We start from the raw sequence: 111,466 nt of genomic DNA on the forward strand, positions 1-111,466 counted from the left end.
CCCATCCCGAACTCAGCAGTGAAACGATGCATCGCCGATGGTAGTGTGGGGTTTCCCCATGTGAGAGTAGGTCATCGTCAAGATTAAATTCCGAAACCCCTATCTGCGTATGCAGGTAGGGGTTTTGTTTTTGTCCGCAGGAAAGTTCAGGCCTTCGTGTTTCTATGCAATCGCTCGGTGCATGGCTATCATGCGGGCCTCATTGTGAGGCGAGACTTGCATGCTGACGTTGTTGAAGCTTCTTAAGGATGGCCGGTTCCATTCTGGCCAGGCCCTTGGCATCGCCCTGGGTGTCAGTCGTAGTGCGGTTTGGAAACAGCTCCAGCTCCTGGAAGCTGAGTTGGGCTTATCCATCCACAAAGTGCGCGGTCGCGGTTATCAACTGGCTGCGCCATTGACGCTGCTCGACCCTGTCAGCATCCGCGAGGCGGCTCCTTCCTGCGAATGGCCCACCCTGGTCTTTGACTCCATAGACTCGACAAATGCCGAGGCCTTGCGCGCGATCGAGCGTGGCCAGGCCGCACCATTCCTGGTGGTTGCCGAACGGCAGACGGCCGGGCGAGGGCGTCGCGGACGCAAGTGGGTCAGCCCTTTTGCCGAAAACGTCTATTACAGCCTTGTGTTGCGCATCGACGGTGGAATGCGGCAGCTGGAAGGACTCAGTCTGGTTGTAGGCCTGGCAGTGATGCAGGCCCTGCGTGAGCTCGGAGTTTCGGCTGCAGGTCTTAAATGGCCAAACGACGTATTGGTCGGGCAGAAAAAAATCGCCGGCATACTTCTGGAGCTGGTGGGCGATCCCGCTGACGTATGCCACGTAGTGCTAGGCGTTGGAATCAATGTAAACATGCAGATGACTGATGAGGTTGATCAGCAATGGACGTCGATGCGTCTCGAGACCGGCAAGGTGTTCGATCGCAACCATCTCGTCGCAGCCCTGGGTTTGAAGCTGCAGGGTTATTTGCACCGTCATCAGACCGATGGGTTTGCTGCCATCCAGTCGGAGTGGGAGCAGAATCATCTGTGGCAGGGGCGCGCCGTATCGCTGATTGCCGGGGTCAACCAGATAGATGGCGAAGTGCTGGGTATCGATAAACAAGGTGCTTTGCGCTTGAAGGTGGGTGGTGTGGAAAAAGTCTTTAGCGGTGGTGAGCTCAGCCTGAGGTTGCGTGATGATTCTTGAGCTCGACTGCGGAAACAGTTTTATCAAATGGCGCGTGCTGGGTGTGGGCGGCGGTATGACGGTCGGAGAGGGGGTCGTTGACTCGGATCTGGCGTTGCTCGAGAGCCTGAATGCCATCGTGAGCCTGTCATTGACCTATTGCCGGCTGGTAAGCGTCAGGACCACCGAAGAAACCGGTGCATTGACCGCCTTGCTCAAGAGTGCTTATGGCGTGTCAGTTGCCTGCGCTGCGCCCTCTCGCGAAATGTCCGGTGTTCGTAACGGCTATGAAGAATACGAGCGCTTGGGGCTCGACCGTTGGCTGGCGATGCTGGGTGGATTCCATCTGGCGTCGGGCTCGTGTCTTGTGCTCGACTTCGGTACAGCCGTTACCGCTGACTTTATAGACAGCGACGGCGAGCATCTCGGTGGCTTCATCTGTCCGGGGATGCCCTTGATGCGCAATCAGCTGCGCACCCACACGCGCAAGATACGGTATGGCGACATCGCAGCCGAGCGCGCGCTGGAAAGCCTTGCTCCTGGTCGCACCACCGTCGAAGCGGTAGAGCGCGGCTGCTCGTTGATGCTCAGGGGATTCGTGCTTACGCAATTGGAGATGGCGCGCAGTTACTGGGGTGAAGACTTTGTGGTTTTTCTCACGGGTGGGGACGCAAGTCTTGTCTCGGGCGTCGTCCCTGAAGCCCGCGTGGTTCCAGATCTGGTGTTTGTGGGCCTGGCGATGGCGTGCCCTTTGAGTTGAGGTATTTATGCGTTGGTTGTTCCTGCTACTGCTAGTGCTCAATGTTTTCTATTACATCTGGCATCAACAAGAAGCCCCCTTGCGCGCCAAGGATGTGACGCCTTTGAGCCTGTATCGTGGTTCGCAGCAGGATATTCGCCTGCTGAGCGAATCCACCGATGCCGCGCGGGACAAGGCCAAGGCTGTTCAGCCTGATAGCGGGTGCCTGTATGTAGGCGGCTATTCGCGGCAGGACGTGGCTCAGGCCGTCGAGCGAAGATTGACTGGCATGGAGATCAAGTTCCAGGCCTTGCCGCGCGACCTCCCGGATGCGCCTGGTTACTGGGTGCGGATCGCACCTGAAAGCCGACGCTGGCTGGATGATGTGCAGTTGCAAAACCTTTCCAGAGAATTCAATGAGTTAAAACATAAAATAATGCCGTGCGAGGGGGTTGCACAGGCGGATTAGTTTGCATAGAATGGCGCCCGCTTCGCAGTGAAGACCTTTAAAGGTCAACGCAGCGGAACGAGGTCAACGCAGCTAACCTCAGGTTTTTAATGAGAAAATGCTTGACAGAAGGCTGGCATGATATAGAATGCCGGCTCGCTTAGGAGGGGTTCCCGAGCGGCCAAAGGGATCAGACTGTAAATCTGACGTCTACGACTTCGAAGGTTCGAATCCTTCCCCCTCCACCATTTTTAGCGAGAGTTGCAAGCTCGCGGGTATAGTTTAGTGGTAGAACCTCAGCCTTCCAAGCTGATGATGCGGGTTCGATTCCCGCTACCCGCTCCACGTTTGCAGATCTTGCACAGTGTTACGCTCTTGTAGCTCAGTTGGTAGAGCACACCCTTGGTAAGGGTGAGGTCAGCGGTTCAAATCCGCTCAAGAGCTCCATATAACAAGGCAGATATGAAAATATCTGCCTTTGTTTTAATGGCTTGTTTCACTTGTAACATTCTTCTCCTGAGGGTGATTTCGATGGCTAAGGAAAAGTTCGAACGTAATAAGCCGCACGTCAACGTAGGCACCATTGGTCACGTCGATCACGGCAAAACTACTCTGACTGCAGCCCTGACCCGCGTCTGCTCCGAAGTGTTCGGTTCGGCAAAGGTTGACTTCGACAAGATCGATAGCGCCCCAGAAGAAAAAGCTCGTGGTATTACCATCAACACCGCTCACGTTGAGTACGATTCGGCCGTGCGTCACTACGCACACGTTGACTGCCCTGGTCACGCCGACTACGTAAAAAACATGATTACCGGTGCTGCACAGATGGATGGTGCGATTCTGGTTTGCTCGGCCGCTGATGGTCCGATGCCGCAAACCCGTGAGCACATTCTCCTGTCGCGCCAGGTAGGCGTTCCGTACATCGTTGTCTTCCTGAACAAGGCTGACATGGTAGATGACGCGGAGCTGCTTGAGTTGGTTGAAATGGAAGTGCGAGACCTGTTGAGCACCTACGATTTCCCAGGTGATGACACTCCAATCATCATTGGTTCGGCGCTGATGGCGTTGAATGGTCAAGACGACAACGAGATGGGCACCACTGCCGTCAAGAAGCTGGTCGAGACTCTGGATAGCTACATTCCGCAGCCTGAGCGTGCTATTGATAAGCCGTTCCTGATGCCGATCGAGGACGTGTTCTCGATCTCCGGTCGCGGTACTGTTGTGACTGGCCGTGTTGAGCGTGGCATTGTTCGCATCCAGGAAGAAGTTGAGATCGTTGGTCTGCGTGACACGGTCAAGACTACGTGCACTGGTGTAGAGATGTTTCGCAAGCTGCTCGACGAAGGTCGTGCAGGTGAGAACTGCGGCGTATTGCTGCGTGGTACCAAGCGTGATGATGTTGAGCGTGGCCAGGTACTGGTCAAGCCCGGCACCGTCAAGCCGCATACCAAGTTCACAGCTGAAGTTTATGTTCTGAGCAAGGAAGAAGGTGGCCGTCATACGCCGTTCTTCAAAGGCTACCGTCCACAGTTCTACTTCCGTACGACTGATGTGACTGGTAACTGCGAGCTGCCAGAAGGAGTTGAGATGGTTATGCCGGGTGATAACGTTCAGATGACCGTTACCCTGATCAAAACCATCGCGATGGAAGATGGTCTGCGTTTCGCTATTCGTGAGGGCGGTCGTACCGTCGGCGCGGGTGTCGTGGCAAAAGTCATCGAGTAAGTTGTTGTAATGTCTTTTTCAGGCCGGCATAATGGTCGGCCTGATTTTGTTTTAGGTCAGTAGCTCAATTGGCAGAGCGACGGTCTCCAAAACCGTAGGTTGGGGGTTCGATTCCCTCCTGACCTGCCAGATTCACTTGGTGGGTTTGGCTTTCTTTTCACAGGATCTTCATAGATGACTCCTAAAGCTGAAGCTCAAGGCTCTCGCTTCGATCTGCTCAAGTGGCTAGTAGTAGCCGCTTTGGTGGTTGTTGGCGTTGTTGGCAATCAGTATTACTCTGCTTCGCCGATCCTGTACCGCGTACTGGCACTGCTTGCCATTGCTGCTGTAGCTGCCTTTGTAGGCCTGCAGACAGCTAAGGGCAAGTCTTTCTTTGTACTGGTAAAGGAAGCTCGCACTGAGATTCGTAAAGTCGTATGGCCAACTCGCCAAGAAACCACGCAGACCACGTTGATCGTAGTGGCTGTTGTTCTGGTTATGGCGTTGCTGTTGTGGGGTCTTGATTCCCTGCTCGGCTGGCTTGTTTCCTTGATTGTCGGCTAAGGGTGTCCCGTGGCTAAGCGTTGGTACGTTGTGCATGCTTACTCCGGTTACGAGAAGCATGTCATGCGCTCGTTGGTAGAGCGTGTAAAGCTGGCTGGCATGGAAGATGGCTTCGGCGAAATTCTGGTTCCCACTGAAGAAGTGGTTGAAATGCGTAATGGCCAGAAACGCAAAAGCGAGCGCAAGTTCTTCCCAGGTTATGTGCTGGTCCAGATGGACATGAACGAGGGTACTTGGCACTTGGTCAAGGATACTCCTCGGGTGATGGGTTTCATCGGCGGTACTGCTGATAAACCTGCGCCGATCACCGATAAAGAGGCAGAAGCGATTCTGCGTCGCGTTGCTGATGGTAGCGACAAGCCGAAGCCGAAGACGTTGTTCGAGCCAGGCGAGTCGGTACGGGTCAACGACGGGCCGTTTGCTGATTTTACTGGCACGGTCGAAGAAGTTAACTACGAAAAGAGCCGGATCCAAGTGGCAGTGCTCATTTTCGGTCGCTCTACTCCGGTAGAGCTAGAGTTCAGCCAGGTCGAAAAGGTCTAGCTGGGCAAGCATCCCAACCCCGCAGCCTTAGGCTGTGGGGTTTTGTCGTCACTGGGATAAACGCGCAAGTAACCGGGGAGCCTTTCGAGGCGTTTGAACCCGTAATTGGAGTGCCTCATGGCCAAGAAGATTACCGCTTACATCAAGCTGCAAGTGAAGGCCGCTCAGGCTAACCCAAGCCCACCTGTTGGTCCTGCACTGGGTCAGCACGGCGTGAACATCATGGAATTCTGCAAAGCTTTCAACGCCCGTACCCAGGGTATTGAGCCAGGCCTGCCGACTCCAGTGATCATCACTGTCTACAGCGACCGTAGCTTCACTTTCGAAACCAAATCCACTCCTGCTTCGGTTCTGCTGAAGAAGGCGGCTGGTCTGACTAGCGGTTCCGCTCGTCCGAACACCGTTAAGGTTGGCACCGTGACTCGTGCTCAGCTGGAAGAAATCGCGAAAACCAAAAACGCGGATCTGACTGCAGCTGATATGGATGCGGCCGTGCGCACTATCGCCGGTTCTGCTCGTAGCATGGGCCTTAACGTGGAGGGTGTGTAATGGCTAAGTTGACCAAGCGTCAAAAGGCTATCGCCGGCAAAATCGAAGCAGGCAAGTCCTACAACTTTGTAGACGCTGCTGCTCTGCTGGCTGAGCTGTCGACTGTCAAGTTCAGCGAGTCGTTCGACGTTGCTGTGAACCTGGGCGTTGACCCGCGTAAATCCGACCAGGTCGTTCGTAGCGCTACTGTGCTGCCGCACGGTACTGGCAAGACCGTTCGCGTAGCTGTGTTCACCCAGGGTCCAGCTGCTGAGGCCGCTCTGGCTGCCGGCGCTGACCGTGTAGGTATGGACGACCTGGCTGCCGAAATGAAAGGTGGCGACCTGAACTATGACGTTGTTATCGCATCCCCGGATGCAATGCGCGTTGTTGGTCAGTTGGGTCAGATCCTCGGTCCACGTGGCCTGATGCCTAACCCTAAAGTCGGCACCGTAACACCAGACGTAGCTACCGCGGTTAAAAACGCCAAGGCTGGTCAGGTTCGTTATCGCACCGACAAAAACGGCATCATCCACACTTCCGTTGGCAAAGTCGGCTTCGACGCCGTCAAGCTGAAGGAAAACGTTGAAGCCCTGATCGCTGATCTGAAGCGTATCAAGCCAGCTTCCTCGAAAGGCATTTACGTCAAGCGCGTTACCCTGAGCACCACTATGGGCCCAGGTCTGGTCATCGACCAAGGCTCGCTCGACGCGTAAGACACAGGTTGGCGCAAGTGATTGCGCCAATTGAAAGATTGGGGTCCCTGCCTGGCGGGGGCTATCCAAGACCGTAGGCGACGCAAGTCTTAAACCTCAAGCCTACGCAGATGGTGCTCCCGGTTCCTTACCGAATCAGACACCAAAACGACATCCGGCCTCGGTTGGATGAAACGGTAACAAGCAGGAGTTAAACCCGTGGCAATTAAACTCGAAGACAAGAAGGCCATCGTCGCTGAAGTCAACGAGGCTGCCCAAGTTGCCCTGTCTGCTGTTGTGGCTGATGCCCGCGGCGTGACAGTTGGCGCTATGACCGGACTCCGTAAAGAGGCTCGTGAAGCTGGCGTTTACGTACGTGTTGTACGTAACACCCTGCTCAAGCGCGCCGTTGCTGGCACTCCATATGACGTGCTCAACGACGTGTTCACTGGCCCGACCTTGATTGCATTCTCCAAAGATCATCCGGGCGCTGCTGCTCGTATTTTCAAGGAATTCGCAAAAGGTCAGGATAAGTTCGAGATCAAGGCAGCTGCGTTCGAGGGCAAGTTCCTCGCAGCTAATCAGATCGACGTACTGGCAAGCCTGCCGACCCGTGACGAAGCAATTTCTCAGCTGATGAGCGTGATTCAAGGCGCAACCAGCAAATTGGCTCGTACTCTGGCGGCACTTCGCGACCAGAAAGAAGCAGCTGCAGCCTAAGGCTAAGCGACTCCTTTCAGCGTTTATTGTTTATTTCGATGGCCGCGTAGGCTGTCACCCCAATACAGGAATTTATAGTCATGTCTCTGACTAACGACCAAATCATCGAAGCAATCGGCGAAAAATCCGTTCTGGAAATCGTTGAGCTGATCAAGGCCATGGAAGAGAAGTTCGGCGTTTCCGCTGCCGCTGCTTCCGCTGGTCCAGCTGCTGTTGCTGCCGTTGTTGAAGAACAAACTGAATTCAACGTCATGCTGCTGGAAGCTGGCGAGAAGAAAGTTAACGTGATCAAGGCAGTACGTGAACTGACCGGTCTGGGCCTGAAAGAAGCCAAGGCAGTAGTTGACGGCGCTCCTGGCGTTGTTCTGGAAGCCGTATCGAAAGATGCAGCTGACAAAGCTAAAGCCACTCTGGAAGAAGCAGGCGCTAAAGTCGAGCTGAAGTAAGCATCGACCTTGCGTCTCCAGCCCGAGCGTTAAGCGAAAGGCTGATGGCTGGTGGCTCTTGCCACCGGCCTTTTTCCGTTATTGGCAACCGACTGGGTCGGTGCTGGTAACGAGCTGTAACCACCCGATGCGGTGGCGCAAACCATGGGGTTTGCACGATTTTCTGGCTGCTCCCGTCGGGAGGGGCCAAACAAGCAGGTGACCAAGCTGGGGAACGCTGATGGCTTACTCATATACTGAGAAAAAACGTATCCGCAAGGACTTTAGCAAGTTGCCGGACGTCATGGATGTGCCGTATCTCCTGGCAATCCAGCTGGATTCGTATCGTGAATTCTTGCAGGCGGGAGCGACTAAAGATCAGTTCCGCGACGTGGGCCTGCATGCGGCCTTCAAATCCGTTTTCCCGATCATCAGCTACTCCGGCAATGCTGCGCTGGAGTACGTCGGTTATCGCCTGGGCGAACCGGCATTTGATGTCAAAGAATGCGTATTGCGCGGTGTGACTTACGCCGTACCTTTGCGGGTAAAAGTGCGCCTGATCATTTTCGACAAAGAATCGTCGAACAAAGCGATCAAGGACATCAAAGAGCAAGAAGTCTACATGGGTGAAATCCCCCTGATGACTGAAAACGGTACCTTCGTAATCAACGGTACCGAGCGTGTAATCGTTTCCCAGCTGCACCGTTCCCCGGGCGTGTTCTTCGACCACGACCGCGGCAAGACGCATAGCTCCGGCAAACTGCTGTACTCCGCGCGCATCATTCCTTACCGCGGTTCGTGGCTGGACTTCGAGTTCGACCCGAAAGACTGCGTATTCGTGCGTATCGACCGTCGTCGCAAGCTGCCTGCATCGGTACTGCTGCGCGCGCTCGGCTATACCACTGAAGAAGTGCTCGACGCGTTCTACACCACCAACGTTTTCCACCTGAGCGGCGAAACCCTCAGTCTGGAACTGATTGCTTCGCGTCTGCGTGGTGAAATCGCTGTTCTTGATATTCAGGACGAGAAGGGCAAGGTCATCGTTGAAGCGGGTCGCCGTATTACTGCGCGCCACATCAACCAGATCGAAAAAGCCGGTCTCAAGACCCTGGAAGTGCCTCTGGACTACGTCCTGGGTCGCACTACCGCCAAGGCCATCGTGCATCCGGCAACCGGCGAAATCCTGGCAGAGTGCAACACCGAGTTGAACACCGAGATCCTGGCAAAAATTGCCAAGGCCCAGGTTGTTCGCATCGAAACTCTGTACACCAACGATATCGACTGCGGTCCGTTCGTCTCCGACACCCTGAAGATCGACTCCACCAGCAACCAATTGGAAGCGCTGGTCGAGATCTATCGCATGATGCGTCCAGGCGAGCCGCCAACCAAGGATGCTGCCGAGACCCTGTTCAACAACCTGTTCTTCAGCCCTGAGCGCTATGACCTGTCTGCGGTCGGCCGGATGAAGTTCAACCGTCGTATCGGTCGTACCGAGATCGAAGGTTCGGGCGTGTTGTGCAAGGAAGATATCGTCGCGGTTCTGAAGACTCTGGTCGACATCCGTAACGGTAAAGGCATCGTCGATGACATCGACCACCTGGGTAACCGTCGTGTTCGCTGCGTTGGCGAAATGGCCGAGAACCAGTTCCGCGTTGGCCTGGTACGTGTTGAGCGTGCGGTCAAAGAGCGTCTGTCGATGGCTGAAAGCGAAGGCCTGATGCCGCAAGACCTGATCAACGCCAAGCCTGTGGCTGCGGCGGTGAAAGAGTTCTTCGGTTCCAGCCAGCTGTCCCAGTTCATGGACCAGAACAACCCGCTGTCCGAGATTACCCACAAGCGTCGTGTGTCTGCACTCGGCCCTGGCGGTCTGACTCGTGAGCGTGCCGGCTTTGAAGTTCGTGACGTACACCCGACTCACTACGGTCGTGTATGCCCGATTGAAACGCCGGAAGGTCCGAACATCGGTCTGATCAACTCCCTGGCCGCCTATGCGCGCACCAACCAGTACGGCTTCCTCGAAAGCCCGTACCGTGTGGTGAAAGACGCTCTGGTCACTGACGAGATCGTGTTCCTGTCCGCCATCGAAGAAGCTGATCACGTGATCGCTCAGGCTTCGGCCACGATGAACGACAAGAAAATGCTGGTCGACGAATTGGTAGCTGTTCGTCACTTGAACGAGTTCACCGTCAAGGCGCCGGAAGACGTCACCTTGATGGACGTTTCGCCGAAGCAGGTAGTTTCGGTTGCAGCGTCGCTGATCCCGTTCCTCGAGCACGATGACGCCAACCGTGCGTTGATGGGTTCGAACATGCAGCGTCAAGCTGTACCAACCCTGCGCGCTGACAAGCCGCTGGTCGGTACCGGCATGGAGCGTAACGTAGCCCGTGACTCCGGCGTTTGCGTCGTGGCTCGTCGTGGCGGCGTGATCGACTCCGTTGATGCCAGCCGTATCGTGGTTCGTGTTGCTGATGACGAAGTTGAAACCGGCGAAGCTGGTGTCGACATCTACAACCTGACCAAATACACCCGCTCCAACCAGAACACCTGCATCAACCAGCGTCCGCTGGTACGTAAGGGTGATCGGGTTCAGCGCAGCGACATCATGGCTGACGGTCCGTCCACCGACATGGGTGAACTGGCGCTGGGTCAGAACATGCGCATCGCGTTCATGGCCTGGAACGGTTACAACTTCGAAGACTCCATCTGCCTGTCCGAGCGTGTTGTTCAGGAAGACCGCTTCACCACGATCCACATTCAGGAACTGACCTGTGTGGCACGTGACACCAAGCTTGGGCCAGAGGAAATCACTGCAGACATCCCGAACGTGGGTGAAGCTGCACTGAACAAGCTGGACGAAGCCGGTATCGTTTACGTAGGTGCTGAAGTAGGCGCAGGCGACATTCTGGTAGGTAAGGTCACTCCGAAAGGCGAGACCCAACTGACCCCGGAAGAAAAACTGCTGCGTGCGATCTTCGGTGAAAAAGCCAGCGACGTTAAAGACACCTCCCTGCGTGTGCCTACCGGCACCAAGGGTACCGTCATCGACGTACAGGTCTTCACTCGTGACGGCGTTGAGCGTGATGCTCGTGCACTGTCCATTGAGAAGACTCAGCTCGACGAGATCCGCAAGGATCTGAACGAAGAGTTCCGTATCGTTGAAGGCGCGACTTTCGAACGTCTGCGCTCCGCCCTGGTAGGCCACAAGGCTGAAGGCGGCGCTGGTCTGAAGAAAGGTCAGGACATCACCGACGAAGTACTCGACGGTCTTGAGCATGGTCAGTGGTTCAAACTGCGCATGGCTGAAGATGCTCTGAACGAGCAGCTCGAGAAGGCTCAGGCCTACATCGTTGATCGTCGCCGTCTGCTGGACGACAAGTTCGAAGACAAGAAGCGCAAACTGCAGCAGGGCGATGACCTGGCTCCAGGCGTGCTGAAAATCGTCAAGGTTTACCTGGCAATCCGTCGCCGCATTCAGCCGGGCGACAAGATGGCCGGTCGTCACGGTAACAAAGGTGTGGTCTCCGTGATCATGCCGGTTGAAGACATGCCGCACGATGCCAATGGCACCCCGGTCGACGTTGTCCTCAACCCGTTGGGCGTACCTTCGCGTATGAACGTTGGTCAGATCCTCGAAACCCACCTCGGCCTCGCGGCTAAAGGTCTGGGCGAGAAGATCAACCGGATGATCGAAGAGCAGCGTAAAGTTGCTGAACTTCGCACCTTCCTCGACGAGATCTACAACCAGATCGGCGGTCGTAACGAAGACCTGGACAGCTTCTCCGACCAGGAAATCCTGGATCTGGCGAAGAACCTGCGCGGCGGCGTTCCAATGGCCACTCCAGTGTTCGACGGCGCCAAGGAAAGCGAAATCAAGGCCATGCTGAAACTGGCAGACCTGCCAGAAAGCGGCCAGATGCAGCTGACCGACGGCCGTACCGGCAACAAGTTCGAGCGCCCGGTTACTGTTGGCTACATGTACATGCTGAAGCTGAACCACTTGGTAGACGACAAGATGCACGCTCGTTCTACCGGTTCGTACAGCCTGGTTACCCAGCAGCCGCTGGGTGGTAAGGCACAGTTCGGTGGTCAGCGTTTCGGGGAGATGGAGGTCTGGGCACTGGAAGCATACGGTGCTGCTTACACTCTGCAAGAAATGCTCACAGTGAAGTCGGACGATGTGAACGGCCGTACCAAGATGTACAAAAACATCGTGGATGGCGATCACCGTATGGAGCCGGGCATGCCCGAGTCCTTCAACGTGTTGATCAAGGAAATTCGTTCCCTCGGCATCGATATCGATCTGGAAACCGAATAACACGTGACGCGAATCGAGAGCGGGGCAGGATTGCCCGCTCTCTGCTCCGCCAGGAGGAAAGGCCTTGAAAGACCTACTGAATTTGCTGAAAAACCAGGGTCAAGTCGAAGAGTTCGACGCCATCCGTATTGGATTGGCATCGCCTGAGATGATCCGTTCGTGGTCGTTCGGTGAAGTTAAAAAGCCGGAAACCATCAACTACCGTACGTTCAAACCTGAACGTGACGGCCTGTTCTGCGCCAAGATCTTTGGCCCGGTAAAGGATTACGAGTGCCTGTGCGGTAAGTACAAGCGCTTGAAGCACCGCGGTGTGATCTGCGAGAAGTGCGGCGTTGAAGTCGCGCTGGCCAAGGTTCGTCGTGAGCGCATGGCGCACATCGAGCTTGCGTCCCCGGTGGCCCACATCTGGTTCCTGAAATCGCTGCCGTCGCGTATCGGTTTGCTGATGGACATGACCCTGCGTGATATCGAACGCGTTCTCTACTTCGAGAGCTATGTCGTTATCGATCCAGGCATGACCACCCTTGAAAAAGGTCAGCTGCTCAACGACGAGCAGTACTTCGAAGCGCTGGAAGAGTTCGGCGACGATTTCGATGCCCGCATGGGTGCCGAAGCTGTCCGTGAACTGCTGCACGCTATCGACCTGGAGCACGAGATTGGCCGCCTGCGTGAAGAAATTCCGCAAACCAACTCCGAAACCAAGATCAAGAAACTGTCCAAGCGTCTGAAGTTGATGGAAGCCTTCCAGGGTTCCGGCAACCTTCCAGAATGGATGGTGCTGACCGTTCTGCCGGTTCTGCCGCCAGATCTGCGTCCACTGGTCCCGCTGGATGGCGGTCGCTTCGCGACTTCCGACCTCAACGATCTGTATCGTCGAGTGATCAACCGTAACAACCGTTTGAAGCGCCTGCTTGATCTGTCCGCTCCGGACATCATCGTGCGCAACGAAAAGCGTATGTTGCAGGAAGCTGTCGATGCACTGCTCGACAACGGTCGTCGTGGCCGCGCTATCACCGGTTCGAACAAGCGTCCTCTGAAATCCCTGGCTGACATGATCAAGGGTAAGCAGGGTCGTTTCCGTCAGAACTTGCTCGGTAAGCGTGTTGACTACTCCGGTCGTTCGGTAATTACCGTAGGTCCGACCCTGCGTCTGCACCAGTGCGGTCTGCCGAAGAAAATGGCTCTCGAGCTGTTCAAGCCGTTCATTTTCGGCAAGCTGGAAATGCGTGGTCTCGCTACCACCATCAAAGCTGCCAAGAAGATGGTCGAGCGCGAGCTGCCTGAGGTTTGGGACGTTCTCGCTGAAGTGATCCGTGAACACCCGGTTCTCCTCAACCGTGCACCGACCCTTCACCGTCTGGGTATCCAGGCGTTTGAACCGGTACTGATCGAAGGTAAGGCTATCCAGCTGCACCCTCTGGTCTGTGCTGCGTACAACGCCGACTTCGACGGCGACCAAATGGCCGTGCACGTACCGCTGACGCTGGAAGCCCAGTTGGAAGCGCGTGCGTTGATGATGTCGACCAACAACATTCTGTCGCCAGCCAACGGTGAGCCAATCATCGTTCCGTCGCAGGACGTTGTATTGGGTCTGTACTACATGACTCGTGAAGCGATCAACGCCAAGGGCGAAGGTCGTGTGTTCGCGGATCTGCAGGAAGTTGACCGTGTGTTCCGTGCCGGCGAAGCCGCACTGCACGCCAAGGTCAAAGTGCGGATCCACGAAACCGTTAACGACCGTGATGGCGGCAGCGTCAAGAACACCCGTATCGTCGACACCACTGTCGGCCGTGCGCTGTTGTTCCAGGTTGTTCCACCTGGCCTGTCGTACGATGTCGTCAACCAGCCGATGAAGAAAAAAGCGATCTCCAAACTGATCAACCAGTGCTACCGCGTGGTTGGTTTGAAAGAGACCGTGATCTTCGCTGACCAGTTGATGTACACCGGTTTTGCCTATTCGACCATTTCCGGCGTTTCCATCGGTGTTAACGACTTCGTTATCCCGGATGAAAAAGCCCGCATCATCAATGCTGCTACTGATGAAGTGAAAGAGATCGAAAGTCAGTACGCCTCCGGCCTGGTAACCCAGGGCGAGAAGTACAACAAAGTGATTGACCTTTGGTCCAAGGCGAACGACGAAGTTTCCAAAGCGATGATGGCCAACCTCTCGAAAGAGAAAGTCATCGACCGTCATGGCGTCGAAGTCGACCAAGAGTCCTTCAACTCGATGTATATGATGGCCGACTCGGGTGCACGGGGTTCTGCTGCGCAGATCCGTCAGCTCGCCGGTATGCGTGGCCTGATGGCCAAGCCGGATGGTTCCATCATTGAAACGCCGATTACTGCGAACTTCCGTGAAGGTTTGAGCGTACTTCAGTACTTCATCTCCACTCACGGTGCTCGTAAAGGTTTGGCGGATACCGCGTTGAAAACTGCGAACTCCGGTTACCTGACTCGTCGTCTGGTAGACGTGGCGCAGGATCTGGTTGTGACCGAGATCGATTGCGGCACCGAACATGGCCTGGTAATGACTCCGCACATTGAAGGCGGTGACGTTGTTGAGCCGTTGGGTGAACGCGTATTGGGTCGTGTCATTGCCCGTGACGTATTCAAGCCAGGTACCGAGGAAGTTATCGTTCCTGCCGGCACCCTGGTAGACGAGAAGTGGGTCGAGTTCATCGAGCTGAACAGCATCGACGAAGTGATCGTGCGTTCGCCGATCAGCTGCGAAACCCGCTATGGCATTTGCGCCAAGTGCTACGGCCGTGATCTGGCTCGTGGTCACCAGGTGAACATCGGTGAAGCGGTCGGCGTTATCGCTGCCCAGTCCATCGGTGAGCCGGGTACCCAGCTGACCATGCGTACGTTCCACATCGGTGGTGCGGCAAGCCGGACCTCCGCTGCTGACAGCGTTCAGGTGAAGAATGGCGGTACCGTCCGTCTGCACAACCTGAAGCACGTTGAGCGAGTGGATGGCTGCCTGGTAGCTGTGTCCCGTTCCGGTGAGCTGGCAATCGCTGATGACTTCGGTCGTGAGCGCGAGCGCTACAAGCTGCCGTACGGTGCCGTGATTTCGGTTAAAGAAGGTGACAAGGTCGACGCTGGCGCAATCGTGGCCAAGTGGGATCCGCACACTCACCCAATCGTTACCGAAATGAAAGGTACCGTGACCTACGTGGGCATGGAAGAAGGCATCACGATCAAGCGTCAGACTGACGAATTGACCGGTATGACCAACATTGAAGTACTCGACGCCAAAGACCGTCCAGCTGCCGGTAAAGATATCCGTCCTGCTGTGAAGATGGTTGATGACAACGGCAAGGACTTGTTGCTGCCAGGCACTGACGTTATCGCTCAGTACTTCCTGCCAGCCAACGCCCTGGTCGGTGTGGCGGATGGTGCGAAGATTGCGATCGGTGACGTTATCGCTCGTATCCCGCAAGAGACTTCGAAGACCCGTGACATCACCGGTGGTCTGCCACGTGTTGCCGACTTGTTCGAAGCACGTCGTCCGAAAGAAGCCTCGATCCTGGCTGAAGTCAGCGGCACCATCGCGTTCGGTAAAGAGACCAAAGGCAAACGCCGTCTGGTCATTACCCCGAACGACGGTACCGATCCGTACGAAGAGCTGATTCCGAAGTGGCGTCACCTGAACGTCTTCGAAGGCGAACAGGTAAACCGCGGCGAAGTTATCTCCGACGGCCCGAGCGATCCACACGACATCCTGCGTCTGCTGGGTGTGAGTGCGCTGGCCAAGTACATCGTGAACGAGATCCAGGACGTTTATCGTCTGCAAGGCGTGAAGATCAACGATAAGCACATCGAGACCATCCTGCGTCAGATGCTGCGTAAGGTTGAAATCGCTGAATCCGGCGACTCGACTTTCATCAAGGGCGACCAGATGGAGTTGACTCACGTTCTGGTAGAGAACGAGCGTCTGGCTGGCGACGAGAAATTCGTTTCCAAGTTCACTCGTGTGTTGCTGGGTATCACCAAGGCGTCGTTGTCCACCGAATCGTTCATCTCGGCGGCTTCCTTCCAGGAAACCACTCGTGTACTGACCGAAGCGGCGGTAACCGGCAAGCGCGATTACCTGCGCGGCCTGAAAGAAAACGTGGTCGTGGGTCGTCTGATCCCGGCGGGTACCGGCCTGGCTTACCACAGCGAGCGCAAGCGTCGTCGTGAAGCTGACAAGCCGTTGCGCGTAAGCGCCAGTGAAGTGGAAGCTGCACTGACCGAAGCGCTGAACTCTAGCGGTAACTGAGTTCTGCGATAAATGAGTGTGAGGCCCTGGTCGCTCCGTTCGTCGAATCGAGACAAATTGTCGAGATTGGATGAGCGGGGAGGTCGGGGCCTTGCCTTGACTGGGGACAAGATCCTCTTTAGACTCTTGTACCCCTAAATTTGGCGGGAATTCGTTCCTGCCATTTTGCTTTTCTTGCAAGACAATAGCGTCGCAAGACAACAGTGGAGCTAGTAGATGGCAACTATCAACCAGCTGGTACGTCAGCCGCGTAAGCGTATCGTCGAGAAATCCGACGTGCCTGCGCTGCAGAACTGCCCGCAACGTCGTGGCGTATGCACCCGTGTGTATACCACCACGCCGAAAAAACCTAACTCGGCACTGCGTAAAGTATGCCGTGTGCGCCTGACCAACGGTTTCGAGGTTTCCTCGTACATCGGCGGTGAAGGCCACAACCTGCAAGAGCACAGCGTGGTACTGATCCGCGGCGGTCGTGTAAAAGACTTGCCAGGTGTTCGTTACCACACCGTACGCGGCTCTCTGGATACTTCCGGCGTTAAAGGTCGTAACCAGGGTCGTTCGAAGTACGGTACCAAGAAGCCTAAGTAGTAGCGGCTTTTTGTAAAACTGATTTTCTATTTTTCTGAGTCGATAAGAGTAAGGTCGGAGGCGTCCCGAAAGGGCACCGATTCCGAGCGAACCTGAAGACCGTTTGAGGGCTTATCCATGCCAAGAAGACGCGTAGCAGCCAAGCGCGAAGTGCTTGACGATCCAAAATACGGAAGCCAAATCCTGGCCAAGTTCATGAACCACGTTATGGAAAGCGGCAAGAAAGCCGTTGCCGAGCGTATCGTTTATGGCGCGCTGGAAAAGGTTAAAGAACGCAAGAACAGCGACCCCCTGGAAATCTTCGAGAAAGCTCTCGACGCCATCGCTCCGCTGGTCGAAGTGAAGTCGCGCCGTGTAGGCGGTGCTACTTACCAGGTTCCGGTTGAAGTTCGTCCGTCCCGTCGTAACGCCCTGGCAATGCGCTGGTTGGTAGACTTCGCCCGTAAGCGCGGCGAGAAGTCTATGGCTCTGCGTTTGGCTGGCGAACTGTTGGACGCTGCCGAAGGTAAAGGTGCTGCAGTTAAGAAGCGTGAAGACGTGCACCGTATGGCTGAAGCTAACAAAGCTTTCTCGCACTACCGCTTCTAATTTTAGCGTCACTAATTTTGCGAGGGCTTTATGGCTCGTACAACACCGATTAATCGCTACCGTAACATTGGTATCGTTGCTCACGTGGATGCTGGTAAAACCACCACCACCGAGCGCGTCCTTTTTTACACTGGCAAAAGTCACAAAATGGGCGAGGTGCATGACGGCGCCGCGACCACAGACTGGATGGTTCAGGAGCAGGAGCGTGGTATTACCATTACTTCTGCTGCCATTACCGCCTTCTGGCAGGGTTCCGAGAAGCAGCACAAGGACCAATACCGCTTCAACGTCATCGACACCCCGGGTCACGTAGACTTCACTATTGAAGTTGAACGTTCCCTGCGTGTTCTCGACGGCGCGGTCGTTGTGTTCTGCGGCACCTCGGGTGTTGAGCCTCAGTCGGAAACCGTATGGCGTCAAGCCAACAAGTACGGCGTTCCACGTCTTGTTTACGTAAACAAGATGGACCGTGCTGGTGCCAACTTCCTGCGCGTGATCGGTCAGATCAAGCAGCGTCTGGGTCACACTCCGGTGCCAATCCAATTGGCCATCGGTTCCGAAGACAACTTCCAGGGCCAGATCGATCTGTTGGCTATGGAAGCTGTTTACTGGAACGACGCTGACAAAGGCATGGTTCCAGTTCGTAAGCCTATCCCTGCTGAACTGCAGGAACTGGCTGACGAGTGGCGCGGCAACATGGTTGAGGCTGCGGCCGAAGCCAGCGAAGAGCTGATGAACAAGTACCTCGAAGGTGAAGAACTCACCAACGCGGAAATCAAGGCCGCTCTGCGTCAGCGTACTATCGCTGGCGAAATCGTCCTGGCTGTTTGCGGTTCTTCCTTCAAGAACAAGGGCGTTCCCCTGGTTCTCGACGCCGTTATCGATTACCTGCCTGCTCCAACTGATATTCCTGCCATCAAGGGTACTGACCCTGATGACGAGGAAAAGCAGATGGAACGTCACGCAGATGACAGCGAGCCGTTCTCGGCTCTGGCTTTCAAAATCGCTACCGACCCATTCGTGGGTACCTTGACTTTCGTCCGTGTTTACTCGGGCGTGTTGGCATCCGGCGACGGCGTGATCAACTCGGTTAAGGGCAAGAAAGAGCGCGTGGGTCGTATGGTGCAAATGCACGCAAACGCCCGTGAAGAAATCAAGGAAGTACGCGCTGGTGACATCGCGGCCTTGATCGGCATGAAGGACGTCACCACTGGCGAAACCTTGTGCAGCGCTGACAAGCCAATCATCCTGGTTCGCATGGACTTCCCGGAGCCGGTTATTTCGGTTGCCGTTGAGCCTAAGACCAAGGATGACCAGGAAAAAATGGGTATCGCTCTGGGCAAGCTTGCTCAGGAAGATCCATCTTTCCGCGTCAAGACTGATGAAGAGACTGGTCAAACGATCATCTCCGGCATGGGCGAGTTGCACCTGGACATCCTGGTTGACCGGATGCGCCGTGAGTTCAACGTCGAAGCCAACATCGGTAAGCCTCAGGTTTCCTATCGTGAGCGCATCACGAAGAACTGTGAAATCGAAGGCAAGTTCGTTCGTCAGTCCGGCGGTCGTGGTCAGTTCGGCCACTGCTGGATCCGTTTTGCTCCTGCTGACGAAGGTCAGGAAGGTCTGCAATTCGTGAACGAAGTAGTGGGTGGTGTGGTTCCTAAGGAATACATCCCGGCTATCCAGAAGGGCATCGAAGAGCAGATGAAGAACGGCGTTGTTGCCGGCTATCCGCTGATCGGCCTGAAGGCTACTGTGTTTGATGGTTCCTACCACGACGTCGACTCCAACGAGATGGCGTTTAAGGTGGCTGCATCCATGGCGACCAAGCAACTGGCCCAGAAGGGCGGTGGTGAGCTGCTTGAGCCGATCATGGCGGTAGAGGTTGTTACACCTGAAGACTATATGGGTGACGTGATGGGCGACCTTAACCGTCGTCGCGGCATGATCCTGGGTATGGAAGATACGGTTTCCGGCAAAGTTATTCGTGCCGAGGTTCCGTTGGGTGAGATGTTCGGTTACGCAACCGACGTTCGCTCCATGTCCCAAGGTCGCGCAAGCTACTCTATGGAATTCAAAAAATACAATACGGCTCCGTCGCACATCGTCGAAACCGTTACCAAAAAACAAGGCTGATTCAGCCCCTTTAGGCTAGGAGTTAATTGTCGTGGCTAAAGAAAAATTTGACCGTACCCTCCCGCACGTCAACGTTGGCACCATCGGTCACGTCGACCACGGTAAAACCACGCTGACCGCTGCTCTGACTCGCGTCTGCTCCGAAGTTTTCGGTTCGGCCGTTGTTGCTTTCGACAAGATCGACAGCGCTCCGGAAGAAAAGGCTCGTGGTATCACCATCAACACCGCGCACGTTGAATACAACTCGCTGATCCGTCACTACGCTCACGTTGACTGCCCAGGTCACGCTGACTATGTGAAGAACATGATCACCGGTGCTGCGCAGATGGACGGCGCTATCCTGGTTTGCTCGGCCGCTGATGGTCCGATGCCACAAACCCGTGAGCACATCCTGCTGTCCCGTCAGGTTGGCGTTCCGTACATCGTTGTCTTCCTGAACAAGGCTGACATGGTAGACGACGCTGAGCTGCTGGAACTGGTTGAGATGGAAGTGCGCGATCTGCTGAGCACTTACGACTTCCCAGGCGACGACACCCCGATCATCATCGGTTCCGCTCTGATGGCTCTGAACGGCCAAGACGACAACGAAATGGGCACCACTGCCGTTCGTAAACTGGTTGAGACTCTGGACAGCTACATCCCAGATCCAGTCCGTGTTATCGACAAGCCGTTCCTGATGCCAATCGAAGACGTATTCTCGATCTCCGGTCGCGGTACTGTTGTAACTGGCCGTATCGAGCGTGGTATCGTCAAGGTTCAGGATCCACTGGAAATCGTTGGTCTGCGTGACACTACCGTCACCACCTGCACCGGTGTTGAAATGTTCCGTAAGCTGCTCGACGAAGGTCGTGCTGGCGAGAACTGCGGCGTGCTGCTGCGCGGCACCAAGCGTGACGACGTTGAGCGTGGCCAGGTTCTGGTCAAGCCAGGTTCGGTAAAGCCGCACACTACCTTCGAAGCTGAAGTGTACGTGTTGAGCAAAGAAGAAGGCGGTCGTCACACTCCGTTCTTCAAAGGCTACCGTCCACAGTTCTACTTCCGGACCACTGACGTGACCGGTAACTGCGAACTGCCGGAAGGCGTTGAAATGGTAATGCCAGGCGACAACATCAAAATGGTTGTCACCCTGATCAAAACCATCGCAATGGAAGATGGTCTGCGTTTCGCCATTCGTGAAGGCGGTCGTACCGTCGGCGCTGGCGTCGTAGCCAAAATCATCGCTTAATAAGTGGTGACTTGAAAAAGCCCCCGCCTAGCGGGGGCTTTTTTATTGGGTTGACACTGTGGTAGCCCGTCTATAGAATTGCGCCTCCTTTTAACGGGCGTATTGCGCTCGCTGGGAATAGCAGCCGGAGTCTGAAATCCAATGCAAAATCAGCAAATCCGTATCAGGTTGAAGGCTTTTGACCATCGCCTGATCGACCAATCCACCCAGGAAATCGTGGAAACCGCGAAACGTACTGGTGCTCAAGTGCGTGGTCCAATTCCACTGCCTACCCGTAAAGAGCGGTTCACCGTTCTGGTCTCCCCGCACGTCAACAAAGACGCGCGTGACCAGTACGAGATCCGTACTCATAAGCGCGTACTGGACATCGTCCAGCCAACGGATAAAACCGTTGATGCTCTTATGAAGCTTGATCTTGCGGCCGGTGTGGAAGTGCAGATCAGCCTCGGCTAAGACTCGGTCTTAGTCGTGTAACGCTCTGAAATGGGCGGCCATAGCGGGTGAAAGCCCCGTACACTCATGAGGTTTACAACATGGCTACCAAGAAAATTGGTGTAGTCGGTCGTAAATGCGGTATGACCCGTATTTTCACCGAAGAAGGTGTCTCCATTCCGGTTACGGTCATTGAGATCGAACCGAATCGCGTCACCCAGTTCAAAACTGAAGAAACCGATGGCTATCGTGCAGTGCAAGTCACTGTAGGCGAGCGTCGTGCATCGCGTGTTACAGCTGCTCAGGCTGGCCACTTCGCCAAGGCGAACGTTGCCGCTGGTCGTACCGTTCTGGAATTCCCTCTCGCAGAGGGTGAATACCAAGCCGGCGATCTGATCAACGCTGAAATCTTCGCCGCTGGTCAACTGGTTGATGTAACCGGTCAGTCCAAAGGTAAAGGCTTCCAGGGTACGATCAAGCGTTGGAACTTCCGCGGGCAAGATAATACCCACGGTAACTCCGTGTCCCACCGCGTTCCAGGCTCTATCGGCCAGTGCCAGACTCCTGGTCGTGTATTCAAGGGCAAAAAAATGTCCGGTCATATGGGCGCTGAGCGCGTGACCGTGCAGTCCCTCGAAGTAGTGCGCGTGGACGCTGAACGCAATCTGTTGTTGGTCAAGGGCGCTGTTCCTGGCGCTACTGGCGGCAACTTGGTTGTACGTCCAGCAGCCAAGGCTCGCGGTTAAGGGGAAGCTGACATGCAATTAAATGTAAATGACGCTCAAGCGATCGAAGTTTCCGAACTGACATTTGGCGGCGAATTCAACGAGACGCTGGTTCACCAAGCAGTCGTGGCCTACATGGCCGGCGGCCGTCAAGGTAGCAAGCAGCAAAAGACCCGTTCCGACGTTCGTGGTGGCGGTAAGCGCCCATGGCGTCAGAAAGGTACTGGCCGCGCGCGTGCCGGTACTATCCGTAGCCCAATCTGGCGTGGCGGCGGTACCACTTTCGCAGCTCGTCCTCAGGATCACACCCAGAAGCTGAACAAGAAGATGTATCGCGCAGCAATGCGTTCCATCCTTGCTGAGCTGGTGCGTACTGATCGTCTGGTTGTGGTTCAGGACTTCGCTGTTGATGCACCGAAGACCAAAGATCTGCTGAACAAACTGACCGGCATGGGCCTGACTGACGTCTTGATCGTGTCTGAAGTGGTTGATCAGAACCTGTACCTGGCTGCTCGCAACCTGCCACACGTTGATGTACGTGATGTGCAAGGTTCCGATCCAGTTAGTCTGATCGCATACGACAAGGTGTTGATCACCGTGTCGGCCGTGAAGAAATTCGAGGAGCTGCTGGGATGAACCAGGAACGCGTATTTAAAGTTCTGCTTGGCCCGCACGTTTCCGAGAAGGCTACGGTTCTGGCTGACAAGAAAGGCCAGTTCGTTTTCAAGGTTGCGACTGACGCAACCAAGCTGGAAATCAAGAAGGCCGTCGAAAGCCTGTTCAGCGTGAAAGTAGAGCGTGTTACTACCCTGAATGTTCTGGGTAAGAGCAAGCGCACTGCTCGCGGTCTGGGCAAGCGTAATGACTGGAAGAAGGCAGTTATCTCCCTTCAGCCAGGCCAAGATCTCGATTTCAGCAGCAGTGCTGAGTAAGGAAGGGGTGCATCATGGCAATCGTTAAATGCAAACCGACTTCCCCTGGCCGCCGTCATGTGGTCAAGGTGGTCAACCAGGAGCTGCATAAAGGCGCTCCTCACGCACCGCTGCTCGAGAAGAAATCGAAGACTGGTGGTCGTAACAACAATGGTCGTATTACCACTCGTCACATCGGTGGTGGCCATAAGCAGCATTATCGTCTGGTCGATTTCCGTCGCAACGACAAAGATGGCATTCCAGCCACTGTCGAGCGTATCGAATACGATCCAAACCGTACTGCTCACATTGCTCTTATGTTGTACGCAGACGGCGAACGCCGTTACATCATCGCCCCTAAAGGCGTGAGCGCTGGCGACCAGCTGATTTCGGGTGCTTTGGCTCCGATCAAGCCGGGCAACCAGTTGCAACTGCGCAGCATTCCAGTTGGTAGTACCGTACACGGCATCGAATTGAAGCCAGGTAAAGGCGCGCAAATCGCTCGTTCCGCTGGTGCTTCGGCTCAGCTGATCGCTCGTGAAGGTGTCTACGTGACCCTGCGTCTGCGTTCTGGTGAGATGCGTAAAGTGCTGGCTGAATGCCGCGCGACCCTGGGTGAAGTCTCGAACTCCGAGCACAGCCTGCGTTCGCTGGGTAAAGCTGGTGCCAAACGCTGGCGTGGCGTTCGCCCAACCGTTCGTGGTGTTGCCATGAACCCGGTTGACCACCCACATGGTGGTGGTGAAGGTCGTACCTCTGGTGGTCGTCATCCGGTATCGCCATGGGGCTTCCCGACTAAGGGCGCGAAGACTCGTGGTAATAAGCGTACCGACAAAATGATCGTCCGTCGTCGCAAGTAAATAGAGGGATACGACAGTGCCACGTTCTCTGAAAAAAGGTCCTTTTATTGATCTTCACCTACTGAAGAAGATCGAAGTGGCGGCGGAAAAGAACGATCGCAAACCAGTTAAAACCTGGTCGCGTCGTTCGATGATCCTGCCACAAATGGTCGGTCTGACCATCGCTGTACACAACGGTCGTCTCCACGTCCCAGTTCTCGTTAACGAAGACATGGTCGGCCACAAACTAGGCGAGTTTGCCGGTACCCGCACTTACCGTGGGCACGTGGCAGACAAGAAAGCCAAGCGTTAAGGGGTTAGGAAATGGAAGTAGCCGCTAAGTTGTCGGGCGCTCGAATCTCCGCCCAGAAAGCCCGCTTGGTCGCCGACCAGATCCGCGGGAAGAAGGTGGGCGAAGCGCTCAACCTGTTGGCTTTCAGCAGTAAGAAAGCCGCCGAGATCATGAAGAAAGTGCTGGAGTCGGCCGTAGCCAACGCCGAGCATAACGAAGGCGCAGACGTTGATGACCTTAAAGTCAGCACCGTTTTCGTCAACGAAGGGCGTTCGCTGAAGCGAATCATGCCACGTGCCAAAGGCCGTGCTGATCGCATCGTCAAGCGGTCTTGCCATATCACTGTCAAGGTTGCTGACAAGTAACGGAGTCGAAGAGATGGGTCAGAAAGTACATCCCATTGGCATTCGCCTGGGAATCGTCAAGGAGCACACCTCCGTCTGGTACGCAGACGGTCGGACTTATGCGGACTATTTGTTCGCTGATCTGAAGGTGCGTGAGTATCTCCAAGACAAACTAAAAAGCGCGTCCGTAAGCCGTATCGATATCCATCGTCCGGCTCAAACAGCACGTATCACCATCCACACCGCTCGTCCAGGTATCGTTATCGGGAAGAAAGGTGAAGATGTTGAGAAACTGCGTCAGGACCTGACCAAGCAAATGGGTGTGCCTGTGCACATCAATATCGAAGAAATCCGCAAGCCGGAGCTCGACGGTATGTTGGTTGCGCAGAGCGTAGCTCAGCAGCTGGAGCGTCGCGTAATGTTCCGTCGCGCTATGAAGCGCGCTGTACAGAACGCCATGCGCATTGGTGCCAAAGGCATCAAAATCCAAGTGAGCGGTCGTCTCGGCGGTGCTGAAATCGCACGTACTGAATGGTATCGCGAAGGTCGTGTGCCACTGCACACCCTGCGTGCCGACATCGACTATGCCAACTACGAAGCTCACACCACTTACGGTGTGATCGGTGTAAAGGTTTGGATCTTCAAAGGCGAAGTAATTGGTGGTCGCCAAGAAGAACTGAAACCACAAGCACCAGCGCCTCGTAAAAAAGCTGCTAAGTAAGGGGTACGCCAAATGTTGCAACCAAAGCGTACGAAGTTCCGCAAGCAGATGACTGGCCACAACCGTGGCTTGGCTCAGCGCGGTAGCAAAGTCAGCTTCGGCGAATATGCGCTGAAGTCTGTAGCTCGTGGTCGTCTCACCGCTCGTCAGATCGAGTCAGCGCGTCGTGCACTGACCCGTCACGTTAAACGTGGCGGCAAGATCTGGATCCGTGTATTCCCGGACAAGCCGATCTCCAAAAAGCCCCTCGAAGTTCGGATGGGTAAAGGTAAGGGTTCTGTGGAGTACTGGGTTGCCCAGATTCAGCCAGGCAAAGTCCTGTATGAAATCGAGGGTGTTACTGAAGAGCTGGCGCGTGAGGCATTTGCCTTGGCTGCTGCAAAGCTGCCGCTCGCCACCGCCTTCGTTAAACGGACGGTGATGTGATGAAAGCGAACGAACTTCGTGAAAAAGACGCGCCGCAGCTTAACGAGCAACTGCTCGGCCTGCTGCGCGACCAGTTCAATCTGCGCATGCAGAAAGCAACTGGCCAGTTGGGGCAGTCTCACCTGCTCCGGCAAGTTAAGCGTGACATCGCTCGCGTGAAGACTGTGCTCAAACAGCAGGCAGGTAAGTAATCATGGCTGAAGCCGAAAAAACCGTCCGTACGCTGACTGGCCGTGTTGTCAGCGACAAAATGGACAAGACCATCACCGTTCTGATCGAGCGTCGCGTAAAGCACCCGATCTACGGTAAATACGTTAAGCGTTCGACTAAGCTGCACGCGCACGACGAAACCAATCAGTGCCACATCGGCGACAAAGTCACTATTCGTGAAACTCGTCCTTTGGCCAAGACCAAGTCTTGGGCGCTGGTTGATGTTCTCGAACGCGCTGTGGAAGTCTAAGGACTAGGGGTCGGAGAAATTATATGATTCAGACTCAATCCATGCTCGATGTGGCCGATAACAGCGGCGCACGCCGCGTTATGTGCATCAAGGTGCTGGGTGGCTCCCATCGTCGTTACGCTGGTATCGGTGACATCATCAAAGTTACCGTGAAGGAAGCAATTCCTCGCGGTAAAGTGAAAAAAGGCCAAGTGATGACTGCTGTTGTAGTCCGCACTCGTCACGGCGTACGCCGTGCTGATGGCTCCATTATCCGCTTTGATGGCAACGCTGCTGTTCTTCTGAACAACAAGCAAGAGCCGATCGGCACCCGTATCTTTGGGCCAGTGACCCGTGAACTTCGTACTGAGAAGTTCATGAAGATCGTCTCGCTCGCCCCAGAAGTGCTGTAAGGAGATCCGACATGCAAAAGATTCGTCGTGACGACGAGATCATCGTGATCGCCGGCAAAGACAAAGGTAAGCGCGGTAAGGTGCTTAAGGTTCTCGCTAACAACCGTCTGGTTATTGGTGGTCTGAACCTGGTTAAGCGTCATACCAAGCCTAACCCGATGTCGGGCGTGCAAGGCGGTATCGTCGAAAAAGAAGCTCCACTGGACGCTTCTAACGTCGCCATTTTCAACGGCGAAACCAACAAGGCTGATCGCGTTGGTTTCAAAGTAGAAGACGGCAAGAAAATTCGTGTCTTCAAGTCGACCCAAAAAGCGGTTGATGCTTGAACACTGCTAGGTAGATGAGACCATGGCACGACTAAAACAGATTTACTGGAAAGAAATCGCACCGAAGCTTAAGGAAGAACTTAAGCTTTCGAACGTGATGGAAGTTCCACGCGTTACAAAAATCACCCTGAACATGGGTCTGGGCGAAGCGGTCGGTGACAAAAAAGTCATCGAGCACGCTGTTGCCGACCTGGAAAAGATCACCGGTCAGAAAGTCGTTGTGACTTACGCTCGGAAATCCATCGCTGGCTTTAAAGTCCGTGAAGGTTGGCCGATCGGCGTCAAAGTGACCCTGCGCCGTGAGCGTATGTACGAATTCCTGGATCGTCTGCTGTCGATCTCCCTGCCTCGGGTCCGCGACTTCCGCGGCCTGAATGCCAAGTCCTTCGATGGTCGTGGTAACTACAGCATGGGCGTTAAAGAGCAGATCATCTTCCCGGAAATCGACTACGACAAGATCGATGCTCTCCGCGGTCTGGACATTACCCTGACCACCACTGCCAAGAACGATGATGAAGGTCGCGCCCTGTTGCGTGCTTTCAAATTCCCGTTCCGCAACTGATTGGAGTAGGAAAATGGCCAAGATGAGCATGAAAAACCGCGAGCTGAAACGTCAGCTCACGGTTGCCAAGTACGCCAAAAAGCGTGCAGCACTGAAAGCTATCATCGTTGATCTGAACGCAAGTCCAGAAGCGCGTTGGGAAGCTACAGTAGCTCTGCAGAAGCAGCCACGTGACGCAAGCGCCTCGCGCATGCGTAACCGCTGCCGCCTGACCGGTCGTCCACACGGCGTTTACCGCAAGTTCGGCCTCGGCCGTAACAAACTGCGTGAAGCTGCAATGCGTGGTGACGTACCTGGTCTGGTTAAAGCCAGCTGGTAAGTACTTTCGAAGTCCAGGTGGCCAGAATCGCAAGAGACTGACCGCCGGTGACCTAGAATCTGGAACAAGCCCCTTTTGGGGCTTGTTTCATTTCCGGAGTATGTCTAAAATACGCGGCTCGCCTGAGCCCGTGTGTTTTAGGCCCGGAGATTCTCGGCGACATATGTAGCCGCAAGGCTAATTTTTTTGTATTAGGAGCGTCTAGCCCATGAGTATGCAGGACCCGTTAGCGGACATGCTAACTCGAATCCGTAATGCCCAGATGGCTGAAAAGTCCGTCGTAAGCATGCCTTCTTCCACGTTGAAGGTGGCTGTAGCTAAAGTCCTGAAGGACGAAGGTTACATCGCGGGTTATCAGATCAGCAGCGAAACAAAACCACTGCTGTCTATCGAGCTGAAATATTTCGAAGGCCGTCCGGTCATCGAAGAAGTGAAGCGCGTTAGCCGTCCAGGCCTGCGTCAGTACAAGTCCGTCGATGATCTGCCAAAAGTTCGTGGCGGTCTCGGTGTGTCTATCGTCTCCACCAACAAAGGTGTGATGACGGATCGTGCTGCGCGCGCTGCCGGTGTCGGCGGCGAAGTTCTTTGCACTGTGTTCTAAGGGGGGATAAGCATGTCACGCGTCGCTAAGAACCCCGTTAAGCTGCCAGCCGGTGTCGAAGTCAAATTCGCAGGCCAACAGCTTTCGGTGAAGGGTGCCAAGGGCACTCTCGAACTGAACATCCATTCGTCCGTTGAGATCGTTGAAGAAGCTGGTGAGCTGCGTTTCGCTGCTCGCAATGGCGATCAACAAACTCGCGCAATGGCTGGTACCACTCGTGCGTTGGTAAACAACATGGTCAAAGGCGTAAGCCAAGGCTTCGAGCGCAAGCTCCAGCTGGTCGGTGTTGGTTACAAAGCGCAAGCAAAAGGCACAGTGCTGAATCTGGCTCTTGGCTTCTCGCACCCAGTGGATTATGAACTGCCGGAAGGCATCACCGCTGAGACTCCTAGCCAGACCGATATCCTGATCAAGGGCATCGACAAGCAGCTGGTAGGTCAAGTGGCCGCCGAGATCCGCGACTTCCGTCCACCAGAGCCGTACAAAGGCAAAGGTGTGCGCTACGCGGACGAAGTCGTCCGTCGTAAAGAAGCCAAGAAGAAGTAGGGCATAGCAAATGACCGACAAAAAAGTTACTCGACTGCGTCGCGCTCGCAAAGCACGCCTGAAAATGCACGAACTCGAAGTCGTGCGTCTCTGCGTGTTCCGCTCGTCGCAGCATATTTACGCCCAGGTCATTTCGGCCGACGGCGCCAAAGTTCTGGCATCCGCCTCGACTTTGGATAAAGAACTGCGTGATGGTGCCACTGGCAACATCGACGCGGCCACTAAGGTTGGCCAGCTGGTCGCTACGCGTGCTAAGGCCGCTGGCGTCTCGCAAGTGGCTTTCGACCGCTCTGGCTTCAAGTACCACGGCCGCGTTAAAGCGCTGGCTGATGCTGCTCGTGAAGCTGGGCTGGAGTTCTAAGTTATGTCAAATAACGACCAAAAGCGCGACGAAGGCTACATCGAGAAGCTGGTTCAAGTTAACCGCGTAGCCAAAACCGTTAAAGGCGGCCGTATCTTCACTTTCACCGCGTTGACCGTGGTTGGTGATGGTAAAGGGCGCGTTGGCTTCGGCCGTGGCAAGTCGCGTGAAGTGCCTGCTGCGATCCAGAAGGCAATGGAAGCTGCTCGCCGCAACATGATCCAAGTTGACCTGAACGGCACCACTCTGCAGTACGCAATGAAGTCCGCTCACGGCGCTTCGAAGGTGTACATGCAGCCTGCTTCTGAAGGTACCGGTATCATCGCTGGCGGCGCTATGCGTGCTGTCCTCGAGGTTGCTGGCGTTCAGAACGTTCTGGCCAAGTGCTATGGCTCGACTAACCCGGTAAACGTGGTTCACGCCACTTTCAAAGGTTTGAAAGCTATGCAGTCTCCTGAATCCATTGCCGCCAAGCGTGGCAAAAGCGTCAAGGAGATCTTCTGATCATGGCTACCGTTAAAGTAACGCTGATCAAAAGCATGACCGGCCGCATCCCTAACCACAAACTGTGCGTTAAGGGTCTGGGTCTGCGTCGCATCGGTCACACTGTAGAAGTACTTGATACTCCCGAGAATCGCGGGATGATCAACAAGGCTTACTACATGCTGCGTGTCGAGGGTTAATCGATGAAACTCAATGATCTGAGTCCAGCGCCGGGTTCCCGTCGCGAAAAGCATCGTCCGGGCCGTGGTATCGGTAGTGGTTTGGGCAAGACCGGTGGCCGTGGCCACAAAGGTCAGTCCTCCCGCTCCGGTGGCACCATTGCTCCAGGCTTTGAAGGCGGTCAACAGCCGCTGCATCGTCGCCTGCCGAAGTTCGGTTTCGTTTCCCTGAAAGCCATGGACCGCGCAGAAGTGCGTCTGTCCGAGCTGGCTAAAGTGGAAGGCGACATCGTCACCGTGCAGTCCCTGAAAGATGCCAACGTGATCAACGTCAACGTTCAGCGTGTGAAAATCATGCTGTCCGGCGAAGTTACTCGCGCTGTTACCATCGGAAAGGGAATCGGCGCCACCAAAGGTGCGCGTGCGGCTATCGAAGCAGCTGGCGGCAAGTTCGAGGAATAAATGGCTAAGCAAGGTGCTCTCTCTGCGCTCGGCAAAGGCGGTATGTCTGAACTCTGGGCTCGTCTGCGTTTTCTGTTCCTGGCGATTATCGTCTACCGAATAGGCGCACACATCCCGGTTCCAGGTATCAACCCGGACCGACTCGCGGACCTGTTTCGACAGAATGAGGGGACCATTCTTAGCTTGTTCAACATGTTTTCCGGCGGCGCGCTGGAGCGGATGAGCATCTTTGCACTGGGGATCATGCCGTACATTTCGGCATCGATCATCATGCAACTGATGACAGCCGTCAGCCCGCAGCTGGAGCAGTTGAAGAAGGAAGGTGAAGCTGGGCGTCGCAAGATTGCCCAGTACACCCGCTACGGCACTGTCGTCCTCGCTCTCGTTCAGGCAATTGGCATGTCCATTGGTCTGGCGGGGCAGGGCGTATCGTTCACTGGTGACTTTGGCTTCCATTTCGTCGCGGTATCCACTTTTGTGGCTGGTGCGATGTTCATGATGTGGCTGGGTGAGCAGATTACTGAGCGTGGTGTTGGCAACGGTATCTCGATGTTGATTTTCGCAGGTATCGTCGCCGGTCTTCCGAGAGCGATCGGGCAGTCTTTCGAGTCTGCGCGTCAGGGTGATATCAACATTTTCGCCCTGGTTGCGATCGGTTTGCTGGCAGTAGCGATTATCGGTTTTGTGGTGTTCATTGAGCGTGGCCAGCGTCGTATTGCTGTTCACTACGCCAAGCGTCAGCAGGGCCGCAAGGTCTTCGCTGCGCAGACTAGCCACTTGCCGCTGAAGGTGAACATGGCCGGTGTTATTCCGGCTATTTTCGCGAGCAGCATTTTGCTGTTCCCGGCTTCGTTGGGTACCTGGTTCGGTCAGTCTGAAGGTATGGGCTGGTTGCAGGACATCTCGCAGTCGATCGCTCCTGGTCAGCCGTTGAATATTCTGCTGTTTAGTGCAGGGATTATTTTCTTCTGCTTCTTCTATACGGCGTTGATGTTCAATCCGAAAGACGTAGCGGAAAACCTGAAGAAGTCCGGTGCCTTTATTCCGGGCATCCGTCCAGGCGAGCAGTCGGCGCGCTACATTGATGGCGTTCTGACGCGTTTGACCCTGTTCGGTGCTCTATATATGACGGCCGTGTGCCTGCTGCCCCAGTTCCTGGTGGTTGCGGCAAACGTTCCGTTCTACCTTGGCGGGACCTCGTTGCTGATCGTCGTCGTGGTTGTGATGGACTTCATGTCCCAAGTACAATCGCACCTCGTTTCGCACCAGTACGAATCCCTGATGAAGAAAGCCAACCTGAAGGGTTACGGCAGCGGAATGTTGCGCTGAGTACCCATAAGGTTCGAGGAGTTGGTGATGAAAGTTCGTGCATCGGTGAAAAAGCTGTGCCGTAACTGCAAGATTATTCGCCGCGAAGGTGTTGTTCGAGTAATTTGCAGCGCGGAACCGCGTCACAAACAGCGCCAAGGCTGAGTGTGATTGTGCTTCAAGCCCGGTAGCTAGTGCGCTACCGGGTTGATTATTTGTTATTACAGCGATATTATCTCGCGCCCTATTTCTTGGCTTCCGGGGCGTAGGTAGCTGTCAATTGGAGTCCCACTGAATGGCCCGTATTGCAGGCGTTAACATTCCAGATAACAAGCATACTGTTATCTCGCTGACCTACATCTATGGTGTTGGTCGCACTACTGCGCAGAAAATTTGCGTGGTTGCTGGGGTAAACCCAGCCGCTAAGATCAAGGATCTGAGCGACGAGCAGATTGAATTGCTGCGTGGCGAAGTGGCGAAGTTCACCACTGAAGGTGACCTGCGTCGCGAAATCAACATGAAAATCAAGCGTTTGATGGACCTCGGTTGCTATCGCGGTCTGCGTCATCGTCGTGGTCTTCCAGTGCGCGGTCAGCGTACCAAGACTAACGCGCGTACCCGTAAAGGTCCGCGTAAGCCGATCCGCAAGTAATCGCCCCAGCGAATCGACAGGAAAATTATCATGGCAAAACCTGCTGCTCGTCCTCGTAAAAAAGTTAAAAAGACAGTGGTTGATGGCATCGCCCACATCCATGCTTCTTTTAACAACACAATCGTGACCATCACCGACCGTCAAGGTAACGCGCTTTCTTGGGCTACCTCCGGTGGTTCGGGTTTCCGCGGTTCCCGCAAGTCCACCCCGTTTGCTGCTCAAGTAGCTGCTGAACGTGCTGGTCAAGCTGCGCTGGAATACGGCCTGAAAAACCTCGACGTTAACGTCAAGGGTCCAGGTCCAGGTCGTGAGTCTGCTGTCCGTGCTTTGAACGGCTGTGGCTATAAGATCGCCAGCATCACCGACGTGACGCCAATCCCGCACAACGGGTGCCGTCCGCCGAAGAAGCGCCGCGTGTAATCCAGGAGATTGTAAAGAATGGCTCGTTACATTGGTCCAAAATGCAAACTCGCTCGTCGCGAAGGCACCGATCTCTTCCTGAAGAGCGGCGTGCGCGCGATCGAATCGAAGTGCAACATTGAAGCAGCACCTGGTATCCACGGCCAACGCCGCGGTCGCCAGTCCGATTACGGCACCCAACTGCGTGAAAAGCAGAAGGTCCGTCGTATCTACGGCGTTCTCGAGCGTCAATTCAGCGGCTACTACAAAGAAGCTGCTGGCAAGAAAGGTGCAACCGGTGAAAACCTGCTGCAACTGCTCGAATGCCGTCTGGACAACGTTGTATACCGTATGGGCTTTGGTTCGACTCGTGCCGAATCCCGTCAGCTGGTATCGCACAAATCCGTAAGCGTTAACGGTCAGACCGTAAACGTGCCGTCGTACCAGGTTTGTGCTGGTGACGTGGTCGCGATTCGCGAGAAAGCAAAGAACCAACTTCGCATTGTCCAAGCTCTCGATCTGTGTGCCCAACGTGGCCGCGTAGAATGGGTAGAAGTAGACACTGAGAAGAAGTCGGGCGTTTTCAAGAACGTTCCAGCTCGCAGTGATCTGTCCGCCGACATCAACGAAAGCCTGATTGTCGAGCTCTACTCCAAGTAAGGGCTAGAAAATAGGTGCATCCATGCAGATTTCGGTAAATGAGTTCCTGACACCCCGCCATATTGATGTGCAGGTTGTCAGTCCAACCCGCGCCAAGATCACTCTCGAGCCTCTCGAGCGTGGTTTCGGCCACACCCTGGGCAACGCGCTGCGACGCATCCTGTTGTCCTCAATGCCCGGCTGTGCAGTAGTCGAGGCCGAGATTGACGGTGTACTCCATGAGTACAGCGCCATCGAAGGCGTACAGGAAGACGTAATTGAAATCCTGTTGAACCTTAAAGGTCTGGCTATCAAGCTGCACGGTCGTGACGAAGTTACGCTGACCTTGTCGAAGAAGGGTTCGGGGGTGGTTACCGCTGCCGATATTCAGCTGGATCATGATGTCGAGATCGTTAACCCCGATCACGTAATCGCTAACCTGGCGTCTAACGGCGCCCTGAACATGAAGCTCACCGTAGCTCGTGGTCGTGGTTATGAACCGGCAGACTCGCGTCAGAGCGATGAAGACGAAAGCCGCAGCATCGGTCGCTTGCAGCTTGACTCTTCGTTCAGCCCGGTTCGCCGTATCGCATACGTGGTGGAAAACGCCCGTGTCGAGCAGCGTACTAACCTGGACAAGCTGGTTATTGATCTGGAGACCAACGGTACCCTGGATCCTGAAGAGGCTATCCGCCGTGCTGCAACCATCCTGCAACAGCAGTTGGCTGCGTTCGTCGATCTCAAAGGTGACAGTGAGCCAGTGGTTATCGAGCAGGAAGACGAGATCGATCCGATCCTGCTTCGCCCGGTTGACGATCTGGAACTGACTGTACGTTCGGCTAACTGCCTTAAGGCGGAAAACATCTACTACATCGGTGACCTGATTCAGCGTACCGAAGTAGAGCTGTTGAAGACTCCGAACCTTGGCAAGAAATCCTTGACTGAAATCAAGGACGTTCTGGCCTCCCGCGGTCTGTCCCTCGGCATGCGCCTCGACAACTGGCCGCCTGCAAGTCTTAAGAAGGACGACAAGGCGACTGCCTGATCGTCGTAATCACCGAACGTTGTGTTTGGTAAGGAATGAACCATGCGTCATCGTAAAAGTGGTCGTCACCTGAGCCGCACCAGCTCGCACCGCAAGGCCATGTTTCAAAACATGGCGGTGTCGCTGTTCGAGCACGAGCTGATCAAAACTACACTGCCAAAAGCTAAAGAACTGCGTCGCGTTGCTGAGCCGCTGATCACTTTGGCCAAGACAGACAGCCTGGCTAACCGCCGTCTGGCTTTCGACCGTACTCGTTCGAAAGCTATCGTTGGTAAGCTCTTCAACGACCTGGGCAAGCGTTACGCTACCCGTGAGGGTGGCTACCTGCGCATCCTCAAGTGCGGTTTCCGCACGGGTGACAACGCGCCTATGGCGTACGTTGAGTTGGTTGATCGTCCAGTTGGCGGTGAAGCTGTATCCGCTGAGTAAGACGTCAGTCTGAAACGAAGAACCGGGCCTAGTGCCCGGTTTTTTGTGCCTGCAAGAAATGCATCGCTCGTACAAGCTCCCTATGGTGGTTACGGTCATTATTCGGTCGGGACTGTTGTTAGTATTTTTCTATTGATTGTCGCAAATTAATGAATTTGTAGATTAGGCGATCAACGGTAATACTCGTCTCAAGCCGATTAGCCGGCAAGATCCAGACCTGATATAGGAAGCACACCGCATGAGCCAAACCAAAACGCTAACCACCGCCAGTGGCGCTCCTGTCGCTGATAACCAGAATTCCCGCTCTGCAGGCCCTCGCGGCCCGCTTCTGCTCGACGATTTCCATCTGATCGAGAAGCTCGCGCATTTCAACCGTGAAAACATCCCTGAGCGCCGCGTCCACGCCAAGGGTTCAGGTGCCTATGGCACCTTCACGGTAACTCGTGACATTACCGAGTACACCAGCGCCAAGCTGTTCGAAGCGGTCGGCAAGCAAACCCCAACCTTCCTGCGATTCTCTACCGTAGGTGGTGAGCGTGGTTCGGCCGATACCGAGCGTGACCCGCGGGGCTTTGCCCTGAAGTTCTATACCGAGGAAGGTAACTGGGACATCGTCGGTAACAACACGCCAGTGTTCTTCATCCGTGATCCGCTGAAATTTCCTGACTTCATCCACACGCAAAAACGTCTGCCGCAGAGCAATCTCAAAAGCGCGCAGATGATGTGGGACTTCTGGTCCCACTCGCCTGAGGCGCTGCACCAGGTCACCATCCTGTTCTCGGACCGTGGTATCCCTGACGGCTACCGTCACATGCACGGCTTCGGTAGCCACACCTACAGCCTGCTCAATGCCAGGGGCGAGCGTCACTGGGTGAAGTGGCATTACAAAACCCGGCAAGGGATCAAGAACCTCGCGCCGGCAGATGCTGCACGCCTGGCGGGTACCGATCCAGACTACGCCCAGCGCGACCTGTTCGAAGCGATCGAGCGCGCAGACTTCCCGAAATGGCGCGTTTGCATTCAGATCATGACTGAAGCCCAAGCGGCTGATCATTACGAAAATCCTTTCGACGTGACCAAGACCTGGTCGCAGAAAGAGTTTCCGCTGATCGAAGTGGGTGAGCTTGAGCTCAACCGTAATCCGCTGAACTACTTCGCTGAAGTCGAGCAAGCGGCATTCGGGCCAAGCAACATGGTTCCAGGTGTTGGCTTGTCGCCGGACCGCATGCTCCAGGGCCGTGTATTCGCGTATGCGGATGCCCACCGCTACCGCATAGGTACCAATCACCAGCATCTGCCGGTGAATGCACCTCGCAGCCCTGTGAACACTTACCAGCGCGACGGCTCGATGGCATTTGGCAGCAATGGTGGTGCGGCACCCAACTATGAGCCGAACAGCTACGTGGACGCTCCGAAGCAGGCGCCTCGTTACGCCGAGCCAGCCCTGCAGCTGAGCGGCGCCGCTGACCGCTTTGATCATCGCGAAGACACCGACTACTACAGTCACGCCGGTGCGCTGTTTCGCCTGATGAGCGACGAGCAGAAGCATCTGCTGGTCAGCAACATCTCTGGAGCGATGTCGGGTGTTTCCAGCGACGTGGTTGATCGTCAGCTGCAACATTTCTTCAAGGCCGATCCGGCGTATGGAGAAGCAATCGCAAAGGCACTCAACGTACAGATTAACGAAGTCTAAACGAGAAGCAGAACCGCCCTCATTTGGGCGGTTTTTGCGTTATTTAGGCCGGTTTTGTCTGAATATCTTCGCATTTATTGCGTCTGGCGAGTGACGTTCCGGGCATGTTGGTTCAAACTACAGACTTTCAAGCAGGGAGATGTAGGGCGATGCAAGGCCACCCAGATGTTATCGATTACCTCAACACGTTGCTGACCGGCGAACTCGCCGCGCGTGACCAGTATTTTGTTCACTCGCGGATGTATGAGGACTGGGGGTTCACCGAGCTCTACGAACGTATCAACCACGAGATGGAAGAAGAGGCGCAGCACGCTGACGCCCTGATGCGTCGCATCCTCATGCTCGAAGGCACGCCACGCATGCGTCCGGACGACCTGGATGTGGGCACCACCGTGCCGGACATGCTCGCCGCCGACCTGCGCCTGGAATACAAAGTCCGCGCCGCACTGTGCAAGGGCATCGAGCTCTGCGAGTTGCATAAGGACTACGTCAGCCGCGAGATCCTGCGTATTCAGTTGAACGACACCGAAGAAGATCACACCTACTGGCTCGAGAAGCAGTTGGGCCTGATCAAGTTGATCGGCCTGGAGAATTACCTGCAATCGCAGTTCTGATCCAAAAGATCGCAGCCTTCGGCAGCGCCTACAGGTGCGCGCATTCCCACGTAGGAGCTGCCGAAGCCTATAGAAGATACAAAAAAGCCCCTGTCACCGACAAAGTGACAGGGGCTTTTTCATGGGCGCAGATCAGTCCCGGTCGCGAGCCAGCAACGGCTTGAGATAAAAACCGGTGTGAGACTGCTTCATCTCGGACACTTCTTCGGGTGTGCCCACTGCAATGATCTGCCCACCCTTGGAACCACCCTCCGGGCCAAGATCCACCAGCCAGTCAGCTGTCTTGATCACATCCAGATTGTGCTCGATCACTACCACGGTATTGCCGTGGTCGCGCAGACGGTGCAATACATCGAGCAGTTGCTGGATATCCGCGAAGTGCAAGCCGGTGGTCGGCTCATCGAGGATGTACAGGGTCTTGCCCGTGTCACGTTTCGACAGCTCGCGGGACAGTTTGACCCGCTGGGCTTCACCGCCGGACAAGGTAGTCGCCGACTGTCCGAGCTTGATGTAGGACAAGCCCACGTCCATCAGGGTCTGAAGCTTGCGCGCCAGAGCCGGAACCGCATCGAAGAATACCCGGGCTTCCTCGATGGTCATCTCGAGGGTTTCGTGAATGTTCTTGCCCTTGTACTTGATCTCCAGGGTTTCGCGGTTGTAGCGCTTGCTCTTGCAGACGTCGCACGGCACGTAGATGTCCGGCAGGAAGTGCATCTCTACCTTGATCAGGCCATCACCCTGGCACGCTTCGCAGCGGCCGCCCTTTACGTTGAAGGAGAAGCGACCCGGGCCGTAACCACGGGAACGGGACTCCGGTACGCCGGCAAACAATTCGCGAATCGGCGTGAACAGCCCGGTGTAGGTCGCCGGGTTGGAGCGCGGCGTACGACCGATCGGGCTCTGGTCGATGTCGACAACCTTGTCCAGATGCTCCAGCCCCTTGATGCTGTCGTGTGCGGCAGCTTCGAGTGTGGTTGCGCCGTTCAGCGCAGTGGCGCTCAGGGGAAACAGGGTGTTGTTGATCAGCGTCGACTTGCCCGAGCCGGACACGCCGGTCACACAGGTCAACAGGCCGATCGGAATCTCCAGGTCGACATTGCGCAGGTTATTGCCGCGAGCGCCCTTGAGAGACAACGACAGCTTCTTGTTGCGTGGGGTGCGCTTGGCGGGCACCGCGATCTTCACGCGTCCGGACAAATACTTGCCGGTCAATGAATCCGGGTGGGCCATGACCTCGGCGGGCGTGCCCTCGGCAACAATATGTCCACCGTGTACCCCGGCGCCTGGGCCGATATCCACTACGTAATCCGCCAGGCGGATCGCATCTTCATCATGCTCGACCACGATCACCGTGTTACCGATGTCGCGCAGGTGCTTGAGGGTGCCCAGCAGACGGTCGTTGTCACGCTGATGCAGACCGATTGAAGGCTCGTCGAGGATGTACAGCACGCCCACCAGGCCGGCGCCAATCTGGCTGGCCAGGCGGATTCGCTGGGCTTCACCGCCGGACAAGGTGTCAGCACTACGGTCCAGCGAGAGGTAGTCGAGACCCACGTTAACCAGGAACTGCAGGCGCTCGCGGATTTCCTTGAGGATTTTGTCGGCAATTTCACCGCGACGACCGGTGAGCTTCAGCCCACCGAAATATTCACAGGCGTCGCCAATCGGCAGGTTGGTCACTGCCGGCAGCGTCTTCTCGCCCACCCAGACGTGCCGCGCTTCGCGACGCAGGCGGGTGCCGCGGCAGTCCGGGCAAGGCTGGGTACTCAGGAACTTGGCCAGTTCTTCGCGCACCGACGCCGACTCTGTTTCGCGATAGCGACGTTCCAGGTTAGGCACGATGCCTTCGAATGGGTGCGAGCGTTTGACGATATCGCCACGGTCGTTCAGGTATTTGAAGTCGACGTTCTGCGAGCCACTGCCATGCAGAATGAATTTCTGCTGATCGGCGGGCAATTCGTTGAACGGGACTTCAAGGCTGAATTTGTAATGCGAGGCCAACGACCCGAGCATCTGGAAGTAATAGACGTTGCGCCGATCCCAGCCGCGTATGGCGCCCTCTGCGAGTGTCAGCTCGCCATTGACCAGTCGCTTGATATCGAAAAACTGTTTCACCCCCAGGCCGTCGCAGGTGGGGCAAGCGCCAGCCGGGTTGTTGAAAGAAAACAGCTTGGGCTCAAGCTCGCTGATCGCATGGCCGCAGATCGGGCAGGCGAAGCGCGCGGAGAAGATGATCTCTTCACCAGGCTCGTCGTCCATCGGCGCTACCAGCGCAATGCCGTCGGCCAGTTTCAAGGCGGTCTCGAAAGACTCGGCCAGGCGCTGTTGCAGATCGGCGCGAACCTTGAAGCGGTCGACCACGACATCAATCGAATGCTTTTTCTGCTTGTCCAGCTTCGGCAGTTCATCCAGCTCGCACAGCCGGCCGTTCACCCGGGCGCGCACGAAGCCCTGGGCGCGCAGTTCTTCGAAGACCGACAGGTGTTCGCCTTTGCGCTCGCGAATGACCGGGGCCAGCAGCATCAGCTTGCTGCCCTCCGGTTGAGCGAGGACCAGGTCGACCATCTGGCTGACGGTTTGCGCTTCCAGCGGGATATCGTGGTCCGGGCAGCGCGGGATACCAACGCGGGCGTACAGCAGGCGCAGGTAATCGTAGATTTCGGTGATGGTGCCGACGGTCGAGCGCGGGTTGTGCGACGTCGACTTCTGCTCGATGGAAATCGCTGGCGACAAGCCTTCAATGGTGTCGACGTCAGGTTTTTCCATCATCGACAGGAACTGTCGCGCATAGGCCGACAGCGATTCGACGTAGCGGCGCTGGCCCTCGGCGTACAGGGTGTCAAAAGCCAGGGAAGACTTGCCGGATCCGGACAGGCCGGTGATGACGATCAGTTTGTCCCGTGGCAGGGTCAGGTCGATGTTCTTCAGGTTGTGGGTTCGGGCCCCACGAATCAGGATCTTGTCCAAAGTGGCCTCGCTTGGCGGGCGTCGAAAACGTAGGAGTATACGGCCAAATACTGGATGGATGCACACTATCAAACGAGCGGGTTATTCTCTTACATGAAGAGTCTGTCAGGTGAGCGCGGCAAAGCGTCGCGATATACCCTGTCAATCGATGGGACTGGTAGAATCGCCGCCGGTTCACATGAGGTTTTTCCATGCACGATCCCCACAGCGAACGCATGAGTGGCAGTGAGACCCGCGCAGCAAGCGGTCTGGCCCTGGTGTTCGCCTTCCGTATGCTTGGCATGTTCATGGTGTTGCCCGTGTTGGCGACCTATGGCATGGACCTGGCTGGCGCCACCCCGGCCCTCATCGGACTGGCGATTGGCGCTTACGGCCTGACCCAGGCGCTCTTCCAGATTCCGTTCGGCTTCATTTCCGATCGCATCGGCCGTCGCCCGGTGATCTACCTGGGGCTGATCATCTTTGCCCTGGGTAGCGTATTGGCCGCCAATGCCGATTCGATCTGGGGGGTGATTGCCGGGCGAATCCTGCAGGGTGCAGGCGCGATTTCCGCTGCGGTGATGGCACTGCTGTCCGACCTGACCCGCGAGCAGCACCGCACGAAAGCCATGGCCATGATCGGCATGACCATCGGTTTGTCATTCGCCGTCGCAATGGTCGTGGGCCCTCTGCTGACACGCGCCTTCGGCCTGTCCGGGTTGTTCCTGGCCACTGGCGCCATGGCGCTGCTTGGCATCGTCATCGTGATGTTCATGGTGCCCCGTGCCACCGGTCCGCTGCAGCATCGAGAATCCGGTGTGGCCCGCCAGGCGCTGCTGCCAACGCTCAAGCATCCGGACCTGTTGCGCCTTGACCTGGGCATTTTTGTGTTGCACGCCATGTTGATGTCCAGCTTCGTTGCCTTGCCCCTGGCACTGGTCGAAAAAGCCGGCCTGCCCAAGGAGCAGCACTGGTGGGTTTACCTCACTGCGCTGCTGATTTCCTTCTTCGCCATGATCCCGTTCATTATCTACGGCGAGAAGAAACGCAAAATGAAACGAGTTTTATTGGGCGCGGTGCTGACGCTGATGCTCACTGAGCTATTCTTCTGGCAGTTCGGCGATAGCTTGCGGGCTCTGGTAATCGGCACGGTGGTGTTCTTCACCGCGTTCAATCTGCTGGAAGCTTCGTTGCCATCGCTGATCAGCAAGGTTTCACCGGCAGGCGGCAAGGGCACGGCCATGGGGGTTTATTCCACCAGTCAGTTCCTCGGTTCGGCGTTGGGCGGGATCATGGGCGGGTGGATGTTCCAGCATGGCGGTTTGTCGGCTGTGTTCCTTGGATGCGCCGGGCTGGCTGCCCTCTGGTTGGCCTTTGCTGTTACCATGCGCGAACCACCCTACGTGACGAGCCTGCGCTTGCCGCTGTCGCCCGAGGCGATCCGCGAAGCGGGTCTGGTCGAGCGCCTGATGGCCGTCGTAGGGGTAACAGACGCAGTCGTGGTTGCTGATGAAGCAGCCATTTACATCAAATTGGACACCGAACTATTGGATCGCACCACCCTCGAGCGCCTGGTGAACAACCCGGCCCCGACAGCGTGCGAAGCCTAGGAGAACGTTATGGCCCGTGGGGTTAACAAAGTCATATTGGTCGGCACTTGCGGCCAGGATCCCGAAGTTCGCTACCTGCCTAACGGTAACGCCGTGACTAACCTGAGTCTGGCGACCAGCGAACAGTGGACCGACAAGCAAACCGGTCAGAAGGTCGAGAAGACCGAATGGCACCGTGTATCGATGTTCGGCAAGGTTGCCGAGATCGCCGGCGAATACCTGCGTAAGGGTTCGCAGGTGTACATCGAAGGCAAGCTGCAGACCCGCGAGTGGGAAAAAGACGGTATCAAGCGTTACACCACTGAAATCGTGGTCGACATGCAAGGCACCATGCAGCTGCTGGGCGGCCGTCCACAACAGGGCGACCAGCAAGGCGGGGGCAACAACTACCAGCAGTCCGCCCCGGCTCCACGCCAGCAGGCTCCACGTCCGCAATCGGCACCGCAACAGTCTGCACCGCAGCAGTCGCGTCCAGCCCCTCAGCAGGCCGCTGCGCAGCCAGCTCCGGATTTCGACAGCTTTGATGACGATATCCCGTTCTGATCCGCAGCTTGTTCAGAACCGCAAAACAAAAAAAGCGAAGCCATATGGCTTCGCTTTTTTGTGGGCGCCGTTAAAAGGTTAACGGGACAGAGCAGTCACATTGGCCCGCGCCGAGTGCAGTTTCTTGTAGCTGTCGATCAGCCGCAGGTGCCGGTCCAGCCCCTCCAGCTTCATGCTGGTCGGCGTCAAGCCATGGAAGCGCACGCTGCCGTCCACCGAACCAATCGCCGCATCCGTTCGCTCGTCGCCAAACATCCGGCGGAAATTAGCCTCGTAGTCTTCCAGTTCCAGGTCTTCGTCGAGTTTCATTTCCAGCACGACGTTGACTGCCTGATAGAACAGGCCACGTTCAACGGTGTTGTCGTTGTACTGCAGGAACATTTCCACGGCCTCTTTCGCCTCTTCATATTGCTGCAGGGCGAGATAAATCAGCAGCTTCAACTCCAGGATCGTCAACTGACCCCAAGCGGTGTTGTCATCAAATTCGATGCCGATCAACGAAGTGATGTCGGTGTAGTCGTCCAGCTCACTTTCCACCAGGCGCTCAACCAGTGCCTGCAGTTCCTCGTCGTCCAGGCGATGCAGGTTGAGGATGTCGGCGCGGAAGAACAGCGCCTTGTTGGTGTTGTCCCAGATCAGGTCGTCCGCCGGATAGATTTCCGAGTAGTCCGGCACCAGGATGCGGCACGCCTTGGCGCCGATATGCTCGTAGACCGCCATGTACACCTGCTTGCCCATGCCGTCGAGAATGCCGAACAAGGTTTCGGCTTCTTCGGCATTCGAGTTTTCGCCCTGGCCGGAGAAGTCCCACTCGACGAATTCGTAATCCGATTTGGAACTGAAGAAGCGCCACGACACCACGCCGCTCGAGTCGATGAAGTGTTCGACGAAGTTATTCGGCTCGGTGACCGCGTGCCCTTCAAAAGTCGGCTGGGGCAAGTCGTTGAGGCCTTCGAAGCTGCGACCCTGGAGCAATTCGGTCAGGCTGCGTTCCAGTGCCACTTCCAGGCTTGGGTGGGCGCCGAACGAGGCGAACACGCCGCCGGTGCGCGGGTTCATCAGGGTCACGCACATCACCGGGAATTCACCTCCCAGGGACGCATCCTTGACCAATACGGGGAACCCTTGCTCCTCCAGGGCCTGAATACCGGCCAGGATACCCGGGTACTTCGCCAGCACGTCGGCCGGCACATCAGGCAAGGCAAATTCGCCTTCGATGATTTCGCGTTTGACCGCGCGCTCGAAGATCTCCGACAGGCATTGCACCTGGGCTTCGGCCAGGGTGTTGCCGGCACTCATGCCGTTGCTCAGGAACAGGTTCTCAATCAGGTTGGAAGGGAAGTACACCACTTCACCGTCCGAACGCCGCACGTAAGGCAGCGAGCAGATGCCACGTTCTTCATTGCCCGAGTTGGTATCGATCAGATGGGAGCCGCGCAGCTCGCAGTCGCGGTTGTAAATCTTCAGGCAGTATTCGTCGAGAATTTCAGTCGGCAGCGCGTCTTTGCGGCCAGGCTTGAACCAGCGCTCGTCCGGGTAGTGCACAAACGCGGCGTTGGCGATGTCTTCGCCCCAGAACTGATCGTTGTAGAAGAAGTTGCAGTTGAGTCGCTCGATAAACTCGCCCAGCGCCGACGCCAGCGCGCCTTCCTTGGTCGCACCCTTGCCGTTGGTAAAGCACATTGGCGAGTGCGCATCGCGGATATGCAGCGACCACACATTGGGCACGATATTGCGCCACGAGGCGATTTCGATTTTCATGCCAAGCTTCGCCAGAATGGCCGACATGTTGGCGATGGTTTGCTCCAGCGGCAGGTCCTTGCCGGCAATATAAGTGCTTGCCTGGGCGTTGGAAGCCGGCATCAGCAGCGCCTGGGCATCGGCGTCGAGGTTGTCCACTTCCTCGATCACAAACTCAGGGCCGGCCTGCACCACTTTTTTCACGGTGCAACGGTCGATGGACCGCAGGATGCCCTGGCGGTCTTTGTCGGAAATGTCGGCGGGCAGTTCGACCTGGATCTTGAAGATCTGGTTGTAACGGTTTTCCGGGTCGACAATGTTGTTCTGTGACAGCCGGATGTTGTCGGTAGGGATATTGCGGGTGCTGCAGTACAACTTTACGAAGTACGCCGCGCACAGCGCCGACGAAGCCAGGAAGTAGTCGAACGGGCCCGGTGCCGAGCCATCGCCCTTGTAGCGGATAGGTTGATCGGCCACCACCGTGAAGTCATCGAACTTGGCTTCAAGTCGAAGGTTGTCGAGAAAGTTGACCTTGATTTCCATGGGGGTTACCAGAATAGCGGGCTAGTCGATTTGGCCGCCATTATCCGGCATTTCAACGGTAAGTCTCCCCCGTCGGGCTGTTTTAGCCGGCAAAGCAAGGGCCGGCCGGAGGATTCGGCCTGGCTCTTTTCAAGGTCAGCGGCTGGCTGCGAGGAATTCGTCAGTCGAGATTACGCTGGCGTAAGCAAAGCCCAAGGCCGACATGAACGCGGCGTGAACCTGGGCGGCTGGCACTGTGACGCCGTTGAACTCCAGGTCGCGTGAGGCGCAAGCGTCGTGAATCACGGTAACGGTGTAGCCGAAGTCGGCAGCGGCGCGGGTAATGCCGTCGATGCACATGTGGCTCATGCTGCCGACCACGACCAGTTCCTTGATACCTTGTTCGTCGAGGATCGACTGCAGTTCGGTTTCACGGAACGAGTTGACGAAGTGCTTGAGCACCACCGGTTCATCGGCGCGGTTCAGAACCTTGGGGTGCAATTTCGCGCCGTCGGAGCCTGGAGTGAAGAAGGGCGCTTCGTCGGAAGTGAACTCATGGCGAATATGCACCACCGAGTCACCGGCATCGCGAAAGGCCTTGAGCAGTCGTACGGCGTTGTCGGCAGCAGCGTCGGCGCCGACCAGCGGCCACTTGCCCTGGGGAAAGTAGTCGTTTTGGATATCGACTACGATCAGTGCTTGCTTGGCCATGACTGTTTCCTCTTGAAGTGTTTGGGTGTGCAATGGAGTATCGGGTGTGGCAGGCATTCCGAGGATTGGCCGCACCGACAATAGAAGGGGGAAAACTGACAATGAGTCTGCAAAGGACCGTCGCCGAGCTGGGCGTGCTGATCTATCCAGGCGCACAGATGGCAGCGGTACATGGCTTGACGGATCTGTTCGGGGTGGCCAACCGCATTGCTGCCGAACATCAGGCTGCACAACTGCCGCTGTTGCGGGTCAGTCATTGGCAAGTGACCGGCGATCTGCCCCCGACCCGGGTATACGACAGCCATCCCGCACCTGAACAATCCCTGGTGGCGATCTTGATCCCGCCGTCGATTGCCGGTTTTACCGAGGGCCAGGCCCCGCCGTCGTTGTTCCACTGGTTGCGTGAGCAACACGCCAGTGGTGCGACCCTGGGTGGCGTTTGCGTGGGTTCGATTCTGCTGGCCGAGAGCGGTTTGCTCGACGGCCGCAGCGCCACCACACACTGGACCTCGGCCAAGGGTTTCGCCGAGCGCTATCCTGCGATCAAGCTCAAGGCCGAGACGCCGATTGTCGATGATGGCGACCTGATTACCACGGCCGGGTTGATGGCCTGGTCAGAGCTGGGCCTGCGGCTCGTCGACCGCCTGCTCGGGCCGAGCATCGCTACCGGCACCGCACGTTTTCTGGTGGTCGAGCACAGCGACAGTGCCAGCGAGTGCGGCAGCAACTTCTCACCTATTCTCAGTCATGGCGACGCGGCGATCCTCAAGGTTCAGCATTGGCTGCAAAGCACAGGCGCGACCGAGGTATCCCTGAGCGTAATGGCGCAACGCGCGGGCCTGGAAGAACGCACTTTCCTGCGTCGTTTTCGTGCCGCTACCGGGCTCAAACCGACCGAGTACTGCCAGCATCTGCGAGTCGGCAAGGCGCGGGAAATGCTTGAATTCACCAACGGCACGATCGATCACATTGCCTGGACGGTGGGGTATCAAGACCCGAGTGCGTTCCGGGCCACGTTCAGGAAAATTACCGGCCTGGCGCCGAGTGATTACCGCAGTCGCTTCGGCGTCGGCGCTGGCCAGAGTTGAACGCTCGAACAGGGGGAATGTCGGAGTGATTAACCGCAAGATTCACTGGCGGCATCCAGCAGGTGGCACCCGGCTTGATCAGAAGCCCTGACCTGCGACATCCACCAAACGCAGATTGAAGGGGGATGCATGACCCCAACAAACCGCAAGAAACTGGTCGTCGCGCACTCCGTGCGGGCCCAGGCACCTCAGCATGAGGTGGAGACCAACCGCGCGCTGGCTCGTTGGCTGGCGCAGATTCTCGGGCTCAAATTTGGTGGCAGTTACGACGCGAGCGTACACGGCGGTCGCGAGCTGTATCTATTGCCAACCCAGACGCTGGTAGGCGTGGCGGCCGCTCGGGAACTGGGGGTTAGGGGACCGGAAGATTTGTGGGGCGGCTATGTCGACCACGATTTCATCTGCACCAAGGCCATCAGCCATGGCTTATTCAGTCGCGATGCCTGTGCGCCTGAAGGCTGGTCACCGTTGTTTTCCGAGCGGGTGCGTAACGTGGTGCTGGACGGTCTGAGCGTCTTTTCCCTGGAAGACGCCCGTCCCGCAGCGGAGCATCTGTTGCAAAGCGGCCCGATCCGGTTAAAACCGGTGCACGCCTGCGCCGGTCGTGGCCAGGAGGTCGTCAAAACCCTCCAGCAATTCGACACCATTCTCGCCAGACCCGATGCCCAGTCCTTGTTCAGCGAGGGTGTGGTACTGGAGCAGGATCTGCAAAACGTCATCACCCACAGCGTCGGCCAGAGCTTCATCGGCGACCAGGTGCTCAGCTACTGCGGTGATCAGTACCTGACCGAGGATGCTCACGGCGAGCAGGTCTACGGCGGTTCAAACCTGCTGGTCGTCCGGGGTTACTACGAAGACCTGCTCGAGTTGCCGTTGGCAGAAGATGTGCGGCTGGCGATTCGCCAGGCCCAGGTGTTCGATAGCGCCGCCGACGAGGCCTACCCCGGTTTCTACGCTTCGCGGCGCAATTACGATATCGCCCAAGGCCTGGACAGCGGAGGGCAGGTGCGCAGCGGGGTGCTGGAGCAGTCCTGGCGCATGGGCGGCGCCAGCAGCGCTGAGGTAGCGGCCCTGCAGTCCTTCGTCAACGATCCGGGGATGCGCGCGATACGGGTGTCGTCGGTGGAAACCTACGTTGATCAGCCGTTGCCGGCGGACGCTATCGAGGTGTACCGCGGACCCGCGGAAAACAGTGACTTTCTTCTCAAGTACGTAACGGTCAAATCCTATGACGGCTAGAAGCGAAACCATTCAGATCGACATCGACGATGAACAGATGAGCGGGACTTTCCTGAGCCCCAAGTCGAAAGTGCCAGGCGTGCTGTTTGTGCACGGCTGGGGCGGTAGCCAGGAGCGCGACCTGGAACGGGCCATGGGCATTGCCGGGTTGGGTTGCGTGTGCCTGACCTTTGATTTGCGGGGGCACACCGGCGGCACTGGCATTCCTCTGACCCGGGTCACCCGTGAGGACAATTTGCGCGACTTGCTGGCCGCCTACGACCGGCTGCTGGCCCATCCGGCCCTGGATACTTCGGCGATTGCGGTGGTCGGCACCAGTTACGGTGGTTACCTGGCGTCGATCCTGACGTCATTGCGTCCAGTGCGCTGGTTGGCCTTGCGAGTGCCGGCGCTGTATCGCGATGAGCAGTGGCACACGCCCAAGCGCGAGCTGGACAAGACTGATTTACGTGACTATCGCAGCACGCTGATCCGCGCCGACAGTAATCGCGCGCTGCACGCGTGTTCACAGTTCACCGGGGATGTCTTGCTGGTGGAGTCGGAGACTGATGATTTTGTCCCTCATGCGACCATCATGAGTTACCGCGCGGCGTGCCAGCAGACTCACTCGCTGACCCATCGGATCATCGATGGTGCGGACCATGCCTTGAGCGAGCCGGTGTCGCAGCAGGCGTACACCTCGATCCTGGTGGACTGGATTACCGAGATGGTGGTGGGCGAACGGCTGAGTATCATTCAATCGAAGTGAGAGGTGTGGCGTTCTTGAAACCATCGCGAGCAGGCTCGCGATGGCGTCATCTGTTTCACCAAATGGCTCAACCCGGCTTCTTGGCTATCCGCAGCGACTTGGCCTTGGCTTCCACCACCAGGTACATCACCAGCGTAATCAGCAGCGGCAAAATAAAGTAGATCGCCCGATACGCCAGCAACCCCGCCACCAGGCTGCCACGCGAAGCTTCATGCTGCAGCAGCGCGACAAACACCGCCTCCAGCACCCCAAGACCGGCAGGTATGTGGGTAATCACCCCGGCGATGGCGCTGATCAGCAGTACACCCAGCACCAGTGGATAATCCAGCTTGCTCGGGAGCAAGGTGAAAATCACGGCGGCCATCAGCGACCAGTTCAGCGCGCCCAATGCCAGTTGCAAGACCGCCATGCGCAGCGACGGTAGATTGATTTCCACTCCGCGAATCGACCACTCGCGACGTTTGGAAAACTGACACGCCGCCAGATACCCTGCGCTCACCAGCAACAGCAGCACCCCGACGCCTTGCAGGGCCGTGCTGCTCAGCTTCCAGCCCGGCGGCATGCGCACCAGTCCACTGCTGAACACCGCACCGGCAATCACCATATAGCCGAACCAGTTGGTCGCCAGGCTGAGGCCGAGGATCTTGGCGATGTTCGCCTTGCTCACGCCCAGGCGCGAATACAGGCGATAGCGCATGGCGATGCCGCCGACCCAGGCGCTGAGATTGAGGTTAAACGCATAGCTGATGATGCCCACCGGAAGGATCTGTTTCCAGGTCAGGTCCTGGCGTATGTAGGTGCGACCAATCAAGTCGAAACAGGCGTATACCAGAAAGCTCACCAGCGTCAGCCCTGAAGCAATGATCAAAGTGCGTACTTTGAAGTCCGCCAGGGTGTCGAATACTTCATTCCATTCGATGCGGCGGGCGAGCATCGTGAACAGCACGATCAGCGCCAGGAAAAACAGCATCGTCAGTGGCCGTTTCCAGCGACTCCAGCGGGATTTTCCCGGGCTCTCGGCGTGCGGCGCCGACTGTGTTTCAGCGCTGCTCATGGCGATCACTCCCGGTCGAATGGGTAAACAGTTTCAGGCGCGGCTTATGGGCCGGTAACCAACCGGCCCATGCAGGGAAGTGGCGCAGAAAGTGGAACACCAGAAAGCCCACGGTCATGTGCCAAATCCGCCCGCGTGGAGATTTCTCTACGGACATGGCCTTGCAGTGATTGTTGCTCAGGTCTTCAAGGCGCTCGAACAGTTGGCGATTGAAGGTGCGATCGCGAATCAGCACATTGGCTTCAAGATTCATCGACAGGCTCAGCGGGTCCAGGTTGCTCGAACCAACGGTGCTCCAGTCCTCATCCACCAGCGCCACTTTGCCGTGCAGCGGGCGTTGGCAGTACTCGTGAATCTGCACGCCGGACTTGAGCAGGTAGTCGTACGTCATGCGTGCAGCCAGCTTGGCGACCAGCATGTCCGGCTGGCCTTGCAGGATCAGTTTGACTTCCACGCCCCGGCGGGCCGCATTGCGGATCTCGCGCAGCAGGCGATAGCCCGGGAAGAAATAGGCGTTGGCGATCACCACCCGGCGCTGGGCACTGCGCAGCACCTGCCGATAGACCTCTTCAATATCGGTGCGATGGTCACCGTTATCGCGATACACCAGGCGCACCTGGCCATCGTGGTCGGTGAACGCCAGTTCCGAGCGCCGCTGCCGACGACGCTGCCACCAGTACTTGGCGCGGCCAGGGCGACCACTTTGCAGCAGGGCAAAGTGATGGATATCCGCCACTGCCGGCCCCTGGATCTCCACGGAATAATCCTGCTTGGCCTCAGGGCCGAAATCGAGCAGGTGATCGCCGGAAAAGTTGATGCCGCCGATAAATGCAATCGTGCCGTCCACCACCACAATCTTGCGGTGCAACCGGCGGAACCAGTTGGTGCGTACGCCAAGGCGCTTGGGGGCCGGGTCGAATATCTGCAGGTGCACACCGGCTTCGCTCAGCGCCGTGAGATAGCCCGTGCTGAGTTCGCCGCAGCCAAAACCATCGAGGCTGGCAGTGACGCGCACCCCGCGTCTGGCGGCGTCGACCAGCACTTCCTGCAATTCGTTACCGACCTTGTCTTCAAAGACGATGAACGTTTCCAGGAGGATTTCCGTCTTGGCCTGGCGCATCGCCTCGAACACCCTGGGGAAATATTCCTCACCGTTTTCCAGCAGTTCCACACGATTATTGCCTTGCCAGCCGTACTCGACATCAACGGCTGCAGGCTCGCGCACCGGGGGGACGGAAACGCTGTCCAGCGTGGTTTTATCCATCGACGGGATACTCATAGCTCGATCTCCACCGATAGCGGTGCGTGGTCGGAAAGATGGGACCAGGGCCGTGCAGCCAATACCTGCGGACGGCTGGCCTTGAGGTTGCGGACATAAATGCGGTCAAGGCGCAGGACCGGCAGGCGAGCCGGAAAGCTGCGCGCGGGCTTGCCATGATGCTCGGCGAACACTTCGCGCAAACCGCACGGCTTGAGCAGCCCATCGGCGCGCTGGCGCCAGTCATTGAAATCGCCGGCGACTATCACCGGCGCATCCTTGGGCAGCTCTTCCAGACGCCGGGCCAGCAGGCCCAGTTGTTCGTTGCGGTGGGCCTCGTGCAGGCCCAGGTGGACGCAGATCGCATGCACCTCCGGACCGTCGCCCGGCAGGCGTAGCACGCAGTGCAAAATTCCGCGGTTTTCATGGCCGCTGATGGACACGTCGAGATTGTCATGGCGGATGATCTGGAATTTCGACAGCAGCGCATTACCGTGATCGCCCGCGGGGTAGACCGCGTTGCGGCCATAGGCAAATTGTGGCCACAGGCTGTCGGCGAGGAATTCGTACTGCGGCATCGTCGGCCAGTTGTCGTAGCGCTGGGGATGTCGCTCGTGGGTGCCGTGGACTTCCTGCAAAAACACCACGTCGGCGGACACGGCGCGCACCGCTTCGCGTAACTCGGGCAGGATGAAACGCCGGTTGAGCGCGGTGAAACCCTTGTGAGTGTTCACCGTCAGCACGGTGAAACGCCGCACGGCCGCGAGGGGTTGCAATTGTTCTGGTGCCTCGGGCTGTTCAGACATGCTCATGACAGCACTCCTTCGGCTGCGGGCTCGCCGGGGGTAGTGGCCAGACGGTCTGCAAGATGGAAGCGCTCCAGCAGCCTACGCGCATCAAACGGCGCGCGAACCTTGATGTCGTTATCGAAATAGCAGAACACTTCACGGGACTTGCGCGGCTGGGGTTTGAGCCGCGGAGCGATCAGCTGTGGATCCGCAGGTTGCTGCCCATGGTTCCAGGCATCGATCCGGTCGCCCCAGCGTTTCAGCGCCTGGGCCGTGTAGCCGCTGGCATACAGTTCTTCGGCCCCGTGCAGGCGCAAGTAGACAAAATTGCTGGTGATGTCTTCGCGATAGGGCCATTTTCCCGCCGTGTCGGCGATCACCAGTGCCACGTTGTAGCGCTTGAGCAAGCGCACGAACGCCGGGTCGACGAAACTATCGTTACGGATTTCCACGGCATGGCGCAGCGGTCGTTTCCTGTAGGCCTTGATACTGGCATGCCCCGGTACATGGGAATCGTGCTGGCGGGCGAGGGCGGCGGCCTGCTGGGTGTTGTGGGGAAGCTGTTCGAGAAAGCTTTCGAACAATTCGGCATCGAATTTGAAGTTGGGCGGGAATTGCCAGAGGACCGGCCCCAGCTTTTCCTTGAGTTCCAGCACCCCGGAGGCGAAGAAATTGGCCAGGGGCTTATGCACGTCGCGCAAGCGTTTGACGTGGGTGATGAACCGTGGGGCTTTGACGCTGAAGACGAAATCCGCCGGGGTTTGGGCGTACCACTCGGCATACCGCTGCGGACGTTGCAACGCGTAGAACGATCCATTGATTTCGATGCTGTTGACCGCCCTCGACGCGAACTGCAATTCGCGTTTCTGGGTCAACCCCTTTGGGTAGAAATCCCCCCTCCAGGGCAAGTAGCGCCAGCCTGAAATACCAATATGAATCCCCGCCATGTCGCCTCCCGTCTTGTGGTCCTCGGTTTACCCCGTTCCATTGCTGACTGCGGGGCGATAGAGAAAGTTTCGAGCGGGCTACGGACGGTATCTCCCGTGGATAAGCGGCGAGGAGAGGGTTTTGCCAGTTATTGATGGGGCACTGCTGCCGCTATCTCGCGGCCAAAACCGAACTTGCACGGGATTTGTCGATCAGTTCCTCACAGATGCGTTTTCGAGGAGCTCCGCGTTTTGCTCAAGTTCAGGACCGCGATACTACTGGGGGCGTTGCTGATTTTTGCCAGCAACGCATTACAAGCCGCCGCGTTGCCGGGCCTTCCAGCCGCTGCCGAAGAGCCGGCCACGCCGGAGCCGCTGGTGCAGGGCGGTTTGCTCGGTGCCATCAGTTCCAGCATCGATAACGTGCAGGACAAACTCGACCTCAACGAAGACCTGGTGGACGCCTGGCGTTTGCGAGCTGATCGGGCAGCGGACGAAGTCGACAAGCTGGTCAACCAGCCCTCGGCGCGCTCGCCCATGAGCATCGTGGGTGACTTCCTGTTGTTGTCCGGGGTCTGGCTGGGCGCCTTTGCCTTGCTCACGGTGCTCGGTGGCCTGCTGGCCAAGCGGCTGAACCAGGGTCGCTGGCTGGGTACCCGCCAGCGCAGTCAGGACCTGCTCAGCTACGTATTGCCCTACACATTGCCCGCGATTATGTGTCTGCCGCTGACGCTGTCCATCAGCCATTTCCTGCCAGCCTCGGTAGGCCGGGCGTTGGCGCTGTGCTTTGCCTACGCCACCAGCAGCGGGATATTTTCCACTTCGATGCTGCTGTGTGTGATCGTCATGTTCAACACCGGGCACAAGCGTGCGGCGGTGCAGATCATCCGCGACTACTGTCCCAAGCCTCTATTCCTGATCGGCTTCCTCGCCGCGCTGAGTGACGCACTGACCAGCCCGCAGATCGCCCGGCAACTGGGCGGCAATATCACCAGCAGCATCGCGGTGTTCACCGGGCTGTTTGCGTCGATCATCTTTGGCTTGCTGGTGATCCGCCTGCGTCGTCCGGTGGCTCACCTGATTCGCAACCGACCCCTGGCGCAACGGCTCAAGCAGCCATCGCTGCAGGAGTCCCTGCGAATTTTCTCCGGACTCTGGTACTGGCCGATCCTGCTGATGGTCATGGTGTCAGCGATCAATTTGATCGGGGTGGGGGAGGATAATCAGAAAGCCCTGCGCTGTGCGTTGTTCACCACCATCCTGCTGATCGCCACGGTATTTCTCAGCACGGTATTCCAGCACCTGTTCAAGTCGCGAAAAGCCGAGGCGCTGCAGCGCAGCAGCGCTTACAAGGAGCGTTTTCTCTGCCTGCTGCACGCACTGGTGCGGATTGTGATGGCAGTGGCTTTTATCGAGATTCTGGGCCGGATCTGGGGAGTTTCGCTGTTCGAATTTGCCGAACGCAACTCGATCGGGCGGGCGATCAGCGACTCGCTGAGCCGCATCGGCCTGATCTTCCTGGTGACCTGGCTGTTCTGGGTGGTGCTCGACACGGCCATTCAGGAGGCCCTGAAGCCGCCCGTCAACAAGCGCTCATCGGCGCGTCAGCCCAGCACCCGGGTGAAAACCATCCTGCCGCTGCTGCGCAATGCGATGAAGATCATCCTGGTGGTGATCTGCGCGATTACTACCATGGCCAACCTGGGGATCAACGTGGCGCCACTGCTTGCCGGTGCCGGGGTGGTCGGTCTGGCGATCGGTTTCGGCTCCCAGCAGCTGGTGCAAGACGTGATCACGGGCCTGTTCATTATTATCGAAGACACGCTATCGATCGGCGACTGGGTGGTGCTCGACTCGGGCCACGCCGGCACTGTCGAGGGCCTGACCATTCGCACCTTGCGCCTGCGCGATGGCAAAGGCTTCGTGCACTCGGTGCCGTTCGGCCAGATCAAGGCGGTTACCAATCAATCTCGGCAGTTCGCCTATGCGTTTTTCTCGGTGCAGTTCACGTATGACACCGATGTTGATAAGGCCATCGAGCTGATCCGCGAGGCCGGGGAGTCGATCCGCGAAGATGCGTTCCTCAAGTACAACCTGCAGGGGCCGCTTGACGTGTTTGGTGTCGACAAGATGGACCTCAATGGCGTGGTGCTGACCGCACAGTTCCGCACGGTATCGGGTGGGCAATATGCGGTGAGCCGGGCGTTCAACCAACGCTTGAAAAAGCTTGTGGATAACAGCCCTTGGGTGCATTTCGCGCAGACTTATCCACAGCAGGTTTTGTTGCCCAAGCGGCAGGGTGACGAGGTTCTGGAGGATGGGCAGGCTCCACAGCATGGGGCTGTTTTGCTGCCGGATCCGCCGCGTTCGCAGTGATTTTCGGTGTGGGTCACACCGCTATCGCGAGCAGAAAATTTGTAACCCACGATCAACCCTGTGGGAGCGGGCTTGCCCGCGAAGGGGCCATCGGCAACAGCACAATCCACGCAAATACACTTTACGGGTGACGGTTGCGTACTAAACCCGCAAAATGCAACGATTCCGGCAATTATCAATGGCATCACCCTGGGTGCTGTCTAACAGCCATCGTTCCAATCAGACTGGGCCTGCTGACTCTATGCGAATGCGCCTTATGTTACTGGGCGGCGGAAATGCCCTTGGGCAGGCGCTGATTCGCCTCGGTGCGGAGGAAGACATCGGCTTCCTCGCCCCCCGCCCGCCGCAAGACGGCTGGGATGCCGCGAGCCTGACGCAATTGCTCGACGACACCCGCCCGGACGCGCTGATCAACCTTGCGTACTACTTCGACTGGTTCCAGGCCGAGGCGGTCAGCGAGCAGCGTCTGGCCGGGCAGGAGCGCGCAGTCGAGCGCCTGGCCGAATTGTGCCAGCACCACAATATCGTCCTGCTGCAACCGTCGAGCTATCGGGTGTTCGACGGTTCCCGCGCGACGGCCTACAGCGAAAAAGACGAGCCGGTGCCCTTGGGCCTGCGTGGTCAGGCCCTGTGGCGCATCGAGCAAAGCGTGCGGGCCACTTGCCCGCAGCATGTGCTGCTGCGCTTCGGCTGGCTGCTCGATGACAGCGCCGATGGCGCCCTGGGGCGTTTCCTGGCTCGTGCCGAGCAGCCAGAAGAACTGCTGATGGCTGATGATCGCCGAGGCAATCCGACGCCGGTCGACGATGCCGCCCGGGTGATTATTTCGGTGCTCAAGCAACTTGATTGTGCAGCGCCGCTGTGGGGCACCTACCATTACGCAGGGCATGAGGCCACTACGCCGCTGGCACTGGGGCAGGCTATCCTGACCGAAGCGCGCAACCTGCACCCGCTGGCCATCGAAGCACCGACCGCCCAGGCTCACGCCGCGCGCCCTGACGCTGCCGACGAGCCGCAGCATGCAGTGCTGGCCTGCAAGAAAATTCTGCACACGTTCGGGATCAAGCCGCGTGCCTGGCGCGCGGCACTCCCGAGCCTACTGGACAGGTTCTATCGCCATGGCTGACGGCCCAGTTCTCATCACCGGCGGTGCCGGTTTCATCGGCTCGCACCTGACCGATGCCTTGCTCGCCAAGGGCCATTCGGTGCGCATTCTCGACGACCTGTCCACCGGCAAGCGCAGCAACCTGCCGCTGGACAATCCCAAGGTTGAGCTGATTCTCGGTGATGTCGCCGATGCAGCGCTGGTGGCGCGCACGATGGTCGGCTGCAGCGCCGTGGCACACCTGGCGGCGGTCGCTTCGGTCCAGGCGTCGGTGGATGATCCGGTCAGAACCCACCAGAGCAATTTCGTAGCTTCGTTGAATGTGTGCGAAGCCATGCGCCAGGCCGGAGTCAAACGCGTGTTGTTTGCCTCCAGCGCGGCGGTCTACGGCAACAACGGTGAAGGCGAGTCGATCGACGAAGAAACGCCCAAATCGCCGTTGACGCCCTATGCCTCGGACAAACTGGCCAGCGAGCACTATTTTGACTTCTACCGGCGACAGCATGGCCTGGAACCGGTGGTCTTCCGTTTCTTCAACATCTACGGCCCGCGCCAGGATCCGTCCTCGCCGTACTCCGGGGTGATCAGCATCTTCAGCGAGCGGGCGCAGAAAGGCTTGCCGATCACCGTGTTTGGCGATGGCGAGCAGACTCGGGATTTTGTTTACGTTGAAGACCTCGTCGACCTGCTGGTGCAGGCCATCGAGAAGCCGCAGGTCGAGGTGGGCGCGATCAATGTTGGCTGGAACCAGGCGACTACACTCAAGCAGATGCTGCAGGCGCTGGAAGTGGTGGTGGGTCAGTTGCCGCCGGTGAGCTACGCACCGGCGCGCTCCGGAGATATTCGTCATTCACGGGCGAACAATCGACGGCTGCTGGAGCGGTTTACCTACCCGGAGCAGACGCCGATGAGCGTGGGGTTGGCGCGGTTGTTGGGGCGCTGAGTCCTGCTGCAATGAAAAAGGCGCCTTCAAAGAGGGCGCCTTTTTCGTTTCTGGACGGGTGTTGACCTTGCTCGCGACAGCGTTCCGACCCAAGCGGTTTAGAACTTGTAACCCAGGCCAACCATGTAGATGAACGGATCCACATCCACGTCGACCTTGGCCCGGGTGCCCGGTGCCACTGCGTTGTTTTCCACGGTGGCGGTGGTGTCGATGTCGATGTAGCGCACCTGCGCGTTGAGCATGATGTTGTCGGTGATCATGTAGTCGGCACCCACCTGGAACGCCATGCCCCAGGAGTTTTCCGCCTTGAAGTTGCTGAAACCGTTGGCGCTGGCTTCACTGCCCACGTGTTCGTCGTAGATCCAGGTGTAGTTGATGCCGGCACCCACATACGGCTGGAATAGCGACTTGTGATCCAGCGGGTAGTACACCACGCTCAGCGTCGGCGGCAGGTGTTTGAGCGAACCGAGTTTGCCGTTGGCCGCGCCCAGGGCGGTGCCTTTGATCTTCACGTCGTGCTCGAACGGGGAGGCGGCGAGCAATTCGATACCCCAGTGGCTGTCGATCATGTACGCGAAGTTCAAACCCAGCTGCGTGTCGCTGCTCATGGTCGCCTTGCCACCCAGGTCGGCCCCGGCCAGTGGGCCCTGGTCGACCTTGACGCTGGAGCTGTCGGCTGTCGGGTTGACGGTGATAGCGCCAGCGCGAACGATGATATCGCCAGCGTCGTGGGCATGGGCGAGCGGGGCTGCGAGCGCGAGGGCAAACAGCGAAGCGCAGAGCGCGGACTTGTGCATGAGGGCTCCAAAGGACGTTAAAAATTTTCGATGTCCAATGGTAAGGCGGCTAACAATCAGGTCTTTTGATTCAGCTCAATGAAACAGTGAAGGGGTGGTTTTTCGTGGAACCTTTGAAGGCCCCATCGCTGGCAAGCCAGCTCCCACAGTGATCGAGTCGTTCACACTTTTTGTGTCACCGACGAAACCTGTGGGGGCTGGCTTGCCAGCGATGGGGCCCTTACAAACAGCCTAAAATTACCAGGGTCTACTCCGGCAGCTCATACGCATAAATCTTGTCCGCCTCCATCTGATACCCCGCATCCGCCAGTTCGCTGGTCGACGCCTTCACCTGCATCGCACCCTCGATCCAGTAAGGCTGATACAGCTCCTCCAGCTTCACGCCCAACTCGCTTTTCACATGCACGATCTGGTTCGACGGCGGTGGCGGTACGTGGATGCAGGCGCCGAAATACGGCACCAGCAGAAACTCCGTGGTGCGCCCTTCCTCACTCACTTCCAGTGGCACAATGTACCCCGGCAGGCGAATGTTCTGGCCGTCGAGTCCCTGCACCACGGGGGCATTGGGCATGTCCTGCTTCGCCGCTGGTGCCGATTCGGCCGACAGCGCACTGCTCATCTGCGACAGGTCATGCAGCGGCGTCATGTCCGGCACTTCCGGTGCTGCGTCCGGGGGGATCATCTCCGACCAGGTCAGGTCCTTGGGCTGGGCTGCCCACAGCGGCAGGGCGAACAGCATCAACAGCGCGAGCAGGACGCGGGGCATCTTCGACTTCCTCATAAACGGATCGACAGGCCATCGGCAAGGGATTGGCGATACGCACGCCAGGCCGGCACGCTGCCCATCAGTAACGCAGCGCACAGGATGCCACCGAGCAGCGTCCATTCATATTCACTTGGCCACGCCAACGGTAAATACAACCCGTAGTTGGCCTGCACGTAACCCTGGGCGCCTGCGATACACACGTACAACAGGGCCACGCCGGCAATCACCCCGGACAACGCCAGGGCAAACGCCTCCAGCACCAGCAGCGAGGCGATATGCCACGGGCGAGCGCCGACCGAACGCAGAATCGCCATCTCCCGCCGGCGTTCGTTGAGGCTGGTGAGAATCGCCGTGAGCATGCCGATCAACCCGGTCAGTACCACGAACAGCGACACCACGAACAAGGCTTTTTCCGCTGTGCTCATCAGGCTCCACAATTCCTGCAGGGCGACGCCGGGCAGGATGGCAAGCATCGGCTCACCGCGAAATTCATTGATCTCACGCTGCAGGGCGAAGGTGGAAATCTTGCTGTTCAGGCCCAGCATGAAGGCGGTGATCGCCTGCGGCGTCAGGTCCATGTTGCGCGCCTGATCGGCACTGATGCGCCCATTACCCCGGGCCGGCACGCCGTTGTGCCAGTCGACGTGAATCGCTTCCATGCCACCCAGGCTGATGTGCAGCGTGCGGTCCACGGGCGTACCCGTGCGTTTGAGGACGCCGACCACAGTGAATGGTTTGTCGTCGTGCTTGACCAGGCTGATCACCGCGACGCCGTGGGCCAGGACCAGTTTGTCGCCGAGTTTGTAGTGCAGCGCATCGGCCACCTCGGCGCCGAGTACCACTTCGAACGGATCGGTGGCGAATGCGCGACCGTCGGCCAGTTTCAGGTGCTGCTGGCGGCCGTATTGATAGTGCTCGAAGTACGCCTCGGTGGTGCCCATCACCCGGTAACCGCGATGGGAGTCGCCGAGGGACATCGGGATGGCCCACTTCACTTTCGGGTTGTTGGCGAAGTGCTCGAAGCTGTCCCAGCGGATGTTGTTGGTGGCATTGCCGATGCGAAACACCGAGTACAGCAGCAGATTCACCGAACCGGAGCGTGCGCCGACGATGAGGTCGGTGCCACTGATGGTGCTGGCGAAACTGGCCTTGGCTTCGGTACGAACCCGTTCCACGGCCAGCAGCAGGCAGACCGACAAGGCGATGGCGAATGCAGTCAGGATCGCAGTAAAGCGACGATTAGCCAGGCTGGCCATGGCTAGACGAAACAGATACATCTCAAACCTCTTCGGACGTGGCGGCGCGGTTGAGTTCGGCCAGGGACAGATGGCGGTCGAACAGCGGCGCCAGGCTCTGGTCGTGGCTGACGAACAACAGGCTCGATCCGGCTTCGCGGCATTCGGCAAACAGCAGGCGGATGAAGTTTTCCCGGGCGTCGTAGTCCAGCGCCGAAGTCGGCTCGTCGGCGATCACCAGTTCAGGCTGGCCGATCAGCGCTCGGGCGGCGGCTACTCGCTGTTGCTGACCGATGGAAAGGGAGTCGGCGCGTCGGCTCAACAGGTTCTGATCTTTCAGGCCCAAGTGGGCAAGCAGGGTGACGGCAGCCTGGTCGACGCTGCCGTGACGCTGGATTGCCCGTTCGGCGCGCAACCTGGAGAAATGGCAGGGCAACTCGACGTTCTCGCGCACCGAGAGGAATGGCAGCAGGTTGAACTGCTGGAAAATATAGCCGGTGTGATCGACGCGAAACGTGTCGCGCGCACCGGCGGACAGCTCGGTCAGCTCCTGGCCAAGCAGGCGGATGCTGCCGCGATCGGGCTTCTGCACGCCGCCGAGCAGCCCCAGCAGAGTGGTCTTGCCGCTGCCACTGGGCCCCTTGAGAAACAAGCTCTCGCCGGCTTCCAGGCGAAACGCCGGGATGTCGAGCAAGGGCGGATGACCGGGCCAGCTGAAGCCCAGGTTTGACAGTTCGATGAGAGGTTGAGTCATAACACCGGTTTCGTGAGCGTGAATGCCCCCGTAGGAGCTGCCGAGTGCAACGAGGCTGCGATCTTTTGATTTTTCAAAGCAAGATCAAAAGATCGCAGCCTCGTTGCACTCGGCAGCTCCTACAGGACTCGGGGTGGATTCAGAATTTCAGGGCAGCGGCCTTGGCCGTCACTTCAACGCCCTGCTGGCCGCTCGGGCCGATCAGTTGTACCTGAATTTTCTGGGTGGCCGGAAAGGTATTGAAGATATTCGCCAGGTCCAGGGACTTCAGCGCTGCCGGTGTCGAACAGGTGAAGTGGTAATGGGCGTGAATTTCGCTGTGATCGTGGTGATGCTCGCCCTTGGACGTCGCTTCGTGATCATCCTCGGCGTCCGGTTTGTCACCGAACAGCGGGCTTTCCAGCGCTTGACTGGTTGCCACACAGCCGGCAGCGGCTGGCAGGCTGAACAGGGCCAGGGGCTTTTCCAGCGCGGCCCGGGCAGCGGCGACCCTGGCTTTGTCGGCGTCGGTGGTGGCCTGGTGTTCGAAACCCACCAGGTTCATTGCCGGGCTTTGCAGTTCCAACTCCAGCGTCTGACCGTCCAGGGCCGCGTTCAAGCGGCCGACGCCATGCTCATGGGCCTCCAGGCTGCCATGCTCTTCGTTATGTTCATGGTCGTGATCATGTTCATGGGCTTGAGCGGCGTAAGCATCGGCCAGCGGCAACAGGGCGAATGGCAAAGCGAGCAACAGTCGACGCATGGGGACTCTCCGGGCGGAAGGTAACTAAATGTTATGTGATCTTATAACGTATGCAGAGTTTGACTGCCTGCTTGGCGTTGCACAAGTCCCGTGGGAGCATGCGCAGAAGAAAAATGCGGGAGCAGACTCATGTTGCGTATACGCGGAAGCATCGGCGCCTGGCCGGTGGATTTGACATTGGAGATGGACGACGCGGATTGGGCGCGGCTTGGCGCGCAGTTGCAGGTCGCTCCGGTAGACGCCAGCGCTACGCCTGCGGCGAAACCGGTCACCCAGGACGATGCGCTGTGGCAGGTCGCCAAGGATCTGTTGCGCCAGGCCGGGCAGTTGAGCGGGCCGGATTTGCTGGAGCAGCTGGAAGGGCTCACTGGCAGCGCGGCAGCGGGCAAGCGCTTGCTGGTGCGCTTGCGCCATTGTGCGGACGTGAAGGTGGTCAGCGGCGCAGATACGCCGCTTTACAGCTGGGTCGATTGAATATCGCCGCCTCGCTTCGCTCGACAGCTCCTACAAGAAATCTTGTGCACCCGTAGGAGCTGTCGAGTGAAACGAGGCTGCGATCTTGTGCGTCTTCAATAAAGAGCAGCAAACAACTTGCGACGGTACGTGGTCACCAGCGGGTGATCGTTGCCCAGCAGCTCGAAGACTTGCAACAAGGTCTTGTGCGGCAGGCCTTCGTTGTAGCTGCGATTGCGGATGAACAGCTTGAGCAATCCGTCCAGCGCCGCATCGTATTGCTGACGGGCCAATTGCTGGACGGCCAGTTGATAGACGGCCTCGTCGTCCAGAGGGTTCTTCGCCAGGCGCGCCTTCAGGTCTGCGGCATCCGGCAGGTCCTTGGCCTGGCCGAGGAACTGGATCTGCGCCTTGGCACCGGCCAGGGCGGCTTTGTGTTCGTCGCTCTTGACCGAGTCGAGTACCGATTGCGCATCAGCCAGCTCGCCACGTTCAGTCAGGCAGCGGGCGTAGAGAATCAGCGCCTTGGCGTTGGTATTGTCCTCACCCAGCAGCTCCTTGAGCACGGCTTCGGCATCGGCGAAGCGGCTGTCGTCGAACAACGCCTGAGCCTGTTCGAACGGATCGGCGGCGGCCGGCGGTGGCATCTGCACATGCGGCTCGAGCATGGTGCGTACGGCTGACTCCGGCTGCGCGCCGGCAAAGCCGTCCACCGGCTGGCCGTCCTTGAACAGCACCACGGTCGGCAGGCTGCGAATGCCAAAGCGGGCGACGATGTCCTGCTCCAGATCGCAGTTGACCTTGGCCAGCAACAGCTCGCCCTGATAGCTCTCGGCGATGGTCTGCAGCATCGGCATCAGCACTTTGCACGGCGCGCACCATTCGGCCCAGAAATCCACCAGGACGGGTTTGTGGAATGAGTTCTCGATCACCGACTGGTCGAAATCGGCGGTGGTGGCGTCGAAGATGTACGGCGTTTCCTGACTCATGGGGGATCTCGTAAAAGCGTGAATGGGGCCACTATAAGGCTTGGCGGGGGGTGGCCGGAAGCGGGGTGTGACCGGGAGAGTTGTATCGCCTGATCTGACGCTTCGCCAGCAGGCTGGCTCCCACCATGGAATGCGGTCAACTGTGGGAGCCAGCCTGCTGGCGATGGCGTCAGACAGGGCGCAGCGCGTGGTAGAGACTCACATGCCGAAACTCTTCCGGTTCGGCCAGATCCGGCAAGGTCATCGCTTCCAGCATCTCGATGCGCCGATACAACCGATGGCGAAAATCCCTCACCCGCGAATCCGCCACCAGCGCCTCGCGCCCACGACTCAGGAATTCATCGAGTAATGGCAGGTTCGCCCGGTCGTACAGGACGTCGGCCACCAGGATCAGGTCGAACCGGTCTGCTTCGGCGAAGAAATCTGTCGAATAGGCAAGGTGCACATCATTGAGCTCGGCATTCGCCCGGCACGCTGCGATCGCCAGCGGGTCGAGATCGCAGGCCACCACTTCCAGGGCCCCGGCCTTGACCGCAGCAATGCCCGCCACCCCGGAACCGGCACCGAAGTCCAGCACCCGTTTGCCGGCGACCCACTGCGGGTGTTCGGCGAGGTAGCGCGCCACCGCCAGGCCACTGGCCCAGCAGAAACTCCAGTACGGCGGCTCATGCAGGATCCGCCGGGTTTCCTCCGGGCTGAAGGCGCGGTCCATGTTGTCGCCGTCGATCAGCCAGAGCTTTAGCTGTGTTCCGGGCAACGCCACAGGCACCAGCTGCGCATCACCCAGCAATTGCCCCAGCGACTGCTGCAGGTCGAGCGGTGCAATCATGGTGCTTTGATAAATTGCAGCTGACCCATGGCCTGGGTCGTCGGTTGGGTAATGACCTGCGACGGCAGATGCAGAATCAGCTGCCCCGACTGGCTGGCGCGGCCACGCAGTTCAACCCGCTGGCCCGCCGGAAAGGATTCCGGGTTGAACCGCAGGTGGAACGGCAGGACCTGATTGGTACCAATCAGGCTGGAACTGGCGAGCAACTGCTGTGGGCGGTCCTTGTCGTCGATTACCAGCAACGCCAGTTCGACTTCGGCGCCGGCCGGTACGCCTTGCAGCGTGCCGCTCAGTTCGCGCTGGTAAGCGGGCAGTGGACCAAGCTGGGCCGACTCCCGGGCTTTTTTCTGCGCCTGTTGCGGTGCGGGGCCCGGGGTCGGCGGTTGCGGCTTGGGCGCATCAGTGCCGCAGGCCACCAGCAGGCTGAGAAGGCTGAGTAAAACGAGCGGTTTTAGTGGCATTTGCGGCTCCAGCAGGGTGAAATCCATGGATCGTTCGATATAGCCAGTCTGTATACCGCAAACCCTATGGCTTGTCTTGCCACGGGGATGCGCTACCATGGCCCTCCCTTTTTTTGTTGCCTGCCACCATGCACTGTCCCTTCTGCGGTGCCAACGACACCAAGGTCATCGACTCGCGTCTGGTCGCCGAGGGCGAACAGGTGCGCCGCCGGCGTGAATGCCTGGCCTGCGGCGAACGTTTCACGACGTTCGAGACGGCTGAACTGGTGTTGCCGCGCCTGATCAAAACCGACGGCAGTCGTCAGCCGTTCGACGAAGAAAAACTCCGCGCCGGCATGCAGCGTGCCCTCGAAAAGCGTCCGGTGAGTGTCGAACGCCTCGAATCGTCGCTGGTGCACATCAAACACAAATTGCGAGCCACCGGCGAACGTGAGGTCAAGTCTCTCGTGGTCGGTGAACTGGTGATGGCCGAGCTGCAAAAGCTCGACGAAGTCGCCTACATTCGTTTCGCCTCCGTGTATCGACGCTTCCAGGACCTCAATGAGTTCCGCGAAGAGATCGATCGCCTGGCCCGTGAGCCGGTGAAAGAATGAGCACATCCGCAGAGCAAGCCGTCCTCGACGCCCACTACATGGCCCGCGCCCTGGAACTGGCGCGCAAAGGTCACTACACCACCCACCCCAACCCGCGGGTCGGCTGTGTGATCGTGCGCGACGGGCAAATTGTCGGCGAAGGCTGGCACGAGCGCACCGGCGAGCCTCACGCCGAAGTCCACGCCTTGCGCGCCGCTGGCGACAAGGCCCGAGGCGCCACCGCCTACGTCACGCTCGAACCGTGCAGCCACCACGGCCGTACGCCGCCCTGCGCCGATGCGCTGGTGCATGCGGGCCTGGCCAGGGTCGTTGCGGCCATGCAGGACCCGAACCCGGCGGTTGCCGGTCGCGGCATGCAGCGTCTGTCTCAAGCCGGTATTGCCACTGAAAGCGGCGTGCTCGAAGGCGAGGCGCGCAAGCTCAACGAAGGCTTTCTCAAACGCATGGAACACGGCTTGCCGTTCGTGCGGGTCAAGCTGGCGATGAGCCTCGACGGTCGCACGGCGATGGAAAGCGGCGAAAGCCAATGGATTACCGGCCCGGCAGCGCGTTCGGCGGTACAACGCCTGCGTGCCCAGGCCAGCGTGGTGCTGACTGGCGCCGACACGGTGCTGGCCGATAATGCCCGCTTGACCGTGCGCGCCGATGAGCTGGGCCTGGATGCCGAGCAAACCGCGCTGGCCATGAGCCGGCCGCCGTTGCGCGTGTTGATCGACGGGCGTCTGCGAGTGCCGCTGGACGCGCCGTTCTTCAAGGCCGGCCCGGCGCTTGTCGCTACGTGCATGGCGATCGAAGAGCAATATGCCAATGGCCCGGAGTGCTTGATCGTTGCGGGCGAGGATGGCTTGGTCGACCTGCGCAAGCTGCTGGTCGAACTGGCTGCCCGTGGGGTCAACGAAGTGCTGGTGGAAGCGGGGCCGCGTCTGGCCGGAGCTTTCGCGCAACAGGGGCTGGTGGACGAGTTCCAGATTTTCATCGCTGGCAAGTTCCTTGGTTCCTCGGCACGCCCCCTGCTGGATTGGCCACTGGCGCAGATGAAAGACGCGCCAGCACTCAAAATCACCGAAATTCGTGCGGTTGGCGATGACTGGCGGGTCACTGCCATTCCTGTGCCAGCAGCGAGCGTATAATTCCCGGCCATCGCTACAACGCTGGCCCGTTCTCGAGGAGGACTCCATGTTTACCGGCATCATCGAATCCATCGGCAGTATTCGTGCATTGACCCCAAAAGGCGGAGATGTGCGGGTTCACGTAGAAACCGGCAAGCTCGATTTGAGCGACGTCAAGCTGGGTGACAGCATCGCGGTCAATGGCGTGTGCCTGACCGCAGTTGAGCTGCCAGGCAATGGTTTTGCCGCCGACGTCAGTCGCGAAACCCTCGACTGCACCGCCATGAACGACCTCAAAAGCGGCAGCCCGGTCAATCTGGAAAAAGCCCTGACCCCGACCACCCGCCTTGGCGGTCATCTGGTCAGCGGTCACGTCGACGGCGTCGGCGAAGTGGTTGCACGCACCGAAAACGCCCGTGCCGTGGAGTTTCGCATCCGCGCCCCGAAGGAACTGGCCAAGTACATCGCCCATAAAGGCTCGATCACCGTCGACGGCACCAGCCTGACCGTGAACGCGGTCGATGGCGCCGAGTTCATGCTGACGATCATTCCCCACACCCTGAGTGAAACCATCATGGCGTCGTATCAGCCAGGTCGCCGGGTGAACCTGGAGGTGGACTTGCTGGCCCGTTACCTGGAGCGCTTGCTGATGGGCGACAAGGCCGCAGAGCCAGCCGCCGGCAGCACCATTACTGAAAGCTTCCTGGCCCAAAACGGCTACCTCAAATCCTGAGCTCTAATTTCGAAAGAAGGGGGGTGCCTTGTGGCGCTCAATAGCATCGAAGAACTGGTTGAAGACATCCGCCAAGGCAAGATGGTCATCCTCATGGATGACGAAGACCGCGAGAACGAAGGCGACCTGATCATGGCCGCCGAGTGCTGCCAGCCAGAACACATCAACTTCATGGCCAAGCACGCCCGCGGCCTCATCTGCATGCCGATGAGCCGCGAACGCTGCGAACTGTTGAAGCTGCCCTTGATGGCCCCGCGCAACGGTTCCGGTTTTGGCACCAAGTTTACCGTGTCCATCGAAGCGGCCACTGGCGTCACCACCGGCATCTCTGCCGCAGACCGTGCCCGCACCGTGCAGGCGGCTGCAGCGAAAGACGCCAGGGCTGAAGACATTGTCAGCCCCGGCCACATCTTCCCGCTGATGGCCCAGGCCGGCGGCACCCTGGCCCGTGCTGGCCACACCGAGGCCGCGTGTGATCTGGCGCGCATGGCCGGTTTCGAGCCGAGCGGCGTGATCTGCGAAGTGATGAACGATGACGGCACCATGTCCCGTCGTGCCGAGCTGGAAGCCTTCGCTGCCGAACACAACATCAAGATCGGTACCATCGCCGACCTGATCCACTACCGGATGATCCACGAACGTACCGTTCAGCGGATTGCCGAGCAGCCGCTGGACAGCGAACTGGGCCAATTCAACCTGGTGACCTATCGTGATTCCGTGGAAGGCGACGTGCACATGGCGCTGACCCTGGGCACCGTGTGCGCCGACGAGCCGACGCTGGTTCGCGTGCATAACATGGACCCGCTGCGTGACCTGCTGATGGTCAAGCAACCGGGCCGCTGGAGCCTGCGCGCTGCGATGGCGGCGGTTGCCGAGGCCGGTAGCGGGGTGGTGCTGTTGCTCGGTCACCCGCTCGATGGCGACGTTTTGCTGGCGCATATCCGCGAGACGGCGGACCAGACGCCTGTGAAAAAACCGACCACCTACAGCATCGTCGGTGCCGGTTCGCAGATCCTTCGGGACCTTGGCGTGCGCAAAATGCGCCTGATGAGTGCGCCAATGAAATTTAATGCGATATCCGGTTTCGATCTGGAAGTTGTAGAATACGTGCCCTCCGAATAAAGACCGGTTGTTTCCAGTCCTTGATTCGCGGTTAACACATCACTGAGGGACGCGTAGAAAACGCGTCCCGGCTCTTTAAGAGATCTAACGAATGACCCTGAAGACCATCGAAGGTACCTTCATCGCCCCTAAAGGCCGCTACGCCCTGGTAGTCGGCCGTTTCAACAGCTTCGTCGTTGAAAGCCTGGTCAGCGGTGCAGTTGATGCCCTGGTTCGCCATGGCGTGAGCGAAAGCGACATCACCATCATCCGCGCCCCTGGCGCCTTCGAAATTCCGCTGGTTGCACAGAAAGTCGCCCAGAAGGGCGAGTACGCTGCAATCATCGCACTGGGCGCAGTCATTCGTGGCGGTACCCCGCATTTCGAATACGTCGCTGGCGAATGCACCAAGGGCCTGGCCCAGGTGTCCATGGAGTTTGGCGTACCGGTCGCTTTCGGCGTCCTGACCGTTGATTCCATCGAACAAGCCATCGAGCGTTCCGGCACCAAGGCCGGTAACAAAGGTGCTGAAGCTGCCCTGTCCGCCCTGGAAATGGTCAGCCTGCTGGCGCAGTTGGAGGCCAAGTGATTAGCGACGAAAGCGATCGTTTCAACCCGCGCGATCCAAAGCCTGCGGATGCCGGCAAGCCGTCGAAAAGCGTCAAGCGTCGCGAAGCCCGTCAGCTCGCGACCCAGGCGCTGTACCAATGGCACATGGCCAGGCAGTCGCTGAACGAGATCGAAGCGCAGTTCCGGGTCGATAACGATTTCAGTGATGTCGACGGTGCCTACTTCCGTGAAATCCTGCACGGCGTTCCGGCACAAAGAGACCGCATCGATGCCGCACTGGCGCCTTGCCTGGACATCACCATCGAAGAGCTGGACCCGGTTGAACTGGCCGTGCTGCGCCTGTCCACCTGGGAGCTGCTCGAGCGCGTCGACGTGCCGTACCGCGTTGTGATCAACGAAGGTATCGAGCTGGCGAAGGTCTTCGGTTCCACCGACGGCCACAAGTTCGTCAACGGCGTACTCGACAAGCTGGCCCCGCGTCTGCGTGAAGCTGAAGTGAAGGCGTTCAAGCGCTAACCGGCGTTTGGTATCGCTATGGGCGAGTTTGAGCTGATCCGCAATTTCTTCGCCGCCGCGCCTTGTGCGCAAGGCGGCGAAGGCGTTGCTCTGGGAATCGGCGACGATTGTGCCTTGCTGGCTGTTTCCCCCGGGGAGCAGCTGGCCATTTCCACCGACACCCTGGTTGCAGGTGTGCATTTCGCAGATCCTTGCGACCCTTTTCTGCTCGGCCAGCGTTCGCTGGCGGTGGCTGTCAGCGATCTGGCCGCCATGGGCGCCACGCCGGTTGCCTTTACCCTTGCCCTGACCTTGCCGACGGTGACTGCCGATTGGCTGCAAAGCTATGCCCGCGGTTTGAACCTCATGGCCCAGGGCTGCGGCGTGGCGCTGGTGGGCGGGGATACCACCCGCGGCCCGCTGAGCCTGACCATGACCGTGTTTGGCCGAGTGCCCAGCGGTCAGGCCCTGGTGCGAAGCGGCGCGCAGCCAGGTGACCTGGTGTGTGTTGGCGGTGAGCTGGGCAACGCTGCCGGGGCCTTGCCGCTGGTGCTCGGCCAGCGAACGGCCGAAGCGTCGATTGCCGATCCGTTGCTGGCACATTACTGGTCGCCCCAGCCTCAGCTGGCCCTGGGTCGAGCGCTACGGGGCAAGGCGACCTCGGCGCTGGATATCTCCGACGGCCTGCTGGCGGACTGCGGTCACCTGGCGCTCGCCTCGAAGGTAGGCGTTCAGGTCGAGCAGAGTAAGCTGCCGGTCTCTGCGCCCCTGGTGGCCTTCCTCGGCCAGGCGGGCGCGCAAGAGGCGGCCTTGAGCGGTGGCGACGATTACGTGCTGGCCTTTACCTTACCGTCCGTCGAGTTATCCGGCCTGTTGGCCGACGGCTGGCCGATCCATGTGGTCGGACGTGTAGTCAGTGGTCAGGGCGTGACCCTGCTGGATGCCGACGGACGAGACATCACCCCGCAAACCCGGGGCTACCAACATTTTCGGGAGACAACGTGACAGATCATCCCAAGCAGGTTCCGGCGGAATTCGTACCGCCGTCGGTCTGGCGCAATCCATGGCATTTCCTGGCCTTCGGCTTTGGCTCGGGCACCTTGCCAAAGGCGCCGGGCACCTGGGGGTCATTAGTTGCGCTACCTTTCATCCCCTTATGGCAGATGCTGCCCGATTGGGGTTACTGGCTGATGCTGGGCATCACCATGCTGTTCGGCTTCTGGCTGTGCGGCAAGGTGGCCGACGATTTACGCGTGCACGACCACGAAGGTATCGTCTGGGACGAGATGGTCGGAATGTGGATCACGCTGTGGCTGGTGCCGGAGGGCTGGTACTGGTTACTGGCGGGCTTCCTGGTGTTCCGCTTCTTCGACATTCTCAAGCCGTGGCCGATTCGCTGGATCGACCGGCACGTGCATGGCGGCGTCGGGATCATGCTTGATGACGTATTGGCCGGTGTGTTTGCCTGGCTGGCGATGCAGGGGTTGGTGTGGTTATTGGCTTGAGGGACTGACCAGGGGGACAGGGAATGGCTCGGCGTGGTTTGGCGTTTATGATTTTGGCGATGCTGTGCTCGTGGGTGCAAGCGGGTGACCTGGCGCCACCCTCGGTGATTCATCTGGCCAGCGAAGAGTGGGAAGACTATACCGCTGCCGATGGCCATGGCCTGGCCTGGGACGTCTTGCGCGAAGTGTTCGAGCCGGCGGGCGTCAAGCTGGATATCCGTACCGAACCCTATACCCGCTCCATTGGCCTGGCCCAGCGCGGTGAAGTGGATGCCTGTGTCGGCGGCTATCGTGACGAAGTCAGCGACCTGCTTTATCCGCGGTGGAGCTACGACACCGATCACATCTATGCCTTGGGGCTGGCCAGTAATCCCGCGCCTACCCTCGATACCCTGGGCAACTACCGGCTGGCCTGGGTGCGTGGCTACCAGTTTCAACTTTACCTGCCCAATATCAGCCGCTACAACGAAGTGGTCCGGCGCACTGGCATCCTGTCGATGCTGCTGCACAACCGTGCCGACTACTACATCGATGCCCTCACCGAGGTGGATTACGTGGTCAGCCGGGCCAAGGATCCTGCGCAGTTTCGCCGTACCTATGTCGCCGGGTTGCCGTTGTACCTGTGCTTTGCCGACAACCCCAGGGCGCGCGGGCTGATGGCGTTGTTTGATCAGCGCATGGAAGTGCTGGTGAAGAACGGCCAGTTGAAACCGATCTTCGAACGCTGGAAGCAACCCTACCCCTTCTAGCGTCCAGCCTTGTAGGAGCTGCCGCAGGCTGCGATCTTTCGATCTGGTTTTTGAAAGCAAGATTAAAAGATCGCAGCATGCGGCAGCTCCTACGGGGCTGGTCGCACAACCGTTGATCAAACATTTTGATTGTTATGCCCCATAATTCAGCCTAAGCGTCCGCTGGAACCTGCTGTTACAATGCCGCGTCTGCGAATCTCCAGTACCTATAGATCAGGAGCACACCGGTGCCTGTCGTTTTTGTCGCCGCTTCCAAACTGCCAACGCCTTTTGCGCAATTCACCATGCACGGCTTCCTCGACGAAGAGAACGGGCGCGAGCACGTAGTCCTGAGCCTGGGTGAGTTCGATGACGGTGCCCCGGTACTCGGTCGCTTGCACTCCGAATGCCTGACCGGCGATGCCTTGTTCAGCCAGCGCTGCGACTGTGGTTCGCAGCTTGAGGCAGCCTTGCAGGCCATCGCCCGTGAAGGCCGTGGCGTATTGCTGTACCTGCGCCAGGAAGGTCGCGGCATCGGCCTGTTGAACAAGATCCGGGCCTATGAACTGCAGGACGGAGGCGCCGACACCGTCGAAGCCAACGAGCGCCTGGGCTTCGCCGCTGACCAGCGTGACTACGCCATGTGCCTGCCGATGCTGGAACATCTGGGAGTGAAATCCCTGCGCCTGATGACCAACAACCCACGCAAGGTCAAAGCCTTGACCGACATGGGCATCGTGGTCGCCGAGCGCGTGCCGCTGCACACCGGGCATAACCCGCACAACAAACTGTACCTGGCCACCAAGGCCAGCAAGCTCGACCACATGATGGGCAACGAGCATCAGGGCGAGGCGGATCGGGCGTGACCCGAGGTCAGGTGCGGCGGCGACTGTCCGTCAACTGGTGGCAATACCTGGCGCTGGCGCTGGTGCCATTGTTCGTGATCAACGGCGTGTTCGGCCAAATGGAGCCCATCCTGCCGGTGTTGGCGATGCCTTTGTTCATTGCCGGCGTGGCCTCGATGTTTGTCAGCCTGAAATTCTTCGGTGCCTACAAGCACGCGCTGATCGCCACGCAAAAAGCCCTCGATACCCCTGAAGAGCCCGCCGCCTGGATCGCCCTGGCCGCCAAGCGACGCACTGCGTTCCTGGTCGCCGGTTTGCCTGCCTGGATCGGCGCCCTGGCGGTGTTTGTCGGGCTGGAAGCGGTGCCGCTGTTTCTGCTGGCGCTGTCGACCGCCGTGTTGTTCTACCTCTACCGAATCCCGCGTCAGCTTGGCTGATGTGGCGTAATTGGCTGGCGGTACTGCTGCTGGCCGTGAGCGGCAACGCTGCGGCGGTCGAGCGGGTTGTCAGCCTGGCGCCATCCCTGACTGAAATCGTCGTTGAGTTAAATTCCGCAGATCTCCTCGTGGGCGTACTGGATGCCGGCGAGCGCCCCGCTGCACTGAATCATCTGGCTTCGGTCGGCCGCTACGGCCAGCTGGACATGGAGCGCCTGCTCAGTCTCAAGCCGGATTTGCTGTTGTTATGGCCCGGCAGCGTCGGCCCGGCCCAGCGCGAACAGCTCAAGCGCCTGAATATCCCCACTTATGTTGCCGAACCGCATGATCTGCAACAACTTGCGGCACAGATCGAAGCGATAGCCCGCCAGCTCGGGCGACCGGAGCAGGGTCTGGCGCTGGCTGCAAGTCTGCGAGTTCGCCTGGCTGAGTTGCGCCAGCGATACCGAAGGGATGAACCGTTGCGGGTGTTTTATCAGGTCTGGGATCGACCGCTGTATACCGTGGGTGGCGGGCAGATCATCAGTGATGCTCTTGAGGTGTGTGGGGCGCGCAATGTGTTTGCCGACCTGCAGCTGCCGGCGCCGCAGGTGAGCGTGGAGGCGGTGCTGCAGCGCAATCCCGAGGTCATTCTGGCCGGGGATCAGGCACAGCTTGAGGCATGGAGGGCCTGGCCCCAGGTCGCGGCCGTGGCGCACGGGCGGTTGTTGCGCGTGGTGGATAAGGGGCTGGAGCGGCCTAGCGGGCAGATGGTCGAGGCGACGGCCGCATTGTGTCGGCTAATTGCGCCGGAGCGCTAAACCGAGTCGCCTGCATCGCGGGCAAGCCACGCTCCCACAGGTTTTGTGCCTTACCTGAAACCTGTGGGAGCGGCGGTTCGACGGTTCGACTTGCCCGCGATGAGGCCAGCCCAGGCAACGTTGGGTCAGAGCTCCGGCGTCCAGCTCACCCCGAACATCCACGCCCGGCCTTCCTCGCGATACCCGTATTGACTCCCGTCATAGCTGTACAGCACCCGGCTGTAACCCTTGTCCAGCAGGTTATCCACCTTCAGTTCAAGCCTGATCTCGCGATTCAACTCCCAGCTGCTGCGCAACCCCAGCAGCGCATAACCGCCTAAGGGCTGCTGGTTAGTCTCGTCGTCGTAACTGCTGCTCACGGCCTGCCAGCTGGCGCCGACGCCCAGCCGGTCAAACTGTCGATCCAGGTCCAGGCTCAGGGTGCGTCGAGCGCGGCGGGCCAGGGTATGGCCGGTGTCGCGATCCTGCGGATCAATGATCGCTAGGCCCAGGTTGCCTTGCCAGCCGAACAGTTCCTGCTTCAACGCAGCCTCGAACCCGTTGATGCGCGCCGATGCGATGTTCTGCGGGCGTGAATTGCTGCCGAAAATGATCGCGTCTTCCAGGTCGGTGCGATACAGCGACGCCTCCAGGCGACTGGTGTCGCTTAACTGGCTGCGCCACTGCAGCTCGTAGCTCTTCGAGGTTTCCGGCTTGAGATCCGGGTTGCTGAAATCCGGGTAATACAGGTCGTTGAAGGTCGGTGCGCGGAAACCTTCGCTGTAGCTCAGCAACAGGTCATTGTCCGGATTCAGCGGCAGAGTAAAGGTGCCACTCCAGCTGTTCTGGCCGCCAAACTGCTGGTTCTGGTCCCGGCGCAAGCCCAGCTCCGTGGAAAAACTCTGCGCCTGGTAGCGGTGCTGAATGAACGCAGCACGATTCCAGCGACTGTCTTCATCGAACGGCGTGCTGCTGTTGATCCGGTCTTCATACCAGTCGCCGCCAAGGATCAGGCTGTTGCGGTCGTTGAGCGTCAGGTCGTTCTGCCAGTTCACCGAATCGCGGTAGGTGTTGAAGACGCTGCGCTCGTCGCTGAGCTTGTCGAGCGTCTTCTCGCGGTTCTCGCTGTGCCCCAGTTCGACCCGGGTTTTCCAGCGGTCGTTGACCCTGGCATCGACGTAGCTGCTGAAGCTGCTGACGGCAAAGTCGCTGTAGGGTTGCTGTTGAAATGATTCAAACGTGTCCAGGTCGAAGCGGCCAAACGGGTTGTCAAACGCGCTTTTGCCGCGGTTATCCAACAGATTGGCGCCGACTTCGATGTCATCGGTCAGCGCATGGCTGAGGCTCATGCTCACCGACTTGTTACGGTACTCATCATGGTCGCCATCGCTGGGGTATGACTCGTGGGTGCGATCGATGCCGGCCGTCTCATCGAGACTGGCCCCGAGGTCGAAACGGGTTTTCTCGTCACCGCCAGACAAGCCAAGGCTGCGTTCCCAGGGCTGATTGCTGCCAAAGCCTGCGTGCATGCGCGCCTTCAGGCCCGGCTCGCCGCCGCGGCGGGTGAAAATCTGGATCACCCCGCCAATGGCATCGCTGCCGTAAATCACCGACCGGGAGCCACGCAACACTTCCACTCGCTCAACCTGCTCGATGTTGATGTGCTGCAGGTTGCTGTCGCCGGAAGTCGAGTTGCCGATGCGCTGGCCATCCACCAGCACCAGGCTCTGCGCCGACCGGGTGCCGCGAATGTAGATCCCAGGCAGGCTGCCGCGCCCGCCGGTTTGTCCGACCTGTACCCCCGGCACGCGCCGCAGCAGGTCGGTGACACTGGCCGGTTGCAGGCGGTCGATATCTTCGCGGGTGAACACAGTGTTGGCGGCGCTGCTGTCGTTGCGCGCTTCGACCTGGCGGTTGGCGCTGATCAGCACGTCGGGAAGCTTCAGGGCCTGGTCGCGTTCAAAGGTGTCGGCCAGGAGCGGACCGGCTGGCAGGAGGGTCAGCGCCAGGGCGAGCGAGGAGAGTTTCATGGAGGATCCGAGGTGATGCGGCACAACGCGCTGTAGGAGCTGCCGAAGGCTGCGATCTTTTGATTGTGTTTTGGCAGATCAGGAGCTGGCGAAGGGCAAGATCAAAGGATCTCAGCTTTCGGCAGCTCCTACGCGGGGTGGTTACAAATTGAACAACTGCAGGCGCTGGCGAATCGAAGCTTCGATCCCGGCCTCATCCAGTCCACACTCAGCCAGCATCTGCGCCGGCTTCGCGTGCTCGACGTAAAGGTCCGGCAAGCCCAGGTGCAGCATGGACTTGAGGATATTTTCCCGAGCCAGAAATTCGCTGACCGCGCCGCCAGCGCCGCCCATGATCGCGTTTTCCTCGACGGTCACCAGCAAGTCGTGACGGCCGGCAATTTCACGGACCAGGGCTTCATCCAGTGGCTTGACGAAACGCATGTCGACCACGGTTGCATCCAGCGTCTCGGCGACCTTTAACGCTTCGGCCAGTTGCACGCCAAACACCAGCAGGGCGACCTTGCTGCCCTGGCGGCGAACGATGCCCTTGCCGATGTCGATCGGCTCCAGGGTCTTTTCTATCGCAGCATTCGGGCCAGTGCCGCGTGGGTAGCGCACTGCAGCCGGACCGTTGTACAGGTGGCCGGTGGTGAGCATCTTGCGCAGTTCGTTTTCGTCGCTCGGCGTCATCACCAGCATGCCGGGGATGCAGCGCAGGAACGACAGGTCGAAGCTGCCCGCGTGGGTCGGACCGTCTTCGCCCACCAGGCCGGCACGGTCGATAGCAAACAGTACGTCGAGGTTCTGCACCGCCACATCATGCACGAGCTGGTCGTAGCCACGTTGCAGGAAGGTCGAGTAGATCGCCACCACCGGTTTGGAACCTTCGCAAGCCATGCCTGCCGCCAAGGTCACGGCGTGCTGTTCGGCAATCGCCACGTCGAAATAGCGCTCCGGGAACCGTTCGCTGAACGCCACCAGGTCCGAGCCTTCCTTCATGGCCGGAGTGATGCCGACCAGTCGCGGGTCTTCGGCGGCCATGTCGCACAGCCACTCGCCGAATACGCCCGAATACTTGGGGCCGCCGGCTTTCTTCGGGGCCGCCGCCGGTGCGTCGACCGGCTCCAGCTTGGTGATTGCGTGATAGCCGATCGGGTCGACTTCTGCCGGAGCGAAGCCTTTGCCTTTCTTGGTGACCACGTGCAGGAACTGCGGGCCCTTGAGGTCGCGCATGTTGCGCAGGGTCGCGATCAGGGTCGGCAGGTCGTGGCCGTCGATCGGTCCGATGTAGTTCCAGCCCAATTCCTCGAACAACGTACCGGGGACCAGCATGCCCTTGGCATATTCCTCAGTACGACGAGCGATTTCCCAGGCACCGGGCAGGCGCGACAGGACCTTCTTGCTGCCTTCACGCATGCTCGCGTAAGTGCGGCTCGACAGGATCTTCGCCAGGTAATTCGACAGGCCGCCGACGTTGCGCGAAATCGACATGTCGTTGTCGTTAAGAATCACCAGCATGTCGGCGTTCACTTCCGGCGCGTGGTTCAGCGCTTCGAAGGCCATGCCGGCGGTCAGTGCGCCGTCGCCGATCACCGCGATCGCCTTGCGATCACTGTTCTGCAGGCGGGCGGCGATGGCCATGCCCAGCGCGGCACTGATCGAGGTGCTGGAGTGGCCGACGCCAAAGGTGTCGTACTCGCTTTCGGAGCGACGCGGGAACGCAGCAACGCCGTCCTTCTGGCGCAAGGTGGCCATGCGCTCGCGGCGGCCGGTGAGGATCTTGTGCGGATAAGCCTGATGACCCACGTCCCACACCAGCCGGTCATCCGGGGTGTCGAATACGTAATGCAACGCGATGGTCAGCTCGATGACGCCCAGGCCGGCACCGAAATGCCCACCGGTCTGTCCGACCGTATAGAGCAATTCCAGGCGCAACTCATCGGCCAGGGTTTCCAGCTCGGCTTCGCCTAACCGGCGCAGGCCGTCCGGCGTGTTGGCACGGTCGAGCAGGGGCGTGGTCGGGCGCTTGCGGGGAATCTCATGAAACGTCGTGGGCATCAGGCGAATCGTTATAGGTATAGAAGATGCGGCAGTTTACCTGATGCATCGCCCCCTGCCCACGCGTTGGTTTTAACTTGGCGGATACGCCTTCAGCTGCGGCGCTCGACAATATAGCGGGCCAGGTCGCGCAACGGCTCCGCTGCCGCGTCAAACGGTCGCAGGGCGTGCAGGGCCTGATCGCGCAGTTCCAGGGCGTAAGCCTTGGCCGCGTCGAGGCCGAGCAGGGCGGGATAGGTCGGTTTGTCGCGCGCAATATCGGCGCCCTGGCGTTTGCCCAGGGTGGCGGTATCACTTTCTACGTCAAGAATGTCGTCCTGCACCTGAAACGCCAGGCCGATGGCCTGCGCATAAGTCTGCAGGAAATTCAGTTTGTCCTTTTCGGCACGACCGCTGGCCAGGGCGCCAAGCTTGACGCTGGCTTCGATCAACGCGCCGGTCTTGTGCCGGTGCATGTATTCGAGCGCCTTCTGATCGAGCTTCAGGCCGACCGAGCCGAGGTCGATGGCCTGGCCACCCACCATGCCGGCCGGGCCTGCGGCCAGCGCCAGGGCGCTGACCATCTGCAGGCGAATGTCAGCATCGGCGCTGCTCAGCTGCGGATCGAGCAGGGCGCTGAACGCCAGGCTCTGCAAGCCGTCACCGGCCAGAATGGCGCACGCTTCATCGAACTTCTTGTGCGTAGTCGGCTGGCCGCGACGCAGATCGTCGTCGTCCATGGCCGGCAAATCGTCGTGCACCAGGGAGTAGGCGTGGATCAGCTCAACCGCACAGGCCGCACCATTGGCCTGCTCGACCTTGCCACCCAGTGCTTCGCAGGCGGCATAGGCCAGCAATGGGCGAACGCGTTTGCCGCCGTTCATCACGCTGTAACGCATGGCTTCGTACAAACGCCCGAGTTCGGGGCTTGGGGCGATGAACAAGGTCTCCAGTGCCGCATTGACACGCGCCTGGCTGTTGGCCGAATACGCGCCAATCATTCCGGCTGTTCCGCGTCGAAGGGTTCCTCGGCGAGTTCGCCATCGCGCTCAAGCAGCACCTGCACCTTTTGCTCGGCCTGAGCCAGCGCCGCCTGGCAATCGCGAGTCAGCCCGATGCCCTGCTCGAAAGCCGTCAGCGAATCTTCCAGCGACAACTCGCCGTTCTCCAGTCGCTCGACCAGTGTTTGCAGGTCAGCGAGGGATTGTTCGAAATCCAGTGCAGCTTTTTTGCGGGCCATGGCGGCTATTTCCGGTTGACGTTAAACCGGCGCGACACTAGCAGACATGGGGGTTATGGGCAAATGAACGGGGGTTTTATGCCCTGTTTCAGGGGCATTGACACACTCCCACAGGAGTGTGTCTCAACAGGTCATTGTGTTGAAGGGTCTGGAAAATTGATTTGATATCGAGTGTTACGCCCGCCGCCGGGCAGTCGCCTCAGATAACCCCTCTCCAGCAGTTCGGATAGGTGACGAGTGGCAGTCGCCTTGGACACCTTCGCCACAGCCTGATACTGCGCCGCGCTAATCCCGCCTTCGAAACCTTGCTCCCCACCATCGAGCAAACGGTTCAATACCTTGGTTTGTTCTACCGTCAGTGCAGACTCCCGGTGCGCCTGCCAGAACCGCGCCTTGCCCAGCACCGATTCGATCCTCACCATGGCCTGCCGCAAGCTGCGCAACAGGGTTTTCAGAAACCACTCCAGCCACTCTGTGATATCAACCGTCGCCTTCTGGCTGTTTTCCAGTACCCGGTAGTACCCCGAACGGTCTTCAAGAATGCTCGCTGACATCGCATAAAACCGAATGGCCTGCGCCTCACCCTGGGCCAGCGCAAGATCGGTGATCGTTCGCGTCAGCCGACCGTTACCGTCGTCGAAGGGATGCAGAGTGACAAACCAGAAGTGCGCAATGCCCGCCCGCAGTAGTGGATCGAGATTCGCTTGGCTACGGCTGGCTTCAAACCACGCCAGGAAAGTCTGCAGATGCTGTTCAAGACCGAGCCTGGGCGGAGCTTCAAAGTGCACGGTGGGCTTGTCGATTCGTCCTGACACCACTTGCATCGGGTCATCGCCGCGTAACGCGCCGACACGGATCGGTCGGGCGGACAGGTTGGAGTCCTGCTCGGGAAATAGCCACTGGTGCCAATCAAAAAGGCGTGCCAATGTCAGCGGCTGGTCAAAATGCCGGGTGGCATCAAGCATCAGTTGCGCCAAGCCTTCACTGCGCTGGCTCACGTTATTGCCGTCTATCAACTCCAGCCCCAAGCGTCGCGCCAGCGACGACCGTACCGACCCGACATTCAGTTGCTCACCCTCAATGGCGGAAGAGGTGACGATGTTTTGCAGCAAAGCATCCAGTTCGCTCTGCGCGCTCAGCGAATGACTCACCGAACTCGACATGCCCATCAACTGTCCTTGCACCTGGACGCAGTCGCGCAGCAAAGGTGCGAGGCGTTCGGTTTGCCAGTTGAAGTCAGGCCAATCCGGCTGCTGCCAGATCCAGTTCAGGGCCATAATCCGGTCCTTTTGAGATGTGTGAGCCGATTAGAGAGTCTATTCGGCTCATCTGATGAGCCGAATATGGCGTTTATTCGGCTCACCGTCCACCCCTTGGTCGCGATTCCTACTGCAAATCAACCGGACCTGATTGTTAAAAACTGCCCGACTGTCTAACCTCGCGCCATCCTTGACCCGATATTCGCGGGTCATTCTGACGAAACGCAATTTTTGGATCTGTAACGCACCGAGGATCGGGTGCCAGGTTTCGTTATGCATGGCAGGAGGCGTCACATGCGTTGTTTTCTTTCACTGCTGATGCTGCTGGGCTGGGCCTGCGCTGCCTTGGCCGAGCCGACGGCGCAATTGTCAGAACCGGTCGGTGGCTGGCGCTACAACGGCTTGCTCGATCGCAGTGAATATCCTCAGGTTGCCTATCCGACGCCACCCATCGACCGGGGCGTGCAGCGCAATCGCACCATGATCCAGGGCCAGCTCAAGGCCATCGGCACCCAGCGCGGGCCGCATACCCTGGCCGTCAACGGCAATCCCCTGAATCTGTACACCGACGACCAGGGCCGCTTCGCCCGGCCCTATGCGTTCGGTGCCGGCTCCAATAGTGTCGAAGTGCGCAGCGCCGAAGGCAAATCCCTCAAGCGCGTTCAATTCTATGAAGCCAACAGCCTGCGCACCCCGGCGCAGATTCGCGTGGTGCTGGGCTGGGACGATCCGAAAGCCGAGCTCGACCTGCACATCGTCACACCCGATGGCCAGCATGCATTCTGGTCGCATCCGGCGTTATCCAACGGGGGCGGCCTGGACCCGGACGGGGTGGACGGTCCCGGCCCGGAAATGTTCACCATGACCGCGCCGATGCGTGGCACCTATCTGGTTTACGTCAACTATTGGGGCAACTTCGGTAGCGGCGGCTATAACTTCGATGAGACCAGTAACCAGAACGAGGTCATCACCTCGCAAATCAACCTGGTGCTGAACGAGAACACCGTCAACGAAAAACGCGAAACCTTCATCGTGCCCCTGCGCGCGATTGGTGACCTGCTGCTGGTCAAGACTTTCAACTATTAAGCATCCCGCTCCACGGATGAACAGCTGAGCCTCGGGAACATGAGCGTGAATATGAGCGATAACACTGTACCTGCGTCAGCCAATCCCCCGCGTCGCTGGCCGGCACTGTTGATCGGGCTGTGCGTAGTGGCTGGCGTGGCCGGCGCCATGGGTTGGTTCATGTACAAACCCAAGGCGCCGATGGCGCTGCTGGCCAGCGACAAGCTGGGGATGAGCCGGCCGGACGGCCTGCTCGAAACCCATTCCCTGAGTCAGTTGCCCAAAGACCTGCTGGCCGTGCCGTTCCTCAAGGAAACCCTGACTGAGGATTTCGTCTTCTATTACGAGACCCATGCCGATCGCCTGGGCTTGATCGGCAGCCTGCGGCGGATCATCTACGAGCATGACCTGAAATTACAGGACAGCCTCATCGAGCAGCTGTTCGATCAGCCGGCAGACATTGCACTGTGGCGCGGGGCAGATGGTCGCCTGAAGGATTTTCTGCTGGTGATGGATCGTGGAGGCCTGGCCAAAGTGCTGGAGCCGCTGGCCAAGGTGGCGCTGGATGATACGCAGTTGAGCAAGGTCGCTGAGGTGAAAGTCGGCGCCGACGATGTCGCGCTGTACCAGCTGACCTATAACGCTACCAAGGCGTTGCTGTTCGCTTCTCATGGCGACAAATTGGTGGTGCTGTCCAATCCGGTCCGCCTGCAAGACCCCGAAGATGGCGCAGCGCCAGAGCCGGGCAGCGTTTCCAGCCAGGCCATCGCGGCCTTGCTCAATGGCGAAAAACTGTTCCCCGAGGCATTTGGCCTGCAACCCCGAGCCCCGGAGGTGAAACAGCGGCTGTCGGTGAATTCCAGTGTTTTGGCCATGGGCTACCAGCGATTCATCCCCAACTTTGCCGGGCTGCGGTTCGACATGGACGACCAGGGCTGGCACAGCTTCCTCGCCATGGACGAACTGGACAACCAGCCGGACTTCGATTTCAAGCCGATCTGGCAGGCCATGCCCATGGGCGCCAGCGCCTGTGTGGCCTTGCCGCTGGCCGCCGAGCAACAGCAACCCTTACTGGTGAAGCTCGGCGCCGACGACAAGGTGGCCCAGGCGTTGACCGGACATATGGCAGGTGCTGCCGGCCTGTGCTGGTACGCCGATTCGCGGCTGTACACGCCGTTGATGGTGGCGAGCCTGGACGATGATGACAGCGCCAGACTCGACGGCGACCTGGGCACTTTGTTCGGCTCGATGGTCGGTGCCTATGAAGGCAAGGTCGATGAGCATGCTTTCCCGGTGGTGGAAGAACAGCAGGGTGAAATCCGCCAGTGGCAGCGTCAGGTCAGCTCCAACTTCGGCCCCTATGCTGCCAGCGAGGCCGAGCAACCGGCGGCGATCACCGGCAAGGCGTTCATGCGAGTGAGTCTGGCGCGCCATGGCTCGACGCTGCTGTTCTCCCTCGACGACAAACTCGTCGACAAAGCCCTCGACACCCTCGACAAGCGTTTTCCGCCGATGGCCGACCTGGTGCCCAAAGACCTGTTGATGCCGGTGTATTTCGGCCCCGATGCCATGGCGCAACTGATGCAGCAGGAAACCCTCGACAGCCTGCCACAGGACATGGAACCGGTGTTTTACAACGCTGCCCAAACTTACCTGATGCCCAAACTGCGCACGCTGGGCGGCTATGGCAAATACGCCCTGACCTTGCCCGAAGGCAGCGAGCCCAACGGCCATTGGCAGTGGCTGCCGTTGCAGTGGAAAGCCCTGTGACCTTGCTTGTCCGCAGCCTTGGCCTGGTGGCGATGCTCTTGGGCACTCGCGTGTTCGCCAGCGACGCGGCCTCGCTCGATCCACAGCAGTCCCAGGTGTTTCGCGCCTGGTTCGTACGCATCGCCCAGGAACAGTTGGTGCAGGGCCCAAGCCCCCGCTGGTATCAGCAGGACTGCGCCGGGCTGGTTCGATTTGCCGCCAACGAAGCCCTGAAGATGCATGACGACAAATGGCTGCGCAGCAATGGCCTGTCCAATCGCTACCTGCCGCCGGAATTGCAACTGAGTGAGGCGCAACGTGGCCTGGCCCGACAGTGGCAGCAAGGTGGCGGCAAGGTCGGGCCCTACGTCAACGCGATCAAGCTGATCCAGTTCAACAGTCATCTGGTTGGCCGTGACGTGGCTCAGGCCCGGCCCGGCGACCTGATGTTTTTTGATCAGGGTGACGACCAGCACCTGATGATCTGGATGGGCCGCCACATTGCCTATCACACTGGCACCACCACCCCGACTGACAACGGCATGCGCTCCGCGAGCCTGCAGCAACTCATGACATGGAAGGACACCCGATGGATACCCGACGCAGCCAATCCCAACTTCATCGGCGTCTATCGACTGAATTTTCTCTCCCAATGATCGGTGCCCGCATGCTGCGCTTTCTGCCTTTGCTGTTGGTTGTGATGCTGCCTTTCCCGGTGGCTCATGCTGAAGACAGCGTCCAGCCAAGTGGCTACACGCCGGTGGCCGGCGAAAGTTTTTTCCTGCTGGCCGACAGCAGTTTTGCCAGCGACGAACCCGCAGTGGTTCGGCTCGAAGCCCCCGGGCGCGATTACCGCCGGTTTCGCATGGAGCCCTATGGCGGCGCGGATATCCGGGTGTATCGCATCGACAAGCCGCTGGACTTTCTCAAGCGCCAGAAGAACCTGCACCGAGTGGTCAGTGATGGCCAGTTCAAGGGCGAAGGCCTGTCGAACACCCTCGCGTACCTGTGGGATAACTGGTATCGCAAGTCCCGTCGGGTGATGCAGCGAGCGTTTTCCTACGAGTCGCGTAAACAGGTCACCGAGGAAGTACCGGAGCTGAAGATGGGCGCCGCCATGGCTGCGCCCACGCCCTACGATGCCCAGCCGCAGTTCGCCCTGATTCCGGGCTTGCCGGTGGTCAGCCAGTTCCGCTACCCGCTGTGGGAAGCCAAGCCGATCCAGCCGCCGCCAGGCGTCAACCTGGCCGGTTCCTCCAGCGATTTTGTCAGCGTCGCTACGGGCAACGTCTACATCCCGCTGGGTCATTTGAAGCCGGGTCTTTACCTGGTGGAGGCGCTGATCGGCAAGTACCGCGCAACCACCATGGTGTTCGTCTCCAACACCGTGGCCGTGAGCAAAATTGCCGGTGATGAATTGGTGGTCTGGGCGGCGCGCAAACAGGAAGGCAGCTCGGTGCCGAAGGTTAACGTGCTGTGGACCGATGGTCTCGGCGTGATGAGCAGCGGCGCTACCGACGCCGACGGTTTGCTGCGCCTCAAACACGTCAGCCCTGAGCGTTCGTTCGTGATCGGCGAGGACGAGGAGGGCGGTGTTTTCGTCTCCGAGAACTTCTATTACGACAGCGAAATCTACGACACCAAACTCTATGCGTTTACCGACCGGCCGCTTTACCGGCTGGGGGATTGGGTGTCGCTGAAAATCGTCGGCCGCGAGTTCAAGAACGCCCGGGATTCCCTGGCGCCGACTGCTGCCGACGTCAACGTGATCGTGCTTGACGCCACCGGCACGGCGCTGCAATCGCTGGCTCTGAAGCTCGACTCCAAATCCGGTACCCAGGGTCGTTTCCAGCTGCCGGAAAACGCAGTGGCGGGCGGTTATGAATTGCGTTTCAGCTACAAGGATCAGGCCTACAGCAGTGCCTTTCGCGTCGCCGAATACATCAAGCCGCACTTCGAAATCTCGCTGAACCTGGCCAAGCAGGATTACCGTACGGGCGAGCCGGTGAAGGGCAGTCTCGTGCTGTTGTACCCGGACGGCAAACCGGTGGCCAACGCCAAGTTGACCCTGAGCCTGCGCGCCCAGCAGTTGTCGATGGTCGACAACGAGCTGCAATACCTCGGGCAATTCCCGATTGAGCTGACCAGCACCGAACTGACCACCGATGCCAAGGGCAACGCGACCCTCGACCTGCCGGCCGCCGACAAACCGAGCCGCTACATGCTCACGGTGTTCGCCAGCGATGGCGCGGCGTATCGGGTCAGGACCACCAAGGAAATCCTCATCGACCGTGGTGCTGCAAGTTTCAGCTTGCGTGCACCGCAGCGCTTCAGCGCCGTCGGCGACAAGGTCGCCTTCGGCTACGCCAACGAAAGTGCTGGCGAGCAAAGCAAAGCCGTGACCCCGAGCAGCTACAGCTGGGTGCGCCTGGAAGACCAGACCACCGGCGACGGCAAACTCGGCGCCAAAGACCAAGGCTTCACTATCGCATTCGACCGTCCGGGCACCTACAACCTGACGCTGAAGGATGCGCATGGCCGCGTCGTCGGCGCCACCGGTCATTCGGTCACCGGCGAGGGCGTCAAAGCCGTGCCGGGCACTGTGGAAATTGTCCTCGATAAACCCGAGTACAAGACCGGCGAAGAAGCCCTCGCCTTGATCACCTTCCCGGAACCGGTCAGCGATGCACTGCTGTCCCTGGAGCGTGACAAGGTCGAGGCCACCGCGTTGCTGTCCCGGGGCGGTGACTGGCTGAAGATGGAAAAACTCAGCCAGACCCAGTACCGCGCGCGTATCCCGGTGAAGGATAACTTTGCACCGAACCTGACATTCTCCGTGCTCTACACCAAGGGCGGTCAGTACAGCTTCCAGAACGCCGGCATCAAAGTGGTGACGCCGCAAATCGACGTGGCGATTGCCACCGATAAAGAGACGTACCAGCCGGGCGATACCGTGTCGGTTGACCTGTCCACGCAGTTCGCCGGCAAGCCATTTGCGGCGCACCTGACGGTCAGCGTCGTCGATGAAATGATCTACGCGCTGCAACCGGAAGTCGCGCCGACCATCGACCAGTTCTTCTACCACCCGCGCCGCAACAACGTGCGTACCAGCGCCAGCCTGTCGTTCATCAGCTACGACGTGGCATTGCCCGGCAGCCCAGGCGCGCCGGGCAAAGCCAACCGCAGCGAACGCGGGGTGAAGGTGCTGGAGCGCCCGCGTCGTGAAGACGTCGACACTGCCGCCTGGCAGCCTGAATTGGTGACCGATGCCAGCGGCAAAACCCGTTTCACCTTCAAGATGCCGGACTCGCTGACTCGCTGGCGTATCACCGCCCGGGCCATCGCTGATGACGGGCAGGTTGGGCAAAAGAAACAATTCGTGCGCTCGGAAAAACCGCTGTACCTGAAGTGGAGCGGCCCGACCCGATTCCGTACCGGCGACAAACCGGAACTCGGTGTGTTCGCTTTCAGCCAAGCCGAAAAACCGGTCAAGGCTGAGCTGGTGATTCATTACGGCGGCGCCGACCAGCGCGTGCCGGTGACCCTGAACAACGGCATCAACTACATCGCGTTGCCGGCGTTTGCGCTTGTGAGTGGCGACTGGACCGCCGAACTGGTGCAGGACGGTAAAACCGCCGACGCCCTGGCGGTGCGCCTGACCGCGACCGGTGAAGGTTGGCAGGTCACCCAGAGCCAGGTCGTGGACGCGCTCCGCGGTGATACAGCGCTGACCTTGCCGGCGGACGCGACGGATATTCGCCTGCGCCTGGATGACAGTCCGCAGGCGTTGTTCCGCTCGGCGCTCGATGATTTGTTGAGTTATCCGTACGGCGGCGTCGAGCAAACCGCCAGCCAGTTGTTGCCATTGAGCATCGCCTATCCATCGCTGTCGTCGAACCCTCAGGTCCGCGATCGCTTGCGCCTGATCATGCAAAACAGCCGTCTGCGCCTGGTGCAAATGGCCGGTCCTTCGGCGAGTTTCACCTGGTGGGGCCAGGATGGGGAACCGGACGCCTTCCTCACCGCTTACGCCTATTACGCCGACTGGTACGCCAGCAAAGCGCTGGAACTGACCCTGCCGCCGGAGCATTGGCAGCGGGTGCTTGAGGTTTACGCCAAGCAAGCGAAGCACACGCCACTGCTGCAGCGGGCGCTGATTCTGGCTTTCGCCAAGCAGATGCAATTACCGGTGAACACCTTGCTCAGCGGGTTGCTGGAAGACCTGACACAAGCAGGCGAGGGGCCGGCAGCGAACATGCTCGACGACGCTCAAGACAGCCTGGTCATGGGCGATCCGGATTCGGCGTTGGGCCTATCGGTGGCTCGAGTGCTGGCGGCGTCCCTGGCCAACCAGCTGAAGGTCAGCCTGCCGGAGGCGTTCAATCGTCAGCTGGCGGACTCCCGGCAGCGCCTGGAGGTCAGTTCACAACCCTTTGTCGAAGCATTGAACCTGTCGCTGCAACCCTTCGATCAGGCCCAGGCGCAAGCCTTGCTGCAACGCCTGCTGCCGCAACATTCCACCCTGGAACGCGCTTTGGCGCTGACCTGGCTGGCGCGCAGCATTGAACAGGCCTCGCCCACCATCGCGCTGGCACCGGGAGACGGCTGGAAGAAACAGCATGGCGCAACCGGTGAGCTGTACTGGACGTGGCAGGGCGCTACGCCGGTGCCGACAGTGCTGGCGTTGTCCGGGACACAGGAGCGGCCGTTAAAAGCCGCGCTGAGTTTCCAGACGCGGCAGCCGCCTGCCGATCCATTGGCCGTGACCGTTACCCGCCGTTTGTCACGACTGGTGCCCGGTGACGAAGCCTTCACCTTCAAGCTCGAGCCGGTGAACGGCAAGCCGTTGTCCAGCGACAGCCTGTACCTGGACGAAGTGATCATCACCAGCAAAGCGTCGAAACCGCTGCGCTACGGCATGATCGAAGTGCCGCTGCCACCGGGCGCCGATGTCGAGCGCACCACCTGGGGCATCAAGTTGATGGGCAAGGCCGGCACCGAACCGACTTCGCTGGAGAAGGCGCGTTTCGAACCGGGGCAAATGGCTTACGCGATTCCAGTGGATGCCTTGAGCGGCGAATTGCGCGTGCGTCACCTGGTGCGCTTCTCGCAGAAAGGCCAGTTCAACCTGCCGCCAGTGCGCTTCACCCAGATCTACGCGCCACAGCACCAGGCCCAGGAACAGAAACCGGCGCTTGGCCAGGTCATGGTCCACTGACATGACCCGGCCTCTGGTCTGGCTACTGCTGTGTTTGCTCCCTGCGCTGGCGACAGCGCAGGACGAACCGCTGCGGCTGGGCTTCAAGGGTGAATTGCTGTCGTTGAGCCGGACGCAATTGATCTCCCGCGAGCCGTTGCCTTCAGATCTGCAGACGCCGTTAGGGAGTTTGTGGAAGCTGTTTGTCTACGCCTGGCTGGTGGATACCGGCGCCCATGAACCACCTTATGAATGTCGCGGGCAGTCGAAGGAAGAAGTGTATTGCTGCACGGCTGGCGGCAAGATCGGGCGTGATCAGGCGCTGGTGAAATCCTGCGGGTTGTACTTTGAGCCTGCGCGGTTGGGCATTGCGGGCGCTGAATGGCGCACGTATTGGCAGGCACGGCAGGCACCGCAGTGGTTGCTGAACTTGCCGTCTTTGCAGCCTTCGACCCGGGTTCCGGTCGTTGACTTGCTGCGGATGCTGGCCGTAATGCCCGCGCAGGATCAGGCGCGGCGGGTGTTGCTCGATGTGGTGTTGAACGCGGCGGACGGCAATCTCGTCGGTGAACTCGGCGGCCGGTTGCGGGTGAAAACCTGGAGCTGGCTGGGCGATCAGGATCCGTCGTCGCGCCAGGGTGGTTTTGCCGGATGGACAGTGGATGGCACGCCGATCTGGGCCGGTGGGCGCGGCACCAGTCAGATGGTTCTGCGCAAACATGGCCAGGCCCTGGCCGCAGTGTTGCCGGTGGGTTGGCCGTTGGATGCGGGACGTTGCGTTGAGGTTGGTCTGTTTTCACGCTATCCGATCGGGCGCGTTCTGGCGGCGGATCGGGTGGTTGCCGATGGGCCATTGCAGGGCGACTATCGCGTTGAGTTCGCTAATGGCAATCAGCTGGATATCCACAGCGACGGTGAGCTGTTTCTGCTCAAGGACAAACTCGTTGCGCGCCTGGACCGCGAAGAATACGTCGCCCGTGTCCTGCAGCGAGAAGCCAAATCCGAACCGGTTGAAGCGGCCAAAGCCCTGGCCATCGCGATCCGCACCTACCTGCTGCAAAACGCCACCCGCAGCGGCGACTGCCTGAGCATCGACGACAGCAGCACCCGTCAACGCGTCGCCCCACGCCCCGCCACCGCCGAATCGCGCAACATCGCCGCGTGGACCAGCGACCTGGTGCTGGCCGGCAGTACCGTCACCTATCACTCCGACCAGCCCGGCCCGGACAAGCTCTCCTGGCAACAAGCCGTCGAACAAGCCAACGCCGGCCAGCGCTACGACGCCATCCTGCTGCACGCCTACCCGCGCGCCAGCCTCAGCCGCTGGGACAACCCGGTCGCGTCCTGTGAAGCCCTGCCCGCCGCCCAGGACTGGCTGCAAAAACAGCGGCGAGGCTGGCGTGCGCGGCTGGACAGCGAGGTCGGCTACAACGAAGTCAGCACTTTCGCCGTCTGCCGCCTGGCGTTCGGCCGCCCCTACGTCGACCGCGAACGCCAGCGGCTCTATGTGCGCGGCGTGCTCTCGCTGCAGGATCGTCTCGACCTGACTCATGAATACCTGCACCTGGCCTTTGAAGCACATCCCAACGGCCAGGACGAAACCTACATCGAAGGGCTTGCCCGTCACCTGCTGCTGGAATAGGCCATGAAACTCCGTTATTCACCGATCATCCTGTTCCTCTGCCTGTTGCCGACAATTGTGGCGGCCCAGAGCGCCGTGAAACTCGACACCCCCGTCGGCGGCTGGCGCACCGGTGCGCCCGAGGGGGACGGCGAGCGTTTCCGCCAGACCGTCAACTACCCGGCTTCGTCGGTCAACACGCCAGCCGGCCAGGCCAACACCGCCCGCATCAGCGGCCAGATCAAGGCCACCCCCAAATCCACCGAACCAGGCCGCCTGATCGTCAACGGCGTCAGCATGCCCCTGAAGATCGACGACGCCGGCCGCTTCGATCGCCCGTTCTCATTCCCCAACGGCAGCAACAGCGTCGAAGTCCGCAGCCCCGACGGCCAGCAGCGCCACCGCACTCAATTCCTCAACACCAGCGGCGGCGCCACCCCGGCCAAGCTGCGGGTGCTGCTGGCATGGGACAGCGACAACACCGACCTGGACCTGCACCTCATCACCCCGGACGGCGCCCACATCTGGTACGGCGACCGCGCCGTCCCGAACGGCGCGGCGCTCGACGTCGACGTCACCACTGGCTACGGCCCGGAAATCTTCGCCATGCCGGCACCGATCAAGGGGCAATACCTGGTGTACGTGAATTACTTCGGCGGCGGGTACCGCAGCGATGACGAAGGTCAGGAAGATGCCGTGCAACCGCTGACCAGGGCGCAGGTGACGGTAATTACGGAGGAAGGGACGCCGAACGAGAAGATGGAGACGTTTGTGGTGCCGATGCGGGCGGTGGGGGAGTTGACGTTGGTGAGATCGTTTAGCTATCCGTGAGGGCCAATCGGGCAGCAGGTCGCTGTCGCTTTAATTAAGCAATGCCCATTGACTGGACGCCTGAAAATTGAGGCTCAGGGGCTACATAATCAATGGGCTAAGCTTTATTTGTGGCTTCTGGGCTGCAATATGCCGTTCGCTGAAGCGATTGCCGGTCTTGCGATGTTGTGTCTCTGGGGCTGCATTAATCGTATTTCCTGCGTTTTTTGATGCTTGAGGGCTACAAATGACCACCTTGTTTGATGTGGCTGAAATGCTAAAACAAGCTCGACGCGAGGCGCATTTGAGCCAGGAAGCCTTGGCTAGCCATGCGGGTGTTTCACGTTCGACAGTGGCACGTATGGAGACCATGGCCAAAGGTGATATGAGTGTCTCGGCCTTGGTTCGGCTACTGGAGGCCGCCGGGTATAACTTGAAACTGGTGAGAGCCGGCCATGAGCGCACGGTTGAGGACATCCTCGCCGAACAGCGTTCCGGAGTTTCGGGCTCATGACCCTGGACGTTCAAGTCAGCGGGAAAATGGTTGCCAAGCACTACCGCGAGCGCGATAAATATGTTTTGAAATATCTCCCTTCGCCGTGGGAAAAGAAGTGATCGAAGCGGTGAAGAACGAACCCGCCTGGCGTGATGTGGCCAAACCGATGGTGCATGCCTGGAACCAAGGGATGGAGACCTTACGTAGTCCGAAAGCGGCCCAGCAATTTCGAGGGCTGGATACCGCCATCACAGAAGCGGGTTTCTCAGGGCCGCCAGCGGCAGAAAACACGCGAGTACAGATTGGCCGCTCCGAGTTGTTGGCACCGAAAAAACGCAAGTAACCGGTTATCGGCGCTGTGATGTGTCAACTCGAACATTGGCAAATGCCTTTGTACTACAGAACATCCCTGCGCAATAAATTCCGTCGTCTGGCATACGCAAGCTTTGCTCAGGCGCTATCCGTGAGGCTGAGATACTTACAGCCGCAGTGTTTGCACGCGGTTGCGGCCATCAAATGTATAGGTCTGCTCTCTGCTGGCGCACCGTCCTCCAAGCCTCTGAGGATGAGCCTCACTTGCCAACTCGCGCTCGATCTGTTCGATGCTCGGCAGGCTGGTTTGCAACTCGGCCGGCAGGGGCTCCACCAATTGGTACTCAGCCCCGCCGATGGGCCGGGCGTTATCACGCAGGGCATATTCGGCCACGACCTTGCTCTTGCACAGCAGAAGACCGATGGTCGGGCCGTCCTGTGGGTGCTTGAGTTGGGCATCCACGGCAGTCAGGTAAAAACCAAGCTGACCCAGATGTTCAGGTTTGAACTTGCCAGCCTTGAGTTCGATCACCACATAGCAACGTAGCTTCAGGTGATAAAACAGCAGGTCGATGAAGAACTCGTCACCGCTTACGGCCAGTAGCACTTGCTTGCCGACGAAGGCACAACCCGCACCCAGTTCCTGCTGATACCAAGGCAATTGTGCAGCAGCTTGTTGCACAAATTCCGAGTCGGGCCACGCCTCGGAAAACGCGCGCATATATTTGAGGTTACGTGGATAAACCTCCGTCGTTAAGAAGTAAGAGAAATCCTATAGATATAAAGAATGTTTGCGCTAATGCTCGTCGGGTTTTGTCGGTGCGCAGCTTTGCATGGAAATTAAAATGCCATCCAGATGTTCGCCCCGTTTTTTCCACCATCATTCTAGTAACATTCCCTACTTGCCTGGAGACCCTCTGATGCTATCTCGTGTCATAACCCTATCATTGCTCGCCGGCCTGGCGTCTCAGGTCAATGCCAGCTGTGACATGCCGGACTCACTGGTCAATCAGACCATGATCAATGTGGCCGATCCACTTTATTCGCCGAGTAATCCCAATGCCGGTAATCAAGTTCGGCTAACGCTGAATGATGGTACTTATCAACTTGAAGTGCTCGGAAAGCCGATCGTTTCGACTGGCGAATATGAATACCGTAAATATACGCGCGACCTGGGTCAGTTGGTCATGCGAGAAACGTATCAAGGTGAGCCGGTGAACTACACATGGACCCTGGTGTGTGAATCCAACCAGCGTGGCACTTTTGTCTTCAGCCAGCAGAACGGCCCCCTAAAACCGGACATTCGCCAGAACACCGGGCGCTATACGCTGGATGCGGCGGGTCGCTGACACGTTGCCGAAAGGCTAAAGGTTGGCTTGTTGTACGCGTTCCCCTGTAGGAGCCAGCTTGCTGGCGATGGTCGTTAACGATAACGCGTGTGGGCTGGCTGAATGCGGCGTACTTGAGTCCATCGCCAGCAAGCTGGCTTCTACAGGTTTTGGGTAAGTTGTGTTTCCCGCGATGGCGTGAATACGTTCAGCGTGGGTGCGATCCCTGTGGGAGCTGGCTTGCCAGCGAAGGCAGCCTGACTGCCACCCATTGTCTTTCTGATGTACCCATTCATTACTGCGATAACGGCCGTCTACATGCTTATCAGTGCAGTAGGCCGGTTGGGCATGATTTACATTTAAATCCCGTGCAAGTTCCGTTGTTAAGAATAATCTGATAGATGCAAGTCATATTTTGCGATAGCCCTCGTTATATTCTGCGGGAGTGAAGCAATAAATATAAAGTAATATGTAATCACTTGCTGTATTGGTTTCTTCTGTTTTAGTTGTGTATCGTGTTTGGCTGTAGCCACTCCTGTTTTCTTACTGAAAGAGTTTCTGCCTGGGGGCAACATGATGATCGTCCTGGAACCCATGTCCGCCGCTTCATTCGAGCGTTTCAAGGCTTACAGCGTTGCCGATTTCGCCGCGCAGATGCAGCGCACCGGCGAGTGGGAAATTGATCGGGCGCCGGCCCTGGCCGAGGCGTCCTTTGCCCAGTTGCTGCCCGAGGGTTTGCTGACTGCGGACAACTATCTGTTCGATATCAAGGACAGGGCCCTGGGTGAGTGCGTAGGCGCCATCTGGGCTGGGGTGGTCGAAGAGGAACGGCGTGAAGGTTTCATATTCGACCTGGTGATCCATGAACCCTACCGGCGCCAAGGCTATGCAAAATTGGCGATGCGGGAAATCGAAGCGTTTTTTGTGACCCTGGACGTGCGCTCGATTGCGCTGGAGGTTTACTTTGATAATGCGGGTGCGCGGCGCCTTTACGATGAGTCGGGCTATCAGGTGACCAGCCAAAGCATGCGTAAAATGTTATGACTTTTTAAGCCTTGATCAAATGTCGTCAATGATAGTGTAGGTGTCCGCGTGAGATTTTTATCCCTATGTTGTTTGCTGTTTGGCCTCTCAGGGTGCGGGACTATCAACAGTGTCTTTGTTCCTGATCCTGTAGTGGTCTCTACGCTCAAGTGGTCACAGACCAATTGTGCCGCCTTGCCTCGCGTATTCAGTGGCTTTGTTTATGATTTATGTGTGTTGAATGGCCCTCCGCGCGCTGAAGCCGGTGTGCGTGGACTACATGTCAATGACACGCCCTTTATACTGTTCGATATCATGGCTTCGGCCGTATTTGATGTGGTCTTGTTGCCTTATACGGCTTATTACCAGGTTGCTCACGGCAATCTTGAGCTCCATTAGTTTTTTTGACTCAGGCGACGTTGGCGCGGCAGGCCACTGCCTCAGCTGCGCTGTCTGATCGGGCCTGCAGGCGTCTCGTTCAGACTTGGTCATTTCACCGCGCTGCGCGATTTAACCTAATTCCGAAAGGTGCTGCAAATCACCATAATCATATGGTCGACGTCGGTATTTTGTACAAATACTCTAATTTGAATAATTACTCTATCTTGCCGCTGCGCAAGCGGATAATAGGCATATCTTGGATAAGGCAAGCACGAGATTTTGGGGGCGTGTAGTACTTGTCTGTCAGAATTGATTGTAAGTAAAAGATTGGTATTTTTTATTATTTGCTTTCTAGGACTTTTCCTAAAGGCGCCTTGGTGCGCTCTGCTTATCTTTGTGGGGTCAAACAGCCAATGGGAAATATTCGTTATATCGACGGTCTGAAATTTTTATATGTGGTGGGTTACCATCTGGAACATCTTGAAGTTTGCCGTGGATCTAACGTGCCCGTTTTACATGGCTGGATCGTTTTGACTTAACTAGCGATTCTCTCAATCACAGGTAGTGAAATATGTTCAGAAAACTTGCGTTCTCCCTTTCCTCGGTTGCTGTACTGATGAGTTCTTCCCTGGCCATGGCCGCAACGGAAGAGGCTATCACTATTCAACTCAAGGCCAATGTGCCGGGTGCGACTTTCCATGTCCGTCCGCCAGCGAGCGAAGACTGGAGCTCCATTCAGGAAATCCGCTGGGATACCCAGCGCAAGCAACTGATTGACTGGAGCAAAAATCTCGAGGTCTTGAGTACCACGGCCGGCATCAAGGCCAAGCTGGTCTCGGAGCCGGAGCTGATCAGCGGCGCCAACAAGATCAAGCTGGACGTGTTTGTCAACGGCACTAAAGTAAAAACCACCAGCGACGAAGTGGTTAACGCTGCAGATGCCTTGGCGGGCCGCCAAGTAGCATTTGAAATCAAGCCAGTGCCGCTCGCCGGCTCGGGTCGTCATCCCGAAGGCAACTACACCGGCACCGTGGCGCTGATCTTCGAGCCCGGCGCGCCTGTTCCTGCTCCTTGATAGCCCAAGCGTTTGATTAACGGCTGCCTCACGCGGCTGGGGAGCCACTTGGCTCCGCCAGCCCGTTTCAACTTTGACTTACGCCAAGAGAATTCCCTGCATGTTCCCGATGACGCCCATCGCGGCGGCGCTTGCATTTTTTTTCTGTGCAGGTGCGCTCGCGGCCCCCTCTGCCATCGGCACCACGCCTCGCAGTTTAATGGCCCAGGCCAAGGGTCTGCCCAGTGAATTCGAGGAACACTTTTTCGATGTGCCGCTGGCGGTTCGCGTCGAGGTCGATCAACAATTTCTCGGTGAGGCGATGATCGTGCTGTCGCGCGATGACCGCATCACCCTGCTGGACTTTACCGACGTCGCTGATAGCCGGGTCCCGGCCAATGAACGCGACACCTGGGCGGCCTACCTGCAACAGGGCGTACCGCTGGGGGCCTGTGCCGGCAGTTGCCCGGAGCAGATGCTCGCGGTGCACTACAGCCTGGAAAACTCGCTGGTGTCGATTGCCACCGAGCGCGCCGAACGTGACAGCGAGACGCCGCGTTTCTACGACCAGCCACGCGCTGGCAGTACCGGCCTGATCGTGCGCAACCAGTTGAACCTCAACGGCGGCCAGCAGCAGGACCTGGGCGGGCGCTACGGCCTGGAGGCCAGCAGCAGCCTGGGCAACTGGACCCAGAACTTCAACATGCAACTGGCGCGCATGGGCGGCGGCGATGACCAGCTCTATCATTCGGTGCACGAGCTGTACAGCCAGCGCGAGTTGCAGGGCAACTTCCTGCGCCTGGGCTATTTCACGCCCGCCTCCGAAGGCTTGAGCCGCCAGCCGCGAACCTTCGGCAACAGCCCGGACACCGCCCTGGGCGTCATGTACGGCAGCTCTGACAGCCTTGCCATCGACATCTCGACCCCGAGTGTCTACCCGATCTATGTCACCGCCAATCGCCTGGGTTCGGTAGAGATCTATCGCGACGGCCTGTTGATCAACACCCAGCCGGTGCCCGCCGGCTTGCAGACCCTCGATACCCGGCCGCTGCCCGGCGGTATCTACGAAGTCGAAGTGCGCCTGATCGAAGACGGGCAGATCACTTCGACCAGCCAGGAGCTGGTGTACAAGCCCAACAACTGGCGCAACCCAGACGAACGCTGGCGCTACAACCTGTTCGCCGGGCGCGAGACCAAGCTGCTGAGTAACTGGGAAGACGACAAGAACGACGCCATGACCGCCGGTGTCGCGTTGAACTACCTGCTGCACCCGCGGGTGGTGGTCGGCCTGTCCGGACGCCAGGTCCGCGACACCCTGCAATATGGCACCTCGGTCGACTGGAGCCTGGCCGACAGCGTCAGCCTCTATGCCAACCTCTATCAAACCCAGGACTACGGCACCGGCGTCGATTTGCAGGGCCTCTACAGCTACAGTTCCGGCAGTCTCATCGCCAGCCATACCCGCAGTTGGCTGGACACCCGCAACACCTACGAAACCCTGCCCGACGGCACGCGCATCCGCCAGCGCAACGTGTTCACCGGCCAGACCAGCAACTCCTCGCTGTCGGTCAACCACCGCATCAGCCAGAAAAGCTCGCTCAATGCACGGATCTCCCACAGCGACGGCTACACCGAAGGCGTCGGCCTGGACCTGGGCTGGAACCAGCGCACCTTCCTGTTTGGCAGCGATGGCAACTGGCGCCTGTCGCTGTTTGACCGCCCGGGCAGTTCCAGCAGCGGCAACCAGCGCAATCGCGGGGTCGACCTGAGCCTCAACCTGTCCCTGGGTGGCCCCGGCCAGCAGATCAGCGCCAGTATCGGCTCGCGCACCTCCCGTGACGGCGCCCGCGACAACAATGCCTCGGTCACCTATCGCAAGACCCTGCAGGATCACCTGCTGCAAAGCGTCTCCGCCACCGCCAGCACCGATACCTATGGCGTCGGCGTATCCGGCACCGCGAGCTTCCTCACCGAGGCGGTCAGCGGCGATGCCTTTGCCCAGCGCTCGTCCTATAACGGCAACTTCACCGGCGACCTGAACCTGGACAGCACCTTCGCCATGAGCGGCCTGCAGATGGTCATGACCAGCCAGTCCAGGGGCGATGGCGCCGGCATGATCATCGACGTCGAATCCGACCTCGAACACATCGCCCTGCGCGCCGACGACCTCAGCGGCGGCAGCATCCGGCTGCACCCGGGGCGCAACTTCGTGCCGATCACCGCCTACCGCAACAGCACGGTCAGCTTCGACTTCGAGGGTAACCACGTGCCGGCGGCCAGCATCCAGCCGGTGCGTACCCGCTATCACCTGAACAAGGGCGGCGTTGAGTACCGCAAGATCACCGTCAGCAAGACCCTGACCGTGCTTGGCCGGCTGCTCGACCCGCAAGGCCACCCGCTCAAGGGCCACCACGTGATCAACCACGCCAGCCGTGGCGTCACCGAAGTGGACGGCTTCTTCTCGATGGAAATGAGCGCCAGCGCGCCCACGTTGGAAGTGCGCCACAACGACCAGTTGTTGTGCCAGTTCCGCCTCGACCCGGCGGCGCAGCCGACCGAGCAGGATGTGTTGATGATCGGTGATTTGCGCTGTTCGGCGGACACCCTGGCGGATGCGACTTATAAAGCAGAGAAGGCTGGGTGATGATTTTCCTCATGAGTGTTGTTAAGGGGTATTTCCATTGGCTAGTTTAAGTACTTTTGTTGCGAGAGTTTGCCGCTGGTTATGGCGTGGTGGGTTGATCTGTTTCGTTATCCCGGCTTCGGCTATGCAGATCGATATCACCGCAAAATTTGCACCGGATCCTGCAAATCCGTACATGAATAAATTCAAAAATACGACGCCGAACAGTGGCTGGTGTGCGTTTCGCAATCAATGCCTAAGGTTGCCAATCAAGTTTGAGTCCAATGCTGAAATTGTGGTCCGGCATTCGGTTCGCCGAGGGCCGATGTTTAAAGTGCCGAGTGATTGGCAGGCTGTTGAGATTCGCCACAAAATAACGGGGGAATCGAAGTTTGTAAAAATCCGAATCGCTGGTATAGGTTCAGAATATGTGGCCGATGATGTCAATGGTTTAGTGGGTGGTGGCGATTTTCGTGAGTCCCATCAGAAACTGTGGTTGCAAAGGGGCTGGCAAGGCGCCCCGCGCCCATGCCGTGATGGTGGGGTTGGTTATAGTAATGAATACATGTTTGGTTTTTTTTGGCAAACACCGGTGGCTGGCGTTTGTGCTAAAACGGCCGCATTCGCTATACCCTGGATGAATTATAACTATCTGGATATTAACTACGAGCTGGATCTGCCGTCTCCTTTGGATATGTCCTCGGGGCAATATGGCGGGCAGTTAAATTTAACAATCGGCCCCGGTGGTCATTTTGATATGGGCGACGTGATGATTCCAAGCGATGATACGCTCACGATGAATTTCACGTTGGATGTAAGGCATGTACTGCACGTTGAAATTCCGCCGGGTGGTAATCGGGTGGAACTGTTGCCTGAGGGGGGCTGGCAGGCGTGGTTGCAAAATCCTGCTCGGCTCCCGGGTAAGTTATTTCGGGATCAAACATTCCATATATGGACATTTTCACCTTTCAAAATGTACCTGGCATGCGAGAGTTCAGCGGATAATCCCTCGCTGTGTAGTTTAAAAAATGAGCGCAATGATCAGGTGCCTTTGGATGTAAGGGTTAGTTTGCCAAGTGGTTTTACCGATAATCAAGGGCTGTCAATAAGTCGAAGGGCACTCTATAAGAATCATTCCGATAATGTGTTTTATCCCGGGTTTTATGTAGTGCGGGGTGCAGCAAAATTATACTTTGAAGTTAGGGGGGCGCAAGTAAAAAACATGCTCACGAACCACCCGGGTACTACCTACTCAGGCACCGTTACGGTTATCTGGGATTCGGAGGTTTAATTGATCTCTAGTTTTTATACAACGAACGAGGCTCACTCATGAATCGCCTGATAATGCTATTTGGTTTTTGCTGTTTTCCTTTACTTGCCCACGCCGGCCCGCAAATCAATGTCGGCGTGGTCTACGACTACCTCGACGGCGAAAAAAGCACCTACCTCAAGCGGGTGTTCAACGGCGGTGACGCCACGGCCTTCGTCAAGGTCAATATCCTGGAAATCGTCTACGACGCCGAGGGCAAGCCCCAGGAAGTGCCGGTCAAGAACCAGGCCGATGTGGTGGCCCGCGATGGCCTGATGGCCAGCCCGGCGCGCCTGATCGTGCCGGCCAATGGCATGCAAGGCACCCGCTTGCTGTATATGGGCGAGCGTGAGCAGGAACGTTACTTCCGCGTGCGCTTTATCCCGGTGGTGCCGGAGCAGGAAGACCAGTTTGCGGTGTCGAGTGAAGATCGCGAAGAGTACAAAAAGGAGTTGTCGGCCGGGGTCAATATCCTCGCCGGTTACGGCACGATCTTTTTCGTGCGCCCCAAGCACACGCGCTTTGATACCAAGGTCGACGACAGCAAGACCCATTACATGCTGCGCAATAACGGCAACAGCGTGGTGATCGTCGATCAGTTCAAGGACTGTTCAAGCAAGAGTGAACAGGACTGCAATCCGGTGACCAAGCACCACATCTTGGCCGGGCGCGAGTTCAAGTTCGACAAACAGGCTGGTCGTGAATACCGCTTCAAGCTGGTGGAAGGCGAGAAGAAAAAGACCGTCGAGGTCAAGGGTTGATCCCGGCGCCTCGCACTGGCGAGGGCGCCCTGCAGTCACAGGTATTTGCCATGTTCAAGACACTGATCACCACCGTGCTGCTGTTGACCAGCACCTTTGCGCTGGCCGCCCGCCAGGAACACGAGTTCGAGGTCTCGGTGCGCGTCCCGACCTTGCAGTTCTACGTGATCCCCACCGACCCCGGCTGGATGCACCAGGAGCAGGTACTGCCCTGGGATGTGCGCAGGTCGACCCTGGGCGGTTTGCGCAAGGAGTTTGACGTGCTTAATGACGGCGGTGCGGTGAGCGCCAAGTTGGTGAGTGCGCCGTATTTATCCAATGGTAATGCGCGGGACAATATCCAGTTGAAAGTGAAGTTCAACGGGGTAGAGCTTGATGCGCTAACGTACAAACAAGTTGTCTCGGCGCAGGATGCCAAGGTGGGGAGTCGGGTGCAGTTGGAAATTGTCCCGCAGATGACGGCTGGGGGGTACAAGCCGGGGAGTTACTACGGTAACGTTAATATGATTTTTAATGCCGCTGCTCCTGGCGCTTGAATGGGATTTTGAGCGACCTATCTATGAAGAGTTTATTTAAGGTTTCTTTTTGGGCGGTGTTTATTTCTTTAGTCTGGGCGCCAACGGTCAGTGCCGTGACCAAAGAAATAGATTTGGTGTTCTATGGGGCGACCGGTAAGTTGGTTAATGCGACGCCCTCGGTTTTCGATAGCGCTTGCGGGTCAGAGGTGGCTAACTGCATAAGGCTGCCTGTTAAATTTTCTGGAGGGCCTATTGCGGCTGATCATGATGTCCGCCAGGGCCCCATGTTTAGCGCGCCCACCCTGTGGAAGACGGTGCAGCTGACCAATGTTGAGGATAATGAAGTATCGTCCATTGATGTCAGAATTTCAGGTGTCGGCGTGAAGCAGCGATTTAATCAAAGCGTTACTGAATTGGTTCCCGGCTCTTCAGGGGTGCTCGATGCTCACAATAAGTTGTGGTACGGAGGGGGTTGGGGTTATGCCGCAGCGCCCTGCGAGATGACTGGACAGCACTCCTGGGATGCGACCTCATACCAAATATTCTGGAAAATGCAGGCCCTGGAAACGTGTACCAAACGCGCCAGATACCCGATTCCTGACCTCAGTTACGATCAATTCGACATTGGCTATGAGTTGCGTCTGCCCAAAGCGAAGACGATGTTCAACGGCACCTATACTGGGCGCATCAGCTACACCTTGGGGCCGCATCAGGATTTCGATATGGGTGACATCATGTTGCCGTCCGACTCACAGATCACGTTTGAGTTCACTCTTAGGGTGGAGCATGATCTGAAGGTCGATATTGATCTTCCGCCTGGCGGTAATCGCATTGAGTTACTCCCACGTGGGGGGTGGCAGCGCTGGTTACAAACGCAGCGTGTGCCGAGAGAAATAGAAAGAACGCAGCCCTTTCATTTTTCAACGACCGGGCCTTTCCGGGTGACGGTGTTTTGTGATTTCGGTAACGCGTCGCGTTGTTCCATAAGGAGACCCGGAGATAATTCTGGCTTATCATATATGCTAGTGATCGAGCTGCCCAGCGGCTTTGTCGATGAGCATGATCGGCCAATTACTAAAACAATGTTATTAGCCAAAACTCCCTTAAGTTTCGTCTGGAATTCGATCCAGATGCAGCCCGGCAAACTGGCGCAGAATTATGGTTTCGTAGAGCGATTCTTCCATGGCCGGGTCGCTATAACCGAACCAGTTTTGCATCAGATGAACCCGTAACATCGCCATCAACGGATACGCCGGACGACCACCTTCGCCCTTCGGATAGTGCGGCTCGATCAGTTTGACCAAGCCATTCCAGGGCACGACCTGATCCATCTCGATCAGGAAGCGTTCACGGCGGGTTTGTTTGCGTTTGCCAGCGTATTCGGCGTCAGCGAAGGACATCTGCTTCATCGGGGCTCAACCGTTCAGTTCTTGGGACTGGCGTATTTCACCAGATTTTAAAGTCTTTTTCAGAGTTTCCTTAAAAATCTACAACAAGCATTCTGTAATTCGTGCTAGGGGGACTCTGCAATTTACACTCGGGGAGGTACAAATAAAAAAACTCTTCGAGCACGCTGGTGACACTTACTCGGGTAGGGTGACAATTGTGTGGGACTCGGACCTCTGAACAATTAACGGATTTACAGTGATCACGGAAATTTAATTTTTGAGAACAAGCCATGTCTCAGTGTAAGAAAATACTCGGTTATTTAAGCGTGTTTGTGCTGCTATCTCCTCTCGCAGCTGGAGCACAGACCTATGGCTTGCAAGATAGCCAGCTCAGCGATTATCTGTTGCCCAAAAAAGCCGAACAACTCTCACTGCTGGAACGCCTGGTCAACACCAACAGCGGCACTTTGAATATCGAAGGCGTGCTTGAGGTCGGCAAGCTGCTGGAGCCCGAGTTCCAGGCTGCCGGTTTCAGCACCCGCTGGATCGAACTGCCTGCGGCGATGCAGCGTGCCGGCATGCTGGTGGCGGAGCGCAAGGGCACCTCCGGGAAAAAACTGCTGCTGATCGGCCATCTGGATACCGTATTTCCCAAGGACAGTCCGTTCCAGACGTTCGAGCGCCAAGGCCGGTTCGCCACTGGCCCGGGCATTATCGACAACAAGGGCGGGGTGGTGGTGCTGTTGTATGCGCTCAAGGCCCTGCACGCCATGGGCGCGCTGGACGATGCCAGCATCACGGTGGTGTTGACCGGCGATGAGGAAAACAGCGGCAAACCGATCGCGGTCTCGCGCCAGCCCTTGATCGAGATGGCCAAGGCCAGTGATGTGGTGCTGGACTTTGAACCGACCGTGAGCGGCCATGCCTCGGTAGGGCGGCGGGGCACGGCGCACTGGTTGATTGAGGCTGCCGGTCGTGAGGGGCATTCGTCGATCATCTTCAGTGACGAAGTGGGGGCGGGTGCAAGTTTTGAACTGGCGCGCATTCTCGATCAACTGCGCAAAAGCCTCGTCGGCGAACCAGGGTTGACCGTCAATCCTGGAACACTGGTGGCTGGGGTCGAGGCCACGTACGACAAGGCCAGCGGGGCGGGCAGTGTCTTTGGCCGGACCAACCTGGTGGCCCAAACCGCCATCGCCAGTGGCGATGTGCGCTACTTGACCACCGAGCAAAAACAACAGGCCGAAGCGCGTATGGCCGCTATCGTCAAAGACAGTCTGCCCGGCACTACCTCGACCCTGCATGTTGAGCAGGTGCTGCCACCGATGCCGAGCACCGCCAGCAGCCTGCAGCTGTTCGAGCTTTACAGCCAGATCAGCCAGCGCCTGGGCCACGGCCCTGTGACGTTGCTGCCCGCCGAGTTACGCGGTGGTGGCGATATTTCCTATGTCGCGCCTTATGTTTCCACCGCGCTGGTGGGCATTGGCGCCAGCGGCGATGGCGAGCATTCGGCGCGCGAACGGCTGGACGTCGAATCGCTGTTCACCCGCTCGCAACTGGCCGCGTTGCTGATGCTGGAGCTGGTCAAGCCAGCGCCCTGACTAACTCCCCGATAGCAGCAACTGTGCCTTGGCCCGGGCCTGCGGGCTGACTTCCAGCGACAGTGACAGGACCTTGACCTGTTGCTGCTCGAGCTCCGCCAGCCAACCGATAAACGGCGCCAAAGGCCCTTCCAGGCTCAGGTCGATGTGCCCCGAGGGCGTGTTGTCCATGCGCTCGAGGTTGAGCTGTGCCTGGCTGCTGGTACGAGTGATCAGCCCCGGCAGCGCTTCGCCGCTGATGGCCTGGGTGCTGGCGCGCGGCTGCGCGGGCAGGGCCTGCAGTTGCTGTTGCAAACGACTCTGTTGATTAAACGCCTGCTCGGCCTTGGCCAGTGCCAGCTGCGGCGGTTGCCAGAGCAGCAGGTACGCGGCTATCACGCCAATGAACACAGCCAGGCCGCGTACGGCCGTTTGCTCGCGAGCTGCCAGGGTTTGCCAGCGCCGGCGCAACAGGGCGACGGCTGACGGTGCTGCGGTGGGGGTTGCGGGGGCGTCGCTCATAGGGCTTGTTCCTTGATCTTGAGGCGCGTGCTGACGCCCTGGCTGTCGCGTACAGACGCCTCGGCGCTGACGCTCAGGCCCTGGGTGACCAGGCGTTCACGCAGTTGTTGCAGGTCGGCGAAGTCCGGGGCGCTGACTTGCAGGCTCCAGCCTTCGCCTTGTTGATAGTTAAGGCGATGGACCACGGCGAGGGCGCCGCTGCTGGCGGCCCATTGCTCGGCCAGTTGCGACAGCTGGCGGGTCATCCCGGCCTGGCCCTGGCCTTGCTGGCGCAGCTTGGCCTGTAACTGGCGCGGCAGGTCAATGACCGGGCCGTCGTCCGGAAAGCGTTGTTGCCACAGCGCCAGGTTTTGCTGTTTGAGTTGGGCGCTGCGCTGCTCGATCAGCAGCCGATGGCCCACGGTCTGCACCAGCTGCGCGGCGCAACCGATGATCAGCACCACGGCCAGGGTGCGCCACGGCCAGCGACGTTTGCCGGGGCGTGCGAACGCGCCCTGGAACAGGTCGATGGCGTTCGCCGAGCCCTGGCTCAAGCGGGCCCATGGGTTGTCTTCCGCGCGCCACTGCTCGCTGTCGATGCCGCTTGGCGCCTGGGCGCCGAACCAGTGCAATGGGCCGGGCAGTAGCGGGGCGAGCGCTGGCAGTTCCACGTCGCTCAGGGCCAGGCGCAAGGGCGCCGCGCCGCCGATCAACCAACGCTGGTCCCAGCCAAGAGCGCAGGGCTGGTCGGCGGGCAGGCAGTCGGCGTCGATGTGCACGCGGACCGGGTGCAGGTCCTGCGCCGCCAGGGTGGCCAGGCACTGGCGCAAGCGCTCGCGGTCGATGGCAAACAGTGCGCAGTGTTGTTTGTCGCGCAACGGGCCGTGGGCCAGGTGCAAGTCGTCGAGGTCGTCGACCACCTGATCTTCCAGAGCCGATTGCAGCGCCTGGCGCAGCCAGCGGCCACTGCGGGCGGGCACGCTGACCTGGTGATAACTGGCCATTTCCATCGGCAGCAGCAGGCTCAGCGGCTGACCGCGCAGTTGTGCGGCGGCCTGTGCCAGGGTGCCATGCTGCGCCGGGGCGTCGGCCTTCCACCAGGTCAGGGACCACTCGGCGTCGGCGTCGGCGGGGGGTGAGAGGTACAGCCAGTGACTCATGATCATTACTCGTTTGGCCGGTCGGCTTTGGCGGGGTTAGGGAGCAGGTGGCGTTGTTCGACGCGCAGGGTCTTGCCGTCGATGCTGCGCAGGTCGCTGACCAGGCGCAGGCGTCGCCCGTCGAGTTCGACGTCGATGGTGGCGCGAAACTGCTGGCTGCCCACCGCCAGCCCACGGGCCTTGATGTCGCGGCCGGCGAGCATGGGGTGATCGAGGAAGGCCTGGACGCTGGGGTAGCCAGCCTCGGGCCGGGTCTTGACCAGGTTGCTGGCCGTGGCCTGGTCCAGGCCTTCGAGGCTGGCCAGCACCAGGGCGCTGGCGGTGTTGATGTTCAAGGCGCTGGCGGGGCCGGCCGTCAGCACGGGCCGCAGTTTTTCCAGGGTAGCGGCGTCTACCTGGGGCAGTTGGCGCAGTTCGCTGATGTCGCTCAGGGGCAGGGGCTTGCCGTCGCGCCCGCGCTGGGTTGAGAGCAACGCCGGGTCGTGGGCACGCACCCCCAGCAGCGCCAGCAGGCGTTGGTAGCGGGCGCTGGCGAGCAGGTCATTGGGGCGGCGCAGGCTGTTGAGGTTGAGCCGGGCGCCGAGGTCTTCGAGTTCGATGTGAATGCGCCCGCCTTCGATGTCCATGACCGGCGCCGGCTCTGCCCAGGGTTGGCCCGGGTGCACCACTTGCAAGCCATTCTCGCGGCGTGCTTGCGCCAGTATTTGCTGCCGGGCCCAGCTTTCGCCACTGAGCGCCAGTTGCCAGAGTTGCTGGTGCTGCACCAGGTTGGCACTGCTGTGCAGGCTCAGGCGCTGGCGGGCGAGCATATGGCTGACGATCACCGTCACCAGCGCGGTGATCAGCAGCACGCTGAGCAAGGCGACGCCGCGCTGGCGCCCGGGACTACGCATGGGGTGGGGCCGCGTGGCTGTCGCCGGCCGGCACGCCGCCGGGCATCAGGATCACCCGGCGGATGTCCGGGAAGCCGGGCGCATCGATGACGATTTCCAGGGCCCCCGGCAGGCCCAGGGTCTGCCCGTCCGCCGGCCAGCCGGTGTGCGCCTGGCCATGACCGTCGACGTAGCGCAGGCGCTTCAGGCGTACACCCTTGAGCAAGACCTGGAGCTGGGGCTGGGCGCCGCCCGGCTCGCCGCCGGGCAACGGCAGGGTCTCGCGCAGCCATTGCTGGTCGCGCCACAGGTGGCGCACCTGCAGCAGCTCGCTGCGCGGCTGGTCCAGCGGGTTGCGCCAGCCGCCGCGCACCAGGCGCAGTTCGCCGGGTTGGCCGATCATGGCCTGGCTGGCGCTGGCGTCGTCGCTCAGGGCCCGGCGGCTGGCCAGTTGCAGGTCGCGCTCGAGCAGGCCCATGGCCCGTTGCAGATGCCGCAGTCGCTGTTCGTGACTGGCGATACGCCGGTCACTGTGCAGCACACGGTCGAGCAACTGCCAGGTGGCCAGGCCCAGCAGGCTGAAAATGGCGATGGCCACCAGCACTTCGAGCAGGGTAAAGCCGCGCTGCGTCATGGTTGTGCCTCGATAAAACCGACCAGGTGCGCGCGGCTGTATTGCCGGGCGTCATCCAGGCTGGCCAGGGGGGAAACCCGCACGCTGACTTTGAGCAGTCGCGAGTCGGGCGCCGGCTCGCTATCGGTCAGCAACCACCACTGGCGCCCGCCGAATTCCACTCGTTGTTCCTGGCGTTCCTTGCCAGGGGCGAGCATGCCGGCGCGCAGTTCATTGAGACGGTTGTCGGCGATCCACAGGGCCTGGGTGCGCTCCGACAGCCCGGCACTGTTGCGCGTTATGTGTTGCACGGCGCTGTAGAGGGCGATGGAGGCGGTGGCGAAAATCGCCAGGGCCACCATCACTTCCAGCAGGGTGAAACCGCGTTCAATCGACAGGTTCAAGGAGCGGCTCCTGGATACCGTCGCTGGACAGGCTTAGCAGCGGTTGGCCACGGTACTCCAGCCATAGGGTGAAAGGCGTGGTTTCATCGCTGGACAGCACCAGCAGCTGTGGCAGGTCGTGGCCCTGATACGGATGGTCGAGCAGGTCGGTGGTCTCCAGGCGCAGGCTGAGGTTCGGCGCCAGGGTCTGGCGCGCAAACTCCTGATTCGGCGCCCAGCGCCCGTGTTCTTCCAGGCGCTGCACGGCGTAGCCGTCGGGCTCGAAGCGCAGCCCATATTCGCGGTTGGTCAGCACCGCTTGTTCACGCAGCAGTTGCAGCAGGCCGCGCAGGCGTTCACCTTCACGGCGCACCTGTTGCGTCCCGGAGTCGGGGTTGAGCATGCCGACCAGGCCGCTGAACAGGGCAATCACCAGGATCACCAGCAACACTTCCAGCAGGGTGAAACCCCTGGCGCGTGAAGGGCCCACCGCCTAGCGCTCCCAGTTGCCTATGTCGGCATTCAGGCCTTCGCCGCCGCTCTGGCCATCGGCGCCAAAGGAAAACAGGTCGTAGCTGTCGTTGTAGCTGCCCGGCATCAGGTACTGGTACGGATTGCCCCAGGGGTCCATCGGCAGGCGCTTGAGGTAACCGTCGGGGTTCCAGCTGCGCGCCGGCGGGTAACCGTCGGGTTTGCTCACCAATGCCTGCAGGCCCTGCTGGCCGGTGGGGTAGTTGTGATTGTCGAGCTTGTAGATGTCCAGGGCCATGGCGATGGCCTTGATGTCGCTCTGGGCCGCCGTGGCCTTGGCCTGGTCGGGGCGGCTCATGATCTGTGGCACCACCAGGGCGGCGAGCACCCCGAGGATGACCACCACCACCATGATTTCGATCAGGGTAAAACCGCGTTGTCGCTGGATATTTTGCACGTTCAAGTGTTCCGGATTCAGGTGATCAGTTGGTTGAGGCTGAGGATCGGCATCAGGATCGCCAGGACGATGATCAGTACCGAGGCGCCCATGAACACCAGCATCGCCGGCTCGAACAGGCCGACCAGCAAGGCAATGCGGTTTGCCAGTTGTTCTTCCTGCTGCCGGGCCGCGCGTTCGAGCATGTTGTCCAGCTCGCCGGAGCGTTCGCCGCTGGCGATCATGTACAGCATCATGGGCGGGAAACTGCCGTTGAGTTCCAGCGCCCGCGTGAGGCTCACACCTTCACGGACCCCGCGGGCAATGTCTTTAAGACCTGTACGAATTTGCTCGTTGGCCACCACTTCGCAGGCGATTTCCAGGGCGTCCACCAGGGGCACGCCGCTGCGCCCGAGAATCGCCAGGGTGCTGACAAAACGCGTGCAATCGCTGGCCCTTAGCAGGCGCCCGATCAGTGGCAATTGCAGCAGCGTGGCGTGCCAGCGTTCGCGGTGGCGCGGCTGGCGCAGGGCCACCCGCAGGCTGAACACCAGCAGGCCCAGCAGCCCCAGTACCGGCAGGCCGAAGTCACGCAGCAGCGCGCTGCTGGCGATCAGGCCACGGGTCAGCAGCGGCAGCGTTTGCCCGCTGTCGATAAACACCTGCACCACGTCCGGGACCACAAAGCCCAGCAGGAAGCCGACGATGCTGAAGGCGGCGACCATCAGGATGCTCGGGTAGAGCATCGCCAGCTGGATCTGCTGGCGGGCGGCCTGGCGCGCCTCGGTATAGTCCGCCAGTTTCAGCAGCACCTGGCCCAGGTGCCCGGAACGCTCGCCGGCGGCGACCGTGGCGCGGTACAGCTGCGGGAAGGCTTTGGGGTAGCCGCCCAGGGCGCTGGCCAGGCTGTAGCCTTCGAGCACCCGCGCCCGCACCGCCAACAGCATGCTTTTGATCCGCTGTTTTTCGCACTGTGCGGCCACCGCCGCCAGGGTTTCTTCCAGCGGCAGCGCCGCCTGCACCAGGGTCGCCAGCTGCCGGGTCAACAGCGCCAGCTCGGCGCTGTTCAGGCCGCCACCAGAGGGTCGCGCCGGGCCTTCGCCGCGCACGCGCTGGCGCTGGGTGGCGGTGACTTTGAGCGGCACCAACTGGCGCTCGCGCAACAGCTGGCGCACCTGGCGTTCGCTGTCGGCCTCGATCACGCCGCTGGACTTGCGACCGGCGCTGCACATGGCCAGGTATTCGTAGGCGGCCATGCTCAGTCCTCCTGGGTCACGCGCAGCAGTTCTTCAAGGCTGGTCAGGCCTTGCAGCACCAGGGCGCAACCATCGCCAAACAGGCTAGGGCTGTGCTGCCGGGCCTGGGCCAGCAGCTCGTGCTCGCCGGCACCGGCGTGGATCAACTGGCGCAGGTGGTCGTCGAGCAATACCAGTTCGTAGATGCCCTGGCGCCCGCGATAGCCGCTCTGCTGGCAGGCGCTGCAACCTTGTGGCTGGTACAGCAGCGGAGCGCTGGCCGGGTTTACGCCGAGGCGTTCGCAGGCCCCGGCATCGGCTACGACGCTGCGCTTGCATTCGGCGCACAGCAGGCGCACCAGGCGCTGGGCCAACACCCCCAGCAGCGAGGTGCAGAGCAGGAAGCGCTCCACGCCCATGTCCGCCAGGCGCGTGACCGCGCCGACTGCGCTGTTGGTGTGCAGGGTCGACAGCACCAAGTGCCCGGTCAGGGAGGCCTGCACGGCAATTTCGGCGGTCTCGCGGTCGCGGATTTCACCGACCATCACCACGTCCGGGTCCTGGCGCAGAATGGCCCGCAAACCACGGGCAAAGGTCATCTCGGCCTTGGCATTGACCTGGGTCTGGCCGATGCCGGTGAGGTGATACTCCACCGGGTCCTCGATGGTCAGGATATTGCGCTGCGGGCTGTTGAGGCTGGCGAGCCCGGCGTACAGCGTGGTGGTCTTGCCGGAGCCGGTGGGGCCGGTGACCAGCAGGATGCCGTGGGGTTTGTGCAGGGCGCCTTCCAGGCGCTGGCGCACCTCGGCATTCATGCCCAGGCGGCTCAAATCCAGGCGCCCGGCCTGTTTGTCGAGCAGGCGCATGACCACCCGTTCGCCGTGGCTGGAGGGCAGGGTGGAGACGCGTACGTCGACTTCGTGGCCGGCAATGCGCAGGGCGATGCGGCCGTCTTGCGGGACGCGTTTTTCGGCGATGTCGAGCTTGGCCATGACCTTGATCCGCGACACCAGCAGCGTCGCCAGTTCACGCCTTGGCCTGAGCACTTCGCGCAGCAGGCCGTCGACCCGCAGGCGCACCGACAGGTGTTCTTCAAAGGCTTCCAGGTGCACGTCCGAGGCCTTGTTCTTCACCGCTTCGCTGAGGATCGCATTGATCAGGCGGATAATCGGCGCGTCGTCCTCCTGCTCCATCAGGTCGGTGGTGCGCGGTAACTGCTCGGCCAGGCTGGCCAGGTCGAAATCCTCGATGAACTGCTCGCCCAGTCCCTCGGCCACCTGTTGTGCACCGTCCTGGCCGTCGCGGTAGTGCGCGGCCATCTGCAGGGCGAAGGCGTCGTCGTCCAGCACCTGGCTGAGCAGCGCGGCGCCATGATGACGGCGCACTTCGGCGATGATCGCCAGTGGCGTGTCGGCCCGGCAATACAGGCGCGCGCCCTGCTCGCCGGGCTCCAGCAGCACGCCGTGGCGACGTGCGTAGGCAAAACTCAGGCGCGACATCGCAGGCGCCGTCATGGGCGCTCCAACCTGGCCGGGGCGCGGATATCAAACTCTCCCGGGCCGTCAATCGGTTCGGCGTCGAACAACTGGTGCGGGCTCTCCGGCAGCAGGGCGCGGGTCTTGCCGTCGGGGCTGCGCAGCTCACGCAGGCTGCGGTATTTGCGTGAGCTCAAGGCCTCGGCGCTGGCTTCGCTGCGCAGCAGTGTCGGGCGCAGGAACACCATCAGGTTGGTCTTCTCGTTGACTTCCTTGGTGCTGGTAAACAGCTTGCCGATCCAGGGAATGCTGCCGAGCAAGGGCACCTTGCTGACCTGCACCTTGACGTTGTCCTTGATCAGCCCGCCGAGCACGATGATCTGCCCGTCATTGGCCAGGATGGTGGTCTTGACCGAGCGCTTGTTGGTGATGATGTCGCTGGTGCTGATGCCCGCAGGCGCGGCGGCCAGTTCCGAACTTTCCTGCTCGACCTTCAGGCGCAGGGAGTTGCCTTCGTTGATGTGCGGGGTGACCTTGAGGGTGATCCCGACATCCTTGCGTTCCACGGTGGTGAACGGGTTGCTCGCGCCATCGGTGCTGGTGGTGTAGGAGCCGGTCTGGAAGGGCACGTTCTGGCCGACCAGGATCTCCGCTTCCTGGTTGTCCAGGGTCAACAGGCTGGGGGTGGACAGCAGGTTGTTATTGGAGTCGCTGGACAGCGCATTGATCAGGGCGCCGAAATGACTACTGCCCAGGCCGATGATCGCGCCATCCGGCAGGGTCGGGGGCTTGCCGTCCTTCAAGCTGCCCAGCAGCGTGCCGATGGCCAGACCGGTGCCGCTGAAGTTGGCCGCACCGCCGAAGCGTCCGCCGCTGCCGGCCCATTGCACGCCCAGGGCTTCGTTGATATCGCCGCTGACTTCGACGATGGCCGCCTCGACCAGCACCTGGGCCCGGGGTTGGTCGAGTTCGTCGATCACGCTGTCGAACATCGCCAGTTGGGCCGGCGAGGCCATCAGCACCAGGGCGTTCTGACTTTCATCGGCGCTGATCAGTATCGGTGCGTTCTGCTTCTGGCTGGATCTGCCACTGCCGCCGCCACCGTCGCTTCCATTAGCCGACTCCAGGCGTTTGCCGATGCCGCCGAGCAGGGTTTCCAGTTCCTTGGCGTCGCTGTGGTTAAGGCGGCGCACGCGGGTGTTGTCGCCGGCGTTTTTCGGCACATCCAGCACCTGTGCCAGGCGCTGCATCTGTTGGCGCACCGGCGCCGAACCGACCAGGATCAACTGGTTGCTGCGGCTGTCGCCGATGGCCTTGGCACTTTGCTGGGCGCCGCCGCCCTGGTTCAGGCTTTCGGTCAAGGTCTTGGCCACGTCGGCGGCCCAGGCATGGCGCAGTTGCAGGGTGCTGAAGGCTTTGTTGCCGGGGGAGTCGATCTCGCGAATGACCTCGCGCAGGCGCTTGACGTTGTTGGCGCTGTCGGAAATCACCAGGGCGTTGGCGGTGGTGGACGGCGCCAGGTAGGCATCGGTGGCTACCAGCGGGCGCAGCGCCACGGCCACTTCGTTGGCAGCGGCATGGTGCAGTTCGACCACCTGGGTGACGATTTCTTCACTGCTGGCGCTGCGGCTGGCGCTGGCCTTGGTCTTGGCTTCGGCCACCGGCAGGATCAGTACCCGGTCGCCCTGGTCCATGGCCGCGAAGCCCTGGCTGCGTAACGCGGAAAGGAACAGTGAATAAATGCCTTGCTGGTCCATGGCCGTCGTCGATTGCACCGTGACCTTGCCGTTCAGGCGCGGGTCCAGGACCATGGTCTTGCCGGTGATCTGCCCGACTTCGTTGACCAGGTCGCGCAACTCGGCGTCCTTCATGTTCAGGGTCCATTGTTGCGCCGCAGGGGGCTTGTCGGCGGCCTGCACGGGGGAGAACACGGTGCCGAGGGTCAGCAGGGACGCGGCCAGTAACGCTAGGTTCATGATTTTTGGCTTCACAAGGACGGTTGAATGAGGGACCCGGCGGGCGCGGCGGCGACCGTCGTGCCGGCCGGCGGTGATGGGGTCAGTAGCGAGGTCTTGGCCGTTGCCAGTGTCAGCGTCTGCTCCACGCCATTGCGCAGGATCAACACCTGCGTTGCATCGATCCGCCGCAGGCTGCCACCGCCCGGCAGGGGCTGGCCGATCTGGTAGAAACGGCTGCCCTGGGGGCTGCCGATCAGCGCCCTGGACAGCTGCGGATTGC

Annotated in this window: 115 protein-coding genes, 4 tRNA genes, 1 rRNA gene and 2 pseudogenes (1 of these 122 cut by a window edge); 89 read left to right on the forward strand and 33 right to left on the reverse strand. The window is 59.1% G+C overall.

Features of this window, described 5'->3' with window-relative positions:
* The 51 genes from rrf to bfr all read left to right on the forward strand — a co-directional run.
* Positions 1–83 (forward strand): 5S ribosomal RNA (gene rrf / locus IMW75_RS27515); the annotation flags it as partial.
* Positions 84–220: 137 nt separating this feature from the next.
* Complete coding sequence (gene birA, locus IMW75_RS12295; protein WP_045057459.1) at positions 221–1,180, forward strand: bifunctional biotin--[acetyl-CoA-carboxylase] ligase/biotin operon repressor BirA; 960 nt, start codon at positions 221–223, stop codon at positions 1,178–1,180.
* On the forward strand, positions 1,170–1,919 hold the full coding sequence (locus IMW75_RS12300) for a pantothenate kinase (RefSeq protein ID WP_045057460.1): 750 nt from the start codon (positions 1,170–1,172) through the stop codon (positions 1,917–1,919). Before birA ends, IMW75_RS12300 begins: the two co-directional genes overlap by 11 nt.
* 7 nt (positions 1,920–1,926) lie before the next feature.
* Positions 1,927–2,367 (forward strand): hypothetical protein, encoded by a 441-nt coding sequence (locus IMW75_RS12305; RefSeq protein WP_045057461.1) that lies wholly within the window; start codon positions 1,927–1,929, stop codon positions 2,365–2,367.
* A 142-nt stretch (positions 2,368–2,509) separates the two neighbouring features.
* Positions 2,510–2,594 (forward strand) — tRNA-Tyr (locus IMW75_RS12310).
* 23 nt (positions 2,595–2,617) lie between these two features.
* Positions 2,618–2,691 (forward strand) — tRNA-Gly (locus IMW75_RS12315).
* Between the two features lie 26 nt (positions 2,692–2,717).
* Positions 2,718–2,793: transfer RNA gene (locus IMW75_RS12320), tRNA-Thr, on the forward strand.
* An 84-nt stretch (positions 2,794–2,877) separates the two neighbouring features.
* On the forward strand, positions 2,878–4,071 hold the full coding sequence (gene tuf, locus IMW75_RS12325; protein ID WP_007896619.1) for an elongation factor Tu: 1,194 nt from the start codon (positions 2,878–2,880) through the stop codon (positions 4,069–4,071).
* Between the two features lie 53 nt (positions 4,072–4,124).
* Positions 4,125–4,200 (forward strand) — tRNA-Trp (locus tag IMW75_RS12330).
* Between the two features lie 45 nt (positions 4,201–4,245).
* Positions 4,246–4,614, forward strand: coding sequence for a preprotein translocase subunit SecE (gene secE, locus IMW75_RS12335; protein ID WP_095147411.1), 369 nt, complete (start codon positions 4,246–4,248; stop codon positions 4,612–4,614).
* 9 nt (positions 4,615–4,623) lie between these two features.
* Complete coding sequence (gene nusG, locus IMW75_RS12340) at positions 4,624–5,157, forward strand: transcription termination/antitermination protein NusG (protein WP_007896622.1); 534 nt, start codon at positions 4,624–4,626, stop codon at positions 5,155–5,157.
* A gap of 117 nt (positions 5,158–5,274) precedes the next feature.
* Entirely contained in the window at positions 5,275–5,706 is a 432-nt protein-coding gene (gene rplK, locus IMW75_RS12345; protein WP_003210097.1) for a 50S ribosomal protein L11, read from the forward strand.
* Positions 5,706–6,401: a 50S ribosomal protein L1 gene (gene rplA / locus IMW75_RS12350; protein WP_007896626.1), complete on the forward strand. Its 696-nt coding sequence runs from the start codon at positions 5,706–5,708 to the stop codon at positions 6,399–6,401. The genes rplK and rplA overlap by 1 nt, the downstream gene beginning before the upstream one ends.
* Positions 6,402–6,599: 198 nt before the next feature.
* A complete protein-coding gene (rplJ, locus tag IMW75_RS12355; RefSeq protein WP_045057462.1) occupies positions 6,600–7,100 on the forward strand; it encodes a 50S ribosomal protein L10 in 501 nt (166 codons plus the stop codon).
* An 80-nt stretch (positions 7,101–7,180) separates the two neighbouring features.
* Complete coding sequence (gene rplL, locus IMW75_RS12360; protein WP_008145490.1) at positions 7,181–7,546, forward strand: 50S ribosomal protein L7/L12; 366 nt, start codon at positions 7,181–7,183, stop codon at positions 7,544–7,546.
* A gap of 220 nt (positions 7,547–7,766) precedes the next feature.
* Entirely contained in the window at positions 7,767–11,840 is a 4,074-nt protein-coding gene (gene rpoB, locus IMW75_RS12365) for a DNA-directed RNA polymerase subunit beta (protein WP_045057463.1), read from the forward strand.
* Between the two features lie 64 nt (positions 11,841–11,904).
* Positions 11,905–16,104, forward strand: a complete 4,200-nt coding sequence (rpoC, locus tag IMW75_RS12370) for a DNA-directed RNA polymerase subunit beta' (protein WP_045057464.1) — start codon at positions 11,905–11,907, stop codon at positions 16,102–16,104.
* A gap of 216 nt (positions 16,105–16,320) precedes the next feature.
* On the forward strand, positions 16,321–16,692 hold the full coding sequence (gene rpsL, locus IMW75_RS12375) for a 30S ribosomal protein S12 (RefSeq protein ID WP_002555494.1): 372 nt from the start codon (positions 16,321–16,323) through the stop codon (positions 16,690–16,692).
* A 117-nt stretch (positions 16,693–16,809) separates the two neighbouring features.
* Positions 16,810–17,280, forward strand: a complete 471-nt coding sequence (rpsG, locus tag IMW75_RS12380) for a 30S ribosomal protein S7 (RefSeq protein WP_002555493.1) — start codon at positions 16,810–16,812, stop codon at positions 17,278–17,280.
* A 30-nt stretch (positions 17,281–17,310) separates the two neighbouring features.
* A complete protein-coding gene (gene fusA / locus IMW75_RS12385) occupies positions 17,311–19,416 on the forward strand; it encodes an elongation factor G (protein ID WP_122838844.1) in 2,106 nt (701 codons plus the stop codon).
* 31 nt (positions 19,417–19,447) lie between these two features.
* Positions 19,448–20,641, forward strand: coding sequence for an elongation factor Tu (gene tuf, locus IMW75_RS12390; RefSeq protein ID WP_008145495.1), 1,194 nt, complete (start codon positions 19,448–19,450; stop codon positions 20,639–20,641).
* A 141-nt stretch (positions 20,642–20,782) separates the two neighbouring features.
* A complete protein-coding gene (gene rpsJ / locus IMW75_RS12395) occupies positions 20,783–21,094 on the forward strand; it encodes a 30S ribosomal protein S10 (protein ID WP_003186070.1) in 312 nt (103 codons plus the stop codon).
* Positions 21,095–21,174: 80 nt separating this feature from the next.
* The gene (rplC, locus tag IMW75_RS12400) at positions 21,175–21,819 is read left to right on the forward strand and encodes a 50S ribosomal protein L3 (RefSeq protein ID WP_205892759.1); all 645 of its coding nucleotides are present in this window, start codon (positions 21,175–21,177) and stop codon (positions 21,817–21,819) included.
* 12 nt (positions 21,820–21,831) lie between these two features.
* Positions 21,832–22,434, forward strand: coding sequence for a 50S ribosomal protein L4 (rplD, locus tag IMW75_RS12405; protein ID WP_007896707.1), 603 nt, complete (start codon positions 21,832–21,834; stop codon positions 22,432–22,434).
* Positions 22,431–22,730 (forward strand): 50S ribosomal protein L23, encoded by a 300-nt coding sequence (rplW, locus tag IMW75_RS12410; protein ID WP_002555488.1) that lies wholly within the window; start codon positions 22,431–22,433, stop codon positions 22,728–22,730. Before rplD ends, rplW begins: the two co-directional genes overlap by 4 nt.
* Before the next feature lie 14 nt (positions 22,731–22,744).
* Positions 22,745–23,569: a 50S ribosomal protein L2 gene (gene rplB / locus IMW75_RS12415; protein WP_045057466.1), complete on the forward strand. Its 825-nt coding sequence runs from the start codon at positions 22,745–22,747 to the stop codon at positions 23,567–23,569.
* Between the two features lie 16 nt (positions 23,570–23,585).
* Positions 23,586–23,861, forward strand: coding sequence for a 30S ribosomal protein S19 (gene rpsS, locus IMW75_RS12420; protein ID WP_003232420.1), 276 nt, complete (start codon positions 23,586–23,588; stop codon positions 23,859–23,861).
* An 11-nt stretch (positions 23,862–23,872) separates the two neighbouring features.
* On the forward strand, positions 23,873–24,205 hold the full coding sequence (rplV, locus tag IMW75_RS12425; protein ID WP_003103908.1) for a 50S ribosomal protein L22: 333 nt from the start codon (positions 23,873–23,875) through the stop codon (positions 24,203–24,205).
* 13 nt (positions 24,206–24,218) lie between these two features.
* Positions 24,219–24,905: a 30S ribosomal protein S3 gene (gene rpsC / locus IMW75_RS12430; protein WP_003176422.1), complete on the forward strand. Its 687-nt coding sequence runs from the start codon at positions 24,219–24,221 to the stop codon at positions 24,903–24,905.
* 12 nt (positions 24,906–24,917) lie between these two features.
* Complete coding sequence (rplP, locus tag IMW75_RS12435; protein ID WP_045057467.1) at positions 24,918–25,331, forward strand: 50S ribosomal protein L16; 414 nt, start codon at positions 24,918–24,920, stop codon at positions 25,329–25,331.
* Complete coding sequence (gene rpmC / locus IMW75_RS12440; protein WP_008030901.1) at positions 25,331–25,522, forward strand: 50S ribosomal protein L29; 192 nt, start codon at positions 25,331–25,333, stop codon at positions 25,520–25,522. The genes rplP and rpmC overlap by 1 nt, the downstream gene beginning before the upstream one ends.
* 2 nt (positions 25,523–25,524) lie before the next feature.
* Positions 25,525–25,791, forward strand: a complete 267-nt coding sequence (rpsQ, locus tag IMW75_RS12445) for a 30S ribosomal protein S17 (RefSeq protein WP_003176419.1) — start codon at positions 25,525–25,527, stop codon at positions 25,789–25,791.
* A 23-nt stretch (positions 25,792–25,814) separates the two neighbouring features.
* Positions 25,815–26,183: a 50S ribosomal protein L14 gene (gene rplN, locus IMW75_RS12450; RefSeq protein ID WP_002555479.1), complete on the forward strand. Its 369-nt coding sequence runs from the start codon at positions 25,815–25,817 to the stop codon at positions 26,181–26,183.
* Between the two features lie 11 nt (positions 26,184–26,194).
* Positions 26,195–26,509 carry a 50S ribosomal protein L24 gene (rplX, locus tag IMW75_RS12455; protein WP_003176416.1) on the forward strand — a complete coding sequence of 105 codons (315 nt, stop codon included), beginning with the start codon at positions 26,195–26,197 and terminating at the stop codon, positions 26,507–26,509.
* A gap of 22 nt (positions 26,510–26,531) precedes the next feature.
* Positions 26,532–27,071, forward strand: coding sequence for a 50S ribosomal protein L5 (rplE, locus tag IMW75_RS12460; protein WP_205892760.1), 540 nt, complete (start codon positions 26,532–26,534; stop codon positions 27,069–27,071).
* Positions 27,072–27,084: 13 nt separating this feature from the next.
* Complete coding sequence (rpsN, locus tag IMW75_RS12465; RefSeq protein ID WP_003176414.1) at positions 27,085–27,390, forward strand: 30S ribosomal protein S14; 306 nt, start codon at positions 27,085–27,087, stop codon at positions 27,388–27,390.
* A 208-nt stretch (positions 27,391–27,598) separates the two neighbouring features.
* Positions 27,599–27,991 carry a 30S ribosomal protein S8 gene (rpsH, locus tag IMW75_RS12470; RefSeq protein WP_008065722.1) on the forward strand — a complete coding sequence of 131 codons (393 nt, stop codon included), beginning with the start codon at positions 27,599–27,601 and terminating at the stop codon, positions 27,989–27,991.
* A 12-nt stretch (positions 27,992–28,003) separates the two neighbouring features.
* Positions 28,004–28,537: a 50S ribosomal protein L6 gene (gene rplF, locus IMW75_RS12475; protein WP_205892761.1), complete on the forward strand. Its 534-nt coding sequence runs from the start codon at positions 28,004–28,006 to the stop codon at positions 28,535–28,537.
* A gap of 10 nt (positions 28,538–28,547) precedes the next feature.
* The gene (gene rplR, locus IMW75_RS12480) at positions 28,548–28,898 is read left to right on the forward strand and encodes a 50S ribosomal protein L18 (protein ID WP_017341069.1); all 351 of its coding nucleotides are present in this window, start codon (positions 28,548–28,550) and stop codon (positions 28,896–28,898) included.
* Positions 28,899–28,901: 3 nt separating this feature from the next.
* Positions 28,902–29,402, forward strand: coding sequence for a 30S ribosomal protein S5 (gene rpsE / locus IMW75_RS12485; protein WP_003186035.1), 501 nt, complete (start codon positions 28,902–28,904; stop codon positions 29,400–29,402).
* 2 nt (positions 29,403–29,404) lie between these two features.
* Positions 29,405–29,581 carry a 50S ribosomal protein L30 gene (rpmD, locus tag IMW75_RS12490; protein ID WP_003186033.1) on the forward strand — a complete coding sequence of 59 codons (177 nt, stop codon included), beginning with the start codon at positions 29,405–29,407 and terminating at the stop codon, positions 29,579–29,581.
* 3 nt (positions 29,582–29,584) lie between these two features.
* Positions 29,585–30,022, forward strand: a complete 438-nt coding sequence (rplO, locus tag IMW75_RS12495) for a 50S ribosomal protein L15 (protein WP_007896782.1) — start codon at positions 29,585–29,587, stop codon at positions 30,020–30,022.
* A complete protein-coding gene (gene secY, locus IMW75_RS12500) occupies positions 30,023–31,351 on the forward strand; it encodes a preprotein translocase subunit SecY (protein WP_008073883.1) in 1,329 nt (442 codons plus the stop codon). It abuts the gene before it with no gap.
* Between the two features lie 27 nt (positions 31,352–31,378).
* A complete protein-coding gene (rpmJ, locus tag IMW75_RS12505; protein ID WP_002555468.1) occupies positions 31,379–31,495 on the forward strand; it encodes a 50S ribosomal protein L36 in 117 nt (38 codons plus the stop codon).
* Positions 31,496–31,625: 130 nt separating this feature from the next.
* Complete coding sequence (gene rpsM / locus IMW75_RS12510) at positions 31,626–31,982, forward strand: 30S ribosomal protein S13 (protein ID WP_045057468.1); 357 nt, start codon at positions 31,626–31,628, stop codon at positions 31,980–31,982.
* Between the two features lie 30 nt (positions 31,983–32,012).
* A complete protein-coding gene (gene rpsK, locus IMW75_RS12515) occupies positions 32,013–32,402 on the forward strand; it encodes a 30S ribosomal protein S11 (RefSeq protein ID WP_002555466.1) in 390 nt (129 codons plus the stop codon).
* A gap of 18 nt (positions 32,403–32,420) precedes the next feature.
* Positions 32,421–33,041, forward strand: a complete 621-nt coding sequence (rpsD, locus tag IMW75_RS12520) for a 30S ribosomal protein S4 (protein ID WP_205892762.1) — start codon at positions 32,421–32,423, stop codon at positions 33,039–33,041.
* Between the two features lie 22 nt (positions 33,042–33,063).
* Positions 33,064–34,065 carry a DNA-directed RNA polymerase subunit alpha gene (locus IMW75_RS12525; RefSeq protein ID WP_003176403.1) on the forward strand — a complete coding sequence of 334 codons (1,002 nt, stop codon included), beginning with the start codon at positions 33,064–33,066 and terminating at the stop codon, positions 34,063–34,065.
* A 42-nt stretch (positions 34,066–34,107) separates the two neighbouring features.
* Positions 34,108–34,494 carry a 50S ribosomal protein L17 gene (gene rplQ / locus IMW75_RS12530; protein WP_007896790.1) on the forward strand — a complete coding sequence of 129 codons (387 nt, stop codon included), beginning with the start codon at positions 34,108–34,110 and terminating at the stop codon, positions 34,492–34,494.
* Between the two features lie 238 nt (positions 34,495–34,732).
* Positions 34,733–36,187, forward strand: coding sequence for a catalase (locus tag IMW75_RS12535; protein ID WP_205892763.1), 1,455 nt, complete (start codon positions 34,733–34,735; stop codon positions 36,185–36,187).
* 149 nt (positions 36,188–36,336) lie between these two features.
* Positions 36,337–36,801 (forward strand): bacterioferritin, encoded by a 465-nt coding sequence (bfr, locus tag IMW75_RS12540; RefSeq protein WP_045057470.1) that lies wholly within the window; start codon positions 36,337–36,339, stop codon positions 36,799–36,801.
* 132 nt (positions 36,802–36,933) lie between these two features.
* Here bfr and uvrA read toward each other — a convergent pair whose 3' ends face one another.
* Entirely contained in the window at positions 36,934–39,768 is a 2,835-nt protein-coding gene (gene uvrA, locus IMW75_RS12545) for an excinuclease ABC subunit UvrA (protein WP_045057471.1), read from the reverse strand.
* Between the two features lie 191 nt (positions 39,769–39,959).
* Between uvrA and IMW75_RS12550 the strand changes: the two genes are divergently transcribed.
* The gene (locus IMW75_RS12550; RefSeq protein WP_045057472.1) at positions 39,960–41,357 is read left to right on the forward strand and encodes an MFS transporter; all 1,398 of its coding nucleotides are present in this window, start codon (positions 39,960–39,962) and stop codon (positions 41,355–41,357) included.
* 9 nt (positions 41,358–41,366) lie between these two features.
* Entirely contained in the window at positions 41,367–41,900 is a 534-nt protein-coding gene (locus tag IMW75_RS12555; protein WP_045057473.1) for a single-stranded DNA-binding protein, read from the forward strand.
* A 78-nt stretch (positions 41,901–41,978) separates the two neighbouring features.
* On the opposite strand, the gene IMW75_RS12560 is transcribed toward IMW75_RS12555, so the two are convergent.
* Together IMW75_RS12560 and IMW75_RS12565 are read right to left on the reverse strand one after the other, a co-directional pair.
* Positions 41,979–44,183 (reverse strand): OsmC domain/YcaO domain-containing protein, encoded by a 2,205-nt coding sequence (locus IMW75_RS12560; protein ID WP_205892764.1) that lies wholly within the window; start codon positions 44,181–44,183, stop codon positions 41,979–41,981.
* A gap of 135 nt (positions 44,184–44,318) precedes the next feature.
* Positions 44,319–44,873, reverse strand: a complete 555-nt coding sequence (locus IMW75_RS12565) for a cysteine hydrolase family protein (protein WP_045057475.1) — start codon at positions 44,871–44,873, stop codon at positions 44,319–44,321.
* A gap of 101 nt (positions 44,874–44,974) precedes the next feature.
* Here IMW75_RS12565 and IMW75_RS12570 point away from each other — a divergent pair, with 101 nt between their 5' ends.
* The 3 genes from IMW75_RS12570 (at position 44,975) to IMW75_RS12580 (ending at position 47,948) form a co-directional block, all read left to right on the forward strand.
* Positions 44,975–45,961, forward strand: coding sequence for a GlxA family transcriptional regulator (locus tag IMW75_RS12570; RefSeq protein ID WP_205892765.1), 987 nt, complete (start codon positions 44,975–44,977; stop codon positions 45,959–45,961).
* 129 nt (positions 45,962–46,090) lie between these two features.
* On the forward strand, positions 46,091–47,200 hold the full coding sequence (locus tag IMW75_RS12575) for a DUF3182 family protein (protein ID WP_205892766.1): 1,110 nt from the start codon (positions 46,091–46,093) through the stop codon (positions 47,198–47,200).
* Complete coding sequence (locus IMW75_RS12580) at positions 47,190–47,948, forward strand: alpha/beta hydrolase family protein (protein ID WP_045057478.1); 759 nt, start codon at positions 47,190–47,192, stop codon at positions 47,946–47,948. The genes IMW75_RS12575 and IMW75_RS12580 overlap by 11 nt, the downstream gene beginning before the upstream one ends.
* A 67-nt stretch (positions 47,949–48,015) precedes the next feature.
* On the opposite strand, the gene IMW75_RS12585 is transcribed toward IMW75_RS12580, so the two are convergent.
* Genes IMW75_RS12585 through IMW75_RS12600 form a run of 4 tightly spaced genes read right to left on the reverse strand, consistent with a single transcriptional unit; the run spans position 48,016 to position 51,995 of the window.
* On the reverse strand, positions 48,016–49,002 hold the full coding sequence (locus tag IMW75_RS12585) for a lysylphosphatidylglycerol synthase domain-containing protein (protein ID WP_045057479.1): 987 nt from the start codon (positions 49,000–49,002) through the stop codon (positions 48,016–48,018).
* Positions 48,989–50,281, reverse strand: a complete 1,293-nt coding sequence (clsB, locus tag IMW75_RS12590) for a cardiolipin synthase ClsB (protein ID WP_205892767.1) — start codon at positions 50,279–50,281, stop codon at positions 48,989–48,991. Before clsB ends, IMW75_RS12585 begins: the two co-directional genes overlap by 14 nt.
* Positions 50,278–51,072 carry an endonuclease/exonuclease/phosphatase family protein gene (locus tag IMW75_RS12595; protein WP_205892768.1) on the reverse strand — a complete coding sequence of 265 codons (795 nt, stop codon included), beginning with the start codon at positions 51,070–51,072 and terminating at the stop codon, positions 50,278–50,280. Before IMW75_RS12595 ends, clsB begins: the two co-directional genes overlap by 4 nt.
* Positions 51,069–51,995, reverse strand: coding sequence for a DUF72 domain-containing protein (locus tag IMW75_RS12600; RefSeq protein WP_205892769.1), 927 nt, complete (start codon positions 51,993–51,995; stop codon positions 51,069–51,071). The genes IMW75_RS12595 and IMW75_RS12600 overlap by 4 nt, the downstream gene beginning before the upstream one ends.
* Before the next feature lie 231 nt (positions 51,996–52,226).
* Here IMW75_RS12600 and IMW75_RS12605 point away from each other — a divergent pair, with 231 nt between their 5' ends.
* The 3 genes from IMW75_RS12605 to IMW75_RS12615 all read left to right on the forward strand — a co-directional run bounded on the left by IMW75_RS12605 (position 52,227) and on the right by IMW75_RS12615 (position 56,398).
* A complete protein-coding gene (locus IMW75_RS12605; protein WP_205892770.1) occupies positions 52,227–54,350 on the forward strand; it encodes a mechanosensitive ion channel family protein in 2,124 nt (707 codons plus the stop codon).
* 241 nt (positions 54,351–54,591) lie between these two features.
* Entirely contained in the window at positions 54,592–55,476 is an 885-nt protein-coding gene (locus tag IMW75_RS12610; protein ID WP_122838858.1) for a sugar nucleotide-binding protein, read from the forward strand.
* Positions 55,469–56,398 (forward strand): NAD-dependent epimerase/dehydratase family protein, encoded by a 930-nt coding sequence (locus tag IMW75_RS12615; protein WP_205892771.1) that lies wholly within the window; start codon positions 55,469–55,471, stop codon positions 56,396–56,398. The genes IMW75_RS12610 and IMW75_RS12615 overlap by 8 nt, the downstream gene beginning before the upstream one ends.
* Before the next feature lie 98 nt (positions 56,399–56,496).
* On the opposite strand, the gene IMW75_RS12620 is transcribed toward IMW75_RS12615, so the two are convergent.
* The 5 genes from IMW75_RS12620 to IMW75_RS12640 all read right to left on the reverse strand — a co-directional run bounded on the left by IMW75_RS12620 (position 56,497) and on the right by IMW75_RS12640 (position 60,692).
* On the reverse strand, positions 56,497–57,195 hold the full coding sequence (locus tag IMW75_RS12620) for an OmpW/AlkL family protein (RefSeq protein ID WP_045057486.1): 699 nt from the start codon (positions 57,193–57,195) through the stop codon (positions 56,497–56,499).
* Between the two features lie 247 nt (positions 57,196–57,442).
* Positions 57,443–57,961: a DUF3299 domain-containing protein gene (locus IMW75_RS12625; protein ID WP_045057487.1), complete on the reverse strand. Its 519-nt coding sequence runs from the start codon at positions 57,959–57,961 to the stop codon at positions 57,443–57,445.
* A gap of 11 nt (positions 57,962–57,972) precedes the next feature.
* Positions 57,973–59,238, reverse strand: a complete 1,266-nt coding sequence (locus IMW75_RS12630; RefSeq protein WP_205892772.1) for an ABC transporter permease — start codon at positions 59,236–59,238, stop codon at positions 57,973–57,975.
* Position 59,239: 1 nt separating this feature from the next.
* Entirely contained in the window at positions 59,240–59,950 is a 711-nt protein-coding gene (locus IMW75_RS12635) for an ABC transporter ATP-binding protein (protein WP_045057489.1), read from the reverse strand.
* Between the two features lie 139 nt (positions 59,951–60,089).
* Positions 60,090–60,692, reverse strand: a complete 603-nt coding sequence (locus IMW75_RS12640; RefSeq protein ID WP_205892773.1) for a DUF2796 domain-containing protein — start codon at positions 60,690–60,692, stop codon at positions 60,090–60,092.
* A 129-nt stretch (positions 60,693–60,821) separates the two neighbouring features.
* Between IMW75_RS12640 and IMW75_RS12645 the strand changes: the two genes are divergently transcribed.
* A complete protein-coding gene (locus IMW75_RS12645; RefSeq protein WP_205892774.1) occupies positions 60,822–61,166 on the forward strand; it encodes a hypothetical protein in 345 nt (114 codons plus the stop codon).
* Between the two features lie 95 nt (positions 61,167–61,261).
* Here the strand turns inward: IMW75_RS12645 and trxA are convergent, their stop codons facing one another.
* The 3 genes from trxA to IMW75_RS12660 all read right to left on the reverse strand — a co-directional run bounded on the left by trxA (position 61,262) and on the right by IMW75_RS12660 (position 63,424).
* Entirely contained in the window at positions 61,262–62,134 is an 873-nt protein-coding gene (trxA, locus tag IMW75_RS12650; protein ID WP_205892775.1) for a thioredoxin, read from the reverse strand.
* A gap of 169 nt (positions 62,135–62,303) precedes the next feature.
* Positions 62,304–62,963, reverse strand: coding sequence for a class I SAM-dependent methyltransferase (locus IMW75_RS12655; RefSeq protein ID WP_205892776.1), 660 nt, complete (start codon positions 62,961–62,963; stop codon positions 62,304–62,306).
* Positions 62,960–63,424, reverse strand: a complete 465-nt coding sequence (locus tag IMW75_RS12660) for a YbaY family lipoprotein (RefSeq protein WP_045057533.1) — start codon at positions 63,422–63,424, stop codon at positions 62,960–62,962. The genes IMW75_RS12655 and IMW75_RS12660 overlap by 4 nt, the downstream gene beginning before the upstream one ends.
* 128 nt (positions 63,425–63,552) lie before the next feature.
* On the opposite strand from IMW75_RS12660, the gene nrdR reads away from it, so the two are divergent.
* From nrdR to IMW75_RS12720, 12 genes are all read left to right on the forward strand, one after another.
* Positions 63,553–64,017 carry a transcriptional regulator NrdR gene (gene nrdR, locus IMW75_RS12665; protein ID WP_003228656.1) on the forward strand — a complete coding sequence of 155 codons (465 nt, stop codon included), beginning with the start codon at positions 63,553–63,555 and terminating at the stop codon, positions 64,015–64,017.
* The gene (gene ribD / locus IMW75_RS12670; RefSeq protein WP_205892777.1) at positions 64,014–65,147 is read left to right on the forward strand and encodes a bifunctional diaminohydroxyphosphoribosylaminopyrimidine deaminase/5-amino-6-(5-phosphoribosylamino)uracil reductase RibD; all 1,134 of its coding nucleotides are present in this window, start codon (positions 64,014–64,016) and stop codon (positions 65,145–65,147) included. Before nrdR ends, ribD begins: the two co-directional genes overlap by 4 nt.
* Positions 65,148–65,193: 46 nt before the next feature.
* Positions 65,194–65,859, forward strand: coding sequence for a riboflavin synthase (locus tag IMW75_RS12675; protein WP_205892778.1), 666 nt, complete (start codon positions 65,194–65,196; stop codon positions 65,857–65,859).
* A 30-nt stretch (positions 65,860–65,889) separates the two neighbouring features.
* Positions 65,890–66,981 (forward strand): bifunctional 3,4-dihydroxy-2-butanone-4-phosphate synthase/GTP cyclohydrolase II, encoded by a 1,092-nt coding sequence (gene ribBA, locus IMW75_RS12680; protein WP_045057496.1) that lies wholly within the window; start codon positions 65,890–65,892, stop codon positions 66,979–66,981.
* Between the two features lie 91 nt (positions 66,982–67,072).
* Positions 67,073–67,549 (forward strand): 6,7-dimethyl-8-ribityllumazine synthase, encoded by a 477-nt coding sequence (gene ribH, locus IMW75_RS12685; RefSeq protein WP_003185938.1) that lies wholly within the window; start codon positions 67,073–67,075, stop codon positions 67,547–67,549.
* A complete protein-coding gene (nusB, locus tag IMW75_RS12690) occupies positions 67,546–68,046 on the forward strand; it encodes a transcription antitermination factor NusB (protein ID WP_045057497.1) in 501 nt (166 codons plus the stop codon). Before ribH ends, nusB begins: the two co-directional genes overlap by 4 nt.
* 18 nt (positions 68,047–68,064) lie before the next feature.
* Entirely contained in the window at positions 68,065–69,030 is a 966-nt protein-coding gene (gene thiL, locus IMW75_RS12695) for a thiamine-phosphate kinase (protein WP_205892779.1), read from the forward strand.
* The gene (locus IMW75_RS12700) at positions 69,027–69,530 is read left to right on the forward strand and encodes a phosphatidylglycerophosphatase A family protein (protein ID WP_045057499.1); all 504 of its coding nucleotides are present in this window, start codon (positions 69,027–69,029) and stop codon (positions 69,528–69,530) included. Before thiL ends, IMW75_RS12700 begins: the two co-directional genes overlap by 4 nt.
* 23 nt (positions 69,531–69,553) lie before the next feature.
* Positions 69,554–70,279, forward strand: coding sequence for a substrate-binding periplasmic protein (locus tag IMW75_RS12705; protein WP_205892780.1), 726 nt, complete (start codon positions 69,554–69,556; stop codon positions 70,277–70,279).
* A gap of 227 nt (positions 70,280–70,506) precedes the next feature.
* Positions 70,507–71,124, forward strand: coding sequence for a GTP cyclohydrolase II (ribA, locus tag IMW75_RS12710; protein WP_045057501.1), 618 nt, complete (start codon positions 70,507–70,509; stop codon positions 71,122–71,124).
* Positions 71,121–71,540, forward strand: a complete 420-nt coding sequence (locus IMW75_RS12715) for an MFS transporter (RefSeq protein ID WP_122838872.1) — start codon at positions 71,121–71,123, stop codon at positions 71,538–71,540. Before ribA ends, IMW75_RS12715 begins: the two co-directional genes overlap by 4 nt.
* The gene (locus tag IMW75_RS12720) at positions 71,540–72,340 is read left to right on the forward strand and encodes a cobalamin-binding protein (RefSeq protein ID WP_205892781.1); all 801 of its coding nucleotides are present in this window, start codon (positions 71,540–71,542) and stop codon (positions 72,338–72,340) included. The genes IMW75_RS12715 and IMW75_RS12720 overlap by 1 nt, the downstream gene beginning before the upstream one ends.
* Before the next feature lie 125 nt (positions 72,341–72,465).
* Here the strand turns inward: IMW75_RS12720 and IMW75_RS12725 are convergent, their stop codons facing one another.
* The 5 genes from IMW75_RS12725 to IMW75_RS12745 form a co-directional block, all read right to left on the reverse strand.
* Positions 72,466–74,349: a TonB-dependent receptor domain-containing protein gene (locus IMW75_RS12725; RefSeq protein ID WP_205892782.1), complete on the reverse strand. Its 1,884-nt coding sequence runs from the start codon at positions 74,347–74,349 to the stop codon at positions 72,466–72,468.
* 141 nt (positions 74,350–74,490) lie between these two features.
* Positions 74,491–76,389: a 1-deoxy-D-xylulose-5-phosphate synthase gene (gene dxs / locus IMW75_RS12730; RefSeq protein WP_045057505.1), complete on the reverse strand. Its 1,899-nt coding sequence runs from the start codon at positions 76,387–76,389 to the stop codon at positions 74,491–74,493.
* 92 nt (positions 76,390–76,481) lie between these two features.
* Positions 76,482–77,369 carry a (2E,6E)-farnesyl diphosphate synthase gene (ispA, locus tag IMW75_RS12735; protein ID WP_205892783.1) on the reverse strand — a complete coding sequence of 296 codons (888 nt, stop codon included), beginning with the start codon at positions 77,367–77,369 and terminating at the stop codon, positions 76,482–76,484.
* Positions 77,366–77,608 carry an exodeoxyribonuclease VII small subunit gene (locus IMW75_RS12740; protein ID WP_003228627.1) on the reverse strand — a complete coding sequence of 81 codons (243 nt, stop codon included), beginning with the start codon at positions 77,606–77,608 and terminating at the stop codon, positions 77,366–77,368. Before IMW75_RS12740 ends, ispA begins: the two co-directional genes overlap by 4 nt.
* A 131-nt stretch (positions 77,609–77,739) precedes the next feature.
* Positions 77,740–78,885, reverse strand: a complete 1,146-nt coding sequence (locus tag IMW75_RS12745; protein ID WP_205892784.1) for a Fic family protein — start codon at positions 78,883–78,885, stop codon at positions 77,740–77,742.
* Positions 78,886–79,161: 276 nt separating this feature from the next.
* Between IMW75_RS12745 and IMW75_RS12750 the strand changes: the two genes are divergently transcribed.
* The 8 genes from IMW75_RS12750 to IMW75_RS12785 all read left to right on the forward strand — a co-directional run bounded on the left by IMW75_RS12750 (position 79,162) and on the right by IMW75_RS12785 (position 90,148).
* Positions 79,162–79,953, forward strand: coding sequence for a YfaP family protein (locus IMW75_RS12750; RefSeq protein WP_205892785.1), 792 nt, complete (start codon positions 79,162–79,164; stop codon positions 79,951–79,953).
* Positions 79,954–80,004: 51 nt separating this feature from the next.
* A complete protein-coding gene (locus IMW75_RS12755; protein WP_205892786.1) occupies positions 80,005–81,702 on the forward strand; it encodes a DUF2138 domain-containing protein in 1,698 nt (565 codons plus the stop codon).
* Positions 81,703–81,734: 32 nt separating this feature from the next.
* The gene (locus tag IMW75_RS12760) at positions 81,735–82,337 is read left to right on the forward strand and encodes a DUF1175 domain-containing protein (RefSeq protein ID WP_205892814.1); all 603 of its coding nucleotides are present in this window, start codon (positions 81,735–81,737) and stop codon (positions 82,335–82,337) included.
* Positions 82,334–86,899, forward strand: coding sequence for an alpha-2-macroglobulin family protein (locus IMW75_RS12765; protein WP_205892787.1), 4,566 nt, complete (start codon positions 82,334–82,336; stop codon positions 86,897–86,899). Before IMW75_RS12760 ends, IMW75_RS12765 begins: the two co-directional genes overlap by 4 nt.
* A 1-nt stretch (position 86,900) precedes the next feature.
* A complete protein-coding gene (locus IMW75_RS12770; protein ID WP_205892788.1) occupies positions 86,901–88,520 on the forward strand; it encodes a DUF2300 domain-containing protein in 1,620 nt (539 codons plus the stop codon).
* Positions 88,521–88,523: 3 nt separating this feature from the next.
* A complete protein-coding gene (locus IMW75_RS12775; protein ID WP_205892789.1) occupies positions 88,524–89,330 on the forward strand; it encodes a YfaP family protein in 807 nt (268 codons plus the stop codon).
* A 226-nt stretch (positions 89,331–89,556) separates the two neighbouring features.
* Complete coding sequence (locus IMW75_RS12780; RefSeq protein WP_205892790.1) at positions 89,557–89,823, forward strand: helix-turn-helix domain-containing protein; 267 nt, start codon at positions 89,557–89,559, stop codon at positions 89,821–89,823.
* A 97-nt stretch (positions 89,824–89,920) separates the two neighbouring features.
* Positions 89,921–90,148 carry a hypothetical protein gene (locus IMW75_RS12785; RefSeq protein WP_237142271.1) on the forward strand — a complete coding sequence of 76 codons (228 nt, stop codon included), beginning with the start codon at positions 89,921–89,923 and terminating at the stop codon, positions 90,146–90,148.
* Positions 90,149–90,283: 135 nt separating this feature from the next.
* Here the strand turns inward: IMW75_RS12785 and IMW75_RS12790 are convergent.
* Positions 90,284–90,856 (reverse strand): annotated as a pseudogene (locus IMW75_RS12790) (PDDEXK nuclease domain-containing protein); the annotation flags it as partial.
* Positions 90,857–91,037: 181 nt separating this feature from the next.
* On the opposite strand from IMW75_RS12790, the gene IMW75_RS12795 reads away from it, so the two are divergent.
* From IMW75_RS12795 to IMW75_RS12830, 8 genes are all read left to right on the forward strand, one after another.
* Positions 91,038–91,466, forward strand: a complete 429-nt coding sequence (locus IMW75_RS12795) for a hypothetical protein (RefSeq protein ID WP_205892791.1) — start codon at positions 91,038–91,040, stop codon at positions 91,464–91,466.
* Positions 91,467–92,018: 552 nt separating this feature from the next.
* Positions 92,019–92,489, forward strand: a complete 471-nt coding sequence (locus tag IMW75_RS12800; protein ID WP_205892792.1) for a GNAT family N-acetyltransferase — start codon at positions 92,019–92,021, stop codon at positions 92,487–92,489.
* A 132-nt stretch (positions 92,490–92,621) separates the two neighbouring features.
* Complete coding sequence (locus tag IMW75_RS26920; RefSeq protein WP_269082863.1) at positions 92,622–92,867, forward strand: YceK/YidQ family lipoprotein; 246 nt, start codon at positions 92,622–92,624, stop codon at positions 92,865–92,867.
* 553 nt (positions 92,868–93,420) lie between these two features.
* Positions 93,421–93,924 carry a CS1 type fimbrial major subunit gene (locus IMW75_RS12810; RefSeq protein WP_205892793.1) on the forward strand — a complete coding sequence of 168 codons (504 nt, stop codon included), beginning with the start codon at positions 93,421–93,423 and terminating at the stop codon, positions 93,922–93,924.
* Between the two features lie 100 nt (positions 93,925–94,024).
* The gene (locus IMW75_RS12815; RefSeq protein ID WP_205892794.1) at positions 94,025–96,547 is read left to right on the forward strand and encodes a TcfC E-set like domain-containing protein; all 2,523 of its coding nucleotides are present in this window, start codon (positions 94,025–94,027) and stop codon (positions 96,545–96,547) included.
* A 124-nt stretch (positions 96,548–96,671) separates the two neighbouring features.
* On the forward strand, positions 96,672–97,817 hold the full coding sequence (locus IMW75_RS12820; protein WP_237142272.1) for a hypothetical protein: 1,146 nt from the start codon (positions 96,672–96,674) through the stop codon (positions 97,815–97,817).
* 38 nt (positions 97,818–97,855) lie between these two features.
* Positions 97,856–98,596: a molecular chaperone gene (locus tag IMW75_RS12825; protein ID WP_205892795.1), complete on the forward strand. Its 741-nt coding sequence runs from the start codon at positions 97,856–97,858 to the stop codon at positions 98,594–98,596.
* A 50-nt stretch (positions 98,597–98,646) separates the two neighbouring features.
* Positions 98,647–99,132, forward strand: a complete 486-nt coding sequence (locus tag IMW75_RS12830) for a CS1 type fimbrial major subunit (protein ID WP_205892796.1) — start codon at positions 98,647–98,649, stop codon at positions 99,130–99,132.
* Between the two features lie 1,088 nt (positions 99,133–100,220).
* On the opposite strand, the pseudogene IMW75_RS12835 reads toward IMW75_RS12830, so the two are convergent.
* A pseudogene (locus IMW75_RS12835) lies at positions 100,221–100,523 on the reverse strand (transposase); the annotation flags it as partial.
* Between the two features lie 353 nt (positions 100,524–100,876).
* On the opposite strand from IMW75_RS12835, the gene IMW75_RS12840 reads away from it, so the two are divergent.
* On the forward strand, positions 100,877–102,103 hold the full coding sequence (locus tag IMW75_RS12840; RefSeq protein ID WP_205892797.1) for a M20/M25/M40 family metallo-hydrolase: 1,227 nt from the start codon (positions 100,877–100,879) through the stop codon (positions 102,101–102,103).
* Here IMW75_RS12840 and gspM read toward each other — a convergent pair whose 3' ends face one another.
* The 11 genes in view from gspM to IMW75_RS12895 are tightly spaced (at most 17 nt apart) and all read right to left on the reverse strand, a layout consistent with a single transcriptional unit that may run on beyond the window.
* Positions 102,104–102,604: a type II secretion system protein GspM gene (gene gspM, locus IMW75_RS12845; RefSeq protein WP_205892798.1), complete on the reverse strand. Its 501-nt coding sequence runs from the start codon at positions 102,602–102,604 to the stop codon at positions 102,104–102,106.
* On the reverse strand, positions 102,601–103,743 hold the full coding sequence (gene gspL / locus IMW75_RS12850) for a type II secretion system protein GspL (protein ID WP_205892799.1): 1,143 nt from the start codon (positions 103,741–103,743) through the stop codon (positions 102,601–102,603). The genes gspM and gspL overlap by 4 nt, the downstream gene beginning before the upstream one ends.
* 5 nt (positions 103,744–103,748) lie before the next feature.
* On the reverse strand, positions 103,749–104,636 hold the full coding sequence (gene gspK, locus IMW75_RS12855) for a type II secretion system minor pseudopilin GspK (RefSeq protein ID WP_205892800.1): 888 nt from the start codon (positions 104,634–104,636) through the stop codon (positions 103,749–103,751).
* On the reverse strand, positions 104,629–105,249 hold the full coding sequence (gene gspJ, locus IMW75_RS12860; protein WP_205892801.1) for a type II secretion system minor pseudopilin GspJ: 621 nt from the start codon (positions 105,247–105,249) through the stop codon (positions 104,629–104,631). The genes gspK and gspJ overlap by 8 nt, the downstream gene beginning before the upstream one ends.
* Positions 105,246–105,632, reverse strand: coding sequence for a type II secretion system minor pseudopilin GspI (gspI, locus tag IMW75_RS12865; RefSeq protein WP_237142273.1), 387 nt, complete (start codon positions 105,630–105,632; stop codon positions 105,246–105,248). The genes gspJ and gspI overlap by 4 nt, the downstream gene beginning before the upstream one ends.
* Complete coding sequence (gene gspH / locus IMW75_RS12870; protein ID WP_205892802.1) at positions 105,616–106,101, reverse strand: type II secretion system minor pseudopilin GspH; 486 nt, start codon at positions 106,099–106,101, stop codon at positions 105,616–105,618. The genes gspI and gspH overlap by 17 nt, the downstream gene beginning before the upstream one ends.
* A 3-nt stretch (positions 106,102–106,104) precedes the next feature.
* On the reverse strand, positions 106,105–106,539 hold the full coding sequence (gene gspG, locus IMW75_RS12875) for a type II secretion system major pseudopilin GspG (protein ID WP_336512425.1): 435 nt from the start codon (positions 106,537–106,539) through the stop codon (positions 106,105–106,107).
* 17 nt (positions 106,540–106,556) lie between these two features.
* Entirely contained in the window at positions 106,557–107,774 is a 1,218-nt protein-coding gene (gene gspF / locus IMW75_RS12880; protein ID WP_205892803.1) for a type II secretion system inner membrane protein GspF, read from the reverse strand.
* Between the two features lie 2 nt (positions 107,775–107,776).
* Positions 107,777–109,267, reverse strand: coding sequence for a type II secretion system ATPase GspE (gspE, locus tag IMW75_RS12885; protein ID WP_205892804.1), 1,491 nt, complete (start codon positions 109,265–109,267; stop codon positions 107,777–107,779).
* Complete coding sequence (gene gspD, locus IMW75_RS12890) at positions 109,264–111,204, reverse strand: type II secretion system secretin GspD (RefSeq protein WP_205892805.1); 1,941 nt, start codon at positions 111,202–111,204, stop codon at positions 109,264–109,266. The genes gspE and gspD overlap by 4 nt, the downstream gene beginning before the upstream one ends.
* A gap of 11 nt (positions 111,205–111,215) precedes the next feature.
* On the reverse strand, positions 111,216–111,466 hold the 3' portion of the coding sequence (locus IMW75_RS12895; protein WP_205892806.1) for a type II secretion system protein N. It continues 298 nt past the right edge of the window; 251 of the gene's 549 nt are visible here — the last part of the coding sequence; the start codon falls outside the window, past its right edge — the gene reads right to left on this strand; it ends in the stop codon at positions 111,216–111,218.

Source organism: Pseudomonas gregormendelii (assembly GCF_017114825.1).
Classification (GTDB): domain Bacteria; phylum Pseudomonadota; class Gammaproteobacteria; order Pseudomonadales; family Pseudomonadaceae; genus Aquipseudomonas; species Aquipseudomonas gregormendelii.

What these genes read in the sequence shown, in the direction of transcription:
- birA (WP_045057459.1), top strand. Translation starts at nt 221, where the DNA reads ATGCTGACGTTGTTGAAGCTTCTTAAGGATGGCCGGTTCCATTCTGGC.
- IMW75_RS12300 (WP_045057460.1), top strand. Translation starts at nt 1,170, where the DNA reads ATGATTCTTGAGCTCGACTGCGGAAACAGTTTTATCAAATGGCGCGTG.
- IMW75_RS12305 (WP_045057461.1), top strand. Translation starts at nt 1,927, where the DNA reads ATGCGTTGGTTGTTCCTGCTACTGCTAGTGCTCAATGTTTTCTATTAC.
- tuf (WP_007896619.1), top strand. Translation starts at nt 2,878, where the DNA reads ATGGCTAAGGAAAAGTTCGAACGTAATAAGCCGCACGTCAACGTAGGC.
- secE (WP_095147411.1), top strand. Translation starts at nt 4,246, where the DNA reads ATGACTCCTAAAGCTGAAGCTCAAGGCTCTCGCTTCGATCTGCTCAAG.
- rplK (WP_003210097.1), top strand. Translation starts at nt 5,275, where the DNA reads ATGGCCAAGAAGATTACCGCTTACATCAAGCTGCAAGTGAAGGCCGCT.
- rplA (WP_007896626.1), top strand. Translation starts at nt 5,706, where the DNA reads ATGGCTAAGTTGACCAAGCGTCAAAAGGCTATCGCCGGCAAAATCGAA.
- rplL (WP_008145490.1), top strand. Translation starts at nt 7,181, where the DNA reads ATGTCTCTGACTAACGACCAAATCATCGAAGCAATCGGCGAAAAATCC.
- rpoB (WP_045057463.1), top strand. Translation starts at nt 7,767, where the DNA reads ATGGCTTACTCATATACTGAGAAAAAACGTATCCGCAAGGACTTTAGC.
- rpsL (WP_002555494.1), top strand. Translation starts at nt 16,321, where the DNA reads ATGGCAACTATCAACCAGCTGGTACGTCAGCCGCGTAAGCGTATCGTC.
- rpsG (WP_002555493.1), top strand. Translation starts at nt 16,810, where the DNA reads ATGCCAAGAAGACGCGTAGCAGCCAAGCGCGAAGTGCTTGACGATCCA.
- fusA (WP_122838844.1), top strand. Translation starts at nt 17,311, where the DNA reads ATGGCTCGTACAACACCGATTAATCGCTACCGTAACATTGGTATCGTT.
- rpsJ (WP_003186070.1), top strand. Translation starts at nt 20,783, where the DNA reads ATGCAAAATCAGCAAATCCGTATCAGGTTGAAGGCTTTTGACCATCGC.
- rplC (WP_205892759.1), top strand. Translation starts at nt 21,175, where the DNA reads ATGGCTACCAAGAAAATTGGTGTAGTCGGTCGTAAATGCGGTATGACC.
- rplD (WP_007896707.1), top strand. Translation starts at nt 21,832, where the DNA reads ATGCAATTAAATGTAAATGACGCTCAAGCGATCGAAGTTTCCGAACTG.
- rplW (WP_002555488.1), top strand. Translation starts at nt 22,431, where the DNA reads ATGAACCAGGAACGCGTATTTAAAGTTCTGCTTGGCCCGCACGTTTCC.
- rplB (WP_045057466.1), top strand. Translation starts at nt 22,745, where the DNA reads ATGGCAATCGTTAAATGCAAACCGACTTCCCCTGGCCGCCGTCATGTG.
- rplV (WP_003103908.1), top strand. Translation starts at nt 23,873, where the DNA reads ATGGAAGTAGCCGCTAAGTTGTCGGGCGCTCGAATCTCCGCCCAGAAA.
- rpsC (WP_003176422.1), top strand. Translation starts at nt 24,219, where the DNA reads ATGGGTCAGAAAGTACATCCCATTGGCATTCGCCTGGGAATCGTCAAG.
- rplP (WP_045057467.1), top strand. Translation starts at nt 24,918, where the DNA reads ATGTTGCAACCAAAGCGTACGAAGTTCCGCAAGCAGATGACTGGCCAC.
- rpmC (WP_008030901.1), top strand. Translation starts at nt 25,331, where the DNA reads ATGAAAGCGAACGAACTTCGTGAAAAAGACGCGCCGCAGCTTAACGAG.
- rpsQ (WP_003176419.1), top strand. Translation starts at nt 25,525, where the DNA reads ATGGCTGAAGCCGAAAAAACCGTCCGTACGCTGACTGGCCGTGTTGTC.
- rplN (WP_002555479.1), top strand. Translation starts at nt 25,815, where the DNA reads ATGATTCAGACTCAATCCATGCTCGATGTGGCCGATAACAGCGGCGCA.
- rplX (WP_003176416.1), top strand. Translation starts at nt 26,195, where the DNA reads ATGCAAAAGATTCGTCGTGACGACGAGATCATCGTGATCGCCGGCAAA.
- rplE (WP_205892760.1), top strand. Translation starts at nt 26,532, where the DNA reads ATGGCACGACTAAAACAGATTTACTGGAAAGAAATCGCACCGAAGCTT.
- rpsN (WP_003176414.1), top strand. Translation starts at nt 27,085, where the DNA reads ATGGCCAAGATGAGCATGAAAAACCGCGAGCTGAAACGTCAGCTCACG.
- rpsH (WP_008065722.1), top strand. Translation starts at nt 27,599, where the DNA reads ATGAGTATGCAGGACCCGTTAGCGGACATGCTAACTCGAATCCGTAAT.
- rplF (WP_205892761.1), top strand. Translation starts at nt 28,004, where the DNA reads ATGTCACGCGTCGCTAAGAACCCCGTTAAGCTGCCAGCCGGTGTCGAA.
- rplR (WP_017341069.1), top strand. Translation starts at nt 28,548, where the DNA reads ATGACCGACAAAAAAGTTACTCGACTGCGTCGCGCTCGCAAAGCACGC.
- rpsE (WP_003186035.1), top strand. Translation starts at nt 28,902, where the DNA reads ATGTCAAATAACGACCAAAAGCGCGACGAAGGCTACATCGAGAAGCTG.
- rpmD (WP_003186033.1), top strand. Translation starts at nt 29,405, where the DNA reads ATGGCTACCGTTAAAGTAACGCTGATCAAAAGCATGACCGGCCGCATC.
- rplO (WP_007896782.1), top strand. Translation starts at nt 29,585, where the DNA reads ATGAAACTCAATGATCTGAGTCCAGCGCCGGGTTCCCGTCGCGAAAAG.
- secY (WP_008073883.1), top strand. Translation starts at nt 30,023, where the DNA reads ATGGCTAAGCAAGGTGCTCTCTCTGCGCTCGGCAAAGGCGGTATGTCT.
- rpmJ (WP_002555468.1), top strand. Translation starts at nt 31,379, where the DNA reads ATGAAAGTTCGTGCATCGGTGAAAAAGCTGTGCCGTAACTGCAAGATT.
- rpsM (WP_045057468.1), top strand. Translation starts at nt 31,626, where the DNA reads ATGGCCCGTATTGCAGGCGTTAACATTCCAGATAACAAGCATACTGTT.
- rpsK (WP_002555466.1), top strand. Translation starts at nt 32,013, where the DNA reads ATGGCAAAACCTGCTGCTCGTCCTCGTAAAAAAGTTAAAAAGACAGTG.
- rpsD (WP_205892762.1), top strand. Translation starts at nt 32,421, where the DNA reads ATGGCTCGTTACATTGGTCCAAAATGCAAACTCGCTCGTCGCGAAGGC.
- IMW75_RS12525 (WP_003176403.1), top strand. Translation starts at nt 33,064, where the DNA reads ATGCAGATTTCGGTAAATGAGTTCCTGACACCCCGCCATATTGATGTG.
- rplQ (WP_007896790.1), top strand. Translation starts at nt 34,108, where the DNA reads ATGCGTCATCGTAAAAGTGGTCGTCACCTGAGCCGCACCAGCTCGCAC.
- IMW75_RS12535 (WP_205892763.1), top strand. Translation starts at nt 34,733, where the DNA reads ATGAGCCAAACCAAAACGCTAACCACCGCCAGTGGCGCTCCTGTCGCT.
- bfr (WP_045057470.1), top strand. Translation starts at nt 36,337, where the DNA reads ATGCAAGGCCACCCAGATGTTATCGATTACCTCAACACGTTGCTGACC.
- IMW75_RS12550 (WP_045057472.1), top strand. Translation starts at nt 39,960, where the DNA reads ATGCACGATCCCCACAGCGAACGCATGAGTGGCAGTGAGACCCGCGCA.
- IMW75_RS12555 (WP_045057473.1), top strand. Translation starts at nt 41,367, where the DNA reads ATGGCCCGTGGGGTTAACAAAGTCATATTGGTCGGCACTTGCGGCCAG.
- IMW75_RS12560 (WP_205892764.1), bottom strand. Translation starts at nt 44,183, where the DNA reads ATGGAAATCAAGGTCAACTTTCTCGACAACCTTCGACTTGAAGCCAAG.
- IMW75_RS12565 (WP_045057475.1), bottom strand. Translation starts at nt 44,873, where the DNA reads ATGGCCAAGCAAGCACTGATCGTAGTCGATATCCAAAACGACTACTTT.
- IMW75_RS12570 (WP_205892765.1), top strand. Translation starts at nt 44,975, where the DNA reads ATGAGTCTGCAAAGGACCGTCGCCGAGCTGGGCGTGCTGATCTATCCA.
- IMW75_RS12575 (WP_205892766.1), top strand. Translation starts at nt 46,091, where the DNA reads ATGACCCCAACAAACCGCAAGAAACTGGTCGTCGCGCACTCCGTGCGG.
- IMW75_RS12580 (WP_045057478.1), top strand. Translation starts at nt 47,190, where the DNA reads ATGACGGCTAGAAGCGAAACCATTCAGATCGACATCGACGATGAACAG.
- IMW75_RS12585 (WP_045057479.1), bottom strand. Translation starts at nt 49,002, where the DNA reads ATGAGCAGCGCTGAAACACAGTCGGCGCCGCACGCCGAGAGCCCGGGA.
- clsB (WP_205892767.1), bottom strand. Translation starts at nt 50,281, where the DNA reads ATGAGTATCCCGTCGATGGATAAAACCACGCTGGACAGCGTTTCCGTC.
- IMW75_RS12595 (WP_205892768.1), bottom strand. Translation starts at nt 51,072, where the DNA reads ATGAGCATGTCTGAACAGCCCGAGGCACCAGAACAATTGCAACCCCTC.
- IMW75_RS12600 (WP_205892769.1), bottom strand. Translation starts at nt 51,995, where the DNA reads ATGGCGGGGATTCATATTGGTATTTCAGGCTGGCGCTACTTGCCCTGG.
- IMW75_RS12610 (WP_122838858.1), top strand. Translation starts at nt 54,592, where the DNA reads ATGCGAATGCGCCTTATGTTACTGGGCGGCGGAAATGCCCTTGGGCAG.
- IMW75_RS12615 (WP_205892771.1), top strand. Translation starts at nt 55,469, where the DNA reads ATGGCTGACGGCCCAGTTCTCATCACCGGCGGTGCCGGTTTCATCGGC.
- IMW75_RS12620 (WP_045057486.1), bottom strand. Translation starts at nt 57,195, where the DNA reads ATGCACAAGTCCGCGCTCTGCGCTTCGCTGTTTGCCCTCGCGCTCGCA.
- IMW75_RS12625 (WP_045057487.1), bottom strand. Translation starts at nt 57,961, where the DNA reads ATGCCCCGCGTCCTGCTCGCGCTGTTGATGCTGTTCGCCCTGCCGCTG.
- IMW75_RS12630 (WP_205892772.1), bottom strand. Translation starts at nt 59,238, where the DNA reads ATGTATCTGTTTCGTCTAGCCATGGCCAGCCTGGCTAATCGTCGCTTT.
- IMW75_RS12635 (WP_045057489.1), bottom strand. Translation starts at nt 59,950, where the DNA reads ATGACTCAACCTCTCATCGAACTGTCAAACCTGGGCTTCAGCTGGCCC.
- IMW75_RS12640 (WP_205892773.1), bottom strand. Translation starts at nt 60,692, where the DNA reads ATGCGTCGACTGTTGCTCGCTTTGCCATTCGCCCTGTTGCCGCTGGCC.
- IMW75_RS12645 (WP_205892774.1), top strand. Translation starts at nt 60,822, where the DNA reads ATGTTGCGTATACGCGGAAGCATCGGCGCCTGGCCGGTGGATTTGACA.
- trxA (WP_205892775.1), bottom strand. Translation starts at nt 62,134, where the DNA reads ATGAGTCAGGAAACGCCGTACATCTTCGACGCCACCACCGCCGATTTC.
- IMW75_RS12655 (WP_205892776.1), bottom strand. Translation starts at nt 62,963, where the DNA reads ATGATTGCACCGCTCGACCTGCAGCAGTCGCTGGGGCAATTGCTGGGT.
- IMW75_RS12660 (WP_045057533.1), bottom strand. Translation starts at nt 63,424, where the DNA reads ATGCCACTAAAACCGCTCGTTTTACTCAGCCTTCTCAGCCTGCTGGTG.
- nrdR (WP_003228656.1), top strand. Translation starts at nt 63,553, where the DNA reads ATGCACTGTCCCTTCTGCGGTGCCAACGACACCAAGGTCATCGACTCG.
- ribD (WP_205892777.1), top strand. Translation starts at nt 64,014, where the DNA reads ATGAGCACATCCGCAGAGCAAGCCGTCCTCGACGCCCACTACATGGCC.
- IMW75_RS12675 (WP_205892778.1), top strand. Translation starts at nt 65,194, where the DNA reads ATGTTTACCGGCATCATCGAATCCATCGGCAGTATTCGTGCATTGACC.
- ribH (WP_003185938.1), top strand. Translation starts at nt 67,073, where the DNA reads ATGACCCTGAAGACCATCGAAGGTACCTTCATCGCCCCTAAAGGCCGC.
- thiL (WP_205892779.1), top strand. Translation starts at nt 68,065, where the DNA reads ATGGGCGAGTTTGAGCTGATCCGCAATTTCTTCGCCGCCGCGCCTTGT.
- IMW75_RS12705 (WP_205892780.1), top strand. Translation starts at nt 69,554, where the DNA reads ATGGCTCGGCGTGGTTTGGCGTTTATGATTTTGGCGATGCTGTGCTCG.
- IMW75_RS12720 (WP_205892781.1), top strand. Translation starts at nt 71,540, where the DNA reads ATGTGGCGTAATTGGCTGGCGGTACTGCTGCTGGCCGTGAGCGGCAAC.
- IMW75_RS12725 (WP_205892782.1), bottom strand. Translation starts at nt 74,349, where the DNA reads ATGAAACTCTCCTCGCTCGCCCTGGCGCTGACCCTCCTGCCAGCCGGT.
- dxs (WP_045057505.1), bottom strand. Translation starts at nt 76,389, where the DNA reads ATGCCCACGACGTTTCATGAGATTCCCCGCAAGCGCCCGACCACGCCC.
- ispA (WP_205892783.1), bottom strand. Translation starts at nt 77,369, where the DNA reads ATGATTGGCGCGTATTCGGCCAACAGCCAGGCGCGTGTCAATGCGGCA.
- IMW75_RS12740 (WP_003228627.1), bottom strand. Translation starts at nt 77,608, where the DNA reads ATGGCCCGCAAAAAAGCTGCACTGGATTTCGAACAATCCCTCGCTGAC.
- IMW75_RS12745 (WP_205892784.1), bottom strand. Translation starts at nt 78,885, where the DNA reads ATGGCCCTGAACTGGATCTGGCAGCAGCCGGATTGGCCTGACTTCAAC.
- IMW75_RS12750 (WP_205892785.1), top strand. Translation starts at nt 79,162, where the DNA reads ATGCGTTGTTTTCTTTCACTGCTGATGCTGCTGGGCTGGGCCTGCGCT.
- IMW75_RS12755 (WP_205892786.1), top strand. Translation starts at nt 80,005, where the DNA reads ATGAGCGATAACACTGTACCTGCGTCAGCCAATCCCCCGCGTCGCTGG.
- IMW75_RS12760 (WP_205892814.1), top strand. Translation starts at nt 81,735, where the DNA reads ATGCTCTTGGGCACTCGCGTGTTCGCCAGCGACGCGGCCTCGCTCGAT.
- IMW75_RS12765 (WP_205892787.1), top strand. Translation starts at nt 82,334, where the DNA reads ATGATCGGTGCCCGCATGCTGCGCTTTCTGCCTTTGCTGTTGGTTGTG.
- IMW75_RS12770 (WP_205892788.1), top strand. Translation starts at nt 86,901, where the DNA reads ATGACCCGGCCTCTGGTCTGGCTACTGCTGTGTTTGCTCCCTGCGCTG.
- IMW75_RS12775 (WP_205892789.1), top strand. Translation starts at nt 88,524, where the DNA reads ATGAAACTCCGTTATTCACCGATCATCCTGTTCCTCTGCCTGTTGCCG.
- IMW75_RS12780 (WP_205892790.1), top strand. Translation starts at nt 89,557, where the DNA reads ATGACCACCTTGTTTGATGTGGCTGAAATGCTAAAACAAGCTCGACGC.
- IMW75_RS12795 (WP_205892791.1), top strand. Translation starts at nt 91,038, where the DNA reads ATGCTATCTCGTGTCATAACCCTATCATTGCTCGCCGGCCTGGCGTCT.
- IMW75_RS12800 (WP_205892792.1), top strand. Translation starts at nt 92,019, where the DNA reads ATGATGATCGTCCTGGAACCCATGTCCGCCGCTTCATTCGAGCGTTTC.
- IMW75_RS12810 (WP_205892793.1), top strand. Translation starts at nt 93,421, where the DNA reads ATGTTCAGAAAACTTGCGTTCTCCCTTTCCTCGGTTGCTGTACTGATG.
- IMW75_RS12815 (WP_205892794.1), top strand. Translation starts at nt 94,025, where the DNA reads ATGTTCCCGATGACGCCCATCGCGGCGGCGCTTGCATTTTTTTTCTGT.
- IMW75_RS12820 (WP_237142272.1), top strand. Translation starts at nt 96,672, where the DNA reads ATGCAGATCGATATCACCGCAAAATTTGCACCGGATCCTGCAAATCCG.
- IMW75_RS12825 (WP_205892795.1), top strand. Translation starts at nt 97,856, where the DNA reads ATGAATCGCCTGATAATGCTATTTGGTTTTTGCTGTTTTCCTTTACTT.
- IMW75_RS12830 (WP_205892796.1), top strand. Translation starts at nt 98,647, where the DNA reads ATGTTCAAGACACTGATCACCACCGTGCTGCTGTTGACCAGCACCTTT.
- gspM (WP_205892798.1), bottom strand. Translation starts at nt 102,604, where the DNA reads ATGAGCGACGCCCCCGCAACCCCCACCGCAGCACCGTCAGCCGTCGCC.
- gspL (WP_205892799.1), bottom strand. Translation starts at nt 103,743, where the DNA reads ATGAGTCACTGGCTGTACCTCTCACCCCCCGCCGACGCCGACGCCGAG.
- gspK (WP_205892800.1), bottom strand. Translation starts at nt 104,636, where the DNA reads ATGCGTAGTCCCGGGCGCCAGCGCGGCGTCGCCTTGCTCAGCGTGCTG.
- gspJ (WP_205892801.1), bottom strand. Translation starts at nt 105,249, where the DNA reads ATGACGCAGCGCGGCTTTACCCTGCTCGAAGTGCTGGTGGCCATCGCC.
- gspF (WP_205892803.1), bottom strand. Translation starts at nt 107,774, where the DNA reads ATGGCCGCCTACGAATACCTGGCCATGTGCAGCGCCGGTCGCAAGTCC.
- gspE (WP_205892804.1), bottom strand. Translation starts at nt 109,267, where the DNA reads ATGACGGCGCCTGCGATGTCGCGCCTGAGTTTTGCCTACGCACGTCGC.
- gspD (WP_205892805.1), bottom strand. Translation starts at nt 111,204, where the DNA reads ATGAACCTAGCGTTACTGGCCGCGTCCCTGCTGACCCTCGGCACCGTG.